Annotated in this window: 83 protein-coding genes and 1 tRNA gene; 42 read left to right on the top strand and 42 right to left on the bottom strand. The window is 51.9% G+C overall.

Annotation, left to right across the window (positions count from 1 at the left end; genetic code table 11):
• Window positions 1-4,262 (bottom strand): hybrid sensor histidine kinase/response regulator (locus ACTS3T_RS09685; protein WP_462934925.1); only part of this gene is annotated, 4,262 nt, incomplete at its 3' end.
• Window positions 4,263-4,600: 338 nt separating this feature from the next.
• Here ACTS3T_RS09685 and ACTS3T_RS09680 point away from each other — a divergent pair.
• Both ACTS3T_RS09680 and ACTS3T_RS09675 read left to right on the top strand, forming a co-directional pair.
• Window positions 4,601-4,798, top strand: coding sequence for a hypothetical protein (locus ACTS3T_RS09680; protein ID WP_377961917.1), 198 nt, complete (start codon window positions 4,601-4,603; stop codon window positions 4,796-4,798).
• Window positions 4,799-4,959: 161 nt separating this feature from the next.
• On the top strand, window positions 4,960-5,583 hold the full coding sequence (locus ACTS3T_RS09675) for an LOG family protein (RefSeq protein WP_377961806.1): 624 nt from the start codon (window positions 4,960-4,962) through the stop codon (window positions 5,581-5,583).
• Here ACTS3T_RS09675 and hpxZ read toward each other — a convergent pair.
• Window positions 5,580-5,954, bottom strand: coding sequence for an oxalurate catabolism protein HpxZ (gene hpxZ, locus ACTS3T_RS09670; protein ID WP_377961809.1), 375 nt, complete (start codon window positions 5,952-5,954; stop codon window positions 5,580-5,582). The genes ACTS3T_RS09675 and hpxZ overlap by 4 nt on opposite strands.
• A 351-nt stretch (window positions 5,955-6,305) precedes the next feature.
• On the opposite strand from hpxZ, the gene ACTS3T_RS09665 reads away from it, so the two are divergent.
• Together ACTS3T_RS09665 and sigC are read left to right on the top strand one after the other, a co-directional pair.
• The gene (locus tag ACTS3T_RS09665) at window positions 6,306-9,578 is read left to right on the top strand and encodes a DEAD/DEAH box helicase (protein ID WP_377961812.1); all 3,273 of its coding nucleotides are present in this window, start codon (window positions 6,306-6,308) and stop codon (window positions 9,576-9,578) included.
• A 342-nt stretch (window positions 9,579-9,920) separates the two neighbouring features.
• Window positions 9,921-11,186 (top strand): RNA polymerase sigma factor SigC, encoded by a 1,266-nt coding sequence (sigC, locus tag ACTS3T_RS09660; RefSeq protein ID WP_377961815.1) that lies wholly within the window; start codon window positions 9,921-9,923, stop codon window positions 11,184-11,186.
• A gap of 193 nt (window positions 11,187-11,379) precedes the next feature.
• On the opposite strand, the gene ACTS3T_RS09655 is transcribed toward sigC, so the two are convergent.
• The 5 genes from ACTS3T_RS09655 to fbp all read right to left on the bottom strand — a co-directional run bounded on the left by ACTS3T_RS09655 (window position 11,380) and on the right by fbp (window position 17,357).
• A complete protein-coding gene (locus ACTS3T_RS09655; protein WP_377961818.1) occupies window positions 11,380-11,592 on the bottom strand; it encodes a DUF2283 domain-containing protein in 213 nt (70 codons plus the stop codon).
• Between the two features lie 334 nt (window positions 11,593-11,926).
• Window positions 11,927-13,258 (bottom strand): glucose-6-phosphate dehydrogenase assembly protein OpcA, encoded by a 1,332-nt coding sequence (gene opcA, locus ACTS3T_RS09650; RefSeq protein ID WP_377961821.1) that lies wholly within the window; start codon window positions 13,256-13,258, stop codon window positions 11,927-11,929.
• Window positions 13,259-13,419: 161 nt separating this feature from the next.
• Complete coding sequence (zwf, locus tag ACTS3T_RS09645; RefSeq protein ID WP_377961824.1) at window positions 13,420-14,949, bottom strand: glucose-6-phosphate dehydrogenase; 1,530 nt, start codon at window positions 14,947-14,949, stop codon at window positions 13,420-13,422.
• 108 nt (window positions 14,950-15,057) lie between these two features.
• A complete protein-coding gene (gene tal / locus ACTS3T_RS09640) occupies window positions 15,058-16,203 on the bottom strand; it encodes a transaldolase (protein ID WP_377961827.1) in 1,146 nt (381 codons plus the stop codon).
• 89 nt (window positions 16,204-16,292) lie between these two features.
• Complete coding sequence (fbp, locus tag ACTS3T_RS09635) at window positions 16,293-17,357, bottom strand: class 1 fructose-bisphosphatase (protein WP_377961830.1); 1,065 nt, start codon at window positions 17,355-17,357, stop codon at window positions 16,293-16,295.
• Window positions 17,358-17,852: 495 nt separating this feature from the next.
• Between fbp and ACTS3T_RS09630 the strand changes: the two genes are divergently transcribed.
• Entirely contained in the window at window positions 17,853-18,965 is a 1,113-nt protein-coding gene (locus ACTS3T_RS09630) for an ATP-dependent 6-phosphofructokinase (protein ID WP_377961832.1), read from the top strand.
• On the opposite strand, the gene ACTS3T_RS09625 is transcribed toward ACTS3T_RS09630, so the two are convergent.
• Window positions 18,962-20,377, bottom strand: a complete 1,416-nt coding sequence (locus ACTS3T_RS09625; protein ID WP_377961835.1) for a D-alanyl-D-alanine carboxypeptidase — start codon at window positions 20,375-20,377, stop codon at window positions 18,962-18,964. The two genes, ACTS3T_RS09630 and ACTS3T_RS09625, sit on opposite strands and share 4 nt — an antisense overlap.
• On the opposite strand from ACTS3T_RS09625, the gene ACTS3T_RS09620 reads away from it, so the two are divergent.
• The gene (locus ACTS3T_RS09620; protein WP_377961838.1) at window positions 20,376-21,044 is read left to right on the top strand and encodes a cofactor assembly of complex C subunit B; all 669 of its coding nucleotides are present in this window, start codon (window positions 20,376-20,378) and stop codon (window positions 21,042-21,044) included. The genes ACTS3T_RS09625 and ACTS3T_RS09620 overlap by 2 nt on opposite strands.
• Window positions 21,045-21,069: 25 nt before the next feature.
• On the opposite strand, the gene ACTS3T_RS09615 is transcribed toward ACTS3T_RS09620, so the two are convergent.
• The 4 genes from ACTS3T_RS09615 to hemF all read right to left on the bottom strand — a co-directional run bounded on the left by ACTS3T_RS09615 (window position 21,070) and on the right by hemF (window position 24,831).
• Complete coding sequence (locus ACTS3T_RS09615; RefSeq protein WP_377961841.1) at window positions 21,070-21,702, bottom strand: 4Fe-4S single cluster domain-containing protein; 633 nt, start codon at window positions 21,700-21,702, stop codon at window positions 21,070-21,072.
• Between the two features lie 23 nt (window positions 21,703-21,725).
• A complete protein-coding gene (locus tag ACTS3T_RS09610; RefSeq protein WP_377961844.1) occupies window positions 21,726-22,832 on the bottom strand; it encodes an NAD(P)H-dependent flavin oxidoreductase in 1,107 nt (368 codons plus the stop codon).
• 143 nt (window positions 22,833-22,975) lie between these two features.
• Complete coding sequence (locus ACTS3T_RS09605; RefSeq protein ID WP_377961847.1) at window positions 22,976-23,728, bottom strand: biliverdin-producing heme oxygenase; 753 nt, start codon at window positions 23,726-23,728, stop codon at window positions 22,976-22,978.
• 68 nt (window positions 23,729-23,796) lie between these two features.
• Window positions 23,797-24,831, bottom strand: coding sequence for an oxygen-dependent coproporphyrinogen oxidase (gene hemF / locus ACTS3T_RS09600; protein WP_462934924.1), 1,035 nt, complete (start codon window positions 24,829-24,831; stop codon window positions 23,797-23,799).
• A 411-nt stretch (window positions 24,832-25,242) separates the two neighbouring features.
• On the opposite strand from hemF, the gene acsF reads away from it, so the two are divergent.
• A complete protein-coding gene (acsF, locus tag ACTS3T_RS09595; RefSeq protein ID WP_377961850.1) occupies window positions 25,243-26,304 on the top strand; it encodes a magnesium-protoporphyrin IX monomethyl ester (oxidative) cyclase in 1,062 nt (353 codons plus the stop codon).
• Window positions 26,305-26,318: 14 nt separating this feature from the next.
• Here the strand turns inward: acsF and ACTS3T_RS09590 are convergent, their stop codons facing one another.
• Both ACTS3T_RS09590 and ACTS3T_RS09585 read right to left on the bottom strand, forming a co-directional pair.
• On the bottom strand, window positions 26,319-27,008 hold the full coding sequence (locus ACTS3T_RS09590) for a nuclease-related domain-containing protein (RefSeq protein ID WP_377961852.1): 690 nt from the start codon (window positions 27,006-27,008) through the stop codon (window positions 26,319-26,321).
• A 100-nt stretch (window positions 27,009-27,108) separates the two neighbouring features.
• The gene (locus ACTS3T_RS09585; RefSeq protein WP_377961855.1) at window positions 27,109-27,759 is read right to left on the bottom strand and encodes a hypothetical protein; all 651 of its coding nucleotides are present in this window, start codon (window positions 27,757-27,759) and stop codon (window positions 27,109-27,111) included.
• Window positions 27,760-28,142: 383 nt separating this feature from the next.
• On the opposite strand from ACTS3T_RS09585, the gene psb34 reads away from it, so the two are divergent.
• The 3 genes from psb34 (at window position 28,143) to tsaB (ending at window position 30,072) form a co-directional block, all read left to right on the top strand.
• Complete coding sequence (psb34, locus tag ACTS3T_RS09580; RefSeq protein WP_377961858.1) at window positions 28,143-28,313, top strand: photosystem II assembly protein Psb34; 171 nt, start codon at window positions 28,143-28,145, stop codon at window positions 28,311-28,313.
• A 230-nt stretch (window positions 28,314-28,543) separates the two neighbouring features.
• Window positions 28,544-29,467, top strand: coding sequence for a pentapeptide repeat-containing protein (locus tag ACTS3T_RS09575; RefSeq protein ID WP_377961861.1), 924 nt, complete (start codon window positions 28,544-28,546; stop codon window positions 29,465-29,467).
• Window positions 29,461-30,072, top strand: a complete 612-nt coding sequence (gene tsaB / locus ACTS3T_RS09570; RefSeq protein WP_377961864.1) for a tRNA (adenosine(37)-N6)-threonylcarbamoyltransferase complex dimerization subunit type 1 TsaB — start codon at window positions 29,461-29,463, stop codon at window positions 30,070-30,072. The genes ACTS3T_RS09575 and tsaB overlap by 7 nt, the downstream gene beginning before the upstream one ends.
• Before the next feature lie 40 nt (window positions 30,073-30,112).
• On the opposite strand, the gene ACTS3T_RS09565 is transcribed toward tsaB, so the two are convergent.
• Entirely contained in the window at window positions 30,113-30,643 is a 531-nt protein-coding gene (locus tag ACTS3T_RS09565; RefSeq protein WP_377961866.1) for a gamma-glutamylcyclotransferase, read from the bottom strand.
• 151 nt (window positions 30,644-30,794) lie between these two features.
• Here ACTS3T_RS09565 and ACTS3T_RS09560 point away from each other — a divergent pair, with 151 nt between their 5' ends.
• Window positions 30,795-31,691, top strand: coding sequence for an alpha/beta fold hydrolase (locus ACTS3T_RS09560; protein WP_377961869.1), 897 nt, complete (start codon window positions 30,795-30,797; stop codon window positions 31,689-31,691).
• Window positions 31,692-31,905: 214 nt separating this feature from the next.
• Here the strand turns inward: ACTS3T_RS09560 and ACTS3T_RS09555 are convergent, their stop codons facing one another.
• The 5 genes from ACTS3T_RS09555 to ACTS3T_RS09535 all read right to left on the bottom strand — a co-directional run bounded on the left by ACTS3T_RS09555 (window position 31,906) and on the right by ACTS3T_RS09535 (window position 40,583).
• On the bottom strand, window positions 31,906-34,884 hold the full coding sequence (locus tag ACTS3T_RS09555) for a hybrid sensor histidine kinase/response regulator (RefSeq protein ID WP_377961872.1): 2,979 nt from the start codon (window positions 34,882-34,884) through the stop codon (window positions 31,906-31,908).
• A gap of 3 nt (window positions 34,885-34,887) precedes the next feature.
• A complete protein-coding gene (locus ACTS3T_RS09550; RefSeq protein ID WP_462934923.1) occupies window positions 34,888-38,388 on the bottom strand; it encodes a methyl-accepting chemotaxis protein in 3,501 nt (1,166 codons plus the stop codon).
• Between the two features lie 92 nt (window positions 38,389-38,480).
• On the bottom strand, window positions 38,481-38,990 hold the full coding sequence (locus ACTS3T_RS09545) for a chemotaxis protein CheW (RefSeq protein ID WP_377961878.1): 510 nt from the start codon (window positions 38,988-38,990) through the stop codon (window positions 38,481-38,483).
• Window positions 38,991-38,994: 4 nt separating this feature from the next.
• Window positions 38,995-39,372: a response regulator transcription factor gene (locus tag ACTS3T_RS09540; protein ID WP_377961881.1), complete on the bottom strand. Its 378-nt coding sequence runs from the start codon at window positions 39,370-39,372 to the stop codon at window positions 38,995-38,997.
• Between the two features lie 167 nt (window positions 39,373-39,539).
• A complete protein-coding gene (locus tag ACTS3T_RS09535; RefSeq protein WP_377961883.1) occupies window positions 39,540-40,583 on the bottom strand; it encodes a response regulator in 1,044 nt (347 codons plus the stop codon).
• A gap of 1,626 nt (window positions 40,584-42,209) precedes the next feature.
• On the opposite strand from ACTS3T_RS09535, the gene ACTS3T_RS09530 reads away from it, so the two are divergent.
• From ACTS3T_RS09530 to ACTS3T_RS09510, 5 genes are all read left to right on the top strand, one after another.
• Complete coding sequence (locus tag ACTS3T_RS09530) at window positions 42,210-43,733, top strand: porin (protein WP_377961886.1); 1,524 nt, start codon at window positions 42,210-42,212, stop codon at window positions 43,731-43,733.
• A gap of 12 nt (window positions 43,734-43,745) precedes the next feature.
• On the top strand, window positions 43,746-46,028 hold the full coding sequence (locus ACTS3T_RS09525; RefSeq protein WP_377961888.1) for a tetratricopeptide repeat protein: 2,283 nt from the start codon (window positions 43,746-43,748) through the stop codon (window positions 46,026-46,028).
• 38 nt (window positions 46,029-46,066) lie between these two features.
• Complete coding sequence (locus ACTS3T_RS09520; protein ID WP_377961891.1) at window positions 46,067-48,412, top strand: cellulose biosynthesis cyclic di-GMP-binding regulatory protein BcsB; 2,346 nt, start codon at window positions 46,067-46,069, stop codon at window positions 48,410-48,412.
• A 44-nt stretch (window positions 48,413-48,456) separates the two neighbouring features.
• On the top strand, window positions 48,457-51,075 hold the full coding sequence (gene bcsA, locus ACTS3T_RS09515) for a UDP-forming cellulose synthase catalytic subunit (protein WP_377961894.1): 2,619 nt from the start codon (window positions 48,457-48,459) through the stop codon (window positions 51,073-51,075).
• Window positions 51,076-51,261: 186 nt separating this feature from the next.
• Complete coding sequence (locus ACTS3T_RS09510) at window positions 51,262-52,107, top strand: hypothetical protein (protein ID WP_377960300.1); 846 nt, start codon at window positions 51,262-51,264, stop codon at window positions 52,105-52,107.
• Between the two features lie 288 nt (window positions 52,108-52,395).
• Here ACTS3T_RS09510 and ACTS3T_RS09505 read toward each other — a convergent pair whose 3' ends face one another.
• Entirely contained in the window at window positions 52,396-53,211 is an 816-nt protein-coding gene (locus ACTS3T_RS09505) for a pentapeptide repeat-containing protein (protein WP_377960302.1), read from the bottom strand.
• A gap of 613 nt (window positions 53,212-53,824) precedes the next feature.
• Here ACTS3T_RS09505 and ACTS3T_RS09500 point away from each other — a divergent pair.
• The 8 genes from ACTS3T_RS09500 to ACTS3T_RS09465 all read left to right on the top strand — a co-directional run bounded on the left by ACTS3T_RS09500 (window position 53,825) and on the right by ACTS3T_RS09465 (window position 60,982).
• Window positions 53,825-54,520: a hypothetical protein gene (locus ACTS3T_RS09500; RefSeq protein WP_377960304.1), complete on the top strand. Its 696-nt coding sequence runs from the start codon at window positions 53,825-53,827 to the stop codon at window positions 54,518-54,520.
• A gap of 59 nt (window positions 54,521-54,579) precedes the next feature.
• Window positions 54,580-55,602, top strand: a complete 1,023-nt coding sequence (locus ACTS3T_RS09495; protein ID WP_377960306.1) for a pentapeptide repeat-containing protein — start codon at window positions 54,580-54,582, stop codon at window positions 55,600-55,602.
• Window positions 55,603-56,409: 807 nt separating this feature from the next.
• On the top strand, window positions 56,410-57,591 hold the full coding sequence (locus ACTS3T_RS09490) for a glycoside hydrolase family 5 protein (protein ID WP_377960308.1): 1,182 nt from the start codon (window positions 56,410-56,412) through the stop codon (window positions 57,589-57,591).
• A gap of 204 nt (window positions 57,592-57,795) precedes the next feature.
• Window positions 57,796-58,395, top strand: coding sequence for a superoxide dismutase (locus ACTS3T_RS09485; RefSeq protein ID WP_377960310.1), 600 nt, complete (start codon window positions 57,796-57,798; stop codon window positions 58,393-58,395).
• Window positions 58,396-58,665: 270 nt separating this feature from the next.
• A complete protein-coding gene (locus ACTS3T_RS09480) occupies window positions 58,666-58,881 on the top strand; it encodes a hypothetical protein (RefSeq protein WP_377960312.1) in 216 nt (71 codons plus the stop codon).
• A gap of 445 nt (window positions 58,882-59,326) precedes the next feature.
• Window positions 59,327-60,046 (top strand): DUF3592 domain-containing protein, encoded by a 720-nt coding sequence (locus ACTS3T_RS09475; RefSeq protein WP_377960316.1) that lies wholly within the window; start codon window positions 59,327-59,329, stop codon window positions 60,044-60,046.
• 79 nt (window positions 60,047-60,125) lie between these two features.
• Window positions 60,126-60,461, top strand: a complete 336-nt coding sequence (gene psb28, locus ACTS3T_RS09470; protein ID WP_377960318.1) for a photosystem II reaction center protein Psb28 — start codon at window positions 60,126-60,128, stop codon at window positions 60,459-60,461.
• The gene (locus ACTS3T_RS09465; protein ID WP_462934922.1) at window positions 60,461-60,982 is read left to right on the top strand and encodes a MogA/MoaB family molybdenum cofactor biosynthesis protein; all 522 of its coding nucleotides are present in this window, start codon (window positions 60,461-60,463) and stop codon (window positions 60,980-60,982) included. Before psb28 ends, ACTS3T_RS09465 begins: the two co-directional genes overlap by 1 nt.
• Here ACTS3T_RS09465 and ACTS3T_RS09460 read toward each other — a convergent pair.
• Together ACTS3T_RS09460 and ACTS3T_RS09455 are read right to left on the bottom strand one after the other, a co-directional pair.
• A complete protein-coding gene (locus ACTS3T_RS09460) occupies window positions 60,979-63,108 on the bottom strand; it encodes a cation:proton antiporter domain-containing protein (protein WP_377960322.1) in 2,130 nt (709 codons plus the stop codon). The genes ACTS3T_RS09465 and ACTS3T_RS09460 overlap by 4 nt on opposite strands.
• A 265-nt stretch (window positions 63,109-63,373) precedes the next feature.
• Entirely contained in the window at window positions 63,374-63,673 is a 300-nt protein-coding gene (locus ACTS3T_RS09455; RefSeq protein ID WP_377960324.1) for a ferredoxin, read from the bottom strand.
• Between the two features lie 484 nt (window positions 63,674-64,157).
• Here ACTS3T_RS09455 and ACTS3T_RS09450 point away from each other — a divergent pair, with 484 nt between their 5' ends.
• The 4 genes from ACTS3T_RS09450 to ACTS3T_RS09435 all read left to right on the top strand — a co-directional run bounded on the left by ACTS3T_RS09450 (window position 64,158) and on the right by ACTS3T_RS09435 (window position 68,219).
• Window positions 64,158-65,153, top strand: coding sequence for a Gfo/Idh/MocA family protein (locus ACTS3T_RS09450; protein WP_377960326.1), 996 nt, complete (start codon window positions 64,158-64,160; stop codon window positions 65,151-65,153).
• Between the two features lie 38 nt (window positions 65,154-65,191).
• On the top strand, window positions 65,192-66,013 hold the full coding sequence (gene larE, locus ACTS3T_RS09445) for an ATP-dependent sacrificial sulfur transferase LarE (protein ID WP_377960328.1): 822 nt from the start codon (window positions 65,192-65,194) through the stop codon (window positions 66,011-66,013).
• A 214-nt stretch (window positions 66,014-66,227) separates the two neighbouring features.
• Window positions 66,228-67,298, top strand: coding sequence for a glucokinase (locus ACTS3T_RS09440; protein WP_377960330.1), 1,071 nt, complete (start codon window positions 66,228-66,230; stop codon window positions 67,296-67,298).
• 156 nt (window positions 67,299-67,454) lie between these two features.
• Window positions 67,455-68,219 (top strand): YebC/PmpR family DNA-binding transcriptional regulator, encoded by a 765-nt coding sequence (locus tag ACTS3T_RS09435; protein ID WP_377960332.1) that lies wholly within the window; start codon window positions 67,455-67,457, stop codon window positions 68,217-68,219.
• 10 nt (window positions 68,220-68,229) lie between these two features.
• Here the strand turns inward: ACTS3T_RS09435 and ACTS3T_RS09430 are convergent, their stop codons facing one another.
• Window positions 68,230-68,649 (bottom strand): DUF1824 family protein, encoded by a 420-nt coding sequence (locus tag ACTS3T_RS09430; protein ID WP_377960334.1) that lies wholly within the window; start codon window positions 68,647-68,649, stop codon window positions 68,230-68,232.
• A gap of 82 nt (window positions 68,650-68,731) precedes the next feature.
• Here ACTS3T_RS09430 and radC point away from each other — a divergent pair, with 82 nt between their 5' ends.
• Window positions 68,732-69,460 (top strand): RadC family protein, encoded by a 729-nt coding sequence (gene radC, locus ACTS3T_RS09425; RefSeq protein ID WP_377960336.1) that lies wholly within the window; start codon window positions 68,732-68,734, stop codon window positions 69,458-69,460.
• A 31-nt stretch (window positions 69,461-69,491) separates the two neighbouring features.
• On the opposite strand, the gene ACTS3T_RS09420 is transcribed toward radC, so the two are convergent.
• The 5 genes from ACTS3T_RS09420 to ACTS3T_RS09400 form a co-directional block, all read right to left on the bottom strand.
• The gene (locus tag ACTS3T_RS09420) at window positions 69,492-69,704 is read right to left on the bottom strand and encodes a hypothetical protein (protein WP_377960338.1); all 213 of its coding nucleotides are present in this window, start codon (window positions 69,702-69,704) and stop codon (window positions 69,492-69,494) included.
• Between the two features lie 65 nt (window positions 69,705-69,769).
• Complete coding sequence (locus tag ACTS3T_RS09415) at window positions 69,770-70,105, bottom strand: cupin domain-containing protein (protein WP_377960340.1); 336 nt, start codon at window positions 70,103-70,105, stop codon at window positions 69,770-69,772.
• Complete coding sequence (gene aroC / locus ACTS3T_RS09410; protein ID WP_377960342.1) at window positions 70,102-71,196, bottom strand: chorismate synthase; 1,095 nt, start codon at window positions 71,194-71,196, stop codon at window positions 70,102-70,104. The genes ACTS3T_RS09415 and aroC overlap by 4 nt, the downstream gene beginning before the upstream one ends.
• 9 nt (window positions 71,197-71,205) lie before the next feature.
• On the bottom strand, window positions 71,206-71,643 hold the full coding sequence (locus tag ACTS3T_RS09405; RefSeq protein WP_377960344.1) for a bactofilin family protein: 438 nt from the start codon (window positions 71,641-71,643) through the stop codon (window positions 71,206-71,208).
• Window positions 71,644-71,653: 10 nt separating this feature from the next.
• The gene (locus ACTS3T_RS09400) at window positions 71,654-72,538 is read right to left on the bottom strand and encodes a M23 family metallopeptidase (protein WP_377960346.1); all 885 of its coding nucleotides are present in this window, start codon (window positions 72,536-72,538) and stop codon (window positions 71,654-71,656) included.
• Between the two features lie 135 nt (window positions 72,539-72,673).
• Between ACTS3T_RS09400 and ACTS3T_RS09395 the strand changes: the two genes are divergently transcribed.
• The 4 genes from ACTS3T_RS09395 (at window position 72,674) to ACTS3T_RS09380 (ending at window position 78,750) form a co-directional block, all read left to right on the top strand.
• A complete protein-coding gene (locus ACTS3T_RS09395; RefSeq protein ID WP_377960348.1) occupies window positions 72,674-73,489 on the top strand; it encodes an MBL fold metallo-hydrolase in 816 nt (271 codons plus the stop codon).
• 158 nt (window positions 73,490-73,647) lie between these two features.
• Entirely contained in the window at window positions 73,648-73,905 is a 258-nt protein-coding gene (locus ACTS3T_RS09390) for a hypothetical protein (protein WP_377960350.1), read from the top strand.
• Between the two features lie 298 nt (window positions 73,906-74,203).
• Complete coding sequence (locus ACTS3T_RS09385) at window positions 74,204-77,170, top strand: peptidase domain-containing ABC transporter (RefSeq protein WP_377960352.1); 2,967 nt, start codon at window positions 74,204-74,206, stop codon at window positions 77,168-77,170.
• Between the two features lie 47 nt (window positions 77,171-77,217).
• Entirely contained in the window at window positions 77,218-78,750 is a 1,533-nt protein-coding gene (locus ACTS3T_RS09380) for an HlyD family efflux transporter periplasmic adaptor subunit (protein WP_377960354.1), read from the top strand.
• 115 nt (window positions 78,751-78,865) lie between these two features.
• Here the strand turns inward: ACTS3T_RS09380 and ACTS3T_RS09375 are convergent, their stop codons facing one another.
• On the bottom strand, window positions 78,866-79,351 hold the full coding sequence (locus ACTS3T_RS09375) for a hypothetical protein (RefSeq protein WP_377960356.1): 486 nt from the start codon (window positions 79,349-79,351) through the stop codon (window positions 78,866-78,868).
• Between the two features lie 337 nt (window positions 79,352-79,688).
• On the opposite strand from ACTS3T_RS09375, the gene ACTS3T_RS09370 reads away from it, so the two are divergent.
• Window positions 79,689-80,942 (top strand): ribulose bisphosphate carboxylase small subunit, encoded by a 1,254-nt coding sequence (locus ACTS3T_RS09370; RefSeq protein WP_377960358.1) that lies wholly within the window; start codon window positions 79,689-79,691, stop codon window positions 80,940-80,942.
• On the opposite strand, the gene ACTS3T_RS09365 is transcribed toward ACTS3T_RS09370, so the two are convergent.
• A complete protein-coding gene (locus tag ACTS3T_RS09365) occupies window positions 80,939-81,142 on the bottom strand; it encodes a hypothetical protein (RefSeq protein WP_377960360.1) in 204 nt (67 codons plus the stop codon). The genes ACTS3T_RS09370 and ACTS3T_RS09365 overlap by 4 nt on opposite strands.
• Before the next feature lie 82 nt (window positions 81,143-81,224).
• On the opposite strand from ACTS3T_RS09365, the gene ACTS3T_RS09360 reads away from it, so the two are divergent.
• The gene (locus tag ACTS3T_RS09360) at window positions 81,225-83,273 is read left to right on the top strand and encodes a cation:proton antiporter domain-containing protein (protein ID WP_377960362.1); all 2,049 of its coding nucleotides are present in this window, start codon (window positions 81,225-81,227) and stop codon (window positions 83,271-83,273) included.
• Here ACTS3T_RS09360 and ACTS3T_RS09355 read toward each other — a convergent pair.
• Window positions 83,256-83,402, bottom strand: a complete 147-nt coding sequence (locus ACTS3T_RS09355; RefSeq protein ID WP_377960364.1) for a hypothetical protein — start codon at window positions 83,400-83,402, stop codon at window positions 83,256-83,258. The two genes, ACTS3T_RS09360 and ACTS3T_RS09355, sit on opposite strands and share 18 nt — an antisense overlap.
• Before the next feature lie 249 nt (window positions 83,403-83,651).
• Here ACTS3T_RS09355 and ACTS3T_RS09350 point away from each other — a divergent pair, with 249 nt between their 5' ends.
• On the top strand, window positions 83,652-84,263 hold the full coding sequence (locus ACTS3T_RS09350) for a TMEM165/GDT1 family protein (protein WP_377960366.1): 612 nt from the start codon (window positions 83,652-83,654) through the stop codon (window positions 84,261-84,263).
• Between the two features lie 26 nt (window positions 84,264-84,289).
• Here the strand turns inward: ACTS3T_RS09350 and ACTS3T_RS09345 are convergent, their stop codons facing one another.
• Together ACTS3T_RS09345 and ACTS3T_RS09340 are read right to left on the bottom strand one after the other, a co-directional pair.
• Complete coding sequence (locus tag ACTS3T_RS09345; protein ID WP_377960368.1) at window positions 84,290-84,910, bottom strand: 7-carboxy-7-deazaguanine synthase QueE; 621 nt, start codon at window positions 84,908-84,910, stop codon at window positions 84,290-84,292.
• Window positions 84,897-85,286, bottom strand: a complete 390-nt coding sequence (locus ACTS3T_RS09340; protein WP_377960370.1) for a 6-pyruvoyl trahydropterin synthase family protein — start codon at window positions 85,284-85,286, stop codon at window positions 84,897-84,899. The genes ACTS3T_RS09345 and ACTS3T_RS09340 overlap by 14 nt, the downstream gene beginning before the upstream one ends.
• A 109-nt stretch (window positions 85,287-85,395) precedes the next feature.
• On the opposite strand from ACTS3T_RS09340, the gene ACTS3T_RS09335 reads away from it, so the two are divergent.
• The 5 genes from ACTS3T_RS09335 (at window position 85,396) to ACTS3T_RS09315 (ending at window position 90,877) form a co-directional block, all read left to right on the top strand.
• Entirely contained in the window at window positions 85,396-86,037 is a 642-nt protein-coding gene (locus ACTS3T_RS09335) for a DNA-3-methyladenine glycosylase family protein (protein WP_377960372.1), read from the top strand.
• 181 nt (window positions 86,038-86,218) lie between these two features.
• Window positions 86,219-86,845 (top strand): TetR/AcrR family transcriptional regulator, encoded by a 627-nt coding sequence (locus ACTS3T_RS09330; protein WP_377960374.1) that lies wholly within the window; start codon window positions 86,219-86,221, stop codon window positions 86,843-86,845.
• Window positions 86,846-86,941: 96 nt separating this feature from the next.
• Window positions 86,942-88,354, top strand: coding sequence for an HlyD family secretion protein (locus ACTS3T_RS09325; protein WP_377960376.1), 1,413 nt, complete (start codon window positions 86,942-86,944; stop codon window positions 88,352-88,354).
• Between the two features lie 10 nt (window positions 88,355-88,364).
• Window positions 88,365-89,987: a DHA2 family efflux MFS transporter permease subunit gene (locus ACTS3T_RS09320; RefSeq protein ID WP_377960378.1), complete on the top strand. Its 1,623-nt coding sequence runs from the start codon at window positions 88,365-88,367 to the stop codon at window positions 89,985-89,987.
• 83 nt (window positions 89,988-90,070) lie between these two features.
• Window positions 90,071-90,877 (top strand): RecB family exonuclease, encoded by an 807-nt coding sequence (locus ACTS3T_RS09315; RefSeq protein WP_377960380.1) that lies wholly within the window; start codon window positions 90,071-90,073, stop codon window positions 90,875-90,877.
• 78 nt (window positions 90,878-90,955) lie between these two features.
• Here ACTS3T_RS09315 and ACTS3T_RS09310 read toward each other — a convergent pair whose 3' ends face one another.
• From ACTS3T_RS09310 to tadA, 4 genes are all read right to left on the bottom strand, one after another.
• Window positions 90,956-91,108: a hypothetical protein gene (locus ACTS3T_RS09310; protein WP_377960382.1), complete on the bottom strand. Its 153-nt coding sequence runs from the start codon at window positions 91,106-91,108 to the stop codon at window positions 90,956-90,958.
• Window positions 91,109-91,114: 6 nt separating this feature from the next.
• The gene (locus tag ACTS3T_RS09305; RefSeq protein WP_377960384.1) at window positions 91,115-91,540 is read right to left on the bottom strand and encodes an NUDIX hydrolase; all 426 of its coding nucleotides are present in this window, start codon (window positions 91,538-91,540) and stop codon (window positions 91,115-91,117) included.
• Window positions 91,541-91,553: 13 nt separating this feature from the next.
• Entirely contained in the window at window positions 91,554-92,282 is a 729-nt protein-coding gene (locus ACTS3T_RS09300) for a lysophospholipid acyltransferase family protein (protein ID WP_377960386.1), read from the bottom strand.
• A 176-nt stretch (window positions 92,283-92,458) separates the two neighbouring features.
• Window positions 92,459-92,977: a tRNA adenosine(34) deaminase TadA gene (gene tadA, locus ACTS3T_RS09295; RefSeq protein WP_377960388.1), complete on the bottom strand. Its 519-nt coding sequence runs from the start codon at window positions 92,975-92,977 to the stop codon at window positions 92,459-92,461.
• A 260-nt stretch (window positions 92,978-93,237) separates the two neighbouring features.
• Here tadA and ACTS3T_RS09290 point away from each other — a divergent pair, with 260 nt between their 5' ends.
• The gene (locus ACTS3T_RS09290) at window positions 93,238-93,732 is read left to right on the top strand and encodes a sterol desaturase family protein (protein WP_377960390.1); all 495 of its coding nucleotides are present in this window, start codon (window positions 93,238-93,240) and stop codon (window positions 93,730-93,732) included.
• A 170-nt stretch (window positions 93,733-93,902) separates the two neighbouring features.
• Here the strand turns inward: ACTS3T_RS09290 and ACTS3T_RS09285 are convergent.
• The 4 genes from ACTS3T_RS09285 to ACTS3T_RS09270 all read right to left on the bottom strand — a co-directional run bounded on the left by ACTS3T_RS09285 (window position 93,903) and on the right by ACTS3T_RS09270 (window position 98,848).
• A tRNA-Gln gene (locus tag ACTS3T_RS09285) sits at window positions 93,903-93,974 on the bottom strand.
• Window positions 93,975-94,236: 262 nt separating this feature from the next.
• Window positions 94,237-96,702 (bottom strand): branched-chain amino acid ABC transporter ATP-binding protein/permease, encoded by a 2,466-nt coding sequence (locus ACTS3T_RS09280; RefSeq protein ID WP_377960392.1) that lies wholly within the window; start codon window positions 96,700-96,702, stop codon window positions 94,237-94,239.
• Between the two features lie 2 nt (window positions 96,703-96,704).
• The gene (locus ACTS3T_RS09275) at window positions 96,705-97,574 is read right to left on the bottom strand and encodes a branched-chain amino acid ABC transporter permease (RefSeq protein ID WP_377960394.1); all 870 of its coding nucleotides are present in this window, start codon (window positions 97,572-97,574) and stop codon (window positions 96,705-96,707) included.
• Between the two features lie 20 nt (window positions 97,575-97,594).
• Window positions 97,595-98,848, bottom strand: a complete 1,254-nt coding sequence (locus ACTS3T_RS09270; RefSeq protein WP_377960396.1) for an ABC transporter substrate-binding protein — start codon at window positions 98,846-98,848, stop codon at window positions 97,595-97,597.
• Window positions 98,849-99,105 lie beyond the last annotated feature (257 nt).

The following is a 99,105-nucleotide window of genomic DNA, read 5'->3' as shown; positions in this document are numbered from 1 at the left end:
TCCCCATCCCCCTCTAACGCAGCTTGCTCCATCTCACGGATGCGCCGCGTTGCTTCATAGCCATCCACAACGGGCATCCGCATGTCCATCCAGATCAGGTGCGGTTGCCAGCTTTGCCACACAGCGATCGCAGTTTCACCGTCAATCGCTTCACGCACTTCAAAGCCAGCGGCGCATAACAGTTGTGTCAGTGGCGCTCGATTTTCAGGCTGATCGTCAACGACCAAAATGCGGTAAGCAGGCTGCTGAGGTAAAAGCCGCAAAACCCGCCGAAAAGGACTAGCAGAGGCATCTGTCGCTGCGATCGCGGCCTGAATCGAAAAACGAAACGTCGATCCTTGCCCCAAAGCCGTCTCAATTTTAATATCGCCGCCCAATAGGTGAACAAACTGACGGCTAATCGCTAGCCCTAAGCCCGTCCCGCCCCCCGCTTGCACCCCTCGCGGCGTCTGCACAAAAGGTTGAAAAATCTTGTCGAGATCGGCTGGCGCAATGCCAGGGCCTGTATCCATAACGGCGAAACCAAGCTGGCAGGTAGCATCAGCGGGCGGGGTAGGGGCTGCCAGGTTTGAAATTTGGGATTCTTTATCGCCTTCTCTGCTCTTTTCGACGTTTTCTTCGCTGCTGCGCTTTAGAGCCTCCAAGCTTACGCTTACTTCAATCCGCCCTTGCTCAGTAAATTTGATGGCATTGCCCAGTAAATTAATCAACACCTGACGCAGCTTACCTTCATCGGTCTTGATGTACTGCGGTACGTCAGCCGCCAGTCCAACCCGTAGTTGCAGTTGTTTAGCCTCAGCTCGAAACTGAAACATTTCCTGCAGGGTTTGCAAAAGCTGATGTAAATCAAAGGCGTCGGTGTTGAGGGTGGTACGCCCTGCCTCAATTTTCGACATTTCTAAAACGTCGTTGATTAAATCCAGCAGGTGTTCGCCGCTGCGGTTAATAATTGCCAGCGATTCTCGCTGACGCCCACTGAGAGAATCATCTCGTTCCATCAGTTGGGCAAACCCCAAAATGGCATTCATGGGCGTTCGCAACTCGTGGCTCATGTTGGCTAAAAACGTACTTTTAGCCCGGTTAGCCGCCTCAGCCGCTTCTTTGGCTTGTTGCAGTTCGGCTTCTGCCCGCTTGCGATCGCTAATATCGGTAATTACGCCTTCGAGGCAATCTTCTTCTGGGTTGGGTCGTACTGAAAGCAGTCCCCATAGACAAGTTCCCTGGCGGCGACGTAGCTTGACTTCGCGATCGCGTAATTCCCCGTGTTGCTGAAGTTCTGCCACCACTTGCTGACGCTCGCTTGGGTCGGCATAAAACTCTCTTACCCGCTTGCGATCGATCAGTTCAGTTGGCGAGTCATACCCCATAATTTCGGCAAAGCGTTGATTGGCCGCTAAGATTAGGCCGTCATCGGGGCGGGTTCGGCAAATGCCGACTTGAGAGTTTTCAAAAATGTTGCGGTATTTAAGTTCACTTAGCCGCAAATCTTCTTCCGTTTGCTTGCGATCGCTAATGTCTGCCAGCACGACTTCAACGCAATTTTCTTCCAAGTTCAGGCGCATAGAATAAAGACCCCAGTGGATCGAGCCGTCACTATGGCGAAAACGGGTTTCGTAGTTGCTGATTTTGCCATGTTTAATCAGTTGTTCAACTAGCGGTTCTCGGTCAGCCGCATCGACATAAAAATCACGCGTAAACCGCTTGCCGACGAGATCATTGGGCGACTGATAGCCAACAATTTCGGCACAGCGCTGATTGGCCTCCAAAATCAGCCCGTCTGTCAGCCGAGAACGAAAAATGCCGACATAGGAATTTTCAAAAATGTTGCGAAACTTTAGCTCACTTCGGCGTAAGGCTTCCTCGGCTTGCTTTTGCTCGGTGATATCTTCTGCTAAACCCGCATAGCGATAAATTTCGCCCTGGCGATCGCGAATGGGCGAGGCGCTTTCGCGCACCCAGCGAATCGACTGGTCAGGACGCACAATCCGGTAGTCTACCTGATAGCTTTGGCCTAACTGTAGCTGATCTCGAATATGAGCCTGAACGCGATCGCGATCTTCGGCATAAATCCAGCTCATCCAAAGATCGTTTTCCGCCGTTTGTGCCCTAGCCGCTTCGCAACTGCGCCCCCAAATGGTTTCAAAAGCGGGGCTAATGTAGAGAATTTCAGATCCATCGGGCGTTAGCAGAAAAAAGACTTCGCGAATGTTGTCAGCAATCTGGCGAAACTTGGCTTCGCTTTCTTGCAGCGCCGCCTCTACCCGCTTGCGCTCAGTAATACTCACCCCCACACCCAATACACAATAGTCTTCACGGCCCGGTAGTTGAATTCGCCGCTTTTGCCATTGGAGCCATTCTTCACGACCTGTGCCTGTGCCTAAGGCTATTTTTTCTTCTGGCACAAATAAATCTTCGCCAGACGCTATCACCTGTCGATTTTCAACCACAAATCGAGCCGCAATTTCTGGATGCGGATGCAAGTCAGCATCTCGCTGACCAATTATTTGTTCAACGGGCACACCGTAGAAGGCAGCGGCTGCCTGGTTAGCAATTAGATAGCAGCCTTCCCAATCTTTCACGAAAATTCGATTGGGTACGGCATCCATCACCAACCGCAAAATGTCTTGCTGCTGGCGCAGATGTTCTTCGGTGCGCTGACGTTCTAACTCCGCCCCGGCTCGGGCGGCAAAAATTCGCAAAATCAGTTCCCGCTGAGGGTTGGGCTGCATCGGCTGGTCATCCATCACCGCAATATGCCCTAAAACCTGACCCGCTGCCCCCCGCATGGGAATGCCCAAATAACTCTCAATCGCAGAGGCTTGTAGGGGGCCATCTGCCGGGAAAGCGCCTTTGGTATCTTCGGCAAAGTAGCACAGGTCACCCTGCAGCACTTGTTCGCAAGGGGTGCCTCGCAGGTCGTAAACCTCACCTGCATGAAAGCCAAAATCATTCCACACCGATAAGATATAGCACTGCTCCATCGCAGACGTTAGCTTTTCGGCAATGAGGGTGTGTTTCACCTGTAGCACCTCTGCTAGGTAGCGGGCACAGGCTTGGAAAAAATCATCACCCGTTTTAGCCGCGGTTCCTTCAACGATGAGCTGCAAGGCTTTTTCTTGCCGCTTGCGATCGCTAATATCGCGAACTACACAAATGAGTCCGCCGTTTTCTAGCCGCGTTAAAGAGACTTCTTGATCAAAACGACTGCCATTTTTTTTGAGCCCTACCGCTTCACCACGCCAGTAGCCATTGTGAGCAAACGCTGGCAAAATTTCCTGCTCAAATCGCCGCAAAGACTCAGCATCGTAAAGCATTTGCCAGTGATGGCCAATCAGCTCTAAAGCACTGTCATAGCCATAAATTTGCACATGGGCATTGTTGAGATAAGCATAGTTTTGCTGGGCATCTAAAATGGCGATGCCGTCTACTGAAGCTTGAATAGCCGCTGCCTGCTGTTCAAGAAAGTAAGCCTGCTGGCGGCGGGTGGTGACATCTCGGTAGCTCCAGACTCGCACCACCGTCTGGGCGTCAATTTGCTGAGGATGCGAGTAGCGCTCAAATACCCGACCGTCTTGCAACTCTACAAGATCAAAAACCTCTGCTGTAGAGGACTGGTTGTAGAGATCTCTAACGCGAGCCTTAAACCCTTCTGGATCAACGGTCTGCTCAGCCATAAAGTCGAAGCGAGCCGTGCAGTCAGCTTCAACCGCCATTAAGTCGGCAGGCAACCCCCACATGTGGACAAATTTTTGGTTGTAGGTCAGTAAGCCCGTTTGGGGAGAGGCCACAAAAATACCATCGGCAGTGGCTTCTAAGGTGGCTTGAAGCAGCGAGGCGGTATCAGGGACTGTCGGATCGGGAGCCGTCGCGGTTGGGCAAATTTCATGAATTGTTAGCACGACCGTCGCCCCCTCACCAACGGCGATCGCCGTTCCAGCAATCCGCACAGCCCGGTGTAGCGTATCGCAATCTAGCCGATATTCGGTGGTTTCATAGTCGCCTTGCAAAACGCGGCGGGGAGGAGACGCCGCTGCGACTACAGGCTGTCCCGCCTGCACTAAGGTCAACAGCCGATCAAAATCTGCTGCTTCAATGTCTGCGGGCGATCGCCGGACTAAACGGGCAAAGGCCGGATTACACCACTCTATTTGATTGTTTTGATCGACCCAAACGACTGCATCACTGACTGCGGCTAAAGCGATCGCCATTTTGGCCAAAGTTGCCTGTAAACGATCGCACTTACCTGTTTGCTCAACCGTCATGCGGCACTCCCTCTGCCCCAGATGATTGGTGTGGCTCAATGAAGCTAGCTTAAAGGGCAAACGAGAAGATATCGAGAAGACAATGCCCCCACACGACCTAGATTGGATAAAAATAATGCCTAAGGCAGAGTACGTAACAGAAAACAATCCGTTAAAACATAAATTAACGAATCGTTATTATCGTCAAAGCGATACGCTGATTGGCCTTACTCATCCGGTCAATTCAACTTTTAGCAGAAGCCATCGATAGCAGATGGTAGGTTTCTGTTTGCTTTTGGTCAAACCTCCTCTTATTCATCATGATTCAACCCGTTAATCAGGCCGTCAGAACGGTAGAAATGCCAGATGATTTTGTCCATTACCTTAGAGTTGGGATCTGGTCTTTCGGTAATGCTTCTTGGCTATTTGGTATCAGCGATCGCACACTAGCCGCTTTTGCCGATGGCTATCTTTCAGCCGTCGATATTGCTCAACTGTTCACGGCAGCTTTCTTCTTTGTTAGCTGGTTGTTTTTAATGCCTACGCTTAAACGTTAAGCCCCACCGAAAATGGTGGCGCGATCGCCTCAAAACTGCGAAGCATAAATCTTTTTTGCCAGCATAATTCCTAAGAGAGGATGATTTAGCGGTAGGGTGTTAGTTAGCCTGTAATCGGCCTATTGCAACCTATTTGCTCTGCAAAGTTCCACTCAACTTTTATGCTTGACTCCGATCGCTTTCGCGTTGCTATTTTCGGTTCCGCTCGTATTCATGCTGGCGATTCAATCTACGAACAGGTTCGCCGTCTGGCACGCCTGCTCGGTCGTGAGGGGATAGATGTCGTTACCGGAGGTGGCCCCGGTTTAATGGAAGCCGCCAACAGAGGGCACAAAGAAGGTAGGGCTGATCCGGCCAGCAAATCCTATGGGTTAAGCATCAAGCTGCCTTTTGAAGAAGGCGTCAACGACCATGTCGATATCAAGCGAGAGTTTGATCGCTTTTCCGATCGCCTTGACCACTTTATGAGCCTATCTAACGCGGTGGTAGTCGCCCCCGGTGGAGTGGGGACGCTCTTAGAGATGGTATACACCTGGCAGCTCATGCAAGTAGAGCATATTTGCAACATTCCTATCGTCTTAGTTGGCGAAATGTGGGCTGATTTGCTGGCTTGGGTGCGGCAGTGGCCTTTACAAAAGCAGCTAATTGACCCAGAAGATTATGAGTTGCTTTTTTTGGTGCGCAACTGCGACGAAGCCTTTGAAATTTTACGCGACACCTATCAGGAGTTTTCCAAAGGCAACAATGCTTTTTGCCTTAACTACCATCGGTACAAGTTAGATTAGTCAGGGAGAAAGGACACATGGGCACTAACGACGTGCCAGCCATCCTCGGTTCGCATCCAGGTTTGGCTTTGGCGACCTAGCTGACCCGAAACTTTCGCAAACTCGGTATTTGCCGTGGCAAAGTCTCGACCATAGGTGGTAATCACTGTGCGAGTGAGCTGGCGGGCTAACCCCTGCGGTGAGCGCTGGGCGCGAAATTGAGCGATCGCGGCGTGACCGTACAGGTTTTCAGTCGCCCCATACCGGATAGTGGCTGGATGTTGCCAAAATAGCTGATCAAGAACAGCAACATCGTTGTTGACCAAGGCTTGCTCATAGCGGTTAAAGGCTAACCTGACTTCTTCAACGACTTCGGGCAAATTAATTTCCATCAAACCCCAGTAGATTACGCCTAAAAATTCTGCGTGCGCTTCAGTCTATCAGGTCGGCCACGGGTAGATCCTGCTTCGCAACAGCAGGTCAAGCGGTACAATGAGGCCAGCATTGCAGAGGGTACGGCACGTTTACGCAGGTTGGGTTGCTTTCGACATCCAAAGCTTTTTAGCCGTGTTTTGCCTTTTTATTTTGTTGGATTGAGCAAAGCCGTGTAACACAACCTTGAATCAACCCATATCTCAACGGCTGAACCGCTGAAGGCAAACCTCAAAAAGCGCAAGCTGATACCCTATACTGACTAACTTCGAGAGCACCTGGGTGCCCTATTCTGAACGATTTGACTGCGCATGGCGATTTTACACGGCAACTGGATAGCACAAGACCACTGCTTTTTTATTTGGGGGGAAACTTGGCGGCACCTCGAAACGGTACCTGTTCCAGCCGATAACCTCCTCCCCCATCCCTACAGCATGACGGCAGAGGAGCTGGTCGCCTTTTTAGAGTCGTCTACCCGCCGCTCTGAGCAAACTGGCAAGCTAGAGCCTTTCTTTCAGGTGCCTGCTGCGATGCTTCAGGCTGTTGTCGCCTCAGGTGGTAAAGCTGCCAGTCGCCGTCGTGCGGGTAAGACAGCCGTGGCGCAGCCAGCCACCCCCTCCCGCGTAGGCAATGGCTGGCGATCGCAGGTTATTGCTTTACCCACTCAAAATCAGCCCGATGGCTTTGTGCCTCAGCTTTCGAATGCGTCGCCCGAAATGCTGGAGTCTGAGCAGACAGATAGGGCGCTTTTTCCCTGGCAGGTAGAGGGGTTTCAACTGACTGCGGCTGAGGCACTTACTTTTTTTGAAGGGCTACCGCTCGGACAGGCCGTCTCAGACGCTACCCTCATCGGCTCTGACCTTTGTTACTGGTCGCATATAGCCCGTTGGGTGCTTGATTTGCTCGCCAGAGCCAAGTTTTTGCCCGAAGTGCATCCTGCTGCCGATGGCGCGATCGCCACCTGGCAATTACTCCTCGATAGTGCCATTGATCAGAGCAGACTGCGCACCTACATCCAGCAGATGCCTGCGGTTTGCCGAGCTTATCAAACATCGGCTACCGACACGGCTGTTGCTGCTGTCGATCTGCTCGCAGCTCCCCAAGAGGTGCTGCTGAGTTTTCTCAGCACCTTAGTTAACACTCAGGTCAAAGCGGTTGCCCAAAGTCAGCCCTTACCCACCAACATCCCCGTTGACAGCGACATCCCCATCCGCGACTGGCTAGTCGCCCTTGGCAGCACCACCCACCAGTTTGAAACCCATCTGCTAGCAGCTTTAAGACTGCAAGAAGCGATCGCTACCTGGACGGCTCCCCTGCAAAACCTGCAAGCTGGACAGACGGCAGCTTTTCGTACCTGCTTTGTGCTAGAGCCACCCAGCTCAACCACCCCAGACTGGCAGCTACGCTACTGTATGCAGGCTACTGACAATGACGATGTCCTATTGGCAGCTACCACCATCTGGGAAAACCCAGTTGATGAGTTGTTGTATCAAAATCGCACCCTCGAAAACCCCCAGGAAAACTTTTTAGCCGGGTTGGGTCGGGCTGCCCGCCTTTATCAGCCGATCCACGATAGTTTGCAAACCCAGCGACCTCAAGCCTGTGTGCTAGATCCGATTCAAGCCTTTGAATTTATTAAAGCGGCTGCTTGGCGGTTGCAAGACAGTGGATTTGGCGTTATCTTGCCGCCTAGCCTCGTTAGCCAGCAGGCTGAACTAGACAATCGCCTAGGGCTGAGCATTCGAGCTGAAGCACCCCAGCGACAGCAGCGACAGCGATTGGGGCTACAAAGCTTGCTCAATTTTCAGTGGGAACTAACGCTAGCTGGCGAAAAACTGTCTCAGCGAGAATTTCAGCAGCTACTTTCAAAACAATCGCCCTTGGTAGAGATCAACGGCAAATGGGTTGAGTTGCGGCCCCAAGACGTCAAAGCGGCTCAAACCTTTTTTAAGCAGCGACCTGAGCAGATGAGCTTTTCGGTTGAAGATGCGCTGCGCATTAGCACGGGCGATACCCAAGTGATTGAAAAGCTGCCCGTCGTCAGCTTTGAAGCTTCAGGCGCTTTAAAGGAACTGATTAATACGCTAACAACTGGCAATCAAACCCTCGAACCCATCCCTGAACCAGAGGGCTTTGCCGGACAGCTTCGGCCTTATCAGGCCAGGGGCGTCTCTTGGCTGGCTTTTCTAGAACAGTGGGGATTGGGCGCTTGTTTAGCTGACGATATGGGTCTGGGCAAGACTATTCAGCTAATTGCTTTTTTGCTGTATCTGCGAGAAAACAACCTCTTAGAGCGCCCCACCTTACTAGTCTGTCCTACGTCTGTGATTGGCAATTGGGAACGTGAGGTGCGGCGTTTTGGGCCTAAGCTCAAAACGCTGGTTTACCACGGTGATAAACGGCCTCAGGGGAAAAGTTTTGCCAAAGCGGCGGCTGCAACCGACTTGGTGATCACTAGCTACGCGCTGGTTCACCGCGATCTCAAAAACCTTAAAGCCGTTACCTGGCAGGGCATTGTGCTAGATGAAGCCCAAAATATCAAAAACCCTGAAGCCAAACAATCGCAAGCCGTGCGAGAGATTGCCGCCGACTTTCGCATTACCCTGACAGGAACGCCCATCGAAAACCGTCTGGCGGAGTTGTGGTCTATTTTAGATTTTTTGAATCCGGGCTATTTGGGGCCGCGCAACTTTTTCCAGCGACGCTTTGCTACCCCCATCGAACGCTATGGCGATACGGCTTCGCTAAAAACGTTGCGATCGCTGGTGCAACCCTTTATCTTGCGGCGACTCAAAACCGATCGCAGCATTATTCAAGAACTGCCCGAAAAGCAAGAAATGACGGTGTTTTGCGGTCTGACAGCAGAGCAAGCTAGCCTCTATCAGCAAACAGTTGAAGCTTCTCTAGCCGCGATTGAAGAATCAGAAGGCATTCAGCGGCATGGATTAATTTTGTCATTGCTCGTAAAACTCAAGCAGATTTGTAATCATCCTGCTCAGTTTTTGAAGCAAAAAAGTTTAGGCAAGGTTAATCGCTCAGCCAAACTAATGCGCCTAGACGAAATGTTAGAAGAACTGATCGCTGAAGGCGATCGCGCTTTGATTTTTACCCAATTTTCTGAGTGGGGGAAACTGCTCAAAGCCCACCTAGAGCGCTACTTAGGCCAAGAAACTTTATTTCTTTATGGCAGCACCTCTCAAAAACAGCGAGAGGCTATGGTCGATCGCTTTCAGCATGATCCCAATGCCCCCAAGCTGTTTATCTTATCGCTCAAGGCTGGCGGCGTTGGCCTCAACCTTACCCGTGCTAACCACGTTTTCCACTTCGATCGCTGGTGGAACCCAGCCGTTGAAAATCAGGCCACGGATCGGGCGTTTCGGATTGGGCAAACGCGTAACGTGCAGGTACATAAATTTGTCTGCACGGGCACGTTGGAAGAACGCATTCACGAACTTATTGAAAATAAAAAAGCCCTTTCCGAGCAAGTGGTCAGTTCAGGAGAACAGTGGCTAACTGATTTTGACTCCGACCAATTGCGCAACCTGCTCTTACTCGATCGCAGCGCCATTATTGACGAGTCTTAAATAAAAGCAGTTTCTCCGGAATTTCTCAGAGGTTAGCTGTAGCTCTTGATTAGGTCTACGGCTCGTAGCAGCTTTGCTCAGTTTTTGTGAGCGAAGTCGCTTACGGGGCTGATGTCGGTCACCTAGGGGACGGACGTTCGTTATTAGACTGGGAGCAGTTTAGGGATAGGGCTTTATTGAGTCTTTACTTATTCCCCACTTCTTCCCTGTTAATTGTTTAGGCTGCAGCTATCAACGGAACTTTAGCTGTTTGATCGCTAGTCTAAATACGTGGGCACCCTAACTTGAGGCTGGCCCCGCTAGACCTTGTTAGCCAAACTGGAGCAACTGAAAGCAGTCGCTATGATAGCTACCTCTTATTTTCAAGACACAGAGCGTTTAGATACTGACCGTGAACCCTCTGTGGTTGACCTCGAAAAAGTCAGTAGTGATGACGCTGCTGAAGATTTTTCCTTCACCCCTTTTGATGAGGCTGAACTCAATCAAGTTGCCGAAGAACTTGCAGCCACCAAAGCTGGTTCTCGTCGAACGACTGATTTAGTTCGTCTCTATTTGCAGGAAATTGGTAGAGTCCGACTGCTGCGCCGCGACGAAGAAGTTTCAGAAGCTCAGTTTGTGCAGCGCTATATGCAGCTTCTAGAAATGCGCAATCAGGCAGCAGTCGATCAGGGGGGATTGCTCAAAACCTATGTAGAGCTGATGGAAACCCGCGATCGCTTGACTTCTCACCTGAGCCATCGGCCTTCTCTAGAACGCTGGGCGCGTGAAGCTGAGATTCCGGCAGCCGAGCTAAAGCCAATCCTAATGAAGGGCAAGCGGCAATGGGCCGAACTGGCTGAAATTACAGCCAAAGAACTTGAGCAAGCCATTGCTGAAGGCATTCGGGCCAAAGAACACATGATCAAAGCGAACCTGCGACTGGTGGTTTCGGTCGCCAAGAAGTACCAAAATCGTGGGCTTGAGCTGCTAGATCTGATTCAGGAAGGCACGCTGGGTCTAGAACGCGCTGTCGAAAAGTTTGATCCCACCAAAGGCTACCGCTTTAGCACCTATGCTTACTGGTGGATTCGCCAGGGTATCACCCGGGCGATCGCGACTCAAAGCCGCACCATCCGTCTGCCCGTTCATATCACCGAAAAGCTCAACAAAATCAAAAAAGCTCAGCGCAAACTCTCGCAAGATCAAGGACGCACTCCCACTGTAGAAGATATCGCCAAAGAGCTAGATATGACGCCGCCTCAGGTGCGAGAGGTGTTATTACGGGTACCGCGCTCCGTCTCGCTCGAAACCAAAGTCGGTAAAGAGCGCGACACCGAACTAGGCGATTTGCTAGAAACTGACAGCATTTCCCCCGAAGAAAGTTTGATGCGCGAAGCGCTGCGCCGCGACCTGCAACAGTTGTTGGCTGACCTGACGACTCGTGAGCGAGAAGTCATTCGCATGCGCTTTGGCTTAGGCGATGGCACGCCTTACTCTTTGGCCGAAATTGGCCGTGCCCTCGACCTGTCACGAGAGCGAGTGCGTCAAATTGAATCTAAAGCGCTGCAAAAACTGCGCCAACCCAAGCGACGTAACCGCATCCGCGATTATCTAGAAGCGCTGAGCTAACAGGTTTCTCCTCTCTCAACACAGTCGGATAGCTAACTCAGGAGCAGGTTGAACCTGCTCCTTTTTTACAGCCATAACCCCTAAGGTCAAAACACTCAAATACAGCTGTAGTCACAACCGTTAAGACACTTCCATGGCTGAAAGCTGCTAGGACAGAAAAGCTTTCCTTTTGCCCTCTGCCGTTGGCTACACGTCAGGCTTTCAGCGACTTCAAACAGGCGGTGTATTCAATACTGTGCGGGTTATCGATTCGCTGAGAAGCTTTGAGAATTTCGATGCCAACAACAATGCCATCCTGGTCAAAGTCAAATACGATGCCGGGGATCTCTTCAGCCGTCTCTTCAACAAACACATCCTGAAAGATAATACGCATGACATCGGCATCTGGATCGTACTGAACTTTCATAAACTACGTACTCAACGAGTAGAACAAAAGCTGACGCTGGGCGACTCTGATAGCTGTAGCCACTAAGGTTAAGCCCCCTCAACCTGCTGAAAGCCGTCAACAGAAAACTTTTTATGCTGCTTTTTGCTTTTGCTTTCTGTCTTTAGCTATAGCAGATAGATCGCCACCCCATTGGCAACTGAAGACAATACGCTACTGCAAAACGTCTTTCTGCCCCTGTACCCATTGCTACAGACAAATACTGCCTTTTCTGGCCAAAGCCTAAAACCCGCCCCTCAGCCAACAAAAAAAGACGCAGCGATCGCGTCTCAAAAAGTACTCAAAATTGAGCAAGCTATTGCATGAGCTTTAGAATCTGCGTCGTCATCGCCAAGCTTTCCTCATAAAGCGCATCTTGTCCCCAGCGCTGAAGCTGCTGCCCTAAGATAAATTCCGCTTTTTGGTCTGAAAGAGCCGTCACCTGCTCAATACGACAAGACTGAGCGCTACCCCCTGCTTCCATCCGCATACAACCCGTTGTTTCCGAGCAAAGAATAGTACAGCAATCCGCAGATTCATTGCTTGAAGTCAGCCGCAACCCGGTCAAATCTCCAGTGACTTCGCCCCAGTCTGCCGTTGGAATAGCTGCTAGTTCAGCTTCAATTTGGGTACCGTTTGCCCCGGTGAAGTAAACTTTTTTGATGTCGTAATCGCCCCCTTCTTCGACAAAATTGCTGGGTTCCCACTCTAGCCGACTGGCAAACCAGCCCAAAAACATCAGCGCTTGCGAGGCATTGCCTTTTTCGTAGTCGATACTGATGTTGTCAATTTCGAGCAGGTTAGCCCGTCGCTCTGGCGGATCAAAAGCCGCTGCGGTCAGTTCTTGCCACGGCGAGAGTCGATGCCAGTTTAAGTCTGCAATGTAGGTGCCCTTTTCGATCAGCGCCTGCATTTTCAGTAACTCTGACTCCGCATCGCTGAAGTAACTAGAATCGACAATGACACAGTTGCAGGTGCTTAAAAGCTGCTCAAATAGAGGTTGTTCTGGATTGGGTGTTGCTTTCCACCAGGCAAACTTAGGTAAATCAGCCGTCATCAGCGAAGTGACTAGGTTGCCGACGCGCTCTAAAGCGGCTTTTGTCCCTCGCAGGGTGATGTATTCCGAACAAACCAAATTGCTGCCGCTGCTTTTTTGCACGGGGCAGTAGGCCGAAACTTGCGCCGTTACCCCTGTATCTTCGCCGAGAACAGGTGATAGCGTGATTACCCGGCAGGGATTATGAGCCGCGATCGCATCGCTGAGCGTAAAACCGCGTCTGTCTTCATTCGTGATGCTTTTGCGCTCAGCCGGGAGCGCTTTATATTCGTCCCGCAACCGCTGCAGCGTCAACGGCCCTACCCGTCCAGTCACCCTCAGCTTATACACCGTTTGAGCCTCTCTTACCGCCTCTTTAGTTTGAGGGCCATGAATTCCGTCGATGGGGCCGTCGTAAAAGCCTAAAGCAGCCAGCAACTGCTGAAACTCTTCGGGTTCGTAAACCACCATACTGAAGGTTGCCGCACGGGTGACAACGGGGGCAGACTTACCTGAATCTTGGCTATGCCAGATCTGACGTAGCTCGGCTTCAATTTCATCGACAGAAATGTCTTTGGGATTTTGAAGCGCCACAAGAGGAGTCGTAGTCATAAAAGTCTAAAGAAATTAGAGATTATGGGTTAGCATTGCGAGAATTAACAGGCGTCAAATCAAGAGGGATGAGTTCAAGCAAGGGCTAATTGTTAAAAAGTTGACCCGTTGAATACTTTGTCAACTAACTCCATGCTACTGATTCCTCATCCAATTCGGTATTACAACCTGCGCCAACGGCGGCCATCGTGATTGAGCAGCAGTTCAGCTTCAACCGGCTCCCAAGTGCCAGCCTCATAAAGGGGAACAGACTCAGGCGGAGCCGGAGCGTCCCAAGCCTGCAACAAAGGCGTCAAAACTCGCCAAGAAGCTTCAACCTCATCTCCCCGCGTAAAAAGCGTTTGGTCGCCTAACATACAGTCCACCAGAAGACGGCTATAGGCGTCTGTACTTGCTTTACCAAAAGCAGCATCGTAACGAAAATCCATATCCACGGAGCGCGTACGAAGCGAATTGCCGGGAGTTTTAACCTCAAATCGCATTGAGATGCCTTCGTCAGGCTGAATGCGCAGCGCCAGAACGTTGTGGTTCATCTGCTTAGCCGCTGACTGAAACATCAGGTAAGGCACTTCCTTAAAGTGAATAGAAATTTCCGTTACCTTTTTGGGCATGCGCTTACCTGTGCGCATGTAAAAGGGCACCCCTTTCCAACGCCAGTTATCGACATAGAGCTTAATAGCGGCGTAAGTTGGCGTTGTCGATTTGGGATCAGCGCCTTCTTCTTGCCGATACCCCGGCACAGGTTTGCCCTTCATCCACCCGGCTGAGTATTGCCCTCGCACGGCTGATAGCTCTAGTTCGCTGAGATCAGCTAAGCGCGTTGCTTGAATAACTTTCACCTTTTCCGTGCGAATGCTGTTAGCGTCTAGAGAGTTAGGGGCTTCCATTGCGGTTAAGCAAAACAGCTGCATGAGGTGATTTTGCACCATGTCTCTAAGCGCACCAGCCGTTTCGTAGTAGCCCGCTCGACCTTCTAGCCCTACGGTTTCAGCCACCGTAATTTGCACATGATCGACAAACTGGCGATTCCACAGCGGCTCAAAAATAGCGTTGGCAAAGCGAAAAACCATCAGGTTTTGTACGGTTTCTTTGCCCAAGTAGTGGTCAATTCGGTAAATCTGGCTTTCGTCACAAACCTGGCTAACGGTGCGGTTTAAGACTCTAGCCGAGGCTAAGTCGCGGCCAAAAGGTTTTTCAATCACCAGCCGCTGCTTACTCGGATCGCTCAGCATGCCCGCATTCCCTAGCTGCTGAGCGGCCTCCCCAAAGAAACGAGGAGCTACGGATAGATAAAAAACCCGGTTGCCCCGCGTGCCCCGCTTTTCGTCTAGCTCAGCTAAAAAGGCTTTGAGTTTGTGATAGCTTTCGGGCTGATCAATATTGCCAGAACAGTAAAAAAGTCCTTTAGCAAAATCGTCCCACAGGTCTTGGCTACCAATACCCCCGCCAAACTCATCGACCCCTTCTTTGAGGTGATCGCGAAAATAGTCATGGCTCCAATCGCGTCGAGAAACCCCTACGATAGTTGTTTCTGGCGGCAAACGCCGTTCGCGGCGCATTTGATAAAGAGCGGGCACTAGTTTGCGGTGGGTTAAATCGCCTGAAGCCCCAAAAATGATCAAAATTTGGGGATCGGGAATCGGATCTTGCTGGAGACCGACGCGAAGCGGATTTTCAAGTAGGGTGACCATAGGCGCGTAGAGTAGGAAGACACAGGTGAGGGATGATATTGACCCAACCGCAGCGGGAAATCAACCAGATTTGGCAGATTTCCCGTGGTTAGTTAAACCGGGCTGGGCTTAAGCGGGCGATAGCTGCTTGACTTTGGTAACCAGTGAATCCATTAGCTTGTCGAAGGGCTGGACAAACTTGTCGATACCTTCTTCGAGCAGTTCATCCATGATTTGGTCGAGCTGAATCCCCAGTTCAGGCAAACTGTCGATTAGCTGATAGGCTTGATCGACTTCTGTTTCAATGCGGCTGTCAACGTCGCAGTGATCAGCACAAGCTTCGATAGTGTCGGGGGGTAGGGTGTTGACGGTATCCGGGCCGATTAACTCGTCAACGTACATAACATCGCTGTAGTCAGGATTTTTGGTGCTGGTGCTAGCCCACAATAGCCGCTGTACTTTAGCGCCTTTTTGCGCGAGGGCTTGCCAGCGATCGCTATTGATTATCTTTTTGTATTCCTGATAAGCGATTTTAGCGTTGGCGATCGCGACTTCGCCTTTGACGGCTTGCAGCTTGGCTTTTTGACTGAGGTTGTCTTCGCCCACTAGCAGTTCATCAACGCGATCGTCTACTTTGGTGTCAATGCGGCTAAGGAAGAAGCTAGCGACCGACGCTATCTGGCTAATATCTTCGCCTTGTTCAACTCGCTTCTCTAGACCGCGAATGTAAGCCCAGGCCGCTTCTTGATAAGCATCGACGGAAAAGAGCAGCGTCACATTGACGTTGATACCTTCGCTGATAGCTCGCTCAATTGCAGGAACCCCCTCTGGCGTCCCTGGGATCTTAATCATCAGGTTGGGTCGATTCAGATCGCTGAAGTAGCGGCGGGCGGTTGCCGTTGTCTCTTCGTGGTCGCGAGCCAAACTGGGGGGGACTTCTAAACTAACGTAACCATCTAAACCCTGGGTTTGCTGATAAATGGGCATCAGCGTGTCGCAAGCGCGGCGAATGTCTTCAAACACCAGCGACTCGTAAATTTCTTCCACTGACTTGCCCGCCCGGATACCCGCTTCAATATCCTGGTCGTAGATGGCATTTCCGGCGATCGCCTTTTGGAAAATGGCTGGATTAGAGGTAATGCCATGCACATCGCGGCTTTCAATGAGCTTTTCTAACTCACCCGATTGCAAAATGTCGCGGCTGAGGTTGTCCATCCAAACACTCTGGCCATAATCTTTGAGGTGAAGAATGGGGTTGTCTGCAGTAGCAGCCATATAAATCTCCTGATAACAACTGGTAAGAACTAAAAAACAGTGACTTCAAATGCGGATTAACTCGCCTGCCTAAGGATTAACTCGCCTGCCTAAGATTGAGAAGCTGCTAGTTCAGCCTCAGCTTCCCGCTGGCGTTCGCTAATAAAAGATTCAACCAGCGCCACGTCATCGCTACTACCAATCACCAAAGGCGTCCGTGCATGTAGCTTATCGGGTACCACTTGCAAAATCGGCTGAGTGCCCGTGCTGGCTCGTCCCCCCGCTTGCTCGGCTAAGTAGGCCAAAGGCGCTGTTTCGTAGAGGAGTCGCAGCTTACCTTCAGGCTTTTTGACCGTGCCGGGGTAAAGAAACACGCCGCCTTGCATCAAAATGCGATGAAAGTCGCCGACTAAAGCGCCACTGTAGCGGGCTGAGTAACCGTCATGTCTATGAACATAACGAATAAAATCACGGATTGAATCCTCCCATTGCCAGAAATTCCCTTCGTTGACGCTATAGGTTGGGCCATGTTCGGGTATCCGAATATTTTCACTAGACAGGATAAATTCTCCCAAACTGGGGTCTAAGGTGAAGGCGTGGACGCCATAACCCATGGAGTAAACCAGAACCGTGCTGGGGCCATACAAGATATAGCCTGCCGCAATTTGTTCGTGGCCGTCTTGCAGCAAATCGGCGGCGCTTTGGTCAACATCGTCGCCCGTTTGTTGGCGAATGGCAAAAATGGAGCCGACATTGAGGTTAATGTCCACATTAGAAGAGCCGTCAATGGGGTCGTAGAGCAGCGTGTAGCGCCCCACTGGGCAATTTTCAGGAATGTAGTAAGGTTTTTCCATTTCTTCAGAGGCTAAGCGGCATACCAGCCCGCTTTGCTTAAAGACGGAGATAAAAACGTCGTTGGCAAAAACGTCCATCCGTTTGACGTCTTCACCCTGAACATTGGTGCGGCCCGTAAAGCCCAATGCATCTTCCATTAGCCCTGCATGGGTGAGCCGTCGGGCAATCAGCTTGCCCGCTAAGGCAATCCGATTCATCAAAGCGCTGAGGTCTTGCGCTTCTGGGCCAAAGCTTTGAAGCTGTTGCAAGACGTGGCGTGAAAGGGTCATGCAGTCGCGGTCTAAAGCTGCTGCCTGGGCTGGCTGGTAGCCGTTAACCATATCGTTTTCCTCCTAAATTTTTTGCGTCTTCTCAGGCAGAGACGCCGTTATTACATCAATTAACAGATTGATTGGGGTTTGCCACCGCCCATTGGTTCCATATTAGGTAGGCAATTTAAAGACCGTTGCTAAGCTTTAGACGAACTATAGAAATCGCGATCGCCGCCTGTAAAATTAGCGAATTTGTGGGTTCAGACTTTGTAAAACTTGATGATTAAAAAAAGATTAGCAAATCTCCGCAAGCGCCTATTTCTACCCTCTTTCATTCCAGGTCGGGTTTCTCTAAAGCTGGTATATTCAGGGTTACGAGATTTTGGCTAGCAGCAAAATGAGAGTTTCTCAGGGTTCAACGCCTGCCTAAAAATAATGAGGTGTTGACATTGACAACGTGGCCGCTATCAACACTCGGCCAAAAATTAAAAATTTTCTGCACAACAGATTACCAGCGCCTTTAATACCGGATAGTCTTGATAGCTCACATCAAGAGGGAATGACATGAGCAAAATCAAACGGATTGGAATTCTCACCAGTGGGGGAGACTGTGCCGGGTTGAACGCCGCCATTCGCGCAGTTACCCACCGAGCTATTGGCACTTACGACTGGGAAGTGTTTGGCATCTGCCGCGCTACTCACGGGTTAATGCACCGCCCACCGGAGTACATTCAATTTGGCCTTTCAGATACTTACCCGCTGCTAACGCTAGGCGGCACTATTTTAGGCACCACCAACAAAGGCAATCCTTTTGCTTATCCCATGCCGGATGGTAGTCTGCGCGATCGCTCTGAAGAAATCATTGCAGGCTACCACCAGATGAATTTGGATGCGCTAATTGGCATCGGTGGAGATGGCAGTTTGGCGATTTTGCGTCAGCTAGCCCAGCAGGGTGGGATCAATTTGGTGGCTATTCCCAAAACGATTGACAACGACCTTGGCAGTACCGAACGCTCTGTCGGCTTTGATACGGCTGTTAACATCGCCACAGAAGCCCTCGATCGCCTGCATTTTACCGCTGCTAGCCACTCGCGGGTGATGATTTTAGAAGTGATGGGGCGCGATGCAGGGCATATTGCCCTTAACGCTGGCATTGCAGGGGGTGCCGATATTATTTTGATCCCCGAAATTGCCTATACGATTGACAATGTTTGTCAGGCAATTGAACAGTTGCACCAACGTGGGCGCAATTTTGCGCTGATGGTGGTCGCTGAATCAGTCTGTGACGAAACGGGCTGCAAGGTGACCCAAACCAATCGCCTGGGGCAGTGTCGTCTAGGCGGCATTGGTCAATACTTAGCTGATACCATTTCTGATTGCAGCGGTGCCGAAACGCGGGTAACAGTTTTGGGGCATGTGCAGCGGGGTGGGGTGCCGTCTCCGTTAGATCGGGTGCTGGCTAGCGCTTTTGGGGTAGCCGCAGTCGATTTGATTGCCGAAGGCAAGTTTGACCATATGGTGAGCTGGTACGATCGCGATGTCATTAGCGTGCCGATTGCTGAGGCGATCGCTCAGTACCGCGCTGTCGATCCAGACGACATTCTGGTTAGAACGGCGCGCTCGATTGGTATTTGTTTTGGGGATCACGCCGTCAAGCTAGATGCAGCTAGACGTTAGTTCCCGGCGACAAATGCCTGATTGCGTTGGGGATTGCCCAATTGATAGAGCGGTTGATCAAAATCAACGCTGGGCTGAAGGCGATCGGAAACGGTCGTAGGGCTACCCCAATGCTGCTGCATCGCTTTAAGCAAGTTATCCTGCCCTTGGCGTAGCCCCTCTAAATTGCCGCCCTGATTGAGAATGGCAAACCACACCAAAGCGCGATCGCGGGTAGGAAACACCCCGGCTAAGGAACTGACGGTCGCTAAGCTACCTGTTTTCAAAGCGGCGTGGGCAGGTAAATCTCGGTAGGCTAAAGTGCCCGTATCGCGACCCGCCACGGGCAAAACATCGGCAATGGTATAGCCTTCTGCTTGCAGCATCCGCTCTAGCGTGGTCAGCATCGCCACCACCATGCGCGGTGAGATCTGATTTTCTACGCCTAATCCTGACCCATTGACCAACTGAATTTCGTTGGCTGGAACCCTTGTCTTTTCAGCTACCTTCGCCATCACAACAGCAGCCCCTCCAGCCAGATCAGCCATCTGCTCAGCCATGACATTGTTGCTGTAGATATTCATCGCTTTGAGAATAGCCACCAGCGGCAAAGACTGATGCTGTACGACCCAAGCCGATACTTGGCCAACCGCATCGAGGGGCTGTACTTGAATGCCGCCTTGAATCGACACCTGGGGGTGAGGGGTATTGGGGGGTAGAGCTTGATACTGGCTCTCAATTTCGGACGACCAGCGCTGCGCGTCGATCGCCTGCTCTAGCAGCTCACCAGCGCGGTACGGGTCTGCTTCAAAGTTCATGGTAAAGTCGCCCAAAACAATGAGATCGCCTTCTACCGTTGAAATGCCAGCCGCCTGTAAGGCGTTGCCTAAAGCGATCGCCTCTTCCCAGACAAAAAAGGGATCGCTGCCGCTACGCACGACTAAATTACCGCTGACGACGCCATTTTCAATCGGGCCAGTGACCCCCACCAGCGTTTCAAAGCGATGATCGGGTCGCCAGGTGGAGAGAGCCGCCAGCGTTGTGGCAATTTTGGTTAATGAAGCGGCCGGTAGGGGCGTGGTTGCTTGGTGGTAGGTTTCGGTGGTACTGCCAGTAAAAAAGAACAAACCTTGGGTATTCGCCCCTAGCCCCTGGTTGGCTAAATTTGCCAGATATTGTTGGGCGATCGCCGAGGCGGCGGGATCAGGTTCAAACAGTTGGGCAACCCAGGGAGACCGCCACTGCACCGCTAACTCAATGGTGTCCAGGTTAGAGGCGACTAGCGGCTGACTTTGGCTCCCCCCCATCACAAAGGAAAGCAGGCCCATCCCCATCATTGGTAACAACCCCATCATGGATACACTCACCCAGAGAACAGACGTTTTACCTGGTAAAGATACACTAGAACTGTGAGTTTCAACCGCCCAGTTCATGGCAAAGCCGGATCAAACCCTAGTCCTGCGCCGTCTTCCTATTGTAGTCGGTGCGATCGCCGGAACCCTGCTAATGGTCAACCGCTTGGCAACGCCCGTGCTGACTGACTCACAAGCGCGATCGGATGCCTTAGGCGTCATTATTAGCGCCGTTTTGATTCTAACGGGGCTGTTATGGCAGCAAATTCAGCCCAAGCCCCCCGAAGCGGTAGAACTGGTGGGTGAATCTGGCTTTGAGCTAGGCAAAGACCTGCCGGAAGTTGTGCAGACAGAACTGGCCTGGGCTTCTCATCTTTTGCTAACTAACACCGTTACGCGATCGGTGGTTGCTTACTATCAAGGCCAGGTAATTATGCGCCGTGGCACTTTAGGCCCGGTGGCAGAGGTGAAGCCCGGAGCCATTTTGCAGCGGGTGCTGGCTAAACAAGCTCCGGTCTACCTGGTTAGCCTCAAAATTTACCCCGGTCGGGTCGAATTTGACTACCTACCCGAAAACACGCAAGGCGTGATCTGTCAGCCGATGGGCAACGGCGGGGCGCTCATTTTAGCAGCCAATGCCCCTCGCAGCTACACCCAGCAAGACGAAACCTGGATTGCGGGCATTGCCGATAAGCTGGGCAATACCCTAGATCAGGCGATCGCGCCCTCTGCTTCAACCCCGTCTTAACCGCCAGCGCGATCATCAAGCTGGGCTAGTCAAACAGCCCTACCTGGCCGCGATATCCGGTAAACAGGCGACTGCCATCAGGAAAAATATGAACTTCCATTTGATCGCTCGCCCAGTTAATAGCGTTTTTAAGCGCTGGGTTGAAGACATGAACCCGCTGATTTTGGGAAGACACAGGAGAGGTCGCCTCGTGAATGGCTAGCGATTCTACATAGGGGCCATCTACTAAAATATCGAGCTGCGCTAACAAAGCCTGAGAGCCGACAGGGGCTGATTCTGCCTGTAACTGTTCCCAGGTAAACCCTGAAAAAGACATAACGCTTAACCCTTGCGCTTTCACCTGCCGAGCGACTTCAGCTAAGGCCACAGCTTGCCAAAAAGGTTCACCCCCCGAAAAGGTTACGCCCTGGTTGCGCGGTTCACGCAAAATGCGATTGACCAGAGCCTCAACAGAAATAATTTGGTTTGGGGCAAACGACCAAGACTGAGGATTAAAGCAGCCAGAACACTGGCGGCAGCAACCCTGCACCCACACGACTGCCCGACAGTCTGGCCCGTTGACTTCAGATCGATCTACGTATCCCATCAGATTCAGGTGTTCTGGTAGTATGGATGCCAAAGGGGAAAGCAGCGGCGATGCCGGGGGGAAAGCAGCCATGATATTTAGCCTCCTTTCTTGATCTACATAGCGTCAGCGGTTAGTTCAGCCATCAGTTCAGCCACAGACACGATTTTCTCGGCGCGGCCAGCATTGCTACCCGCAAAAACCAGCCCTGTTTCTACCTCGCCGCGAGCCGCGCGGTCTAAGGCTTTGAGGATGCAATAGGTTTCTCGCCGATCGCGAAATTTACACACCTGCAAACAGTTCGCCAGACACAGTCCTTTCGGATTGGGTGTGCCTGTAGACAAAACCGTATCGGCAAACGCGTTCCGTAGGGCGCGACCGGGCAGCCCAACTGGACTGGGTACCAAAACCACATCTTCAGGCTCAGCCTGGAGATGAAATTCTTTGTAGCGAATATCGGCGTCACATTCGTCAGTGGTGATAAAGCGAGTGCCGATTTGAACACCGCTGGCTCCTAACGCCAGGGCGCGTTCAATATCAGATCGATCCCAAATGCCGCCTGCTGCAATTACGGGGATATCGGCTTCTAAATCGTCGTGCAGGTAAGCCAATAAAGCCGGAATAACAGAGGCGATCGCCACCTCAGGCTGCCCTAGGGTTTCAACTTTTGCCCCCAAATGTCCACCTGCAAAGTGGGGATCTTCGACGATAAAAGCATCGGGTAAACGGCCATAGCTTTTTTGCCATTTGCGGCAAATCAGTTGAGCAGCGCGGCTGCTAGAGACAATCGGCACTAGCGCTACATCAGGTGTGGCCTGGGTTAGTTGGGGAAGGTTGAGGGGCAAGCCCGCCCCCGAAATAATGAGATTGGCTCCGTGGTGAGCCGCTGTTTGCACCAGGGTTTCATAATCACGAGCCGCCACCATAATATTGACAGCCAAAATGCCGTCGGGGCTGAAAAAGCGAGCTTTATTAAGTTCGTCAATTAGGGCTAGCCGATTGGCTTCGGCAAACTGAATTTGTCGCTGTTTAGGGTTGGTGGCGGTCGGGTCGAAATAGGGCGAATTCATGCCCAAGCCAACCGCCGAAATAGTGCCAATGCCGCCTGAGTTGGCGACGGCAGCCGCCAGGTTAGCACCTGAAATACGAATCCCCATGCCTCCCTGGATGATGGGGTACTGAGCGAGGTGCTGACCAATTTTTAAGGGACTGAGTGCTGTCATAGGGTAAGCGTTAACCTATCAAAAAGAAAAGTGAAGAATAAAGCGGCAGATGCAGAAAATCCCCTGGACGGGGATGAGAGGAGATCCATTCTGGAGCCTTAACAAAAACTGTGGGGCGAAACGGAGACGCTAAAAATTAGCCCCTATTCCGCTGAAACCAACACCGCCGAGGTGGGATCAGGATGCGGCTCGGTGTGACCCGGTTGCGGTTGCTGCATGATTTGCTCAAACGTGCGATCGCCAATGGCTGTTCTGACTTGGTCTGTTAGCGATTGCAGCAGATTGCGATTGAGCCAAAAAGCATGATTCGCTTCATCGACAATGGCTTGAGCTAGGTCTGCCTCTAGCGGTAACTGGTCGAGCACATCGCGATACTTGGCCTTAAAGGCTCGCTGCGCCTCGACGGTCGGTATTTGAGCAAACTCATGCAAACCAGTACCGCGATCGCTGGGTAGCTGCATAGCCGCCCGCGCAATTTTTTTCAGCCCTTGGCCGCCGGAGAGATCGCCCATATAGCGCACATAGGCATGGGCAACCAGCAAGGCCGGATTTTTCAACGAAACTTCGCGAATGCGGGCGACGTATGCTTCTCCTGCGGCAGCAGGAACCACTTGGTTACGCCAGTTTTCGCCGTAGTAATAAGCCAAATCGTCTTCTAAATTGGCAGTACGCAACAGTTCTGGAAAATACAAAGGCCCAGCGATCGCATCTGCCCGGTGCCGCAACATTTCAACTTCTAACGTGCGGTAAACGAAATACAGATTAGCCAGTAGCTGACGGAAAGCAGATTTGACGACCCTGCCTTGCAAAAAGCATTTCATAAAAGCAGTATTTTCTGCCAGCGTATGGGAGGCTTGCGTTCCTGCCCGAAGCTGGGCGGACAACGGATACATCATGTTTTAAACCTGAGAAAATCAACGGCTTTGTGAAGCGGAAGTTTGAGCCACGCGTTTTTAGCGCGGTGCTAAAGCGCAGATTGCAACATCAACCAGTCTTGAGGTTTGAGATAGGTAGAATACAATTCAGCTTCTGGGCTATTGGCAGCAGGGGTGTAGCCGTATTGCCAGCGAGCCAGCGGGGGTAAAGACATCAAAATTGATTCGGTACGACCATTGGTTTGCAAGCCAAACACCGTTCCTCGGTCATAGACCAAGTTAAATTCGACATAGCGACCGCGCCGATAAAGCTGAAAATTGCGTTCGCGATCGCCATAGGGTTGATCCTGGTGTCGTTCCACAATCGGCACATAAGCGGGTAAAAAGGCATTGCCACAACTCTGCACAAAGGCAAACAACTCTTCCCAACTACGAGCCACTGGCCCAACGCGCTGACTATAGCGGCCAGCCACTCCGCCTAGGTCAGGCCCCGCATAGAGATGGCCGCGATAGTCTAAATAATCAAAGAAAATCCCTCCAATCCCCCGACTTTCTTGGCGGTGCTTGAGATAGAAGTACTCATCACACCAATGCTTAAAGGCCGGGTAAAACTCAGGATGATGAGCCTCACAGGCTTGCTTTATCACAGAGTGAAAATGAATGACATCTTCCAGTCGAGGATAGTAGGGTGTTAAATCAACCCCACCCCCAAACCACCAAACCGGGCCAGCTTCAAAGTAGCGATAGTTGAGATGCACCGTCGGCACATAGGGGTTACGCGGATGCAGCACCATCGAAGTCCCCGTTGCATAAAAGTCATTCCCTGCTGCTTCAGGCCGCTGGCTTAAGATAGCCGGGGGTAGGGTATCTCCCCAAACCTCGGAAAAGTTGACCCCGCCCTGCTCAAAAACTCGCCCACCGCTAATGACTCGCGTACGACCGCCGCCGCCTTCGCTTCGCTGCCAGGGATCTTCTTGAAATTGAGCTTCGCCATCTAGCTGTTCTAAAGCCGCACAAATCTGATCTTGAAGCGTCTGCACATAGCGCTTAAATCGCTGACGGGCATCGGCGGGGGGCACCATTTGAGCCTCAAGCTGTTGAGGCGAGTTGCTTTGAAAACTCATAGGGAATCTTACTGAGTCGGATAAAATTTACATTCATCACCATATAGCGATTAAACGATTTAAGCAATTCTCGTTTCAAAACTTCACACACGGGTTTGGTGGGGTTTGGCTATCGGTGGCGTTTGCTGACAGCAGGCAGGCGGCCTTGATCGCTAGCGGCTCAAGGCTGAGGGCAAAAGGAAAGTCCTTTTGTTAGAGGCTTTCAGCCAGCGAAGTGGGGCAACGTTTGTCGCTACGGCTATAGCTGTAAAAGCGGATCGGCGTCAGGGGTGCGCTGCCCCAGCCCAAATCAACAACTTTGGGTAGTCGTCTAAGGTGAGTGAAAAAATGTAAAGGCTGCAAGGATGGCCGCAACTCATACTATTCTTTTTATAGCTATTTAGTGATTAAGACTTTTGGAGCGAAATTTATATGGTAAATACCGTCTCATCCCCCGCCCCCCGTTCTAAAGTTGAAGTTGCCGAGAACTTACTCACCCCCCGTTTTTACACAACAGATTTTGAAAAGGCGGCTAGCTTAGATCTTTCGGCTGGCGAGGTCGATTTACAAGCGATGCTGGTGGAAATGCGGGCTGATTACAATCGCCATCACTTTGTCCGCGATCAGGGGTTTAAGCAGGGCTGGGAGCATATTCAGGGGGAAGAACGGCAAGCTTTTGTAGACTATCTGGAGCGATCTTGTGTTTCGGAGTTTTCTGGCTTTTTGCTGTTTAAAGAACTGTCACGCAAGCTGAAAAAGCGCAGCCCGATTCTGGCAGAAATTTTTTCGCTGATGGCGCGTGATGAGGCGCGTCATGCCGGATTTCTGAATAAAGCGATGTCAGATTTTAATCTTTCGCTGGATCTGGCTAAGCTCACCCAAAACCGTACCTATACGTTCTTTCCGATTGAGTGGATTATTTATGCGGTTTACCTTTCAGAGAAAATTGGTTACTGGCGCTATATCCTGATCTATCGCCATCTAGAGCAACACCCCGAACATCGCTTTTATCCGCTGTTCAACTATTTTGAAAGCTGGTGTCAGGATGAAAATCGTCACGGCGATATTTTCAAAGCGCTATTGCGATCGCAGCCTCAAATGTGGCAAACCTGGCAGTCTCGCCTTTGGAGCCGTTTCTTTTTGCTTTCTGTGTTTGCTACGCATACACTAACGGTGCATGAACGCGCCAAGTTTTATGACATGCTGGGCTTAGAGGCTACTCAGTTTGACGCTGAGGTTATTCGCCAAACCAACGACACCTCTGCTAGAGCATTTCCGGTCATTCTCAACGTCGATCATCCTGACTTTTTCAAGCGGCTCGATCGCTGTTCCGAGCGTAATCTGAAGCTCAAAGAAATTGACCAAAGCAAAGCCCCTAAAGCTTGGAAGCTGTTACGCAAAATTCCGCTAGTGGCTGGCATTGTTGGCGATTTAGTCAGGCTCTATTTAATTAAGCCGATCGATGCTGAAGCCTTACGTGGAACCGTGCGCTAAGGCCGGATAGCTGCTTAGCCTAGCTGCTGTAATAGCTTAACCAAGCGCGATCGCCGTACTACATATACACCGCGTAGCTTACCGTGGCGGGTTTTGACGCTAGCCTGAGAAAAGGCTAACACCGCTGTTACATAGCGAACTCGAAGCTGCCGCTTGACCTGAAAAGCCTGCTTCATGCATTGCCGTAGGAAGTCTTTTTCAAACCCATAGGTCTGTTTACCCATTTGGCGGTAGAGGCGGTTGCCATCAAAATGTACTTCGCCTTGGTGAGATTTAACATCAATCACGTAAACCCGCTTTTTGGGCGAAAAGCAGACAATATCAGCGTCTCCCAAACGGTTTTGCAGCGGCAGGTTATATTCAAAGCGCCAGCCTTCTGCTACTAAAGGTTGTAGCAGTTGAGCAATGTCCTCCTCTGCTTGGGCACCGCGATCGGCTCGGTTGGCCTGCTGCCAAAACTTTTTACCGTGCCAAATCGAAACCGCCGATCCGGTCAAAAACAGGCCGTAGGCACAGACATAGAGCGGAGGAGGTAGCCACACCGAGCGTTTGGAAGCCTTAGCAAAATCAGCGATCGCTGTTTGCAACATCAAGGGCGCGATCGCCAACCCTAGCGCCGCCAACCACCAATAGACGGCTTTAGAGCGTCGCTGTAAGGCCATTCGGCGTACATTTTGTCCGGCCCGTCGGGGCGATCGCACCATGACCCATTTTGGCTAACTGCGTTTTTTATCATAAACGCCAGCGACAACCTCAAAAGTCTGTCGGGGCTGGGTTTGACAAGACTTTAAATTGTCTAAAGGCTCATCTACTCAGCAAACCGACAACGGTTTGAGCTTCGTTGAGTAAACTAGACCAGCGATCGGGGCTAAGCCTACCGTCGGTGCGGTAATAAATGAAGGCATGGCCTGCCCCTTCTGTGCAGGTACGCTGCCGCTGCTCGTAGAAGGGAATCACCCGATAATCAAAAACCTGGCGAATTCGGGCTTCATCAGTTCCGCGTAGCAAGTACCGCTGCGAAAACTGAGGATAGTCGCCAAAGTCAATGTCGCGGTAGCCAAAAACACGGCCAATTTTATGAAACAGATTTTCGGGTATGAGCAGAAAGGTGGGCAAATCTAGCTTTTCTGTCCACAGCAAAGCCACGGTGTGATAGTGCGTACTGGAGTTTTTGCCGCTCCCTGTTCGGTAGCTATAGTCGAACAAACAGACGTCCGCGCCGTTCGCCCGACCTTTCAAGACGTTGTGAACCCGACGCGATCGCCCTTTAGAAAACAGGTCAAAGTTCCAAATCAGCGCCGGGATTAGATGATTCCCTTTGTCTAAAAACGTCAAACCCAACTGAGAAGCTAGAGCAGCAATGGCTTGCGTACGCCTATGAGCGAAATAAAGTCGCAATCCCAGCGCTATCGCAAACACTAAAGTCGCAATTACAAAAATCCAGGCTTGTTCCATCGCGCCATCGCTCGTAAACCACTGGCATAGACTTCACCCGACTGGCGACTAACTCCGCAAGTCGTTTACCCAAAGTCTTATATAGATAGAGGCTGAGGGCAGAAGAAAAGCTTTTTTTGTCTAGCCGCTTTCAGCGATCGCAGTGTTTTAACGCTGGTGGCGACAGCAATAAATGAGAAAGAAGCCCCCCCACGCCGCCCGCAAGACTTTTGCTCCAGAGCCGCCAAACAATGCTGCAAAAGTTACAAATCCGTCAAACCCTGATGGGTCAAAGGAATCCGCATCGCAGGTAAAGGCAAAATTAAAAAATATTTCTAAAGCTGCCAGTATTTGCGTTAATCTTTGTTAAGATAGATTAAACGAAACCGTAAGGATAACTGCTTATGCCATATACCACTGAAGAAGGCGGACGCCTCAACAACTTTGCCAGAGAACCTAAAATGTACGAGGCTGAGCCGCCAACAGGCGCACAAAAACGCAACTACGTTATTTTAGGAGCCTTGGGTTTAGCCTTGATCAGTGGCCTATGCTATGTAGCGGCTTCGGTTTCTTAATTAGCGTCATCCGCTAATTCATTAATTTATTAACCTTGAACTCATGCAGCTTGAAGACCGGGCTGCATGAGTTTTTTTTAGATTGTCCTGAAACGAGCGATCGCGGCTGTTAAACAGAAAAGAAGCAAGCGTAGTCGCTATTTGCAACGCGAAGTTACGGAGTTTGAGGGAAGTGTGCAATGATAAACGCGAGGGTTCTGTACGCAGAAGTGAACGAATAGGGCTGCACTATGGCAAATCAGGAGCACCTTCAACAACTTATCCAAGGTAGCGAAGAATGGAATCAATGGCGCACGCAAAACAGTGCCGCCACCATTGACTTAAGCTACGCCGATTTGAGCCAGCGCAAGCTGATAGCGGCCAATTTGCAGACGGCTGATCTCACAGGCGCTAACCTTATCGGTACAACCCTCACTGAGGCCAATTTACATCAGGCCAATTTAACTCAGGCGGATTTGAGCGGGGCTGATTTGAACCAGGTCAATTTGGTGCAGGCCAATTTAGCCCAGGCCAACCTGTTAGGGGCTGACCTCAGCGCCAGTAACTTACAGCAAGCCAACTTAGCCCGAGCTACGCTAAATCGCTCTGACCTGAGTGAAGCCAACCTGTCGGAAGTTGATCTTAGCGCCGCTAGCCTGGTTGGGGCAGAACTTAGCCGCGTTAGTCTACAGGCGGCCAACCTGCAATCGGCTTATCTCAAACGCGCCGATCTGCAACGCTCTGACCTGAGCCAGTGCAACCTGGTACAGGCTGACTTAACCGACGCGCGACTGCTCAACACTAATTTAGATAATGCCAACCTTAACCAGGCCATCTTAAAAGGTGCAAGGCTGAATCGAGCCACGCTGGTTAACGCTAATTTGACGGAGGCCAATCTAGCGGGAGCGACTTTGCTAGGGGCTGACTTAACCGGAGCCGATTTGACCGGGGCTAATTTGCAAGCCAGTAACTTCAGCGGAGCCAACCTCAATCAGGCCAATCTTTCGGGGCAAGATCTCAGCTCGCTCAACTTCACTGGGGCTAGCTTGAAAGGCACGATTTTGCAAAATGCTGATTTGACGCAAGCAATTTTGACCGAAGTTGACCTGACGGCGGCGGATCTAACCGGGGCTAAGCTGCCTGGTGAACTGGCTTTTTCTCAAGAGGAATGTTAGGACTGGCCCTTCATACCAGCAGTCCGGCTTTAGGGTTGGCGCTGAGCGATTTTGAGACGGTGGATCGCCAACGGGTTTGGCCTTTGGGTCGCGATCTCTCGACCTATTTGCACGACTACCTGGCCGAATTTATCCAGCCCTATACTTGGCAAGATTTGAGCTTTATTGCCGTCGCTAAAGGGCCGGGGGGCTTTACCGGAACGCGCATTGGCGTCGTTACGGCTCGAACGTTGGCTCAGGCGCTCAACCTGCCGCTGTTTGCTGTTTCTAGCTTGGCTGCTTGGGCAGAGCGATCGCAGCCAACTCTTGAGCAGGCCATTGCTGTTCAGATGCAAGCTCAGCGCGGTGAAGTCTACGGCGCTATTTATCAGGTGACGGCTAAGCGCCTGACGCCTGTTCTGGCAGATACCGTCATGCCCCTGGCCGATTGGCAATCTAAGCTTGCCGTCTGGCCTCAGCCTTATCGGCTGGTACTGGCCGAGGGCAACCTAGCCGACTCGGTTAGCGCTGTGTTAAACCTGGCCTATCAAAGCTGGCAGCAAGGCGATCGCCCTGATTGGTCAGCCGCTTTGCCTTATTACGGTCAACATCCGGTTAAAAATTGAAAATGCTAAAAAAAGCGGCAACCCCCTTTTAGCCACCTGCCTAAGCGACGGCACTGCCCTGCTGCTGCTGCAGGCGATGCATGTGGTGAAAGAGCTGCCAGCAATATTGTTCGGGTAAGCCACAGGTGAGCGCCCCTCGCAAAACTACGTTGAAGTACCAGTCGTTGGGGGCGATTTCGTAGGTGAGTTTTTCCAGGACGGTGTAGGTACGGGTGGCAGCGTATTGCCGAGCGTTGCAATCGACGGTGACAAACGTTTGGGTATAGCCTTCTTCGCGTTCATCTAGGCGATCGCTAAGCCGCCACGGCAACCGATAGAGAACGCCTTGCACCGTCGAGTGCGGATCGGGGGTAATATCGAGAACTCCGCAGTTGCGCAGGCGCGATCGCCGATAGAAGCCGAGACGATGACCTTTGAGGGTAGCGGGACCAATCACATAAGCGTGAGTTTTTTCGGCAAGCGATCGCTTCAGGTCTACCGGGCACATGCAAGAGCCGTAGGCAAAGTAATAAAAATGGGTTTCTGATACGTCAGCGTTTGCGGTAAGTCCTGACAACGGCTCTACAGACATCAGCAGCGATCGCCTCTTAAACTAAGAAAAAATTGGCAACAATTGAGCAGAATTCTAGCAAAAAATCAATAGCCAATACGGCGCTTTAACCGCAAGCCATCTTCAAACCGTCTAAGATAAAAAAGCTTAAGATTCAAACCTTTAAAGACTTATGACCGCTCAAGCTGCTATTCCTCCAGCCATTGAAAAGTCTAGCTGGCAGTGGCAAGGCCATGAAATTAAATACGCAGTACAAGGAGACGGACAACCCCTGATTTTAATTCATGGCTTCGGGGCTTCTGTCGGTCACTGGCGCAAGAATATACCCGTATTGGCCGCCGCTGGCTACCGAGTGTATGCCTTAGATTTGCTTGGCTTTGGTGAATCGGCTAAGCCCGCCCTCGACTATACCCTTGAGTTATGGCAAAGTCTGCTACAAGATTTTTGCCAGACGCATGTACAGCAGCCCGCCGTCTTTGTCGGCAACTCTATTGGTGGCTTACTAACGCTGATGATGTTAGCCAACCACCCAGAATTAGCCCAGGCAGGGGTGTTGCTCAACTGTGCAGGCGGCTTAAACCATCGCCCCGAAGAACTGATACTGCCATTACGTCTGGTGATGGGGGTCTTTACAAAGCTGGTGAGTTCTAAGGTGGTAGGGCCGTTTGTGTTTAATCAGGTACGGCAAAAATATCGCATTCGGAGTTCGCTAAAACAGGTTTATCGCAATCCAGCCGCCATTACTGACGAGTTAGTAGAAATGCTCTATCGGCCTGCCTGCGATCCGGGTGCGCAGCAGGTATTTGCTTCAATTGTGACTGCGCCGCCTGGGCCTAAGCCAGAAGCGTTGTTGCCTCAAATTCAGCAGCCTTTGCTGGTGCTGTGGGGAGAAGAAGATCCCTGGACGCCGATCAAAGGAGCTGAAGTTTATCGCCAGTTGAGCGAACAGGCAGAAGCGCAACCGATGGTGACGTTTCAGTCTATTCCGCAAACAGGGCATTGCCCCCATGATGAGCGGCCAGAGGTGGTGAATTCAGCCATTCTAAACTGGCTAACGACTTTGTCATGAGTGTGATCTAACCTGTTTGCACCATCAGTAAGAACGCATCCCCGTACCGTTAGGCCAGGGATGCGTTATGGCGATAGCCACCTGATTTGAGACCCTGCAATCGCTGCCAGTTTTTGACAAAGCAGCCTTCCTTCTGCCCTCTGTCCTCAGTTTTTTGCCTTTAGCTATCAGTTGCGATCGCTTTTTTAGGGAGGTGTGGCAGCAAGCCAGATCGCTAAGCTGCTACGTCAATTAGTTGACCCAGGGTTTGTAGCAACACTTGCTCGTTATAGGGCTTCGAGAAATAGGCCGTTGCCCCCAGGCTCATCGCCAACTGACGATGCTTTTGGCCGCTACGCGAGGTCAGCATAACCACCGGAATTGGCTCAAAAGCGGCATCCGCTTTAGCTTTAGCCAGAAAACCATAGCCATCTAGGCGCGGCATTTCGATATCGCAAATTACCGCTTGCGGACGCAGGCCGTTTTGGAGCTGATCGAGGGCATCTTGTCCATCTCTCGCCTGTTCAACCCGGTAGCCTGCCTTTTCTAGCGTCAGCGCCAAAAATCGCCGGACATTAATCGAGTCATCTACAATGAGCAGCGTCGGTCGAGTCCGCCCAGCGCTGGCAGCCAGCAGCCCAGACTGCCGATTAGCCTGGTCTACCAACTGATAAGACAGGCTAACGGTGGGTTTAGGCGGCGGCGTTGTCGATCGCTGAGTGCTGGTAATCCAGTGCAGCAGTTCTGGAACACTCACCAAAGGTACAACGCGACCATCGCCCAAAATGGTGCAGTTGCTAAAGCCAGAAGGCAAAGGTAAATCACCCTCTACTCGGCGAATCGCCACTTCTTGCTCCCCCCAGCAGCGATCAACCTGTAAGCCCACACACTGCCCCCCATGATTGACCACCAAAACCGTCAGCGCATCAATGGCTGGAGGAGTTTCTAGTTTGTAGGTAGGGCGGGGCCCGTTGAAACGTAACCAGTCTGAGAGCCGCACCAGCGGAATCAGGCGATCGCCCCACTTAAACCCTTCATTGTCAGCCGCTGCTAGAATGTCTGCCGACGGCAGCACTAGAATTTCTTCCATGGCATCGGTGGGAATAGCGATCGCCATGTTTTGGCTTTCAGCTAAGAGAATGCGAGCCACCGAAAGGGTGAGCGGCACCGAAAGGGTAAAGGTGCTGCCCTGCCCCGGCTCGGTATCTACTAAAATTTCGCCTCGCACCTGCTTGAGGTTGCTGCGCACCACATCCATGCCCACCCCTCGGCCTGAGAGGTCAGTCACCTGAGCCGACGTCGAAAAACCCGGTTCAAAAATCAAAGAAAGCAGATCGGGTTCACTCGCTGCTGCTAGCAAATCAGCATCTAACCCCATCTGTTCGGCTCGCTGGCGAATCTTATTGAGATCGATTCCCCGACCGTCATCCTTGAGCGTAATCACCGTGCGGTTGTGCCGATGAGCAGCGCGAATTTCAATCAAGCCCTGGCGAGATTTACCCTTAGCCAGCCGGGTATCGGGATCTTCTAAACCGTGGTCAAAGGCATTTCGCAGCAGATGCATGAGCGGATCGGCCAGGTTTTCTAAAATGTTGCGATCGACTAGGGTATTGCCGCCAACAATTTTGAGTTCGGCTTCTTTGCCATGTTGCAGACAAAGTTCGCGCAAAGCCCGTGGAAAACGCTCAAGCACGTCTGAAAGGGGACGCATCCGCACCTGAGTTAGCCCGTTTTGCAACTGTTTTCCGGTTTTGTTAAAGCTGCGTCCGGTTTGCTCTGTTTCTTCTAGTTCCAGCTCAATGTCGCTGGTGACTTCTTGAATCTGGACAATGGTTTCCATCATGGTTTGAGAGAGCAGATGCAAATCGCTGTAGCGATCCATTTCTAGCTCGTCAAAAGCCTGATCTAACAGCGCCGTTGGTGCCCCTGCCGAACTGCCCCAACCCAGCAATTCTGATTGATTGGTCGCCTGCTGAGGCGTCGCCGCTGGCAGGTAACGACGAATTGAAACCTGGTCGTAGGTTGAACGAAGCTGGGTATTGGCTTCTTCTAAGGTGTGAACCCGCTGTTTGAGCGCATCTACTAAGCTGCGCAAGCGGTTGACGTTGAGGGTAAGACTGTTGCGCTCAATCGTCAGTTCGCCCATCAGATCGTTGAGGCTGTTGAGCCGCTTCACTGAAACGCGCACCGTGCTATCTAGGTCTTCGGCCTCAGCGGTTGCAGCCGCTTCGGGCTGTACTTCTAGTGCCTTAAAGCGGTGAGAGGCCGCCGTTGGGGCGCTCAAAAAACGATCAGCGGCGATCGCTTCTGGTACTGAAGGCGTCGTTTGCCAGTCAGCCGCTTCGACCCCTGGCTCAAAGGAGACGGTTTCATCCCACTCAACCGCGGCCAAGTCTTCGGCCTCCGGTCGGGTGGCTGCAGCCATCGGTGCCGCTGCAAAACCCGCAAACTCAGCAATCGTCGTCGGCAACAAAGACCATTGCCCGGTCAGCACCAGCGCTTGCGATCGCCGCCAAGCTGCGACCGCCTGCTGCGCGATCGCTTCATACTGGGCAGGGGTAGCTTCAAGCTGCTCAACCACAGAATGGCACAGCGCCGTAAAGGCAGGAAGTTGCAGCATCTCCCCTAGCCCTTCTAGCTCCTGGGCAAGAATCATAACTTCTTCGTTGAGGCAAGGTTGCTGAGGATCGGCCAGAATGGCTTCTAGCCGTTGCAGACAGCCTTCTACCTCCGTTTCAAACAGCATCGGCACAATATCTTGCCCCTCTTCTGGCGAAAGCATAGAAGCCGCGTCTTCGGCCTGCGGATCGCCCAAGCGCTGGTGCAACTGCTCAAACAGCGGGTCAGCCTGACTGGCTAGCCAAGCTGGATCAACCGACTTTTGCTGCCGATGCCAAACAATCACCTGGCGCAGGCAATCAACCGCAGCCAGCAGCCAGCGCTCTAGCTCAGAATCGGTTGCTAATTGCTGTTTTTGAACCTTCAAAACCTTGAAGGAATCTTCTAGCTTATGGGCTAGCTGATTGAGCACTGTATAGCCCATCATGCCAGCGCCACCCTTGATGGAGTGAGCAGCCCGTAAAGCCGCGTTGATCTTTTCGGTTTCTACCTGGCCGTGAGCCAGCCCCAGCAAGGCGGCTTCTAAGTCTGCAAGATATTCTTGAGCCTCATCGAGAAACTGTAGCTTAATTTCCAGTTCCTTTTGGTCGGACATAATTTACCCCTCAGCATCAACTTTGAACGTGCCAACTGAAGCCTGTAGTTCTTGGGCAACCGCAACCGTTGAGCGCAGAGCACTCGATACTTGCAGAGAGGAACCAGAGGTTTGCTTGGATACTTCCGCAATCATCTGCATCAGTTGAGAAACCGTCGTTGAAGTTTCTACCTGAGACACCGTTGCACTAGAGATAGACTGCACCAACTGGTCAATCTGGCGCGAAACTTCGACAATTTGCCCCAGGCTGGCTTTGGCTTCTTCTACCAAGTGGGTGCCTTCCACCACCTGGGTTGTGCTCTGTTCCATTGCTTCGACGACCTGAGCAGTTTCTCGCTGAATGGCATCAACGATTTTTTCAATCTCTTGCGTGGCTGCTGCAGAACGGTTGGCAAGTTCACCAACTTCTTCAGCTACCACAGCAAAGCCCTGGCCTTCTTGACCCGCCCGCGCCGCTTCAATGCCAGCATTAATTGCCAGCAGGTTGGTTTGCAGCGCAATTTGGTTAATTAGCGAAACCACTTTTGAAATTTGTTGAGAAGATTCGCCGAGCCGCTTCACCTTCTTGGCAGTTGTGCCTACCGTTTCACGCAGCATCAAGATGTTTTGCTCTGTGCGTTCCATCGCGGTACCGCCAGACTCAGCCGTCATAGAAGCTGTCCGCGCTACCTGAGCAGCCTGGTGGGCGCTGGCGGCTACCGACTGAATTGACTGGGTCATGGTTTCAACCGAGCTGAGGGCGCGGGTAATATCTTCAGCTTGGCTCAGCGCTTCGTCAGCCAGTTGCCGAATGGCTTCTTCGTTTTCGCCTACCGAGCGGTTCACTTGCTGGGCGGTGGCTTTAACCTGGGTCACAATCTGCCGCAGGTTTTCAACGATGGAGTTAAAGAAGTCGGCTACGGTGCCAATTTCACCTACGGTGACATCAGCCCGCACGGTCAAGTCGCCGCTGGCCGCGCCTTCAATATCGCCAAGGAGATTGATTAGCTGCATCTGTAAGGCTTCTTTTTGCTGTTGCTGGTCTGAGGCGATCGCGCGGGCTTGCTCTGCTGCCTGTTCTCGCTGGGTGAGCAAATCACAGCGATCGAGGGCTAAGCCTACCTGGGTAGCCACCTGGGTAAAAAAGTCGATCTCGGTGGTTGTCCACTGTCGTGGGCGCGAACATTGGTGAGCAATCAGCAACCCCAAAAGCTTACCCCCCTGATTAATGGGCGCAACCAGATTGGCTTTTACCTGGAAAGGGGCTAGCTGCTTCAGGTGGCATTCTGTCAAACCCGCTTCGTAGATGTTGGCGGTTGCCTGTACCCGACCCTGCTCATACTTTTCTACATAGTTGCGCTCAAAGCAGGGGTCGTGGATTTGGGCACCTAAGGCTTGCGGCCAGGGGGCAACGACGGCTTCTAACGTAATCGTGCCTTTCCAGTTTTGATCAAAGCGGTAGACAATCACCCGGTCGGCCTGTAGGGTTTGACGCACCTTTTCGACGGGGAGCTGAGCTAGAACCGCTTCAGCCGTTTCAGCTTCGAGGGTTTCTAGCGTGATGTCTCGCAGGGCTTGCGATCGCTCGGCTTCAGCCGTCCGGCTTTGCAGGTAGGCAAGCTGGTCTAGCATGCCGCCAAGCTGAAGCGCCAACTGACGCATAAAGGTAATTTCCAAACTTTGCCAAGCGTGCGGCTGGTTGCAGTGATGGGCAATTAGCAAGCCAAAGAGCTGCCCTTCATTTAAGATCGGCACAACCAGGTTGGCCTTAATTTGCAGCCGTTCCATCAGCTTCAGGTGATCGGGATGAAAGCCTGCGTTAAAGACGTCGTCCGTGGCGACAACCCGGTCTTTTTGATAACCCTCAATTAGGTCTAGGGGAATGCAGGGGTCTTCAATTTTGTCGTTGAGGGCTTCCGGCCAGCCAGCCGCCACCGACTCATGCGAAATATAGCCACTCCAGTCGGCCTTAAAGCGGTAGACAACTATGCGATCGGCGGCTAAAGATGTCCGGGCTTCGGTAAGGGCTTTGGTAAAGGCGGTTGTCAAGTCTTGCGCATTACGAATGCGAAATCCTGCAATTTCTGATAGCAACCGCGCCTGATCGGCGGCGTTGGTTTGCTCTTGCAAAAAGCCTTTAACCCGACTCACCAGCGTATTAAACGTATTGGCTAGAGTTTGCGTTTCTTGGGCACCACAGGGCACCGCAGCTACGTCTAAATTTCCGGCAGCTACGGCTTCGGCTGTGCCAGAGAGATAGCGCAGCGGGCTAGAGAGCTGGTTGGCTAAGCGCAAAATAACGGCGATCGCCACCCCGGCTGCCGCCAGCGTTACCAGGGCAAAAATGACCAGCAACCGCTGACCAGCCGTTTCTAATTCGTCATTACTAATTGAGGCGATCGCCATTAGGTGAGTATTTGCGATCGCCGACAAGTAATACTTGCGGCCACTGGCAACAAAAGAGACAACTAGCCCCTGATTGTTTTCGTCGGTTTCAAACTGACTAACGTCTAGCTCTTTGAGGTCGTATTGATTTTGCAAATCGGCGGAGAGTTCAGCCGGGTTGGTGGCTGCGGCCAGCGCGTTGTCTACTGTCAGAGCAACCTCACCCAGCAAATCACCGCCAACAATTTCGCGCGTATCGGTTACCCCATCCGCCGTGATCGTTTGCAGCACTTTGCCCGTAAAGGCATCTACTAGCTGTACCTGCTGAGAACCTTCGAGTCCGGCCAATTCCAGCATTTCTGGAATGACTTGAAGTCGGGCTGAGTCAGCCGGGACAACCGCTTTTACCACTCCCAGAAAATCACCCGAAGCTGGATCGGCGATCGCCTGACTAAACTCAATGCCAAAGGTGCCTGCAGACTCGTCAAAGATCGGCTCAGATACCCAGCGTCCCTTACTTTGGGCTTCTCGCCACCAGTCTTCATCACTTTGGACAAAGTCAGAGGTGGGGCTGCTATAGGCCACGTTTAGCCCCCGCTGCTCAGTAAAAAACAGCTCAGCCAATCCGGTGGTTTCAGCGGTTTGAGCCAGGTAGTTGTTGAGGGCTTCACTAGGACGCAGCAGCTTGGTTTCAGCAAAGCGCTGCTCGACCTCCTCGGCTGAAAGGTCATTGAGATCAGGCGATCGCTGGCTAGCCGTTTGCGCCGCTTCAATCACCAATGGATTATCAGCCACCAGTTCTGGAACGCTGGCAATTTCTTGCAGATAGTCGCGCGTCAGTTCGCTTGCCAGCATGGCTTTGCTGTGAACGCTTTCCGCCAAGTCTTCCTCTAGATTTTCGTGAATTACCCGGTAGCCAACCGTCCCGGCGATCGCTAGCGGAATCAACACAGCGGGCAAAACTCCCCGTAAAAGCTGAAACCGTAAACTTTTAGCCTTATCCGGCTGGTTAGAAGCCAATCGCCAGGTCATTTCAGTCGGTTTGTGAGCAACGGGTAACGTTTGAGCCAGCGGGCTGTTCGTATTCATTTTGGCTGCCAAAGAGCTAACTTTATTTGAGGCGCTGATGGGATGCGTCATGGAAACAAAATCCTCGACAAATAGTGGGAACGAATGGGGGGTGAATATAAAGCGAGGCGGAGCCAGAAGGGCAGCTTTCGGTGCCGATTTGCCTAAGCCAGAACATCCGGGTGTCGCAGCAAAGACGCCTGACTGACGGCAGCGGTATCGAGCACCAACAAAACCCCGTCTTCTTGCCAAATGCAGCCCTGCAAATAAGGCACTAATCCAGTCGTGGTTTGCCCTAAAGGCGACTGAATAATGTCTCTTTCGAACCAAACCATGCCATCAATTTGTTGAACGGCTAAGCCCAGGCTGAGTTTGCCAACTCGAATCACAATCAGGTTGTACTGCTGCGCAGCCACGTCTAGCCGACTAATTTCCAACAGGCAGGCTAAATCAACCACCCAGAGAACCCGGCTACGGTGATTCATCAGCCCCAACATGCAGGCTGGCATATTGGGCAAGGGGGTCAGCCGCTGCACAGGTAGCGTTAGCACTTCTTGAACATGCGCCATGGCAAAAACAGCCGGAACTTTAGCCCCTAAGTGAAACTTGAGATGAGCCTCGCCTGTCGCTTTTTGAGCGCGATCGGGTAGCGGAACAATAGCTGAAGTATTCATGCAATTAGAGAGTGACTGACTTAACGGCGCGAATCAGTTGTTCTTGAGTAAACGGCTTCGTGATATAGGCGTCGGCACCCTGCTTTAGACCCCAAAGCCGATCAATTTCCTGGTCTTTTGAAGAACAAATCACCACCGGAATTTTGGCGGTTTCCGGGGTTTTCTTCAGCCGACGACAGAGTTCAAACCCGCTCATACCCGGCATTACCACATCCGTAACAATGACCGCTGGTTTGAGGGCGATCGCTTTTTCGATCGCTTCTTGAGCAGTGACCGCCCCAACGACGGTGTAGCCACTGTCACGCAGATAGTGACTCATCAGTTCCATTTCAGACGGCGTATCTTCCACGATCAAGATTGTTTGGGTCAGCGTAATACTCATCTTTGAAAGTCCTAGAAATGTGAGCAAAACTTTGGTTGTTTTTCAACAAAGGCTCAGGCGGTAGAGGCAGCACCGACTAGGGGCGTGTGGATTAGCCAGCAGCGAGCAGCCCTAGCTGAGCAGGGTGACTTGAACTTGCCAGCCTATTACGCCACCGACGAGCCAGCCTATTTCAAATGCTTGAACACCATCTTGAGTAAGTCAGGCTGGGTAAAGGGTTTGGTGAGGTAGCCAGAAGCGCCAACCAGCTTAGCTTTGGCGCGATCGATCAAGCCCGTATTCCCCGTCACCATAATGATGGGGGTTTGTTTGAACAAGGCATGTCGCCGCAAGAGTGAGCAAAGCTCATAGCCATCCAGGTTAGGCATGGTGACATCTAATAAGATCAAGTCGGGTTTGTTGCGAATGATCTTCATCAGCGCACTGACTGGATTTTCAATACGCAAAACCTTAAAGGCTTTGTCATCTAAAAACGCCTCGATCGCGTTTAAGACCGTTGGGCTATCGTCAATGCACGCTACCGTGTAGGTTGTCTTTTGCAGAGAACCGGGCGATCGCTGGCTTTGATCAGGCTGAACAACTGCCTCAGGTGACGTCGGGGAAACCGTCGGCGGCAAATTGACCGTCGCCGGGGCTGGCCGCAGCGGGGTGGCTGGCATCGCTACGGGACTGGCCACAGCAGCAGGCTGCTGCTTGAGTCGTCGCACCTGGCAAGCCTCAACCAAAGGCCGCAAATCTAGGTGACAAAACCGAGGCAACTGGGCTAATTGCCCTTCTGCCAGCAGGTCATAGTTGCCCATTTGCAGCGGCAACACGGTTTCTAACACTTCTTTAGCCAGCGCTTCAATTAGCTCAGCCGCTTGGGCAGGGGTTAGGTACTGCTGGCCGACTAGCCAGCAAATAGCTTCATAGTCCCAACAGCGGCTGATGTCTTCTTCAATCGGCTTTTCAAACAACAGCCGAATTTGAACCCGCACCGGACTTGCTAAGCTGGGAATCTGGGCATTGAGGCGACGCAAATAGCGATCGAGTCGGCCAAAAGGATCTAAAGAATTAGACGCATAAATGAGCTTTCCTTTCTCTAAATAAAGCATCCAAACATTAGACGCATCGGCAACCCGTAAACAGCCACTCGCTTGCCGACTTGCAGCCTGCGCCAAGATGCTGAGTAGGTGTAGTTCTTGGGGAGAGCGATAAGAATAGCTATTCATAGCAAGGACACTTGTGCTTGTGCGCATTTCAGCCAATCCGCTTGAAAGAGAGAGAAATCAGTCAGACAGGTCTTCAAAACTGCCAAGTTAGCCGCAAGCCAGCGTCAAGCCACCCGGTAACCGCAGTTGCCGTTACCGTTAGCTCAATCATCTAAAGAATTTGCAGAGTATTTTTTGCCTTTGCAGCGGTTTATCAACCGATCAAAGGGGCGCAGCAAACTAGCTGTTAATCAAGTCGCTAAGCTTGAATTTTGCAAACTTCAATGCGCTTTTCTCAGTGCAACACTGCTGGTGGATTTGTGAGCAGCCAAAACTTTGCAGTTTAAAGACCAGTAGATTAAGCACCCTGGTAAGTGAAAGCGCGAGATGACCTGATTCTGATCAGATTTCAATTCTTCTAGCTGGATGGGGCACCAGCTCAACTCCGTAAACTCAGCATGGTCGTTTAGACCAAACGCCTCAATACTCGTGTAATACCGGAGACAGCGTCAATTTAGGCTCTGCAAGTTTATGGTTTCTTAATGTGACAGTACGAAAACGTACATTGAATATTCTCAATCCTTGTGCAGAAAGCAAAACGTGATATATTGATGAATTCTAGAAGTGTTCAGAATAAATAAATAAGTAAAATTGCTTATTTAGTAGCAATAGTTTGAAGCAAAAACTGTCTACGTTCAGACTTAATTTCTAACTTTATGGGTTTATAAAGAACGCTTTAATTTTCAGCCCATTTTGTGAAAAGTAGCTTTTTTTTGACTGAAAGCCCGCCTGATTAGCGGCGATCGCTCGTCCCTTTTTTAGCTTAAAAAATGTCAGTCCTTAGCTAAAAACTCAGCCATTTGGCGTAGCTTCGTCAAGAATTGTGCGTAATATTGCCCACTGGCTCTGTTTATTGCACCCAGGATGAGTTAGCTTGCAAATCGAAGGCGTTCGGAAACGTCACCTCTAGCCAGGTTGGGGCAAATTCCTGGTGCTGAGGTCAGTGCATCTCGGTTCATTCTTCTAAACTCAACCGCCGAAAACTCAGTCCATAGTTTTTGAAAAGGTTGTTTTACCGCAAAATGCTTAAATTTCTGCACGAGTCGATGACTCCTGCCTTTGCCGAACTGCTTCAGTGGTGTCTGATTCAAGACCCAGCGCAGTTTGGGGTTGACAAGCTTTAAGTTACTTCCAATATGGGCGTTTTATCTGGGTAAACCAGACCGCCAGATTTGCAGGCAGTCTTTGCCGCCAGGTGGGCTTGCTCCAGCGGCAAAGCCTCAGGGCAGCAGCGGCTACAGCCGATTGCAAACGCGATTAGGCGTTGCTGTAGATAGGTTTAGCCGATCTAACCAGGTTCTCTGTTAATTGATTGACAAAGCCTTGACCCCCCTCAACGGTTGGGGTGGGGTTGGCGGCAACTCTCATAAGCAAACTCAGACTCAGCCCTGCTAGCCAGGGTTAGCGCAAACGACAAGGGTTTGTGAATCGATGGGTCTTTGGCTGCCTGCAGACGACTGGCAAATTTTTTAACGCGGTCATTCAGCTATTTTGACGGTTCAAACCAGCTTCAGTTGGGGTCGTGATCACGGTCAACTGAAGCACTGTCACGACGATTTTATTAGCAACTGCGCTCCCTGATCGATTATGAAAGACTTCGCCCCTGATTTTCGGTTTTTCGCAGGCGATCGCCCTTGCATTTTGTGTCCAGCTCAGGTTTTCTGGCTCAGTTTTTGGCTGACTTTCGGCTTTTATTCCTGTAGCCCCTCGGCGCAGGCAACCGTATTGGCAACTGAACCGGATTTTGCTGAGTGGGCGATCGCTGCCTCACCAACAGACACTTTATCAGCCGCCAATCCGGTTGCTAGCCCTGCAGCAGCACCCCATGAACCGGCTGACCCTGAACCCACCGCCACCGCTCCTGAGCCAATAGAAGCGCCAGCAGCCGTGGCTACCAACGCGGTAGCCCCCCCCCTCTCCGACCAGTCGCCCAGTCTCGCCACCGACAGCCCACCTGAGACAGCCGCAGCTAGCTTAATTGGTCTGAAACGTGGCGCGATCGCCCAGGCAACGCCTCCCATCCCCGCTGCTGAGGCTGAAAACGCCGCCCCGCAGACAGCCCAAATTGAACTGAATCCTGCAACCAGCGCAGACGAATTCCTCCCTGCTGAAACGGATGCAGCCGCTCCAGATCTGCCCCCGCAGGCTGAGCCTTTGCAAACTTATCAGCCCTTGCTAGCGTTTCAGGCGGTTGCGATTGTGCAAGACGATGAATTTGCCGGACGGTTAAGAACAACGGCTGTTTATGCCGTTAGTGAGCAGGTACTTTTCGGTGCCACCGTAGACTTAACCACGGGCGAAGCCTTTGTCGATTCTCGTCAGGAAGGCTTGAGCCTCAATGAACTCTACGTGGCGGCAGCGCCAATCCGTGAACTACCGAATTTGCGTTTGGTCGCGGGTCTGCTCGATCTAACGTCTTATTTTGACCGCAATAGCTTTGCCAAAGATGGGGCAACCCACTTTTTTAGTCCCGCTTTTCAAACGAATCCGGCTCTCAGTGCCGCCGGGATTGCCACTCGTCCGGGGCTACTGGTGAACTGGAGCGCCACCGACCAGCTAGAGCTTAAAGCCGCTGCTTTTGCTTCTACTCGCGATCTAGGGGACTTTGCCCTTGATGGCTTTGCCGCTGAAGTGGGCTTTCGCGTAGAAAACCTGATTGTGCGCGGTACTTATGCAACCGCTCGTGATGCTGGCGAAAATGACGGCTTTGGTGAAATCTTTCAGTTTCAGCGCAACAATGGCCGCTTTGGTCTGCTGGCAACCGATCGCGAAGTGGCCTATGGCTTTAACGCTGAATATTTTATCGAACCGCTGAATCTAGGCTTGTTTGGTCGCTATGGCTGGTACGAAAACACCGACCTTAATCGCGGTGGCAGCACCTTTAGCCTGGGACTCAATGCCCTGGATGTGTTTAGCGACCAAGACCGCTTGGGGTTGGCCTATGGTCAGCAACTAACCAACGACGACCTGCGCTCAGGCAAACGACCGGATGTTTGGGAGCTGTTTTACGATGCGCCGATTGTCACAGGTGTGCGGGCAGGCATTAGCCTGCAAAGCCGCGAAGAGTGGTCTGAAACCGTTGTGGGATTTCGTCTAAGAGCAGACTGGTAGAGGAGTAAAGCGATGGCAAACAAACGCAAATTAACGATGGCCCTGCAGGCTCTTTATCTCACAGCAGGTTTGACGCTAACCAATAGCTTAGAAGTTCAGCCTGCGATCGCCCAGAGCAGCGCCGTGCAAGCTGGCTACAGCTTTTTAGAGCGGGGTTGGGTTGACGATGCCATTCAACAGTTTCAGCAAGCCGTACAGCAACAGCCGCAGTCGGTAGCGGCGCGGTTGGGGCTGGCGGTAGCCTATCAGCGAGCCGGACGCGATAGCGAAGCTTGGCAAGCCTATCAGCAAGTTCTATCGCTAGAGGCTAATAATCAGCCTGCCCTCACGGCCATTGGCCAACTGGGTAGCTATCGGCCTGAGTGGCAAGCCCAAGGCATTTTGGCGCTGACCCAGCTTTTGCAAATTAACCCAGATGACAGCGCTGCCCAAGCGCAACGGGCACTCTTGTTGGGCTATCAGGGTCGCTTTGCCGAGGCGATCGCCGATTATGAACGCCTGCTAAGCAACCGTCCTGCCCCAGCAACAATTTTGGCAGCGGCTCAAATTTATACCTACAGCGGCAACTACAGGCAAGGCTTGGCGCTGTTTGAACAGTATTTAGCCACGGGCCAGCCCTTATCAGCCGCAGGGGCAACTGCCTACGCCCAAACATTGCAACAAGCAGGGCGACCCTCAGAAGCGATCGCGCTGTTAACTCAGCGCTTGCAGTCTGCCCCTGATGATTTGGAGCTACGCTCGGCTTTAGCGGTAGCTTATCAAAGCAACCAGCAAACAGAAGCCGCCTTAAACACGTTGGCACCGCTACGCGATCGCCCCGATGCGAGGCTGCCCCTAGCGCGATCGCTCAGTCAAATTGCCCGTCAAGCTGGCGAGACAGCCCTTTACCGCGAAGCCGTTTTGCTCTATCAGCAAGCGCTGGTGGCCACCGCCAATCCTAGCCCTGGCTTGGTTACAGAAGTGGCTGATGTCTTCAGCGAAGACCCCGACTTTCAAGCGACGGCGCTACAGATCTATGACCAGCTTTTGACCGCTTCACCGTATCAGCCTGCTTTGCAAACCAAACGGCTGATTTTGGCGGCTGAGCTAGGAGAGTTGACGCCCTTAGAACTGCGATCGCAACTTTTAAGCCTGCTGCAACCCTTGCCCGATGACGCCACCCTGCGGCAGCAAATCGGCCAAGCCCTAATTCGGTTGGATCACCGCGATCCGGCTCTTTTGCCCATTTATCAAGATCTGATTGCCGCCGCTACCCCGGTAGATTTTCTGTACTTTCGCCTAGCGCAAATAGAAATGGCTCAGGGCAACTGGTCAGCCGCTAGCGCCGCTATTGCCGCTTATCAAGCCACCCCAGCAGGGCAACAAGACTTGGCGGCTGGCCTGTTGCTGGCTGAACTCGAACGGCAGCAAGGCAATTTAGCCGCCAGCGCCCAGCAGTACGAGGCTATTCTCAGCCAATCCCAATCCCCGCAGATGATTGAAACAGCCCTGCTAGGACTCAGTGGCATTCGCCAAAGCCAGCAGCGCTGGGAAGCTGCGTTAGCCGCTTACGAGCAGATCCTCAGCCGCAATCCCCAAAGCGAACGAGGCCGCTTAGGCCAAACCTACCTGGCTTTGAAGCTAGAACGCCTCAGCGTTGCCGCCGCAGAAACAGTTTTGCACGATTGGCTAGCTGCTCACCCCCGCTTGACCCCCGCCGAGGTTTCCTTCGAACTGCTCGATTTAGTCGGAGCGCTACCGCCTGATGCCAAGCGCCAAACTCTGTATGAAACTCTCTTGGCGATCGCACCTGATCACATCGGCGTCAACCGTCGCTATGTGCAATGGCTGGCTCAAACAGACAAAGCCCAAGCGCTGGCCTACGTGCAGCAGCTTACCCAGGCAGAAGCCACCCCCGTCGGGCTGTACTTTGTCCAGGGCGAAGTGGCTCAAACCTTAGGTGAGCTAACCCTCGCCAGCCAAGCCTATGAAGCCGTTCTGACTCAGCAGCCTGAAAACACCGACGCGCTCTCAGCTTTGGCAGGTGTGCGCTTTCAACAGCGGCGACTGCGCCAAGCCGAAACTCTCTACGAACAGGTGCTGGCGCTCAAACCTCAAGATTGGGAAACGCGCCGCATTTTGGCAGAACTCAAGCTCGCCCAAGATCAGCCGATCGCTGCGTTGCAACAGTTTAGCGACCTCCAAGGTGCAGAGGAAGCCAGCAGTCTGGAACAACCGCCAGCGCATCGCATCCAGCACATTGAGATTAATTTTCTGCGCCGCCGTGGCTTTCAGCCCTTTTGGGAGCGGTACTAGTCGCTGCTGATCGATTTACCCGCCTGACCACAAACCTGATGATGACTTTTCGAGACGCCGCCATGCCTTCCTTTTGTCGCCCACTGCCACTCGGCTTTTTCGCTAGCTGTTTGCTCTTGCCCACGAGCTTAGTCTGGATGGTTGACCCGGTCTATGGTCAGCCATCTAGCCCAGAAACACCTGCTGCCCAACCGGAAGCCACCACCCAAACTCTGCCGCTGCCCACGCCTAAGCTGGCGGCTCCGGTGGTTGAAGCGGCTCCTGCGGGTCAGTATGTGCTGGAATTTAACCGCAGCCCGGTTGTAGAAGATCGGCTGCGGTTTGAAGGCATCTACGATGAAGCTCGTCTCTGGTTTACCCGACCGCGCAACTGGCAAACTCAGTCCGTCAAAGTGCTGCTGCGCTATCGCCACTCGGCAGCTCTGTATGCCACCCGATCTAACATGACGGTGTTGGTCAACGGCACCAGTATTGGCAGCGTACCGCTCAATCGCAAGCAAGGAGAACTGGGGGATGCGGTCTTTGAGATTCCGCCACGGCTAATTCGCGACTATAACGAAGTGGTGGTTGCCGCGTTGCAAAACAATTCACCTACCTGCACCCAAGACCCCTTTGATCCGTCCTTGTGGTCAGAAGTGCTGCCTGATTCAAAGCTGGTGTTTGACTTTGAACCTCAGTCTATCCCGCTCGATTTTCAGCAGTATCCTTATCCCATTGTGGATGTGCTGAGCTTAGAACCCAATCAGGTCGCCTATCTCCAACCCGCAACCGTTGAAGAAACCTGGTTGACCGCCGCCAGCCGCTTGCACAGTAGCCTGGGTCGCATTGTCGATTATCGACCGCTAGAGACGCGCCTGATTGAGACGCTTGAGCAAATTGAAGCCGACGAACATTTGATTGTGATCGGTACCCCTGCTGAGCAACCCGCTTTGACGGCGCTAGACCTGCCTTTGACGCTCACAGATAACCAGTTCCTAGATGGTGAAGGCCAGCCTCTGCCAGCCGATGTTGGGGTGCTGGCCCTCACCACCACCCTCGACAATCAGGTACCTGTTTTGGTGGCTACAGGCAACGGGCCAGCGGGGGTGGCTAAAGCGACTCAGTTTTTGGTGCAAAGTGATGCCGAAGCCATTGGCACCGGACAGGCTATTTTAGTGCAGCAACTCGCAGCCGTGCCCAGCCCACCCACCCGCGACTGGCCCAAATATTTGCCAGCGCAAGATTCCTTTGCTCTACAGGAGCTGAAAACGTTCAACCAGCAGACTTTTGCTGATGTGACGGTTTGGGGGTCGCAAGCGCCTGCTCTAGAATTCGATTTTCGGGCCTTGCCAGACGATCAGTTTTTGCCGGGGAGCAGTATGCGGCTGAGCTATAGCTATGGGCCGCAGGTGAATCCGCTAACGTCTCAGGTGGAAGTCAAAATTGACGGGGTGGCCATTGGTGGAGAACGCCTGCGATCGGAGGATGGCGGGACGCGAGAAAGTATCAAGCTCAATCTGCCCACCGATTTGATCAAACCCTATTCCAAAATGCAGGTTAACTTTCGGCTTGACCCCCGCGAGCGCCGCTCTTGCAGCCGGGTCACCGATCAGCAGCTTTGGGGCACCATTCATGCAGACACTCAGTTTGATTTGGTGCGTGAGATTGCGGCTTGGCTACCTGACTTAAAGCTTTTGCAATATGGATTTCCTTTTGCAGCGCCACAGGATCTTTCGCAAACCGCGATCGCAGTTCCCGATGAACCCAGCAGCAGCGACCTGCTGGTAATGCTAGAAATGAGCGAACGCCTAGGCCGACTCAGCCAAGCTGAATCGGTTGAGCTAGCGGTCTATCGAGCCAGCCAAATTCCAGCAGCGATAAAGCAAGATCGTCATCTGATTGCTATTGGCTTACAAAAAGATTTTCCCCTGAGTGAAGCTTTTGACCCGGCAGCGGGATTTCAGCTTGGTCATACCTTTTCGCGGCAATGGCAGCAAAGCCAGATTCAGACCCTCCCCGATGATGAAGGCTTGGTGAAGCAAATGCGATCGCCCTGGAATGAAGAGCGGGTATTGCTGGCTCTTAGTGCCCAAACAGCAGCGGGCTTAGACCATGTGCGGCAATTGCTAGATCAAGATTCGCTGTTTTATCAGCTAGAAGGCGACACCGTGTTGATTAGCGCCAGCGAAGCCACCCCCGATCCTTACGACCCGCAAGCCTATGACCTGACGGTGCTCAAGCAGGCGCAACAGCAGCGCACCTCTTTAGAAAAAAGACCCCGACAGCTCTTTTTGAGCCTACAGCGTCACTGGCTGTTTCTCTCGACGGGTACGATCGCCGCCGCGCTGATTTTTTACGGCATTGCCCAGCAGTTGATCCAGCGCCTGTCGCGTTCGGATGCTTAAGCTTTTCGCGATCGCGCCTGCCCTTTTATTGATATCCGGCACTCATGGTTAGTTTTTCTAAAAAACGACGTTCCGCTCGGCTGCAACGCTATTTACAACCCCTATGGCAACGATTAAGCACACTAGCCCACACCTGGCTGGTCGATCGCTTGCCCGCTATTTTTGACTGGGTGTTGCAATGGCTGAGCCGTCAGCAGCTTTTGGTTTTAGCCACCGCTGTCGGCATTTTCTGCATTCCGTTGATCACCACCCGTCCTAGCGTCTGGCAGCAGGGCTTAATTACGCTGCTGCTGATCAGCATGGGTCAGTTTGTTTTGCAGTTAGAAGAACAGGCTCAAAGCAACCGCACCTCAGAAGCGCTGCATTTGCTTTTGATTGCCCTGAGCTTGCTGACGACCGGACGATATTTGTTTTATCGCAGTCAATATACGCTCAACTTTGACAACTGGATTTCTAGCTTTTTTTGCCTGCTGTTGTTTAGCGCCGAACTCTATGCCATTGCCACGCTGGTACTGACCTACTTTCAAACGCTCAAAGTTAAAGAACGGCGCTCCATTGACCTTTCAACCATTCCCACTCACCAGTGGCCCAATGTAGATATCTACATTCCCACCTACAACGAAGACGTTGAAATTGTGCGCAAAACGGTTTTGGGAGCGATTGAAACCGACTATGCCCGTGACAAAAAGCGAGTGTATGTCTTAGATGATGGTCGCAAATATCCAGAACGACGGGTAGAGCTACAGCACATGTGCGATGAGCTAGGCGCTCACCTGCTGGTGCGTGACAACAACGACCACGCCAAAGCAGGCAACATCAACACCGCGCTCAAACGGACAGAAGGCGATTTGGTACTGATTCTCGACTGCGATCACATTCCGGCTCGCAATATTTTGCGAGAAACCGTTGGGTTTTTCAAAAATCCTCGGGTATCGCTGGTGCAGACGCCTCACTGGTTTTACAACCCTGACCCGTTTGAACGTAATTTGCTGACTGAAGGGCGGATACCCGTTGGCAATGAGCTGTTTTATAAAGTGCTGCAGAAAGGAAATGACTTTTGGAACGCGGCTTTTTTTTGCGGTTCAGCGGCAGTGATTCGCCGCCAGCACCTATTGCAAGTGGGCGGCATTGCTACCGAAACCGTCACCGAAGACTGCCATACAGCCCTGCGGCTGCATTCACTGGGCTATGAAACGGTCTATTACGACAAAATCATGGTAGCCGGATTAGCACCCGAAAAGTTTTCGGCCTTTGTTGGTCAGCAGGTGCGCTGGGCTAGAGGCATGGCTCAAATTTTGCGGCTAGAAAACCCGCTGTTTAATCGCAAGCTGAAGCTACGATTATCTCAGCGAATTTGCTACTTTAGCGCCACGTCTCACTTCTTTTTTGGCTTTCCGCGCCTGATGTATGCGATCGCCCCCAATTTGTTTTTGCTCTTTGGCATTAGCGCCGTCAAAGGCTTAGGGCTAGAAACGCTGTTTTATGCCCTGCCGCACATTGCCCTGTCTATGCAGGCCAACCATATTCCCTACAAGCATGTGCGCTTTTCTTTTTGGAATGAAATTTATGAATTTGCCCTGTCTTTTCAGGCGGGCATTGTTACGCTTTTGGCGCTGGTCAACCCCAAACTGGGGTCGTTTAACGTAACTGACAAAGGATTGACTGTAAGCGAACGCAGCTTTGATTTAGATACGGTGCGCTATCTGGTCATTTTGGGCGTGATTACGGGCGCTTCTTTGTTGGCCATTCCTTTTTGGCTAATTCTCAGCCCAGACGATACCCAGGCGGTGTTGGTGAATGCGCTGTGGTGTGTCTTTAATTTGCTGCTGGTTATTGCCGCTTGTCTGGCCGCCTTTGAGCAGCCCCAGTTGCGTCAGGCTCACCGAATGCCGCGCCAGCTCAAGGCGATTATTCACAGTGAAGGCCAAAGCTGGCAGGGGCAAACCCTTAACCTCAGCGAAAGCGGTGCCCAAATCTGCATGGATGTATGGCCCAATATTGCTGACCAGATCAAGGTGGAGCTAGTGGGCGATTATGGTGCGCGGGTTTTGCTGGATGCGGCCATTGTAAGAGCTACAGCCACGCCAAAGCTACAAACGCTGCTGTCGGTAAAATTTGTCAATCCTAGCCGAACGCAGCTAGATGATTTGGTTGTTGTCATCTATTGCGATGTGAACCAGTGGTATTCGCAATACCGAGCCGAGCGCGATCGCCCTTTTCAATCGTTGGGTTTTATTGTCACCAGCTTGAAGCGAGCCTTTAGAGAATTTCAGCCTGAGCGCGGCGTTAAGGTGCGTAAGCGGGTAACAGCCGCCGCCGAACTGTACTGGGAAGGCTGGGGCGATCAGGCACTGGCGGCGGTGGTGAGCGAAATTAGCTCACAAGAAATACGGGTTGAGCTAGAAACGACTGTAGATTTGCAGCAGGTTCATCTAGAGCAAAGTCAACCCCTGCTGGGGCTGCTGGTGGGGCAAACGGCAACCGATTCAAACGCTCAAAGCTTGCTGGCGCAGGTGATGCAAGTAGAGATACTGGCACCGCTAGCCCTAACGCCTACAGCCCCCCCCAGCCAGCGCGTAGCCCTAGAGCTACGCTTTCCCGAAAGCTTGAAAGCTAAACAACAACGCAAAATTAAACACCTGCTGCGGACGCTGACTGAATAGGCGCGTAGCCTAGACAGCGTCCGCTGTAGCCATCAGGGTTAATATCAATTCTCGATTTTGGATTTTCGATTTTGAATTGAACAGTCTTTGCTCTACATACGTTTCGTCATTCTCATCTGTACCTTTCTTTTGAAGAATTGGTATAAGACCCTTAAATAGCTGCAAGCCTCTAACCGCAAGCCTTTCATGCTGCCTTTAGCCCGACCCCACCCAGCGGCTCAACCTCTCGTCAACGCAACTTCACCCTCTTTCCTCGTCATGAACCCCAATTTTGAAACCATCCTGGCCAACTGGCGGCTGCTGAGAAGTCTGGTTACCTGCTGTCTGGTTCTGGCGATCGCGGCGAGTTGCACTTCTGCGCGATCGCTGGTGTGGCGTACTCAAACCAGTCGAGCCAAAGCCAACCTCGAAATTCAGGTAGCGCCAGCCGCTAAACCCGGCCAATATACCCTTTCAGGCACGGCTGATTTGCCCAAAGGAACCGAACTCACGGTGATTGCGGTTCGCTATCTGCACTTGAGCCAGTCGCCGTTCAAAACGGTTGATCCTAAACCGACTTACTCTATCCTGGCCTACGATACGGTAAACGTTGAAGGCAATCGCTGGCAAACCCAACTGGAGCTTTGGCGCGTTGCCCCTAGCGGTCAGTTTCAAGAAGCCTGGCAGCTAACCGAACCAGATCTAGCCCTAGCGGTTGAGCCAGAAGCCCAGGTCGTTTTTTTAGCCACCCTAGCTCCTATTCATGATTTGCAGGCGATCGAACAGCAGCTTGCCCGCCGCGATCGCCAATTTGCTAGCCGCTTTGTGCAAACCACTGCCGAGGGCAACCGCTATTTGCAAACAGGCCAAGTGTTAGCCGTTAACCTACCCACCGGAACCACAACTCCAGTGGCTACTCGCGCCGAAGACATCAACGGCGGCTGGGGCAATCGCTTTTTAGATTTGCCCGATCCACCCAATACGCGGCAGTTGGAATTTCCTGATCAACGCCAAACCAACGCCCCTGTCGCTCGCGAAGAATTGCTTTACTGAAACTATCGCTAAAAGCAGAAAGCTAAGAGCAGCGGGCAAAATGAAAGGCTTGCGGTCAGCGGCTTGCAGCCATTAAAGGGTTTCTACGCAGGTGGCGACAGCAATAACACCGATTTTTCAAAAGAAAGGTACAGATGAGAATGACGAAACGTATGCAGAGCAAAGACTGTTCAATTCAAAATCGAAAATCCAAAATCGAGAATTGATATAACCCGCCAAAAACAATTCAACCTCAAATAAAAAACCGGGATGCTTGAGCCAAGCACCCCGGTTTTTGCGTAGCAGTTCTTACTGACTGTCGCCAGAGAGAATAATAATGTCGTCACTGCCGCTGTAGTTGCTGCCATCCGGTAAGATTGCCCCTTCTAGTTGAACCCCTGCCAAGTTAGCGCCTTTAAAGTTAGCCGCCGTTAAGTCCGTATAACGCAAATCTGCCCCTTGCAGATTGGCTCCGGCTAAATCAGCCTCTCGTAAAACCGCTCCATAGAGGCTAGCGTTGGCTAAATTAGCCTTTTGCAACCTAGCCTGATTAAGTGCCGCTTCTCGCAGTTCGGCTTCCGCCAAAATTGCCTGCTCTAAATTGGCCTCCACCAGGTTAATTTGCATCAGTTGCGATCGCGTTAAGTCAGCTTGCTTTAAGTTAGCCTTACCAAAATCGGCTCCCGTGGCGTTGGCTTCAATGAGCTGAGCTGACTCTAGCTGCGTTTGTTGCAAAACCGCGTTGACCAATTGGCTTTGCGAAAAGTTTGCCTGGGCTAAATTTGCCTGACTTAAGTTAGCTCGGCTGAGGTCTAAACCTCTGAAATCAGCTTGAGCCAAATTGCAGGCCAAGCATTCATTGGCGCTTTGCAAACGCTCAAATGGACTCAGTTGGGTTTGCGGATCAATCCAGGCTGCTGTTTCAGGCGGGGAACTGTCAGGCTCAGATTCAGCCGCTTTCTCCGTGGCTGAAAAAGTATAAACCGCAACGGGTGCGATCGCAGCTACAAGCAGGGTGCTGAACAAAAATGCGTTGAAATTCATCGGTTCAAGTTTGACTGTAGGATGAGGCGATTGAATAAGCTTTAAGCCGACTTTATCAGGCTTAATCCCTTCTTCGAACACGACAGGTATTTTCCGAATGCACACCTTAAAATTATTGTAAATTTGAACCGCAAAAAGCTGATTTTATTCGGACAAACTTTGTCTGACGTTTAAACTTGTAAACGCCTATTACCTAGACAGTTAAGTATAATAAAGGAGAACTTCATTCAGGTTTAACTCAAAAGTAACTTCGCTTACTTCTTTTTACTGAATGATTGCTAAAAGTCGGCAAATTTTTACGATTTATAGCCTTTGACTTTTGCTCTTGTTTGTGTATGAGAGAGATTAACTGACGAAATCAGTTACTAACACCAGGCGCTCAACTCAACACCCAAACCACGGATCAGACTGAGTAATCAGCAGCCAAAACCAGCTAATAATCTGGTTCTGAGCGTTTAGATGGCTAGTCTTTTACCTAGGCAGGTTGTTGAGCCAAAGAGCAAACCTGAGAGATTTGCTAGCGAGAGCAGTCAAGGTTGGCTTTGGGGTTAATTAAATTCTCAAAAGAATTAAAAAGAACCTGCTAAAGTCAAGCTCTCTCAAAGCTGAACAGCAGTTGGCAACCTCTTAAATACTGATTTCGACACTTTTATCAGTTAACAATTTCAGCCGTTTTCAGTAGTCAGACTTAAACATGAAAGATTTCCCTATCCGCAATATTTTTCTGCCAGCCGTTCTCGTAGCGGGTTCTGTTTTTTCAGCGCTCACTTTACCGGCTGTGCTTAAACAAACCGCCAACGATAGCATCAGTCAACTGCCCGTCTTTAACCAGGCAGCGGCCATGAGTTTAGGCCAAGTTCATAAAGACGTTGCAATTCCTTATATTGGCAGTGTCATTGTTTTAAGTGCGGGGGCTGGTATAGCCACGGCTGAGCTAGCCCGCAAGCGCCAAGTCGCTCGCCAAAAAGCAGCCGCTGCAAAAGCGACCCAGCCTGCTGCTGCACCTGCCGCTGAGCCACTACTGGCCGCGTTGCCCTTGGCGAGCGCTACCTTTGAGTGGCCCACCGAAGCGCCAACTGCCAGCCCAGAGCCAGTTTTACCTTCGCTGGCGGCGGCGGCTGACTCCGACAGCAGTCATACTGTGGTGATTTTTCCCGGTCAATACCAGCGTTGCCGTATTCAGGTGCCCCACCTGCAAGAGCAACTCTATGCGATTGAATTTGATCAGCAGTTTTATAGCTTGCTCAGCGCTGGTCTATCTAAAGCACAGGCATTAGCGGCCATCGAGCAGCTCAGCCAGGAAGATCGAGCCGCCATCTTGACCCGGATGAACCAGGGCTATGCCGTCTGGGTGCAAGAATCTCAAGCCCAATTAGTGTCAGTCGCTTAGCAACAACCCGGTTAAGCTAAGCCGAATCATCGCAGTAGGTCACGCTTCGGATAGAAACCATGAAACCTGAAGAATTTTGGCACCTGTTTCAAGCAGGCGATCGCAACTTTTGCAACCTCGACTTGGCAGAATATGACTTTAGCCACTGTAATCTGCACAGTATTAACTTTTGGCGCACCCATCTCAGCAAAGCCAATTTGAGCGAGGCCATTTTGGCGAAGGCTGACTTGAGAGATGCAGTGCTAACAGCGGCTGACCTCAGTAAAGCCGATCTCAGGGGAGCCAACCTCAGAGGAGCCAACCTCACAGCCGCTCAGTTGATTGATGCTGGCTTTCAAGCCGCTATTTATGACAGCACCACGCAGTTTCCAGCCGAAATCGGGCCGTGGCAGACACAAGCCTACAGCATTGGGCCTTTAGCCAAATTAGCCAACGCTCAGCTTACAGAGGCGCAGCTTGAAGGTGCCGATCTCAGCGGCGCGGTTTTAAGCAATGCCCAGCTAACGTCAAGCAACCTGTTTGGCGCAGCCTTAAGACGGGCGCAACTTATGGGGGCTAACCTGAAACGAGCAAATTTGTCTGAGGCAGATCTGAGTAACGCTAATTTGAAAGGCGCTGATCTGAAGCAGGCCGATTTGAGCTATGCCCATTTGTCCAAAGCCAACCTGATCGGCGCTGATCTGCGCGAAGCTCAACTGCGAGGAGCCAATTTGTCGGGGGCGCTCTACGATGAAACAACCCAATTTCCGACCAACGTTCTGCCCCAAAGCTTAGGTATGCTGTGGATTGGCCCAGGTGCTTGTCTGTGGCAGGCCGATTTAAGTGGGGCTTGTTTAGCGGGGGCTAATTTGCAGGGAGCCGTGCTGATGGGAGCCAATTTAGCGGCAGCCGATTTGTGGGGAGCCAATTTGGCTCAGGCCGATTTAAGCGGCGCTGACTTAACCCAAGCGACCTTATGGGGGGCGAATTTACAAGGAACTGATCTGCGTCAGACCACGCTGCCCAAAACCGCTTTGCACGGCGTAGATCTGAGCAAAGCCCATCTAGATGAACCTGAAACCGAGCGATTGGCCGTGGGTTAGCCAGCCGATTTGGAGTTTTTAAACCCCAGGCAAAAGCGGCTCTTTTACGATGTTCTTTGGGTAGGTAGCGAAAGCGCTACCAGCAACCGCTCAAAGGTAGCCGCGATCGCGCTAGCACTCGTTGGCTAAGTCGCCCAGCGATCGCCAGCTTTTTAAGTTCTGGTTAAAGTCTGGAAACTAAAAATTTGGCAGAAAAACTGAAGTAATAGACGCGAGTTCATCTCAATTCACTTCAATTGAGTAGCCATGATCATTTTGCTTAGAGAATGTTTGTAAAGATATCTGCGGCGTAGCACAACCGTTTAGATCTCCCTAAATCCCTCTTAAAAAGGAGACTTTCCGAGTCGATTCCCTCCTTTTTTAAGGGTGGCTAGGGGAGATCAATGCGTGCCTAAATAACAACCCTTGGCTTTGCAAACACCCTCTTAAAGCCGTGGTCTTGATCAAGATAGACAGCAAAATTAAAGGTCTTCTATCGGCGGTTTATAGTCATTTAAATATAAAAACTTTAACGATTACAGCCCTAAAAACAGGCAACTTTAAGTCAAAAAAATCGTCCTGATCAACAAGTCATAACCCTCACAAATACGATGGTGCTTTTAGCAGCTAGCTAAAAATGGGAAATGAGCTGAATTAAATGTCTGTAATTTAGCAAAAGCGTATTTTAACCTAGCTATTAGCTCTCTTCATTTAGAAGCATTTACAAGCAGCCTGATTTTGTCGCCTTCACGCTAGCAGGGCAACTAACAAACGTAAAACGCCCACTTTCATTCTCCTTTCAAGGTCAACAACCGTCTTTTTACCGCTATGTTTAATCAACGCTTACTTCGTTTTATCGTCTGCGGCTTGTTCGGTGCGATCGCCGCTTTTAGCCTCTCGTTTAATCATGGCCTGCCACAGGCGATCGCCGCTGATACTCCAACGCTCCCGGTCATGCCGCTTTCAACCCAAGGGGCAAAAATTGTAGACGCTGCTGGCAACCCCGTTTTACTGCGCGGCGTTAACTGGTTTGGTATAGAAACGGAAACTTATGCGCCTCATGGGTTATGGGCACGCGATTATAAAGACATGCTGGCTCAAATTAAATCGTTGGGCTACAACTTTATTCGCGTCCCTTTTTCGCTAGCGGCTCTGCGCTCCGAAACAGTCAGCGGTATTGATTTCTCTATTGGCAGCAACAGCGAACTATTCGATAAATCACCGCTAGAAGTTTTAGATTTAATTGTTCAAGAAGCAGCGCATCAAGGGCTTTTAATTTTGCTCGATAGCCATCAGCTTAACGAACAAGTTATTCCTGAACTTTGGTACGACGAAGAATACAGCGAAGCCGATTGGATTGAAGCTTGGACAATGCTGGCGGAGCATTACCGCTTCCAGCCCAATATCTTAGGAGCTGATCTAAAAAATGAGCCTCACGGCCAAGCCAGTTGGGGAACAGACGTGCTGGAAACTGACTGGCGTTTAGCTGCAGAACGCGCTGGAAATGCAATTTTAGCCATCAATCCCGATTGGTTAATTGTGGTACAAGGGGTTGAAAACAACGTGCCTGACCAGCAGCTTGCTATTCACTGGCAAGGCGGTAATTTAGAAGGGGCAGGTCGCTATCCGGTTAGACTATCGGTAGCCAATAAGCTGGTTTATTCTCCCCATGAATATGGCGCGGGCGTGTTTGATCAACCCTGGTTTTCGACTCCAGAATTTCCTGAAAATTTACGCGATCGCTGGGAAATTGGTTTTCACTATCTGGCCACCGAAAACATCGCCCCTATTTTGATTGGTGAATTTGGTGGTCGCCAAACTGACTGCCAATCAAAAGAAGGGATTTGGCAGCAAAAACTGGTTGACTACATCAACGAAAATGCGCTCAGCTATGCCTACTGGAGTTGGAATCCTAACAGCGCCGACACAGGCGGCCTCTTGCAAGCAGACTGGCAGCAGATTGAAGCTGAAAAGCAGGCGCTGTTAGATCGAACCTTACCTCACCGCTAAAACCATCGGTTATAACCGTTCGAGCGCGAACTATCTACCTGATTGGGTCAAAAGCTATGGCTGCAGAATTTTTGTCACATTCAGTCAAAAATCATTCTCAAGATAGAGATTAGCCAAAATCGATTGTTCTTAACCCCCTGGGGGCATAGAAATCCTCGAAATTTAGCGTTATTTTCATACTGGCAAGTTTTGAGAGGATGCACCATGTCTTATGAGTTACCGCCTTTACCGTACGACTACACGGCCTTAGAGCCTTACATTTCTAAAAGTACGCTGGAGTTCCACCACGATAAGCATCACGCGGGCTATGTCACTAAGTACAACGATGCGGTCAAAGGCACTGACTACGAAAGCAAACCAATTGAAGATGTGATCAAAGCCGTTGCCAAAGACGATTCTAAAAGTGGCATTTTTAACAATGGCGCTCAGGCTTGGAACCACACTTTTTACTGGAATAGCATGAAACCCCAAGGGGGCGGACGGCCTAGTGGTGATTTAGCCCAAAAAATTGATGCTGACTTTGGCAGTTTTGATCAGTTTGTTGAAGCCTTTAAAACTGCGGGGGCTACCCAGTTTGGCAGTGGTTGGGCTTGGCTTGTTTTAGACGGAAATACCCTCAAAGCTGTTAAAACCCCCAACGCAGTCAACCCACTGGTTTCAAATCAAATACCGCTGCTGACGATGGACGTTTGGGAACACGCTTACTATTTGGACTATCAAAATCAGCGGCCCAATTATATCGATGCCTTCTTGCAGAACGTTGTTAACTGGGACTTTGCGGCGAAGAATTTTGCGGCTGCATAGTTCAAAAATCTTCGCTTTTAAGCCATAAAGGTCAGGCGACTTGGCTGAAATAATTACTTTTAGCTAAGTCGTCGTTTTGGCTTGGGTCACCTTGCTGACTGCTCGATTTTGCCTTAGAAGGGGTTTGAAAAGTGTCTACTGTAGCTTTAGACACTGGCTGATCTCCCTTGTTTCCCTTTTGGGGGAAATTTAGGGGGATCTCCACTTTTGCTACCAAAAATAGGACTTTTCAAACGCCTCTTAGTTGCCTTAATAATATGTCTCAATAATATGTTCAGGGCAGATCCTCACTATCCCCGTATTATTTTGTCTTTTGTATACCGGGGGTACCAAATTCAGGTTGAACAAGAAGAAGCTAACGATCAGGTTATTTATTCAGCTTGGGCAAATTATGCAGTAGGCTGTGCGGTAGCGGTTCCTATTGCATATTCACGTAGCGAAACGATTCGCCGAGCTAAGCTTTGGGTAGATCGGCGTTGCCAGTGAATAATCATAAATTTTCCAACCAAGCTTGATTAAACGAGTTAGGCTGTTCATAGCCTTGTGAGAACGCTTCAGACAGATTTTGTATAACTGTTGCCACAATCGTTAAGACACTTCAATGGCAGAAAGCCGCTGACAGAAAATCTTTGCTGCTGCTTTCTGCTTTAGCTATTGTGTTTACTAATGCCGCTTGCGACCGGGCGGCAGGGTTTAAGCAGATGTTTGAAAAGCTAAGGGTTGTGATTTTAGGCACGCATCGATTTTCCCTAGCCGCCTTTGAAAAGAGAGAAATCGGCTTGGCAGTCCCCCCTTTTAAGAGAGAATTTAGGGGAATCTAAACCGTTTTGCTACGCCGCAGATATCTTTGCAAACATCTTCTAAACTAAGGCTGGTGCTTTAAAGCAGTTTGTAAGTAAAGGTTGACTTTGATAGGCAGAGCAGGCATTTGATGAACCAGGATTGGCCTAAAAAACAAAAAATTTCTATTGACTGGGAAGACGATGAAGTGGTGTCGATAGAAGTTGATGGTGTGCGCTATCAAGATATTGAACATATTTTAGATCCCGTCGATCAGGCAGCCGTTTTTCGTTTATTGCAACGGGCTGCTGCCAGAGAGAATGAGCCTTACCTCAGCGATGTGCTAACGTCAGATAGCTTTACCCATTCCCCTCTTCCGGTCGCCTCTGGAGGGGTGGCAGTTGAAAAGATTGTCTTTTGGATCTTTTTGCCAATTGCGCTGCTTTTAATTGCCCTGGCCGTCACTTTTGGCATTTATACTCGGCGGGCGATCGCCAGAGAAGTCAGCGCTCCGGGTGAAGTCGTTGATTTGATTGCTCAAGAAAGTTTTGACCGCGATCGCCGACGCGTGACCTATTATTTTCCGGTAGTTGAATTTTACTCAGCCGATGCCAAACTGCACCGAGTGCAACTTGCCAGCGGGAGTTCGCCCCCTAGCCACGAAGTAGGAGAAGCCGTGACGGTGCTTTACAATCCGCAGAAACCACTTCAGGCTAGAATTCAGTCTTTTTCTAGCACCCTCTTGATGTGGCTAACCCCAGCGTTGCTTGGCTTTATGGGGACAATTTTTTTCATTTTGGCGGTGGCGCTACGGCTGGCTTTTAGAACGAGTCCTTCCCCAACCTCGTCCTTCGATCAGAACGGCGGATAGACAGGCGCTCGTCTGCGGGGGTCTGCATAAGATGAGACAATAGGGGCTTACCTTTGACGAACCTTTGGAATTCATTGATATGGCTCAAATTCAGTTTAAGCGAGGCGTTACCGAAGAAGTAATTCCTGATGTCCGGCTCACCCGCGCCCCGGATGGAACCAACGGCACTGCCACTTTCTATTTTGATAACCCCAAAGCCTTAACGACAGAAGAAGGCGGCGAGATCACAGGCATGTACCTGATTGATGAAGAGGGAGAACTCAGCAGCCGTGAGGTGAAAGCTAAATTTGTCAATGGGGAGCCCGCCGGAATTGAAGCCGTTTATGTGATTAAAAGTGTAGAGGCGTGGGATCGCTTTATGCGCTTTATGAATCGCTATGCCGAAGAAAATGGGTTGGGATTCACCAAGAGCTAATGTCTAGCCCCCATCCTGATAACCCTCGGCTCAATGTCTGCTGCGCAGTTCTGACGGTCAGCGATACGCGGACGCCAGAAACCGATCGCAGCGGTCAGTTGATTCAAACGAGCTTGGCAGCAGCCGGACATCAGGTTGGGGCTTACCAGATTTTGGCCGATGAACCAGCGCAAATTCAGCAATGCCTAATGCGCTGGACGCAGCGCCCTGACTTAGATGCCGTGATTTTGACCGGGGGAACGGGCATAGCCCCTCGCGACACCACTTATGACGCGATCGCCGCTTTGCTAGAAAAAACGATACCCGGTTTTGGAGAGCTGTTTCGTCTGCTCAGCTATGAAGAAATTGGGTCGCGGGCGATGGCTTCACGGGCGATCGCAGGCGTCTATCGCGCCAAGCTCATTTTTTCGCTGCCCGGTTCCAGCAATGCTGTAAAACTGGCGATGCAATCGCTGATTTTGCCTGAACTCAGCCATTTAGTCGGCTTACTGCGACCCTCAGCAACCGACTTAAGTCCTTAAGTCTGAATCGGGGTAGGCCGGACGAGGATATCGCGGCGACGGATAGGGCGAATTAGCCGCTGCGGGTGTGGTTCACCCACCAAAATTACCGACCCCTGCAACCGCTCTAGCAGGGGAGTTGTGTTGGCACCTATGCTCAAACCGTTGCCCACCCGACGACGCTGCGATCGCAAAATGACCAAATCATAGCTGCGGGCTGTTTTTTCAATCGTCGCAACCACGTTGTCACGCGCTAACAGTTGCACCTCAATTGGGCAGTCAGCCGCTGGTAGCCGCTCCACCAGCATATCTAACTGTTTTTGCAAACGGGTGCGGCTAATCTGCGAAGCTCGCGGGCTACAAACATGCAGCAGCGTAATTTTGGCCTGGTTGACCGTAGCCAACACCTGAGCAAACCGCAACGCCCGCAACGCCAGCAGCGATGGATTTTCAATCGGCAGCAAAATCGTTTTGAGCTGGGTGGGAGACTCTAACAATCTTGCCACCACCACCGGGCAATGAGCCGCCCACAACACATCGTCTTGAATGTTGCTAAACAGGCGAGCCCCTAATTTAGACTGTCGGCCCATCCCCACAATAATCAGATTGGCATTTTCTTCACGGCTGACGTGGCAAATCGCTTGTCCGACGTTGTATTCAATCCGTAGTTTTGGCTCAATGGCCGTTTCAAACTCTGCGCTAATCGCCTGAGCCGCTTCTAAACGCTGGCGGCTGTTGGCCACTGCCCTCGCTAGCTGGGGTGAGTCCATCTGGGGTTGAGCCAGCGCGATCGCCAGCGGAATGACCCGCCCATTTTCGTACTGAGCCACGGTCGCCGCTAGTTCAATGAGCGATCGCTCCGTGTTGGGATTATAGACAGGCACGACTACCGCAAAAGATTCAGGAATATCGCTCGGCGGCGGTAGCCAGTCTAACAACTCACCTTCATCAAACGTTTCTTGCACAGCCAAGCGCTGAGCCGCATTAGCCGTCACCAACGGCCCCAAAATTGCCGTCACCAGCATCAGCAAAATAATGCTGTTAAACACCTGGGAATTAATAATTTCAGCTTCATAGCCCACCAGCGCCGCCGCCAGTGTCGCCGCCACCTGCGGAATCGACAGCGACCACATCGTCCAGGTTTGGGGCCAGCTATAGCCAAATAGCTGGCGGGCACCCAGCGTCGCCATTAGCTTTGTCACCAGCAAAACACCCACCACCAGCAGCGGCAGCTCAATGAAAGACAAAATACTTTCAAAGGCGCTGAGGTCGAGCAGCAGTCCCATGTTGACAAAAAACAAAGGGATAAACAAAACGCTGCCCAAAAACTCGGTTTTTTCCTTAACCGGGCCATCGCCAATAACGCTGTTAATCGCCAGACCTGCTAAAAAGGCACCAATAATGTTTTCAACCCCAATTAGCTGAGCCACTAAAGCACATAAAAACACCGACAGCATGACAAAAAGAAACTGGTTGCCTTCGTCTTTGCCTGTGCGGCGAAAAAAGGCTTGCCCCAATTGTTTGAGGCCAAACAAAACAGCGATCGCATACAGCCCCAAAGACCCCAACAGCGTCAGTAGTTTCAGCGTCGAAAAATCGCCCTGGCTAATGCCCAAGCAAATGGCCAGTACCAGTAGCGAACCAATATCGGTAAAAATCGTGGCTCCCACCGTTACCGTTACCGCTTCGTCACCTACCACACCCAACCGCTGCACAATCGGATAAGCCAGCAGCGTATGAGAGGCCAACAACGACCCAATGAGTACAGCCGCTAGCCACCCAAAGCCAAACAGTAAACCAATGGCAATGCCGCCCACCAAAGGCAAAGCAAACGTCAGAAAACCAAACCCCATCGAGCGGTTACGCGTTTTTTGAAAAAGAACCAGGTCAATTTCTAAGCCAGCGACAAACATCAGATAGATTTTGCCAATCTCAGAAAACAAGCTCATTGTTTCTGAATCAGCCGTCAGCCAGCCCAGGCCGCTGCCGCCAAACAGCACCCCAGCTGCCAACAAACCAACCAATCCGGGCAGTTTCAATCGCTCAAACACGGGCGGCGTCACCAGCACAATCGCCAGCAGCAGCACAAAAGTCGTGATAGGCTCTCGTAGCGTTTCAGAGACAGGTTCTACTAAAAATATCAGCATTGATCAGGGCCTTATAGAGAGGGCCAGGAACAAAGATTCCTGGCCGCTAGCATGGCTAAATGATTGATTTTTGAGATCTAGATATTTAGATTCGAGCTTTTTCTCGACGCTGTCTCTCTACCAGCCGATAGAATTTGGCTCAATTGCAGGCGATCGCCTTTTGCCGTTTTTGCCCAACTCGACCAGGTCTGGTCAGCCCTGCAGACAAAAAAAGGAGCTGCCGCAGCAGCCCCTTGCATCATCTTGAAAATTGAGAAAAAAGAGCTTAGTAGAGTTCTTCTTCCTGATGAGTCATGATGGTGCAGTCAGAGGTGGGGTAAGCCACACAGGTGAGCACGTAGCCAGCTTCGATTTGATCGTCGTCTAAGAAAGACTGGTCAGACTGGTCTACCGTTCCTTCAACCATCTTGCCAGCACAGGTAGAGCAAGCCCCAGCCCGGCAGGAGTAAGGTAAGTCAATGCCTTGCTCTTCGGCAGCGTCTAGAATGTACTCGTCATCAGGGACTTCAATTGTAGTATTGAGTCCTTCGGCTTCATTTTGCAGGGTTACTTTGTAAGTTGCCATGCTGCTATCCTCTCATTTAGTCAGTCAAAACATAGCAGTAATTAGCCATTAAGAAAATCCCACTAAAGAGCGATTAGTAATAAATTCCTAGTGACTAACTCCATTTCTGATACTACGGGAAAACCCGAATCCTGTGTCAGCTACAGCTCAATTTAGTTGAACGGGATTCATAATCAAACCAAGCATTTTTTGCCCAATTTACTTATAGGTGGCACCCTCCCTTTTCTTCAGGAATGCCCGAAAAAGCAGCGGAATGGGATTTTGCGACGTTTTTAATCACGCTAATTGATCCGTCATTGATTTGAATTAAACGATTAAAAATTCTTTGTATTATAAGAATTATTTATATTTCTTTGTGAGTATGGTTTGTATTAGAAATAGTCCAGAGAATGCCCGTGTTTTTCAAAGCCTTGAGCAGCCGAATCCAGCCTTCAATTCTTGTATTGTGACTACTAAAGCTCCCCTAAAGTAAAACACTGTGTCAATGTCTTCTCAGTCTGGTTCCGCCCGCCCAGTTTCAGTGGGGCTGATTGGCACGGGCTATGCCGCCAAGCTCAGAGCCGAAACCTTTCAGTCAGACCCGCGATCGCAGTTGCTCAGTGTCGCCGGACACACGCCAGCACACACGGCTGAGTTTGCCCAAAACCACGGGGCTGAAGTTGCCCCCCACTGGCAAGCGCTGATCGAGCGCCGCGATCTCGACTTAATTTGTATTTGTGGTATTAACAGCGACCACGGTTCAATGGTACAGGCTGCCCTGCAAGCCAATAAGCATGTCGTGGTGGAATATCCCCTTGCTCTAGACGTTGATCTAGCCGCCAAGCTGATTGAACTGGCTCAGCAGCGACAGCGCTTGCTCCACATTGAGCATATCGAACTGTTAGGCGGGCTGCACGTTGCCATGCAAAGCCACCTGCCGACCATCGGCCAGCCTTACTACGTGCGCTATAGCACCCTCAACCCCCAGCGTCCAGCGCCGCAACGGTGGACTTACCACGGCGATCGCTTTGGCTTTCCGCTCATGGCGGCGCTATCTCGCGTGCATCGGCTGACGAACCTGTTTGGCGCGGTGGCAAAGGTAGGCTGCCAGTTTTCTAGCGATCGCGCGACCGCTGGCTATTTTAAGTCTTGTTTGTGTACAGCTCAGCTTAGCTTTACCAGTGGGCTGCTAGCAGAAGTTACCTACGGCAAAGGCGAACACATCTGGGCGGCTTCGCGCCGCATGGAAGTCCACGCCGCCCAAGGGGGACTGGTTTTTGAAGGCGACACCGGAACGCTGCTGACAGCCGCCGGCGAACACCCGCTTGAGGTGGGTGGCCGACGGGGTCTTTTTGCCAAAGACACCGAGAGCGTACTGGATTATCTCACCAGCGGAACGCCGCTTTATGTTTCTAATACCGCTAGCCTGTATGCCCTGCAAGTAGCCGACGCTGCCCGCCGCGCCGCCCAAACCGGAGAATCAGTTTCATTGCTAGGCTAGAGACAAGAAACTCAACGCGTCCGCGCTCAGACAAAGCTATGGTGGCCGAAAAATTAGCAAAGCTGCAATCAATTTTTAGAACGATGGATCAGGCGCTGATTGCCTACTCTGGCGGCATTGACAGCACGCTGGTCGTCAAAGTGGCGCAGGATATTTTAGGCGATCGCGCTTTGGCCGTGACGGCAGCGTCTCCCTCGCTGATGCCGGAAGACTTAGAAGAAGCCCGCCTCCAGGCAGCCGAAATTGGCATTCGGCATGAGGTGGTACAAACCCACGAAATGGATAATCCTAACTACGCGGCCAACCCGGTAAACCGCTGCTATTTTTGCAAAAGTGAGCTACACGACACGCTCAAACCTCTCGCTGCCCAGCGAGGCTATCCCTACGTGGTAGACGGGGTCAACGCCGACGACCTGCACGACTACCGCCCCGGTATTCAAGCCGCCCGCGAACGAGGGGTGCGATCGCCTTTAGCCGAAGTTGGCATCAGCAAACTTGAAGTGCGCCAAATTGCCCAGCACCTCGGCTTACCCTGGTGGGACAAACCTGCTCAACCATGCTTGAGTTCTCGCTTTCCCTACGGCGAAGCAATTACCGTCGAAAAGCTACAGCGGGTGGGTCGGGCAGAACGTTATCTGCGTGATTTAGGGTTCCAAAATTTGCGCGTGCGATCCGAAGCCGACACCGCCCGGATTGAGCTACCCCCCGAACAAATCCGCTCATTTGTTTCAACCACCGACCTGCCCAGCCTGGTCAGTGCTTTTCAAAACCTGGGATTTGCCTACGTGACGTTAGATCTAGAAGGCTATCGCAGCGGCAAGCTCAATCGCGCTCTAGCAACCGCGCCAACGGGCAGCTAAAATCTCAGCCCGTTTTCAGATATAAACAAACGTGGGCTTCTATAGTATGTAAGCGATAGACAACTGGCAAAAGCCTGAGGGGTTAAGGGCGTTAAAAATCGGCTTTGCTACCTGCTGATTGCTCCATCCGGCAATCAAACCGAGCAATTTGCTCTCAGGGTTGACCTGAGGTTTTCTAGTTGTCTAGTTTAGCTACTCTCAACCTAATCCAGTTATGACACAGCTTTTAGCCGGGGATATTGGCGGGACTAAAACGATCCTGCGGTTGGTAAAAGTCGATAAAAATGGGGCGACTCAAACCCAAACTGCGAAACAAACGTTAGTGACGCTGCACGAAGATCGCTACGCCAGCGCCGACTTCACCGATTTGGTGCCAATGGTGCAGCAGTTTCTGCAAGAAGCCGCTGCGGCGACTCAAACCCAACCCGATCCAGAAGTGGCCTGCTTTGCCATCGCTGGCCCGGTGGTCAACCATACGTCTAGCCTCACCAATCTGGCTTGGTTTTTAGCCAGCGATCGGCTTCAATCTGAGTTGGGTTTGAAACAGGTTGAACTGATCAACGATTTTGAAGCGGTGGGCTACGGCATCTTAGGGCTACAAGCCGCCGACATTGAAACGCTGCAAGCGGGTGATCCTCAAGCTCACGCTCCTATCGCCATCATTGGCGCAGGTACAGGTTTGGGGCAGGGCTTTTTGATTCATCAGGGGGGATACTATCAGGTTTATCCTTCTGAAGGCGGCCACGCCGATTTTGCTCCCCGTTCAGAACTAGAATTTCAGCTACAAAAGTACCTGTTAGACAAACACAGCATCAACCGTGTCTCAGCCGAGCGGGTGATCTCCGGTCAGGGGATTGTTGCCCTCTATCAGTTTTTGCGCGATCGCCAGTTTGCCAGCGAGTCGGCTGAAATTGCCAGCATCGTCACTACCTGGGAGCGAGAGGCCGGAAAACAGCCCAAATCAGTTGACCCAGCCGCCGCGATCGCTCAAGCTGCCGTCGCCCAAAGCGATCCGCTATCGCAAAAAGCTATGGATATTTTTGTTGAAGCTTATGGTGCCGAAGCTGGAAACCTGGCGCTAAAGCTCTTGCCCTATGGCGGTCTGTATATTGCTGGCGGTATTGCGGCTAAAAACATCACGCTTATGCGGGCTGGCAGTTTTATGAGCGCTTTTGGCCAAAAGGGGCGCGTTAGTGGCTTGCTAGAAAAAGTGCCCGTCCATATCGTGTTAAACCCTCAGGTGGGGCTGATTGGCGCTGCTCTAAAAGCTGCTCAATTGAGCTAAGCGATCGCCAGCAGGTTTAGCCGATTGGCTCCTCTGGTCGCGCTCTTCTTGCTAGCTGGTTAATAGCTGTTGAGCAGACGGCTGCTTCAGGCAGAGCGGTAGACTAAAAATCAGGCAAATTTTGCTCTCGGCTTAGCGTTGAAATAGCAACTAGATATGGCAGGTCATAGCAAATGGGCGAACATTAAGCGCCAAAAAGCTCGCGTCGATGCGGTTAAAGGCAAAGTCTTTGCCAAGCTTTCGCGCGAAATTATTGTCGCCGCTCGCAGCGGTGGCGGCGATCCCGAAGGTAATTTTCAGTTACGTACCGCCATTGACAAAGCCAAAGCGGCTGGCGTGCCCAACGACAACATTGAACGAGCGATCGCCAAAGGCAGCGGCCAGCTCGAAGGCGATAGCGACAGCCTCGAAGCAATTCGCTACGAGGGTTACGGCCCTGGCGGAGTGGCCGTTTTGATCGAAGCCCTCACCGACAACCGCAACCGCACCGCCGCCGATTTGCGGGCGGCTTTTAGCAAAAATGGCGGCAATCTAGGAGAAACAGGCTGTGTTGGCTGGATGTTTGAGCAAAAAGGCGTGGTTTCGCTCCGGGGACCTCTAGAGGAAGAAGCGCTGCTAGAAGCCTCTCTAGAAGGAGGGGCTGAAACCTACGAGCTAACAGAAGTTGACGAAACCGCAGGTGCTGAAGTAACTTGCGCCCCGGCTGCCCTCGAAACCCTTAGCCAAACCCTGCGGCAAAGCTACCAGGTTTCTGACGTAGAACTGCGCTGGATTCCGGCCAACATCATCACTGTGAGCGATGCCGATCAGGCGCGATCGCTGCTCAAAATGATGGATGCCCTCGAAGACCTCGATGATGTGCAGACGGTGACGGCCAACTTTGAAATGACCGCCGACTTAATCGCTGCGGTGGCTCTCTAGCCACTCATTTTTAAGCCTCAAATAGATCGAGAGGCAGGGGCCCGTAGGTGCCATTGACCTCGTCGGTTGCCGCCGCATGATAAGACACCAAAACCCCTCTAGAGGGGCCGCTATAGTCATCGAGGTACCACATGCCCTTGAGTGTGTTGAATTTGAGGTAAATAGCCCCTGATTTTTCCGGCAGGTTAAGGACAACGTCAACCCCCAAAGCTTTGAGATAGCTTTCCATAGCCACTTTAGCCTCTGCGACGCTGTCGGCACAGATGCCAAGCGTTTGATAATCAGAGGCTTCATTCAACTGCTGCAAAAACTGACGAATTTCGGCAGCTTCTGCTTCAGTGAGCCGGGGGGGGACGTCTAAACAGCTAAACCGCAGCAGGCTCTTTCTAATCGCACGAATAGTTTGGGGATTTAAATCAGCAAATGTCATAGGCGATAGTAGGGTGAATGAGGCATTTGGGTTTACTAAAAAAGCATTTGTCTTACCCTTTACCGACCGTCAGCGTGCATCTATGACTTCTTACTGCGTTCGAGTAGCTGATATGCACGCTAGCGAACGTCCGCGTGAGCGATTGTTTGCTTACGGCGCTAAGAATTTAGCCACGGCTGAACTGATTGCTATTTTACTCGGCACTGGCCAAGGCGCAGGCAAACTGTCAGCAGTGGGGTTGGGGCAATACATTTTGCAAGTTTTAGGGCAAGACCAAGTTGACCCGTTGACGGCCCTACGCCAGGTTTCTGCTCACGAACTGATGCAAATTCCAGGCATTGGCGCGGCTAAAGCGGCTTCTATTCTAGCTGCTTTAGAGTTGGGTAGACGCGTGCTGGCTTCGAAGCCACCTGAACGAGCGATTGTGGACGATCCAGCGATCGCGGCGGCAGCCCTCAGCCACGAGCTGATGTGGCAAACTCAAGAGCGCTTTGCAATTGTCTTTTTAGATATTAAACATCGGCTCTTAGGCACTCAGGTTGTCACAATTGGCACAGCTACTGAAACCTTGGCTCATCCACGCGATATTTTTCGAGAAATTTTACGGCAAGGTGCAACTCGAGCGATCGTGGCGCACAATCATCCCTCTGGCAACCTCGAACCCAGCCCCGAAGATGTTAGCTTAACCCGGCAACTGCTAGCCGCCGCTCATCTCTTGGGTGTGCCGCTGCTCGATCATCTCATTCTGGGCAATGGCGACTTTCGTAGTCTGCGCCAAACTACGCACCTGTGGCAAGAAGTCAGCGATTAGAGTAACCGTTCGGTGGCCACTCTGGTAATTTCTAGCCGACAATTTTGACCATTCCCATTTGAATGGCATCAAACAAACGATTGATCTGGCACCGTTCTAATTCATCTACAGTGCCATCGGCTAAGACCACCCGAGAAAGCTCTCGATACTGATCGTACGAGATACAACGATTGGCAATAAAAGTGTCTACCAGTTGAGCGACGTCAACTTCTACAGCCTCAGTGTAGGAACTTTGCAACTTCATCAGATACCCTCTCAGCAACAGCAACAAATCGTTAGTAGCGTTCTGAGGTCACCGTCACGCCCCCTCTAGACCGCCAACCCGAAGTAAGTCAACACCAAATCTACGGCTCCCGTATTGATGACTTCGTGAACCTCACCCGGTTCGACGGCAATACAGGTACCTACTTGCAGTTCGTAATCGGTGTTATTAATTCGGATAATACCGTCTCCTGCCTCGACAAAAAAGACTTCACACATATCTTTGTGGGCATGAGCCGCAGCCAACTGACCGGGGCTAAAGCGGGCTTGGGCAAAATTGGTCAGGTGGGGCAAATCACCTGAGCGCAGCAAAACCCGCTTTTTGATCGCTGGGTTGTGGGAAACGGCTTCTTCTGGCAGGGTCTTTAAGGAAACGTGTTTCATGGCTGTAGCAACTGACACTGAGCCTGGTGCCGCAGCAGATGATCACACAGCACCAGCGCCATCATCGCTTCGACCATGGGCACGGCTCGCGGTAGCACACAAGGGTCGTGGCGTCCCTTGCCAGCTAGGACAGTTTCTTCTCCCGTGTGGCTGACAGTGCGCTGTTCTTTGCGAATGGTGGCGGTGGGCTTGAAGGCCACGCGGATAATAATATTTTCGCCGTTGGCAATGCCGCCTTGGGTACCCCCTGAGCGGTTCGTACGGGTACGAATTTCGCCCGCTTCGTCACGGTAAAATTCGTCGTTGTGCTGGCTACCAGTCAGCAGCGTTCCCGCAAAGCCAGAACCAATTTCAAAGCCTTTGCTAGCCGGGAGCGACATCACCGCCTTGGCTAGATCCGCTTCGAGCTTGTCAAATACAGGGGAACCTAAGCCCTTCGGCACCTGGCGAGCCACACACTCCACCACGCCGCCAATCGAATCCCCCTGGTCGCGCACCGCTTCAATGCGATCGATCAGGCGCTCGGCGGCTTCGGCGTCGGGGCAGCGAACAATATTGCTTTCAACTTGCGCCAGAGTGACGGTGTTAGGGTCAATCGTGGCTTCAAGGTCTTGAATTCGCTTGACATAGCCGACAATTTCGACGCCAGCTACTAGCTTGAGGATTTTTTTAGCGATCGCCCCTGCGGCTACCCGACCAATGGTTTCGCGGGCGGAAGAGCGCCCCCCTCCTTGCCAGTTGCGAATGCCATATTTGGCGTCGTAGGTCGCATCAGCGTGAGAAGGGCGATACGTACGAGCCATCTCGTCATAATCTTGCGGGCGCGTGTCTTTGTTGCGCACTAAGACGGTAATTGGTGTCCCTAACGTTTTGCCCTCAAAAACGCCCGAAACGATTTCGCAGGTGTCAGTTTCTTTGCGTGGCGTGGTGATTTTGCTTTGTCCTGGTCGCCGTCGATCTAGCTCTTGCTGAATGTCAGCGGCAGAAATTTCTAGGCGGGGGGGGCAACCGTCAATAACTACGCCCACGCCGCCGCCGTGCGACTCTCCAAAGGTGGTGATGCGAAACAGGTGGCCGAAGGTGTTGCCCATGCTGGTGGATTAGAAATGAGAGTTTTCTGATCCTAACCCATTTGGCGAAACCACCGATGAACCTGCCAGACTCAGCGACGGCTGCGTTCCTGGTAGCGCTTGTGGTTGAGCCGTAGCAATATGGCCTACATAAAAAGCGCCTGCTTCCATATCGAGAGCCGTGGCTGTGATGTCGCCTTCTACGTGGGCACTACGGCTGAGCGAAAGCTTACCTGTGGCAACCACGCGGGCTTTGACTTGGCCGTGAATCACAATATTGTGGCCGCTGAGTTCGGAGCCTTCAACCGCACCATCAGCCGCAATTTCAACGTCTCCTTTAACCAAGACATCTCCATAAACGGCTCCATCTAACCGCAGGTTGCCATCTACTCTCAAGTCACCCTGAAAGTGGCTGCCCACCCCGACATAGGTAAAGCTGGCAGATGGGTTTTGGCGTCGTCCAAACATGGCAAAATCCTCAATGTGAGTTTTGAGCGCGATCGCTCAGCGGTAGATAATAGCGCGGGTTAACGGGTTTCTCTTGGCGGCGGACTTCGTAGTGCAAATGCGGGCCAGACGATCGCCCGGTATTACCCAAGTAACCAATCACCTGATCTCGCTCAACGCGATCGCCTACCTCAACTGCCAACTTTGACAGGTGACCATACAGCGTTTGGTGCTGGTAACCATGATCCAAAATGACATGATTGCCATAACCACCAGAATTTTCAGCCCGCTTTACTACCCCATCAGCCGTGGCGTGTATCGGCATGCCATAGGGGCCTTTGAAATCAATTCCCTGGTGTAGTTCATAGCGGAGCCGTCCAAACGGGTTACGCCGCAGGCCAAACTCAGACGACACTTCAAAAGTGCCCTTGAGCGGCAAGCCGTCCGGGTAGGCAGCGGCAGCGGCAGCTTCAGCCGCTAAAGTTTGCTCTAAAGCTGGCTTGACCTGAGCCTTTAAGTCGGTAGCTAAAGCGGGTAGCCGCTGCTGGGCAACTTGAAACAGGGTTTGAGCGCTGGCATCACCTGCTACGCCGCCTTGGGGTACGCGGGGTGACGCTTGAGAGCGAGACTCTTGAGATAACCCGGCTCGCTGGCGTAAATGGCTGACTTCGGCATCGAGAGAATCTAGCTCTACCAGTACCTCGTTGGCTGTTTCGGTGAGATCCTGGTTTTCTTCAGCCAGTTGTAGATTAGACCGTACTAACGTCACCATCGTAATCGTCAGCCAGCTCAGCGGTGTGCCGACCAGCACCAACGCCAAGACCAGCAGCGACAAGGGCCGAAAAGAGAGCGTTAGCGGCTCTTTACCCGTGCGGGCAACCAAGACGGTGTAATGTTCAGGAATTCGATGACGCATTAATCACTCTGGCGTAAACTCGCCCAAGCTTTAGCTTGTTTTAACAACCGTGAACTCAGGCATTATACGGGGATCACTTGATATAAGGCAATTTCCTCACTTTTAGGGAAAATAACGTTTTCTTAATAAAGCGTTATGAACCCTACAATAGAAGCCAGTAAGCCCCGATCGCGTTTTATGTTTATTACCTGGTTTGACGTCAATTCCTGGCTAATTGAGCTAGCCGATAAGCGAATTTTGCTAGATCCCTGGCTGGTAGATACGCTGGTGTTTAACCACTTTTCCTGGTTGATCAAAGGTGTGCGACCTCGGTTTTACGAAATTCCGCCTGATATTGACCTGATTTTGCTGTCACAGGGTTTAGAAGATCACGCCCATCCACCGACGCTAAAGCGTCTCAACCCGGCGCTGCCTGTGGTGGCGTCGCCCAACGGAGCCAGAGTTGCTGAGGGGTTAGGCTATAGCCAGGTAACGTCGTTAGAACATGGTGAAGAATTTGTTCTAGACGGCGCGATCGCTATCAAAGCGTTTCCGGGGGCACCTATTGGCCCATTTTTGACCGAAAACGGCTATCTGATTCGTGATTTGCAGTCGGGTTTGAGTCTTTACTACGAACCTCACGGCTATCCAGACGAATCGTTAAAGCAAATAGGTGGCGTAGATGTAGCCATTACCCCGATTGTGAGTTTGGCTTTGCCAGTAGCGGGCACGTTGATTCGTGGCCAGCCAGGAGCGCTAGAGGTGGCTCAACTGCTCAATCCCCAAATTATTTTGCCCACCGCTGATGCCAGCGAGGTGACGTATGAAGGCGTTTTGCCACCGCTGATGCAGTCTCAAGGCAGCGTAGATCAGCTACAGCAGGCTATGGGCGATCGCCATTTAACCGCCCAGATATTAACCCCTCAACCCGGCGAACGGCTCGAACTTTCACTAGAACCTAGCCGTTCCTAGAGAAGCTGTTAGGTTTGCCCGTCTGCAATGACCCTATTGCTACGCCCGACTTGGCAGAAAGCTTAAGGGCAAGGGCACAACCATGATTGGCTCCTAAGCTATCAATTTGGCTTTCACTTAAAGCAAAATTAAAGGTTGAAAGCACGCGGCGATCGCCTATGACTTATTTACTCTTGCTCGCTATTGGCTTTGCTCTACTGTTAACCAGCCTGCGGTTACAAGAAGAAATTTTGGTGATCACCTCTACCCTGACGGGTGTGGGGTTTTTGGTTTGGGGATTTGCCCTAACGCCGACGCCCTTGCAAATTGGGGTAGAAATTTTGCTAATTTTAGTGGCTTTTCCGGCCTGCATTCGCTGCATTATCATCAGCAAAGTCAATACGCTGTTGGGTAAGGCCAACGTCGCCAAAAAATAGATGCGTTTTGAGGCTGGCGGTGGCGGCTAAGCCTCTGAAAACAACCAGCCCGCCAGCGCTGCGGCTGCTGGTATAAAGCAACACCGCAGAAGTCATCGATCTTACGGCTGTCTTCTGGGGTTGGCTAACCGATATCCTAAAGAACGTTAACCCTCAGCTATTAACCTGAAATTGCCCCCCAACTGCTGGGCACTGGCTCAGAGGCGGCAAAAATTTTGCAAAAGAGTCCGGATAGTCTGCTGATTTTTGAGTCAAGGTAAGCGAGTCGATCCCCTGGGCACCTACTATCCCCTAGCTTATGACTTATACCCAATCGTCGATCTTAGATGTCTTAAAGGGAATCCAGCGCTTTAGACAGCTACCCGAAACCGAACTGGTGCGCCTATCGGCTGTGGCCCAACCCCTGCGCTATCGCATGGGTCAACCGATTCTGCGGCGAGAAACCCTGCCCCATCAAATCGCCATCTTGCTAGAGGGACAGGCGCGACTGCTGGGATACGACCCCCGCACCCAAGAGCCAGTCACGCTCAAGCGCCTGGGTAAAGGTGAACTAATCGGCATTGCTGGGCTGGTGCGCGGCATTCCGTGTGAGACGGTGCTGGCCTCAACCGAGGTGACGTGCCTCACCTTGCCAGCACAGGCATTTTTGCGATCGCTAGAAGATTATCCCGAATTTGGCCGCCAGTTGCGCTATCAGTGTCACCTGGCAGAAGCTTTTGACCTTTTGAGCAAAGTTCTAGCCGATGCCGCCCACGATCCGGGCGATTTGCGTCAGCTGATTACCCAAGCGGCTAGCGGTGCCATCGTTTGCTACCTGCCCTCTGGGCAAGCTCGCCTACACAACCTCAATCGCAACCGCAACTGGATGATCAGCAGCGGCGTTGTCAATCAGCAAACGTCGGGCGAATGGCTGGCAACAGACGCCACAGCAGCGGTGCAAGTTGTGGGCGGACAGGCTCGCTTAGTGGGATTTCAGCCCACTGATTATTTGCCAACGGAGGATCCCACTGCGATCGCCGAGGGTGAAGCGGTCGATCGCCTGCCGCTCGACCCAGACACCATTCCCTACGCTGAAGCAGACACCGAAGTTATTGCCGAAGATACCCCTGAACCGCTGACCCCCTATCCCTACGTTCGGGGGCGGGGCGAGGTGGGCAATCCGCTGGCCTGCTTTCAAATGCTCAGCCAGCAATTTAACCTGCCCTTTCGGCGCGACGTCATTCGCCGTATTGTGGCTAATCAGGTAACCCGAGCCGGAAAACTTTCGCTGCCTCCTTGCGGCGCGATCGCTGAAATGATGGGTCTCAAAACCCAATTGGCAAAAGTCCCTGTCGATAAGCTTTCGCGTTTGCCCACCCCAGCGCTGATTAGCTGGCAAGAAGGCATTGCCATTCTCTACGAGGCAACCGCACGACGCCTGGTACTGGCTGTTCCCGAAGTGGGCATCATTCGCCGTACCCCCTTAGAATTTCAGGAAACCTGGGGCGAAGAAGGCGAACTGCTGCTGCTAGAGCGCACCGCCGAAACTCCCAGCAAACGCTTTGGCTTGCAGTGGTTTTTGCCCTCACTCAAACGCTACCGTAGCGTCTTGATCGAAGTTTTTATTGCCTCATTTTTTGTCCAGCTCTTTGGTCTAGCCAATCCCCTGATGGTGCAGGTGATTATTGACCGGGTAATTGTGCAAAACAGCATTGATACCTTGCAGGTTCTCGGCATTTTACTGGTAGTAGTAGCGGTCTTCGAAGCGCTGCTCACCAGCTTGCGCACTTACCTTTTTGTCGATACCACCAACCGGATCGACATGGCACTGGGTTCAGAAATTATCGACCACCTGCTGCGGTTGCCTTTACGCTACTTCGATCGCCGTCCAGTAGGCGAACTGGCTAGCCGCGTCAACGAGTTAGAGAATATTCGCCAGTTTTTAACGGGTACAGCCCTGACGGTGGTGCTAGATGCGGTTTTTTCGCTGCTCTACATCATCGTTATGCTGATCTATAGCTGGGTGCTAACGCTGGTGGCGCTGGCTAGCATTCCATTGTTTATCGGCCTAACGCTGATTGTTTCGCCCATTGTGCGGCGACAATTGCGCACGAAGGCAGAGCGCAATGCTTCGACCCAATCCTATTTGGTTGAAGCCCTCTCTGGTATTCAAACCGTCAAAGCCCAAAATATTGAACTCAAAACCCGCTGGCAGTGGCAAGACCACTATGCCCGCTACGTTAGCGCTGGCTTCAATACTGTGCTAACTTCAACCACCGCTGGCTCTAGCAGCAACTTCTTAAACAAACTCTCAGCCCTGCTGGTGCTGTGGGTGGGTGCCTATTTGGTGCTGCAAGGAGAACTTTCTCTCGGTCAGCTCATTGCTTTCCGAATTATTTCGGGTTACGTAACCGCGCCGCTCTTGCGGCTGGCGCAGATTTGGCAAAACTTCCAAGAAACCGCCCTGTCGCTAGAGCGACTGAGCGATATTTTGGATCATCCTCAAGAAGCGGACGAAGACAACCGCTACCAGATCCCCATGCCGGAACTGGCTGGCAACGTCCGTTATGAAAATGTCTCTTTTCGGTTTGCTTCTTCGGGGCCGCTGCAACTGGCAAATGTCAACCTGGAGTTTGCGGCAGGTCAATTTGTGGGGATTGTCGGCTTAAGCGGTTCAGGCAAAAGTACGCTGATGAAGCTGCTGCCGCGCTTATACAACCCTGATTCGGGCCGTATTTTAATCGACAATTACGATATTTCTAAGGTCGAACTCTACTCGCTGCGGCGACAGGTGGGCATTGTGCCCCAAGATAGCCTGCTGTTTGAAGGCACCATTCAAGAAAACATCGCCTTGACTAACCCCGATGCCGAAACCGAAGCGATTATCACTGCGGCTCAAATTGCCTGCGCCCACGACTTTATTATGAACCTGCCCTTGGGCTACAACACCCGCGTGGGTGAGCGGGGATCTTCGCTTTCCGGCGGGCAGCGGCAGCGCATTGCGATCGCCCGCACTATTTTGCAAAACCCGCGTTTGCTAATTTTAGACGAAGCTACCAGCGCCCTCGACTACGATACCGAACGCCAGGTCAGCCACAATCTGATGGAGTGGGCCGAAGGCCGCACTGTCTTTTTTATTACCCATCGCCTCAACACCATTCAGTCTGCCGACCAAATCTTGGTGATGGATCAAGGGGCTGCGGTTGAACAAGGCACCCACGCCGAACTGATGGCACTTCAGGGTCGCTATTACTGTCTCTATCAACAGCAGACCAACTTGGTATAACGCTTCTTATTTGTCCAGCTACTCAACTGCTCTAAAGGAATCTAGCCATGAGGCCAGCCAATACTATCCGCAGTGCTGCAAGCAATGGCCACGCCAAGTCACTGCCCGTATCCCCACCCCCACCCCCGCCGCACCGCCCGCTTGCCGGGGGGAGTCATTTCGATCGCGATGTGCTTTTACGCCAATCGCCCCGCTGGTCGCGTGCTGTCGTCTGGACGATTGTTGGCGTCACCAGTGCTATGGTGGCGTGGGCCTGTTTGGCTAAGGTGGAAGTCGCCATTCCTGCCCAGGGCAAGTTAGAACCAGAGGGGGTTGTGCAGCCCGTTCAAGCGCCTGTAGGGGGTGTTGTTGCCCAAATTCACGTCGAAGAAGGCGACCCCGTTGAGCAGGGCGATTTGCTGGTAAGCTTTGACCAAACAGCAGCCCAGGCGGAAATTAATGCTCTGCAAGAGGTGCAAAAAAAGCTGGTAGAAGAAAATCAGTATTACCGCGCGCAGTTGCAAGGTGCGCCGATCGCCGCTTCTGCAACAGGGCTTGCGCCCGAAATCACGCAGCTTACCAGCAACCGAGCCGCCTATATTGCCGAAAATCAGCTCTATCAAACCCAGCTTCAGGGGGGCAGCGGTGCAAACCTCACACCCGATCAACGCCAGCGACTAGCGGCCTCCCAAGCCGAAGATAGCAGCCGCATTTCAGCCGTGGCGCTAGAAGTTGATCAGCTCACTAGCCAGCTAGAGCGCACCCAGGTGGAACTGGCTAATGCCCGTAGTGCCCTGCAGGTGCAACAAGATATCGTAGGGCGCTTGGGCGCTCTCGAAGAAGCTGGCGCTGTTGCTAAAATTCCCTACCTACAGCAGCAGCAAGAACTCAACAACCGTCAAGCAGAAGTTCAAAGCCTGCAAAAAGAAAGCGAACGGCTAACCATTGCGATCGCCCAGTCCAGACAGCAATTGCTCAACGCTAATGCCGTCTCGCGCGAAGAATTGCTCAATCGCATTGCTGCCAACAACACAGAAATTGCTCAAATTGACAGCCAGCTCACCAAACAGGTTTTAGAAAACGAAAAACAACTCGAAGACATCAACAGTCAGCTTCAGCAGCTTCAGCAAACGCTGACTTATCAAGAACTGCGGGCACCCGTCAGCGGCACCGTGTTTAACCTCAAAGCAAACGAAGCGGGCTATGTGGCTAATACCAGCGAGCCAATTTTAGAAATTGTGCCGCAAGAGAGTTTGGTTGCGCGGGTCTTTGTAACCAACCGCGATATTGGCTTTATTCAGCAGGGGCAGGTTGTCGATGTCCGGATTGATGCTTTTCCCTACAGCGAGTTTGGCGATATCGATGGCACGCTGAGACAAATTGGCTCAGATGCGCTGCCCCCGGATCAGGTTTATCCCTTCTATCGCTTTCCAGCAGAAATTGAGTTGCAGCAGCAGGCTTTAGAAACCAGCGGTCAAACCTTAACCTTGCAGTCGGGCATGTCGGTAACAGCCAACATTAAACTGCGCAAGCAGCGGGTGATTACGTTGCTGATTGACCTGTTTACCCGCAAGGTAGACAGCTTGAAGTCAGGCGGGTAGCCCCACCCCCAAACGGGGCTATGGCAAAAGGCAGCTTTGCTGGCAGCGGCTGGCAACCATTGAAGTATCTAACCCTGGTGGCGACAGCTCTATCTCTAAGCTGAAGACTGGTCGCTTACTCCAGACAAACCATTTCGCCCCAGGCGGGATAGGTATGAGCCGTCGAGTCCATACAGGTAAACGGTTGAACGCGATCGCCAACTCGCCCATACATCAACTCGGCAAACGGCTGATCAAGTTGAAAAATCACCAGGCTGACCGGGGCGCAACCCGCTATCAAGCGATCGCTTAGCGCCGTCATCAATCGGGGTGAGTTCATTACCGAAGGGGCGGCTGTACCGCTTAGCCGCAAAATCACAGCTTGGCTGGCGGTTTCGGGGTAGCCATCGGCATAGCCCCAATCGGCCAAGGCATAGTCTGTTGCCAGTACGTCGGCAGTGCGTCCGGTTTCAATCTGGGTAATGAGTTGAGTCAGGCTAGCCGCACAGTCACGACTCACGACAAAATCGCGCGGGGGTGTTTGGGCGATCGCGGCTGATCCCAGCAGCAGCCCCAGATTACTAGCTGCAAACAACTGACGAATGAAATCGGCTACGCTCATCCAAAAACCTCCTGAATTGAAGTATAGCTAAAGGTAGCGGGCAGCAAAACGCTTTTCTGCCAACGGCTTTCAGCCGTTTAAACGGTTCAACAGAGGTGGCTACAACTGCGATCTGGCTCGTTTAAGCCGCTGGGGTTTTGCCGGATGCCGCTGAATTTGAACAAAAATAGCCGCTTAGCCACTGGCGCAGACCGTCTAAAGGCTAAAATGGCTTAGCCCAGTGTCATCATTTCATAACTTAAGATTGTTAGCTTCATCGGCAATTTCTATCGCTTCAAAGACACCGTTAAAGCCACCCCAAACGAGATAATAACTAGGTGCAGACCCACTTAACGATATGACTTATTACGTTTCTCCCCGCTTTCTCAACAAGCTTGCCGTTCACATTACCAAGAACTTTCTCAATTTGCCTCAGGTTAAGGTGCCGCTGATTTTGGGCGTACACGGGCGTAAAGGAGAAGGCAAAACCTTTCAGTGCGAGCTGGTTTACGAGCGCATGGGAATTGAGGTGGTGCATATTTCCGGGGGCGAACTAGAAAGCCCTGACGCGGGTGATCCGGCGCGGTTGGTGCGGCTGCGCTATCGGGAAGCGGCTGAACTGGTGCGGGTGCGGGGGGTGATGGCGGTTCTGATGATCAACGACTTAGACGCAGGCGCTGGGCGTTTTGATGCCACCACCCAATATACGGTCAACACTCAGCTCGTCAATAACACGCTGATGAACATTGCTGATACGCCTACAAACGTGCAGCTTCCTGGCAGTTATGACGATAAGCCGATTCAGCGCATTCCAATTATTGTGACGGGGAACGACTTCTCGACCCTCTATGCGCCGCTGATTCGAGATGGGCGCATGGAAAAGTTTTATTGGGAACCCGACCATCGCGATCGCGTTGGTATTGTAGGCGGCATTTTTGCTGCCGATGGCCTCTCTCAGTCAGAAATCGAACAACTCGTCGATACTTTTGCTAATCAGGCGATTGATTTCTTTGGTGCCCTGCGATCGCGCATCTACGACGAACAAATTCTCGACTTTATTCAGGCCGTTGGCGTTGAAAATATCTCTCGTAACGTCGTCAACACTGAGCAGCCGCCCAGCTTTCGCAAACCCAATTTCAACTTGGCTCACCTGCTAGACGTAGGCCAGCAAATGGTAAGCGAACAAGGCCGCGTCCAAACCATGGGTCTGGTACGTGAGTACAACCAAGCGCTGCAAGCTCAACCTGCTCGTGCCCCCCAGCCGCAGGGGTTTTACCGCAGCTACTCGCCGACCCCCAATGGCAACGCTCCAGCCGCTGTCCCCTCCGCAGCCCCATCTGCTTCTAGCCCCCAGCTCAATTCAGAAACCGTCAACCAGGTTCATCACCTGCTACAGCAGGGCTACCAGGTGGGTGTAGAACATGTCGATCAGCGGCGCTTTCGCACCAACTCCTGGCAAAGCTGCGCTGCGATTCAAACCCACAACCCTACCGAAGCCCTTTCTGCCTTAGAGCGCTGTTTGGCTAGCCATCCAGACGATTACGTACGGCTCATCGGTATCGATAGCCGCAACAAGCGCCGAGTGCTCGAACAGATTATCCAGCGACCCTAGATCGGCTCATTCTGACCCTGGGCGGCAGGTACGGGCTTGCTCTCAACCGTGAGGGCACTGAATAATAGAAATACTCTACCGATAAGATGGAGTAGCTCAGCTTTAGCCCAAAGGTATCCATCCCTCAATTCCTGCCTTAGCCACGCCAGCGGCGCGATCGCCGACTGGCGATCGCTGGCAGACCTAGATAAGACACCCATCAAGCGGCATCCCCCTCGGAGACTGCTGCCTATGCGGTTTTAAGTCTCAGACCCAGCGCGTGTCTTCCGGAGTCTTGAATTAATGGAACAGCTTCCTGTCTGGTTGGCAGCCAACCCGATTGTTTCTTTCACCATCTTGCTACTCGTCAGCTTGACAGTGCCACCCCTGTTTGAGCGTTTTCGGCTGCCGGGGTTAGTCGGCTTGCTGATGGCGGGTGTCGTTTTAGGGCCATACGGGCTGCGGCTGCTGGATCCCAACAGCGAAACGATCAAATTGCTCTCAGACATTGGCAAAATTTACCTGATGTTTGTGGCGGGTTTAGAAATCAACATGCAGGCGTTTCGCAAAACCCGCGATCGCTCCCTGAGTTTTGGTCTGGCTACCTTTTTAGTACCCCTGGCGATTGGCACTCTGGTCGGACAGGTTTTTGGCTTCGGCTGGAATGCCTCAATTTTGATTGGCTCTTTGTTTGCGTCCCATACCTTATTGGCCTATCCGCTGGTGCAGCGTTTAGGGGTCGTGCGCAACGAAGCCGTGACCGTCACGGTAGGAGCCACCATTTTTACCGACATTAGCGCCTTGATGGTTTTAGCCGTTTGTGTCTCCATCCATCAAGGGGAATTTTCCTGGTACAGCCTACCACTACAGCTAGGCGGATTAGCCCTCTATGCCGTAGCGGTCTTGTTTGGCCTAGACTGGCTGGGGCGAGAATACTTTCGCCGCACTGGCAACGACGAAGGCAACCAGTTTTTGTTTGTTTTGCTAGCTTTGTTTTTGGCCGCAGTCGGTGCCCAGGTGGTTCATACCGAAAACATTGTGGGAGCCTTTTTAGCGGGCTTAGCCGTCAACGATGTGGTGGGTCGGGGAGCCGTTAAAGAAAAAGTAGAATTTGTCGGCGCAGTGCTGTTTATTCCCTTTTTCTTTGTCGCTATGGGGCTGCTGATCAATCTGCCCGTCTTTACCCGCACTTTGCTCAGCGAACTGCTGCTGGTGGCCGCAGTGGTGACGGGATTAATTGGCAGCAAATTTTTAGCCGCGTTCGTGATTAAAAGCCTTTATCGCTATAGCTGGCTCGAAACCCTGACCATGTGGTCACTGTCGCTGCCGCAGGTGGCGGCAACGCTGGCAGCCGCTTTGGTCGGGTTGCAAGTGGGTTTGCTATCAGAGTCGGTTTTTAACAGCGTGATTGTGCTAATGCTGGTGACCTCAGTGTTGGGGCCAGTGTTGACTCAGCGCTTTGCCAGCCAGATACCGTTAACCGACGCCCAAACGCCAGAACCCGCCAGCGCTAACGAAGCCTATGGCAGCCTTGAGGAGACTGAACGCTCAATTCTGGTGCCTGTTCACAATCCCATTACAGAACCTTATCTCATTGAGATGGCGGCGCTGCTGGCTCAAAACGGTAGCGAAAAAATTGTACCCCTCGCGATCGCGCAGGCTGCTACCCACCTACAAGAAAATCAGCTCACCGAGATTCTCTGGCGCAATCGGCAGCTACTCAAGCAAGCGGCTGATATTAGCCTCACTTTAGGGCGAGAAACAGCCCCCATCCTCAGAATTGATAACGATGTCGCTTTGGGCATCTGCTATGCCGCTAGAGAACAAAATGCCCGGTTAATTCTTATGGGTTACGGCGATATGACCACGCTACAGGCACGCCTGCTGGGTAACGTGGTCGATCAGGTGTTTAGAACCAGTCACTGCCCGGTTGCCGTTATGCGGCTGCAAACCTCGCCTCGCCGCCTCAAGCGCATTCTGGTCGCCATTTGGGATTTGCTACCGCCCAGTCTGCAATTGGTGACGCTGGCTCAGCAGCTAGCCGCCGTCAATCAAGGGAGTGTAACGCTGCTACAGATTTGTCCACCTGCTACCCCTCAAACCAAACGGCAAGAATTCAGGCAGCAACTACGGCAGTCGCTGACTTTTCAGCCTCTCTCTGCCACCAGCAAACTCAAGGTTATTTTTCATGCAGACGCCGCTACGGCTATTTTGCGCATGTCACAGTCTTTTGATGTCGTCATGCTGACTGACTCACGCGCTTATACCGCAGGCGGTTTAACGCTAGATGACCTGGTGCTATCGTTGATGCAGCGGCTTACCTGTTCTACGGTGCTATTTTCTTCTCCTTAAAAGCGCTTTGAAGCGCTGAACAGCCAAGCCTGGAATGGCGATATCGCTGTAGCCACCAGCGTTGAGACACTTTAATAGTTGCCAGCCGCTGCCAGAAAACCGTTTCTTCTGCTCGCTGCCTTTAGCCATACCTGTTGATTTTGCCTCCTTTCTGTAATATTCTCGGGAGAAGCGAAGGGGAGTAGCTTTAGGGCGGCGATCGCCCGATTGCCTGAATCAACATACTGGCGATAAGCCTGGTTCAGGTGGTGAACTGAAACTTTGACAAGTTTGCAAGCGAGACCTTCACTAAGTCCATTTCTGACGTGGGCTTGGTGAGGTCTTTGGGCAATTCATCAAGCTCACTCAGTCACTCCATTACTGAATGAGCAAACCTCTATGTTGACTGGGTTTACGGCTGGATTGTTACTGATTTCAATTTCAGAACTCGGCGATAAAACTTTCTTTATCGGCGCGATTTTAGCAATGCGCCATCCCCGGCGCTGGGTCTTTTTGGGCGTGACGGCAGCGCTGTTTGTGATGACGCTTTTGTCGGTGCTGCTAGGGCAGGTAGCTACGTTTTTGCCGCCGCATTATGTGCAGTGGGCGGCTGTAGCCTTGTTTTTAGGGTTTGGGCTGAAGCTGCTGTACGACGCTAGCCGTATGAAAGATCAAGGGTTGGCTCACGAGCAAGCAGAAGCGCTGGAAACGGTTAACCGCCAAGAGCAGCATATAACCCAATGGTCTGTCAGTTCGGTTTTGACGGAAGCTTTTTTGCTAACGTTTGTGGCAGAGTGGGGCGATCGCACCCAAATTGCCACTATTACCCTGGCAGCAGCGAACCACCCCGTCGGCATTACCCTGGGTGCTACCTTGGGTCATGCCATTTGTGCGGCGATCGCTGTTGTCAGCGGTAAGTTTGTTGCGGGTCGGCTGTCAGAGCGCTGGCTGACCACAGCGGGCGGGGTATTGTTTTTGATTTTTGGCCTGGTGGCGGCGTTAGAACCATAAACCCGCTTTCTGCCAATGGCTGAGCTTTATTGGATGCCTAAAAATTTGTGCGTTTGCAAACTCAGCCGCCAGTCAGGATGACAGCGCACATAGTCAAAAACAAGCTGAGCGCTCTCAGGTGTGCCCCACTCTGGCTGCAATAGCTTAACGGCTGTAGGGGGCACCGCGATCGCTTGCTGCTCAGCCCAGGTGAAATCGGCTGGCTGGCTGATCACCACTTTGAGTTCGTCAACGTGGGGATAAACACTGGCATGGGGCGGCTTAAACGGCTTGGGTGAGCAAGTTACCCAGTCAAAGCGACCACTCAACGGGTGGGCACCCGATGTTTCCAGATGAACTTTGAGGTTGTGAGCCTGTAGCGAAGCGCTCAGCGGGGCTAGATCGTGCAGCAGCGGTTCACCCCCTGTAATCACCACAATTTTGGCAGCCGCAGCCGCAGCCGTTTGAGTAATTTGCTGCACCGTTTGTTGAGGGTGGCGTCTGGAGTTCCAAGAAGCTTTGGTATCACAAAACCAGCAGCCCACATCACAGCCGCCTAAGCGAATAAACCAGGCACTGGTACCACTCCAAACGCCTTCTCCCTGGAGGGAATGAAAAACTTCTACAACCGGGTAGAGGGTGGTTTGCGTGGCTTCAATCGTCTTCATAAGTAGCCCAACTGTCGGCGGTTTCAGAAACAGCGACTTTCAGCTTGACTCCTTCAGGTAGCTGCTTTTTGGTTTTGTCGTGGATGTATTGGGCAATCATTTCGGCTGTGGTTTCGTAAGCTTCGGGCAGCACTTCGTTCAAAACACAGTGGTCAAGGCCACCTTTGAGTACATCTCGCTTTGCCCACCGCAGACTGCGAAAATCCGCCACCATTACCGGGTTAGGGCAATACTGGGAAGCCTGCAGCCGATGGGCGATCGCTTCAATCCGCACCCGGTAGCTATGCCCATGGAGGCGTCCGCAAGGGCCATCATAATTTTTGATGTAGTGAGCAGCTTCAAATTTAAACTCAGTTGTGAGCGTCCACTTAGGCATGAACTCTTCTGGCAAAATGGCATTTATTAGCCTAGCGCATCCTGCCAATCCTAGCGCCAGCGTCTGCCGTTAGCTAATCGACAAAACCCAGCTAAAAGATTTTGGATTTATGCAAGCGGCCAAGGCAGCCGATCATTTACGGCAAGTTGATATTGTCATGGCCAAACTGGTTGAGCAGTTTGGCTTGTTGTCTTTTCAAGGCACTCGCAGACAACCCAATCTGCTGGCTTCTTTGGTGACTTCTATTATTTATCAGTCAATTTCGGTTAAGTCGGCCAATGCAGTCTATCAACGCTTTCTCGGACTTTATCCAGAAACCCCGTTTCCCACGGCTGAACGTATTTTAGAAACCGCTGAAGCTGACCTGAGGCAGGTCGGGCTGTCGTTTGCTAAGATTACCTATCTCAAAGCGGTAGCCGCCAAAACCGCAGCGGGGCAGTTGGTTGAAGCTAGCCTCCGCGAGGCAAGCGACGACGCTATTGTCCAAGCTTTAACCCAGATCAAAGGCGTGGGGCAGTGGACAGCGCAGATGTGCTTAATTTTCTATTTTCAGCGGCCTGACATTTTACCCAGCGGCGATCTTGGCATCCGTGCCGCCATTCGAGACTTGTATCGCCTCCCGGCGCTGCCGACGCCCCCGGCTGTAGCCGCCATTGGCGCTGGCTGGAGTCCTTATAAAACCACCGCCGCTCTTTACCTGTGGTGCAGTCGCGGTTCAGAACACGCCAATCTATTGGCCGACTGGCTTTAAAGCTTAAACGGGGTGAGGTCAAAGGTTAAACCCGATTCAGACAAACAACTAACCCCTTAACAGCCGTCATCTTTTGGGGGTAATTGGCGGGCAGAAATCACTCCATCGACTGAACCCATCTGCTTAGGGCCGATGTACCTTAAAATGTAAGTAAGCACTTACACAACTTTGGCAATTAGTTATGGGTCAGACAAGTCGTAGAGCCGCTAAAACCAGAGAACGTTTGCTGAAAGCGGCGATCGCCGTTTTTTCTACTGAGGGCATTGTCGGCGCAACCACACGGGAAATTGCTCAGGTAGCTGAAGTCAGCGAAGTTACCTTGTTTCGCCATTTCCAAAGTAAAGACCAGTTGTTAGCGGCTGTTGCCGCCCACATTACAGCGCTCCAGTCAGAAGCCCTCACCCACCAAGACGAATGGACTCAAGACTTGCGGCGCGACTTGTTGGCCTATGCCCAGCTACACGACACCATGCTAGAAGAACACGAAGCCCTGTTACGCATGTTTATTGGTGAAGCCAAGCGCCACCCTGACGAGTCGCTACAGGTTTTGCGCCAGTATTTTCTACCTCTGCGGGAAAAGCTGATTGCCTATCTGCGCGGTTGTGTTGAGCGAGGCAGCGTGCGGGCTGATGTAGATGTGTTTTTAGCTGTAGATCAATTTACGGGCATGTTGCTGGCTGGCATGTTGCGGCGTCATGTAGTGCCGGTTGAACGGGGGTATGACCGCGATCGCTACGTTAGCGGGTGCGTAGACCTGTTCGTCAATGGCATTAGTGCAGCCATAACTCCTTCTCGGCCAGCTTCTTAAAAACTTAAACAGCCGCTTTCTCATCCAGCTTGGCTCAACGGCTAAGTTTGCCCCGATCACCTCAATCTTCTGCCACTATTTATTTTCATCTTTACCATGACTCAGACCCAATCTCGCCAACCTACCAAAGAGCCAGAAACTGAATTAAGGGCACGAATAGACCCCGACGCCAACGGACAGCTAGCCTCCCCTGATGAGGTCGATTTTGTCGAAGCCAGCGACGCCGATAACGTACCTGCCGCCAAAAAGAACAAACAACGCCTTTTGTTTATTCTGGGTGGCTTAGCGGTTTTGACGGTGGGCGCAATTTTTGGCGGACGTTGGTGGCAGTTTCAGCAAACCCACGTCAGCACTGACAACGCTCAAATTGAAGGTCATCTTTCTCCCATTTCGGCCAAAATCCCAGCCACAGTGCAGCAAGTTTTGGTAAAAGAGGGAGACTACGTTGAAGCGGGTCAGACGCTCCTTATCCTTGAAGATCAAGACTTACAGCTTAAAGTGCAAGCCGCCCAAGCAGCTTTAGCCAGCGCTCAGGCTCAACTTGCTAGCGCTACCGATACGATTGCTGTCACCACCCAAACCAACGCCGCTCAGGTACAACAGTCTCAAGCCAAACTAGCGGCTAGTCTATCGGCTACTGACACAGCCGCTGCGGCAGTCACCCAAGCCCAAGCCCAACTCGAAGCCCAACAAGCTGCTGTCGTGCAGGCTCAAACTGAGTTGCAAAGGACACAAACGGATTACCAACGCTATGAATCGCTCTATCAGGCAGGCGCTATCTCTGCCCAACAGCGAGACACCGCCCAAGCCGCCTACCAAACCGCCCAGGCCAATTTAACGGCAGCCAGCCAACAGGTTAATCAAGCTCAAGCTGAAATTGCCAGCGCTCAAGCGCAACGCCAAAGCAGTTTAGCCGAAGCCACTGCCGCCAGAGGCCAGGTGCAAGAAACTCAGGTAGCCGGACAAACGGTTACCGTCCAGCAAGACCAACGGCAGCAGGCTGAAGCTGAAGTAGAGCAGGCCACCGCAGCCCTGGCTTTAGCTCAGCAGCAGCTTACCTATACAACCATCAAAGCGCCCATTAGCGGTTATGTCGGCCAGCTTACCGCCCAGGTGGGGCAAAAAATGCAGGCAGGGCAACCCCTGCTGGCGGTGGTGCCGTTGCAAACAGACGAGGTGTACGTGGAAGCTAACTTCAAAGAAACCGCTTTAGGCAGACTGCAACCAGGTGAACAGGCTGAGGTTGAAGTTGATGCCTATCCGGGTGAGACGTTTGCGGCAACGGTGGCAGGCATTAGCCCTGCGACTGGGTCAAGCTATGCCTTGCTACCGCCTGATAATGCCACAGGTAATTTTAACAAGGTGGTGCAGTGGGTACCTGTGCGTCTGGTATTTGACGGCAGCGCTGATCCGCAGCACAAGCTGCGCCCCGGCTTAAACGTCACCGTCACGGTGGATACTACCGAAATTACTCCCCCTCAAACAGCCTCGACGAACGCTACTCCTTAATTTTCTCGTCATGACTCATGTTGACCGTTCGTCTCGTTCAAACTTAAACCCTTCCCCTGAGGCGTCACTCGATCCCTCAGGGGGGTATGTGCAAGGCTCACTCAAATGGGCGATCGCCCTCACCGCTTCTTTAGGGGCGATTTTAGAAGTAATTGACACCAGCATCGTTAACGTGGCGCTCACCGATATTCAAGCCACCTTGGGAGCTACCGTTAGCGAAGTAGGCTGGGTGGTGACCGGATATGCGATCGCCAATGTCATACTGATTCCGCTGTCGGCCTGGTTGGGAGACGTATTTGGCAAGAAAGCCTATTTTGTCTTTTCGATGGTGGGCTTTACGGTCGCCTCAGTGCTGTGTGGCTTTGCGGTGAACTTGCCAATGCTGGTGATCGCGCGGATTTTGCAAGGGCTGTGTGGCGGGGGCTTGCTGGCAAAATCGCAGGCGATTTTGTTTGAGACGTTTCCGCCAGCCGAGCAGGGGGTGGCGCAAGCGGTGTTTGGGGTGGGGGTGATTGCTGGCCCTGCAATTGGCCCAACACTGGGCGGCTACTTAACCGATACGCTGGGCTGGCGTTGGATTTTCTTTATCAATCTGCCCATTGGCATTGCTGCTGTGGTGATGGCGCTGCTGTTTTTGCGCCCCGATGTTAAACGGCGATCGCGGCGGCGTACTAAAGTCGATTGGTGGGGAATTGGCCTGCTGATTGTGGCGGTTGGCAGTTTACAAACCCTGTTAGAAGAAGGTGAAAAAAACGACTGGTTTGAATCGGGGTTAATAACTGTTTTGGCGATCGCGGCAGTCGTCGGTTTGGTCTGCTTTGTCTGGCGTGAACTCAGCGTCCGTAATCCGGCAGTTGAGCTGCGGGTACTTCGGTACCGCGCTCTGGCTGCAGGTAGCCTTTACTCCGGCATTTTGGGCATGGGGCTGTACGGGGCGTTGTTTGCTATTCCGCTATTTGCTCAGGGGGTTTTGGGATTTTCGGCTACACAAACCGGGCTGTTACTCGCACCGGGCGCTTTGGCTTCGGCCATCGTTATGGTGTTGTTGGGCAAGCTTTCTACCCAGGTAGACGCACGCATTTTGGTCGGCTTGGGGGCGATTGGCACCAGCTTGGTGATGTTTAATCTGGCTCAAATTACGCCCCAGTCAGGTACCGACGATTTGTTTTGGCCGCTGGTTTGGCGCGGGGCTACGACGGTTTTAATGTTTTTGCCGCTGAGTTTGGCCACGCTAGGCGGTTTGCCCACGCGGGAGGTTTCTGCTGGGTCAGGCTTTTACAACTTAACCCGGCAGTTGGGGGGTAGTGTTGGGATTGCAATTTTGACCACGCTACTGGCGCAGCGAGAAGCGTTTCACCGAGCTATATTGCTGGCAAAACTTACCCCCTATGATTTGCAAACTACCCAACGGCTAGAGTCGCTTACAGGCTTGTTTCAATCAGGGGGGGCCGATAGCGTTACGGCTCAGCAACAGGCGCTAGCGGCGCTGAGCCAAACCGTAAATCTGCAAGCGGCGGTGTTGTCTTATGCCGATATCTTCCGGTTTGTCGGCGTCGTCTTTCTTTGTTCGCTGCCACTTTTGCTATTTTTGGGCAAGGGAGGCGCAGGGGCAAAGGCTCCCGTCGGGCACTAGAGCGAACCGCCGCATTGTCGTAATTGTCGGTCTATTCAGCAAGGCTATACAATCAGGGCCGAGGCCTCTACGCTTTTGAGCACATGGCTTATTTTCTTTCGGCGACCAAATTACAGTCTTATCGTCGCTGCCCGCAGGCTTATTACTTTAGATATGAGCGCGGCTTGCAGACCGGAACCGCTTTTGGCACTGCCGCTTTGGGCACGGCTTTGCATCAAACGTTGGCTCAGTTTTATCAAGACTGGCATTATCTAACGCCGTTACCGGATTGGGAGTGGCTGGCTGCTTGCTGGTCGCGATCGCGCGATCGCCTTACCCCGGCTCAGCAAAGTGAAGGGTGGCAGATTTTGCAGCACTACTATGCCACATTTGTACAATCGGCTGGTTCCTTCAGGCGACCCCTAGCTGTTGAGGGCAAGATTCAGGGGCATTTAGAAGCGGCGGGCATCGAGTTTAAGCTATCCGGTCGCTACGATCGCCTTGATTTTTTAGCCGACAACCGCTTAGAGCTAATTGACTACAAATCCAGCAAGTCTTTTCACCCCCCTGAAGCTTCCCAGGAAATTTCTGTTCAACTCGGACTCTATTATCTAGCGTTGGAACAACGCTACGGTCATGCCCTGGGGCGCTTAAGCTTGATCAACCTCAGAACGTGCGAAAAGGCTAGCTTTGAAGTCACGCCAGACCACAAAAAACAAGTACAGCAGCTCATTGGCGATCTGGCGCTACAGCTAAGAGCAGACCAATCTTGGCAACCCCAACCTGGCGATCAGTGCGATCGCTGTGATTATCGTCCCTATTGTCCGGCAATTCATGCTTGCCCCCAAGCCTTACCGGATGAAGCCAGAACCCCGCCGCAGCTACAGCTTACACTGGGCATCAAGGGCTAGCCGTAAGGGGCCAAACCGGGACAGTTGCCGACGCCTCACAAGCTGCTGGTTGGTTAATCAAGCCGTTGCCACCTGCCACTAAACGGTAGATAACGCCTCAGATTTGGCCTGCCAGTTAATTTGGCTAAGGCGATCGCCCTGACTCAACCGGGCAAAAATTTTGTTAATGGCAGCTTCACTTTGCAGGCTAGCCGCCGCCCCATCAATCTGACTAGCTGACTCAGCGGCCAAGACGTCTCACAAAAGTTCCCATAGCTGCTCAGGCACCAGGCAAATATGAGTACCGCTTAGCTCACTGAGCGATCGCCAACGCGCTTCAAACTGTCGCTTGCCTTCTGTAACCTGCACGGCTTCTTGTTGATACCAGGCCGAATCAACAAACTCAGCATCGTAGACAAACACCAGTTCGTGCATGGGTTCGCCGTTGTAAGTAAAAATTGATTCTAAAATGCCCAACAGTTGAATGTGGGTAATTTCAGCGCCCAGTTCTTCTTGAATTTCGCGGGCGATCGCCTGTTGACTGGTTTCGCCAAAATCAATACCGCCCCCCAAAGGACGACAAAATGCTTCGCCTTTGGTGGCGTCATAGCCTTCATGAACCAAAATGCGATCGCCTTGGCGAAATAAACAAATTGCGATTGGTCGAATCTTGCGCTTTGCCATCCTTAAGCCAAAACTACCGAGAAACGGCGATCGCTAGCGGGCGCTCAGTGTAGCCAGCCGAAAGATTTTGCAAGGCTTCGCTGAGTTCTGCGGTTAAACGCTTAGCCTGAACTTTGGGCGTTCCTTGCGTATAAGGTTCAACCATAATAGGTTTGCCAATCCGAATTTCAACGTGGCTCCCCCAGCGCGGGCGAGGCTGCTCATAATGCAGGCTAATGGGCAGAATCTTGACCCCTAACCCCTCAGCTAGCGCCTCAGACTGTAAGGCGATGCGAGCTAAACCGGGCTTTAGGGTATGCACTTCCTCATCTCGAAAAATACCTCCCTCTGGGAAAATTACCATCATTTCTCCCCGACGCAGCAAATCTACGCCATGTCGCAGCGTCGTAATCGAAGGCCGAGAAACATTGATCGCAAAGCCACCGAGCCGTCGGATAAACCAGCCTTGTAGTCCTCTGACTTCATCCGCCGTAACCATAAAGCGCAAGTCGCGCCCGGTCACTCCCCGCCCCGTCGCATAGGCAACCAGCAAAGCGTCCCACCTCGCCCGATGGGTCGGAGCTAAAATCACCGGGCCGCGTGACGGCAAATTTTCCTGCCCTGTCACTTTAATGCGACCAAAGTAGAACGGCATCAAAACACGATTGCCTAAGAAATAAGCTAGGGGAGTCAGCCACGGAGAAAGGCGCGAAGTACTGGGCTGTTGAATTATTAGTTGCTCCTGTTTAGAGTCGTCCACCATAGTTATTTCGAAAGTTACAATCATTGCTTTTGAACAAGAAAGACTGAGCAGCCTGAATCAGCTACAGTCTTACCGTAAAACGGTTGGCTTAAAAATACCGCGATCGCCAGGACAGTTTTGGGGGTGTCATGTCTATCATTAAAAAATTAGTGACGACTTGAAATCTATAAAAGTGCCTATTTTAATGGATTTGACGCTTGTTGGCGATGTTGTTTAAACCAGTTTTGTAGCTGTGAACGACAGCTCGCTTCTAGAATTCCCGCTAAAACAGGTAGACGGTGGTTAGAACAGGCACTATCGGGTAAATTCAGCACCGAATTCACCGCCCCCGCCTTCCAATCATCTGCCCCATAAACTAAAAGACCTAACCGAGCCTGTATCATCGCCCCTGCACACATGGCACAGGGTTCCAGCGTGACATACAAGATACATTGATTGAGATACCAGGTCTTTAAAGTTTGGCCTGCTGCCCTCAAAGCCAAAATTTCAGCGTGGGCAGTCGGATCGTGATCACGCTGGCGACGATTGGCCGCCTCGGCCACCTTCTCGTTGTTGGGGCCAACGACAACCGCGCCAACGGGTACCTCGTCTGCCTCGCCTGCCTGTTGCGCCAGCTCCAATGCCCGCACCATCCAGCGCCGATGCTTTAGATAAACCGAATTATCTAGCGGTGGCGGCGGCAACTCAAACGACATTGTTCTTATCTACAGAAGACAACAGACAACCTCAGGCTTAGGGTAGCGCTCCGCTTGAGAAGGCAATAGGGTCATTTGGCGGATATTGAACACACTCGGGTCATCAGAAATAGCCAAGTTGGGCAATGCTGACATGGCCAAGGGTGCTAGAGCCGAGCCGACTAACCGCTAAAGGACACATCACAAAATCTAAAGCAAAAATTAAATAAAGCTTAACACTGAGCTGCTAGCGTGCAGTCAACTGTGAGGAGTTAGGTTTTATGGAAATTGTTTTGAGCGCGCTTTTGCTGCTACTGCTGGGTGACTTTGTCGCCACGTTTTTGTACCACGTTCCCGAACACGTTTTTGGCAAGTATCACTCTATTGTTCACCATAGCCCTAACCGCAGCTTCGTCCGCTACGCTTGGCTCAATCGCAAACCCGTCGCTTTAATTTTTGGCTTTTTGAGTTTTTCCGCTTATCTGGTGTGGGTGCCTTTGCTGTGGCTAATTTCGGCTAAAGGTACTTTGTTAGGTCTGTGTTTGGCAGAGCTACACGTTATCTGGCGGCACCAATTTTCAGATAGCTACCAGACACCGCCACGAGTTCGGCAAGTGTGTCAGCTGCTGTGTATCACTACTCCTGAACGACATTGGCGACATCACCAGAACGCTAACTTAGCCTACGGAGATATTTTCACCTTTTACGAAACCCCCGCTCAATACTGGCTAAAGCTGCTACGCCGCTTCAAAAAAAGCTACGCTGTGCGTCTTTGAAAGTGGCTTAAACCGTTTTTAACCGTCCCTCTTCTAGCAAACGGGGGACAACCCTTGGATTTTTTGTCAGCCCAAATGGCATCCATGGGTTGATTTTCCCCAGGCTGAGTAAAAGGGGAATGGGTGCTTGCCAAATAAAAACTGCTTGCAGAAAAGCAGAAAAGCTACAACTGGGGTGCTAGGATTCGAACCTAGGAATGGCGGAACCAAAATCCGCTGCCTTACCACTTGGCCACACCCCAACGAATCAGGCTTTTGTATATTAACAGGTCTAGGCAATTGATTGTCAATAGTGAGCAATTTTTTTTTCAAAACCCGGTTTTCAAACCGTTTCATCGTTTCCAGGGCTTTTTAGCCTCCGAAAAAAGAGGCGTCTTTGCGGGAAATGACCCAGGGGTTAGCTAAAGGCCGCAGTCAAAAAGCAGAAAACAGCGTCAACGGTTTTGTGGCAGCGGCTTTTAGCCATTTAAGTATCTCAACTCTAGGGACTGCAGCGAAAAAAGCCTAATGACCTAAATAGACCTGAGCCACAATTGGATCTTGTCGCATAGTTTCCGCTGAACCAGAGCGTTTGATAGTACCCGTTTCTAGCAGATAAGCGCGATCGGCAATGGCTAAAGCGGTTGCTGCCATTTGATCGACTAAGAGTAGCGTCATGCCTTCATCTCGCAGACTGGCGAGAATTTGATAGAGTTCATCAACCAGCTTAGGAGCCAGCCCTAGCGAAGGTTCATCTAGCAGCAGCAGTTTGGGCTGCGCCATCAGACCACGGGCGATCGCCAGCATTTGTTGCTCACCGCCTGAAAGCAAACCAACGCGTTGATGTTGGCGCTGCTGCAAGCGGGGAAAGCGCCTTAACAAACGATCGATATCTGCAGCGATACCCTCGTCTTGACGGCTAAAAGCTCCCAGCCGCAAGTTATCTTGAACGGTTAGCTCTGTAAATACCTGACGGCCTTCTGGCACAAGCACAATCCCGGAGTGAGCCATTTCGTGGCTAGCCTGTTGCAAAGCAGCGCCAGCAAACGCTACTGTGCCAGCTTGAGTGGGGATGAGATTGACCAAGGCTTTGAGCAACGTTGTTTTGCCAGCGCCATTGGCTCCAATGACAGCCACCAGTTCGGCTTGATTGACGCTCAGAGAAATGTTATGGAGAACCCGCAGTTCTCCATAACCAGCACTCAGGTTATTGACCTGAAGTAAAGGCTGGCTCTGTCTTGGGTGAGCGCTTCTAGCAACAGCTCCTTCGTGACCTAAGTAAGCCTCTAAAACCAGCGGGTCTTGCTGCACTGTCGCCGGGGGGCCAGCAGCAATTAGTTGGCCACTATCTAGCACCACGACCGTATCTGAAATCTTCATCACCACGTCCATGTCGTGTTCGATCAAGATAACTTTCAGCCCACTACTGGCAATCCGCCGAAGTAGCTGGGCTAAGCGCTCTTTGTCTCCTTTACTCAAGCCAGCGGCGGGTTCATCCAGCAGCAAAACCTGCGGTTCTGTAGCCAAAGCGCGGGCTATTTCTACTAGCCGTCGATCCACAAAGGGCAAGTTTGCGGCTTTAGTGTGCAGATCACCCCGATAGCCGACAAAAGCGAGCAGTTCTAAAAAATCTTTTGCCTGAAGCGGCGATCGCTGCTTGACTGCCTGCCCTAACCAGATCAACTGCCTGCTTGTATGAGCAATCCGCAAATTTTCTAAAACTGACAAAGAGTTAAATAGCCGGGTTGCCTGAAAAGTACGGCTGATGCCGCCACTGGCAATTTCTGAGCTAGAAAGCTGCGATAAAGGGCGATCGCCTAGCAAAACTTCGCCACTTTGGGGTTGATAAAAACCACTGATCAGGTTGAGCAGCGTGGTTTTGCCAGCTCCATTGGGGCCAATGACGGCTGTAATGGTTCCTGGCTCTGCCCGGAGGCTGACATTGTCTACTGCTCGTACGCCCCCAAATTGAATGCTGACCCGATTCACCTGCAAACAGTCGTGAGTTTGATGGCGGGCAATAAAGGCAGGCATCTCAGGCGGCGCTTCTAGGGGATAAAGGGGTTGAAGCGATCGCCCATAACGGCTAAAAAAACTCATCACCCCATTGGGCACTAGCCAAAGGGTCAAAAGCAGCAGAGAACCAAAAAAAAGGAGCTGATATTCAGCAAAGTCGCTGAGCAATTCTGGCAGCAGCACCAGAATCACCGCACCGACCAAAGGCCCTTCAGCCGACCCTAACCCGCCCAAAATCACCACCAGCAAAAACAAAATTGAGCGGTGAAACGTAAAACTATCGGGACTGACAAACCCGATTACTGCTGCAAAGAAGCCGCCCGCTACGCCCGTTAAAGCGGCAGAAAGGCCAAAAGCCAAAATCCGAATTTTAGCCGGATTAACCCCCAAGGCGGCGGCGGCTACCTCATCATCGCGCACAGCCTGAAATGCCTGCCCCCAGGTAGATTGTTTAAAGTACTGAAAGCCAATGACAGCCAAAAGCGCCAACACAGACGCTATCAGCACCGTATGCCGCAGCGTGGGGGCTAGCCCCGGCAGCGCTGGTTTAGGAATGCCGCTCAGCCCCCCAAAGCCCCCCGTCAGCGGCACCCACTCAATCAAAACCTGCTCGACAATGATGCCGAAAGCGATTGTTACCATTGCCAAGTAGGGGCCTTTGACCCGCTGAGTGGGGGCTGAGAGCGCTGCCCCTACCAGAGCAGTTACGCCAGTTGCCACGCCTAAAGCAGGCCAAAAAGCCCAATTCAGCCTTAGCATCAGCAGGCTGCTAACGTAGGCACCAATGGCTAAAAAACCAGCATGACCAATCGAAACTTGCCCCGATAGCCCTACCAAAATATTTAGCCCCACCCCCACCAGGGTGGTGACGGCAATCATCCCTAAGTTAAACAGATAGTAAGTATTAGGAGCCAGACTAGCCGCTGCGATCGCAGCGATGAGCAGTCCCAATCGTATCCCCAAGCCGCTGCCCATGCTTACACCTTGTTTACCTGCTGTCGGCCAAAGAGTCCACCGGGGCGTAGCGCCAGCGCCACAATGACCACTGCAAAGCCAACAATTTCTCGGTAGCTGCCGCCCAAAAGTCCTGCCGCGATCGCTTCAACAACGCCGTACAAAATACCTGCCACCATCACCCCCCAGGGGTTATCCAAACCACCAATAATGGCAGTTGCAAACGCCTTTAGCCCCAGCAGCGTTCCCATCGTAGCCGCTACGTTAGTGATCGGTGCAATCAGCATCCCTGCTAGCCCCGCCAACAGCGTCGCTGCGCCATAGGAGAACGCAACCATAGGTTCAACGGCAATGCCCATCAGCCGAGCGGTATCTTGATTTTCGCTGACAGCTTGCAGGGCTTTGCCCAACAGCGATCGCGTAAAGATTAACCGTACGCCCAAAGCGATCGCCAATCCCGCCACCGGAATCAGCAACTCCAGCGGAAAAATGCCGACTCCCCCTATTCGCAACGGCACCTCTGCCAGCGGCGAAGGATAGGCTCGCACCTCTTTGCCAAAGGTCAGCATTGCTAAGTTTTCAACTACAATGCCGATGGCAATCGTTGTTAATAACCAGGAATTTGACCCCGCTTGGGCAAAAGGGCGCACCGCTAAACGCTCTACCAGCAGACCAAAGCCTATACAGGCGATCGCCGTTAGGGCGACCGCCAGCCCTAACGGCCATCCCCAGGTGATGTTGAAGACGTAACACAAAACCGCCCCCAACATCACCGAAGCCCCTTGAGAAAAGTTCATCGTTTTTGAAACGGCAAACGTTAGCTGAAATCCAAGGGCTACCAAGCCATACATACTGCCAATGGCAATACCAGAAATAATTAGTTGTGGCCACATCAGGCTAATGCCATTGACGACTAACTCTCTACCGGAACGATTTCATTGTCTTGCCACTTCACCAAAATGTAGTCGTTTTCGTTGAGAGCATCGTGATTGTCTGAGGTGAAAGGCTGCTCATAGGTTTTGATCAGCCCTTCATAAGTCGGCAAGTTAAAAAAGGCTTCGCGCAGCTTCGGCCCTTCAGTAGAAGCGGCTGTTTCTAGTGCCAACGCAGTCAAATGTAAAGCATCGTAGGCGTTCGCTGTGCCAACAGGCGCTAGAATTTCGCTGGGGCCGCTGAGGTTAAAATTTTCCTTCAGGCTGGTTAAAACCTGTTCGCCTTTTGCACTCTGCTCACCATAGAAACTGTAGGTCTGCACAAAAACAACTTTATCAGCCGCCTCTTGTCCCGCTAATTCCGGGAAACGTCCCCCCGAAACGCCCCAGTGAGAAACAACTGGCACCTCCCAGCTTAGCCGCGCTAAAGATTTCATCGCTTGGGCGGCAGGAGCCGCATTGGCCACCAGTAGCAGAGCTTCAGCCCCTGCTTCTTGCAGGCGAGAAAGCTGAGGAGAAATATCAGTTTCAGCGTCGTTAAATTTCTCAATACCGACAATTTCTAGATCGTATTCCGGTGCCCATTCTTCAAAACCAGTTTGGTTAGATTCTCCCCAGGGATTGTTGATCAGCAGTAAGCCAATTTTAGAAACCGCTTCGTAGTTTTCTTTGACATGCTTGACCAAAAAGCGATCGACAATATTGTCGTTAGCAGAAACGCGAAACGCATAGTTAGGGTCAAAATCATTACGGGTAATTCCGGTTGCTGCTGCCCAAACCCCCATGTAGGGAGTTTGCAACTCGTGAACAACTGGTAAAATCGCCAGCGAAACTGGGGAATCTAAGCCGCCAAAAATAACCGCAACTTGCTCTTGTTCAATGAGCTCTCTAGTTGCGGCGACGCCTTTAGCCGGAGTGGACTCATCGTCCCGACTGACCAGTTCTAACGGGCGTCCCCCCATGACCCCCCCATTGCGGTTAACTTCTTCAATAGCAATGGTCAGTCCTCGCGTAATCGCTTCGCCAGAAAGGGCTGAAGGCCCGGTCAGGGCTGCCACCAAGCCAATCTTGACAGGTTCACCCGTAGCGGTTGAGTCTGCTTGAGGGGTTGATGCCGCTTCGGTAGAAGGCGTCTCTGCTGCCGTACAACCTGTCAGTTTAGAAATGAGCAGGGCGGCTCCAAAACCAGCCGTTCCCCTAAGAACATCCCGACGTCGTATCTGCTTACCCGTCATGGCGATTACTCCAAAGCCCTAGATTAGAAATGTTCTGTTTACCCTATCAGCTATTGGCTGGTTCAGGCAGGACAGTTTAGATACAAAATCCGCTGTAACCCAGCAAATTGGCAACAGTAGTAAACCGAGGGGGCAATGGTTAAAAGCAATACCGTGTGAACGCTACTAGAGGTCGTCGGCTTTTGTAAAAATGCAGAAAACTAAGGCAGCGGGCGAAAGGAAAGCTTTTCTGGCAGGGGCTTTTGGCAATTGAAGTG

It is taken from the genome of Almyronema sp. (assembly GCF_052168255.1).
Lineage (GTDB): Bacteria > Cyanobacteriota > Cyanobacteriia > Phormidesmidales > Phormidesmidaceae > Sphaerothrix > Sphaerothrix epifaneia.
The sequence above is the reverse complement of the archived record's forward strand: the minus strand, read 5'-3'. Positions and strand labels throughout refer to the sequence as shown.

Excerpts from the sequence above, each read along its gene's own strand:
- opcA (WP_377961821.1), bottom strand. The coding sequence starts at position 13,258 with ATGACTACGACTCCTCTTGTGGCGCTTCAAAATCCCAAAGACATTTCT.
- tsaB (WP_377961864.1), top strand. The coding sequence starts at position 29,461 with ATGTTAGGACTGGCCCTTCATACCAGCAGTCCGGCTTTAGGGTTGGCG.
- ACTS3T_RS09475 (WP_377960316.1), top strand. The coding sequence starts at position 59,327 with ATGAACCAGGATTGGCCTAAAAAACAAAAAATTTCTATTGACTGGGAA.
- ACTS3T_RS09605 (WP_377961847.1), bottom strand. The coding sequence starts at position 23,728 with ATGATGTATCCGTTGTCCGCCCAGCTTCGGGCAGGAACGCAAGCCTCC.
- ACTS3T_RS09440 (WP_377960330.1), top strand. The coding sequence starts at position 66,228 with ATGACACAGCTTTTAGCCGGGGATATTGGCGGGACTAAAACGATCCTG.
- ACTS3T_RS09430 (WP_377960334.1), bottom strand. The coding sequence starts at position 68,649 with ATGACATTTGCTGATTTAAATCCCCAAACTATTCGTGCGATTAGAAAG.
- aroC (WP_377960342.1), bottom strand. The coding sequence starts at position 71,196 with ATGGGCAACACCTTCGGCCACCTGTTTCGCATCACCACCTTTGGAGAG.
- psb28 (WP_377960318.1), top strand. The coding sequence starts at position 60,126 with ATGGCTCAAATTCAGTTTAAGCGAGGCGTTACCGAAGAAGTAATTCCT.
- ACTS3T_RS09655 (WP_377961818.1), bottom strand. The coding sequence starts at position 11,592 with ATGAAAGTTCAGTACGATCCAGATGCCGATGTCATGCGTATTATCTTT.
- ACTS3T_RS09330 (WP_377960374.1), top strand. The coding sequence starts at position 86,219 with ATGGGTCAGACAAGTCGTAGAGCCGCTAAAACCAGAGAACGTTTGCTG.
- ACTS3T_RS09390 (WP_377960350.1), top strand. The coding sequence starts at position 73,648 with ATGACTTATTTACTCTTGCTCGCTATTGGCTTTGCTCTACTGTTAACC.
- ACTS3T_RS09345 (WP_377960368.1), bottom strand. The coding sequence starts at position 84,910 with ATGAAGACGATTGAAGCCACGCAAACCACCCTCTACCCGGTTGTAGAA.
- hemF (WP_462934924.1), bottom strand. The coding sequence starts at position 24,831 with ATGAGTTTTCAAAGCAACTCGCCTCAACAGCTTGAGGCTCAAATGGTG.
- ACTS3T_RS09375 (WP_377960356.1), bottom strand. The coding sequence starts at position 79,351 with ATGAGCGTAGCCGATTTCATTCGTCAGTTGTTTGCAGCTAGTAATCTG.
- ACTS3T_RS09675 (WP_377961806.1), top strand. The coding sequence starts at position 4,960 with ATGCTTGACTCCGATCGCTTTCGCGTTGCTATTTTCGGTTCCGCTCGT.
- radC (WP_377960336.1), top strand. The coding sequence starts at position 68,732 with ATGACTTCTTACTGCGTTCGAGTAGCTGATATGCACGCTAGCGAACGT.
- fbp (WP_377961830.1), bottom strand. The coding sequence starts at position 17,357 with ATGGTTAACGGCTACCAGCCAGCCCAGGCAGCAGCTTTAGACCGCGAC.
- ACTS3T_RS09555 (WP_377961872.1), bottom strand. The coding sequence starts at position 34,884 with ATGTCCGACCAAAAGGAACTGGAAATTAAGCTACAGTTTCTCGATGAG.
- ACTS3T_RS09545 (WP_377961878.1), bottom strand. The coding sequence starts at position 38,990 with ATGAATACTTCAGCTATTGTTCCGCTACCCGATCGCGCTCAAAAAGCG.
- ACTS3T_RS09370 (WP_377960358.1), top strand. The coding sequence starts at position 79,689 with ATGACTTATTACGTTTCTCCCCGCTTTCTCAACAAGCTTGCCGTTCAC.
- ACTS3T_RS09435 (WP_377960332.1), top strand. The coding sequence starts at position 67,455 with ATGGCAGGTCATAGCAAATGGGCGAACATTAAGCGCCAAAAAGCTCGC.
- ACTS3T_RS09385 (WP_377960352.1), top strand. The coding sequence starts at position 74,204 with ATGACTTATACCCAATCGTCGATCTTAGATGTCTTAAAGGGAATCCAG.
- ACTS3T_RS09500 (WP_377960304.1), top strand. The coding sequence starts at position 53,825 with ATGAAAGATTTCCCTATCCGCAATATTTTTCTGCCAGCCGTTCTCGTA.
- ACTS3T_RS09415 (WP_377960340.1), bottom strand. The coding sequence starts at position 70,105 with ATGAAACACGTTTCCTTAAAGACCCTGCCAGAAGAAGCCGTTTCCCAC.
- ACTS3T_RS09565 (WP_377961866.1), bottom strand. The coding sequence starts at position 30,643 with ATGTCTGTAGAGCCGTTGTCAGGACTTACCGCAAACGCTGACGTATCA.
- hpxZ (WP_377961809.1), bottom strand. The coding sequence starts at position 5,954 with ATGGAAATTAATTTGCCCGAAGTCGTTGAAGAAGTCAGGTTAGCCTTT.
- ACTS3T_RS09400 (WP_377960346.1), bottom strand. The coding sequence starts at position 72,538 with ATGCGTCATCGAATTCCTGAACATTACACCGTCTTGGTTGCCCGCACG.
- ACTS3T_RS09490 (WP_377960308.1), top strand. The coding sequence starts at position 56,410 with ATGTTTAATCAACGCTTACTTCGTTTTATCGTCTGCGGCTTGTTCGGT.
- ACTS3T_RS09625 (WP_377961835.1), bottom strand. The coding sequence starts at position 20,377 with ATGAACTGGGCGGTTGAAACTCACAGTTCTAGTGTATCTTTACCAGGT.
- ACTS3T_RS09300 (WP_377960386.1), bottom strand. The coding sequence starts at position 92,282 with ATGGTGGACGACTCTAAACAGGAGCAACTAATAATTCAACAGCCCAGT.
- ACTS3T_RS09360 (WP_377960362.1), top strand. The coding sequence starts at position 81,225 with ATGGAACAGCTTCCTGTCTGGTTGGCAGCCAACCCGATTGTTTCTTTC.
- ACTS3T_RS09320 (WP_377960378.1), top strand. The coding sequence starts at position 88,365 with ATGACTCATGTTGACCGTTCGTCTCGTTCAAACTTAAACCCTTCCCCT.
- ACTS3T_RS09610 (WP_377961844.1), bottom strand. The coding sequence starts at position 22,832 with ATGACAGCACTCAGTCCCTTAAAAATTGGTCAGCACCTCGCTCAGTAC.
- ACTS3T_RS09275 (WP_377960394.1), bottom strand. The coding sequence starts at position 97,574 with ATGTGGCCACAACTAATTATTTCTGGTATTGCCATTGGCAGTATGTAT.
- ACTS3T_RS09450 (WP_377960326.1), top strand. The coding sequence starts at position 64,158 with ATGTCTTCTCAGTCTGGTTCCGCCCGCCCAGTTTCAGTGGGGCTGATT.
- ACTS3T_RS09585 (WP_377961855.1), bottom strand. The coding sequence starts at position 27,759 with ATGGAACAAGCCTGGATTTTTGTAATTGCGACTTTAGTGTTTGCGATA.
- ACTS3T_RS09340 (WP_377960370.1), bottom strand. The coding sequence starts at position 85,286 with ATGCCTAAGTGGACGCTCACAACTGAGTTTAAATTTGAAGCTGCTCAC.
- ACTS3T_RS09485 (WP_377960310.1), top strand. The coding sequence starts at position 57,796 with ATGTCTTATGAGTTACCGCCTTTACCGTACGACTACACGGCCTTAGAG.
- ACTS3T_RS09280 (WP_377960392.1), bottom strand. The coding sequence starts at position 96,702 with ATGGGCAGCGGCTTGGGGATACGATTGGGACTGCTCATCGCTGCGATC.
- larE (WP_377960328.1), top strand. The coding sequence starts at position 65,192 with ATGGTGGCCGAAAAATTAGCAAAGCTGCAATCAATTTTTAGAACGATG.
- zwf (WP_377961824.1), bottom strand. The coding sequence starts at position 14,949 with ATGGTCACCCTACTTGAAAATCCGCTTCGCGTCGGTCTCCAGCAAGAT.
- ACTS3T_RS09405 (WP_377960344.1), bottom strand. The coding sequence starts at position 71,643 with ATGTTTGGACGACGCCAAAACCCATCTGCCAGCTTTACCTATGTCGGG.
- ACTS3T_RS09380 (WP_377960354.1), top strand. The coding sequence starts at position 77,218 with ATGAGGCCAGCCAATACTATCCGCAGTGCTGCAAGCAATGGCCACGCC.
- ACTS3T_RS09495 (WP_377960306.1), top strand. The coding sequence starts at position 54,580 with ATGAAACCTGAAGAATTTTGGCACCTGTTTCAAGCAGGCGATCGCAAC.
- ACTS3T_RS09550 (WP_462934923.1), bottom strand. The coding sequence starts at position 38,388 with ATGACGCATCCCATCAGCGCCTCAAATAAAGTTAGCTCTTTGGCAGCC.
- ACTS3T_RS09535 (WP_377961883.1), bottom strand. The coding sequence starts at position 40,583 with ATGAATAGCTATTCTTATCGCTCTCCCCAAGAACTACACCTACTCAGC.
- ACTS3T_RS09420 (WP_377960338.1), bottom strand. The coding sequence starts at position 69,704 with ATGAAGTTGCAAAGTTCCTACACTGAGGCTGTAGAAGTTGACGTCGCT.
- ACTS3T_RS09460 (WP_377960322.1), bottom strand. The coding sequence starts at position 63,108 with ATGCTGATATTTTTAGTAGAACCTGTCTCTGAAACGCTACGAGAGCCT.
- ACTS3T_RS09540 (WP_377961881.1), bottom strand. The coding sequence starts at position 39,372 with ATGAGTATTACGCTGACCCAAACAATCTTGATCGTGGAAGATACGCCG.
- ACTS3T_RS09355 (WP_377960364.1), bottom strand. The coding sequence starts at position 83,402 with ATGGCTAAAGGCAGCGAGCAGAAGAAACGGTTTTCTGGCAGCGGCTGG.
- tal (WP_377961827.1), bottom strand. The coding sequence starts at position 16,203 with ATGGCTGCTACTGCAGACAACCCCATTCTTCACCTCAAAGATTATGGC.
- acsF (WP_377961850.1), top strand. The coding sequence starts at position 25,243 with ATGGTAAATACCGTCTCATCCCCCGCCCCCCGTTCTAAAGTTGAAGTT.
- ACTS3T_RS09480 (WP_377960312.1), top strand. The coding sequence starts at position 58,666 with ATGTTCAGGGCAGATCCTCACTATCCCCGTATTATTTTGTCTTTTGTA.
- ACTS3T_RS09525 (WP_377961888.1), top strand. The coding sequence starts at position 43,746 with ATGGCAAACAAACGCAAATTAACGATGGCCCTGCAGGCTCTTTATCTC.
- ACTS3T_RS09305 (WP_377960384.1), bottom strand. The coding sequence starts at position 91,540 with ATGGCAAAGCGCAAGATTCGACCAATCGCAATTTGTTTATTTCGCCAA.
- ACTS3T_RS09615 (WP_377961841.1), bottom strand. The coding sequence starts at position 21,702 with ATGGCTGCTTTCCCCCCGGCATCGCCGCTGCTTTCCCCTTTGGCATCC.
- ACTS3T_RS09665 (WP_377961812.1), top strand. The coding sequence starts at position 6,306 with ATGGCGATTTTACACGGCAACTGGATAGCACAAGACCACTGCTTTTTT.
- ACTS3T_RS09530 (WP_377961886.1), top strand. The coding sequence starts at position 42,210 with ATGAAAGACTTCGCCCCTGATTTTCGGTTTTTCGCAGGCGATCGCCCT.
- ACTS3T_RS09325 (WP_377960376.1), top strand. The coding sequence starts at position 86,942 with ATGACTCAGACCCAATCTCGCCAACCTACCAAAGAGCCAGAAACTGAA.
- ACTS3T_RS09630 (WP_377961832.1), top strand. The coding sequence starts at position 17,853 with ATGAGCAAAATCAAACGGATTGGAATTCTCACCAGTGGGGGAGACTGT.
- psb34 (WP_377961858.1), top strand. The coding sequence starts at position 28,143 with ATGCCATATACCACTGAAGAAGGCGGACGCCTCAACAACTTTGCCAGA.
- sigC (WP_377961815.1), top strand. The coding sequence starts at position 9,921 with ATGATAGCTACCTCTTATTTTCAAGACACAGAGCGTTTAGATACTGAC.
- tadA (WP_377960388.1), bottom strand. The coding sequence starts at position 92,977 with ATGTCGTTTGAGTTGCCGCCGCCACCGCTAGATAATTCGGTTTATCTA.
- ACTS3T_RS09590 (WP_377961852.1), bottom strand. The coding sequence starts at position 27,008 with ATGGTGCGATCGCCCCGACGGGCCGGACAAAATGTACGCCGAATGGCC.
- ACTS3T_RS09290 (WP_377960390.1), top strand. The coding sequence starts at position 93,238 with ATGGAAATTGTTTTGAGCGCGCTTTTGCTGCTACTGCTGGGTGACTTT.
- ACTS3T_RS09560 (WP_377961869.1), top strand. The coding sequence starts at position 30,795 with ATGACCGCTCAAGCTGCTATTCCTCCAGCCATTGAAAAGTCTAGCTGG.
- ACTS3T_RS09395 (WP_377960348.1), top strand. The coding sequence starts at position 72,674 with ATGAACCCTACAATAGAAGCCAGTAAGCCCCGATCGCGTTTTATGTTT.
- ACTS3T_RS09680 (WP_377961917.1), top strand. The coding sequence starts at position 4,601 with ATGCCAGATGATTTTGTCCATTACCTTAGAGTTGGGATCTGGTCTTTC.
- ACTS3T_RS09365 (WP_377960360.1), bottom strand. The coding sequence starts at position 81,142 with ATGGGTGTCTTATCTAGGTCTGCCAGCGATCGCCAGTCGGCGATCGCG.
- ACTS3T_RS09455 (WP_377960324.1), bottom strand. The coding sequence starts at position 63,673 with ATGGCAACTTACAAAGTAACCCTGCAAAATGAAGCCGAAGGACTCAAT.
- ACTS3T_RS09620 (WP_377961838.1), top strand. The coding sequence starts at position 20,376 with ATGGCAAAGCCGGATCAAACCCTAGTCCTGCGCCGTCTTCCTATTGTA.
- ACTS3T_RS09465 (WP_462934922.1), top strand. The coding sequence starts at position 60,461 with ATGTCTAGCCCCCATCCTGATAACCCTCGGCTCAATGTCTGCTGCGCA.
- ACTS3T_RS09350 (WP_377960366.1), top strand. The coding sequence starts at position 83,652 with ATGTTGACTGGGTTTACGGCTGGATTGTTACTGATTTCAATTTCAGAA.
- ACTS3T_RS09315 (WP_377960380.1), top strand. The coding sequence starts at position 90,071 with ATGGCTTATTTTCTTTCGGCGACCAAATTACAGTCTTATCGTCGCTGC.
- ACTS3T_RS09510 (WP_377960300.1), top strand. The coding sequence starts at position 51,262 with ATGCTGCCTTTAGCCCGACCCCACCCAGCGGCTCAACCTCTCGTCAAC.
- ACTS3T_RS09575 (WP_377961861.1), top strand. The coding sequence starts at position 28,544 with ATGGCAAATCAGGAGCACCTTCAACAACTTATCCAAGGTAGCGAAGAA.
- bcsA (WP_377961894.1), top strand. The coding sequence starts at position 48,457 with ATGGTTAGTTTTTCTAAAAAACGACGTTCCGCTCGGCTGCAACGCTAT.
- ACTS3T_RS09335 (WP_377960372.1), top strand. The coding sequence starts at position 85,396 with ATGCAAGCGGCCAAGGCAGCCGATCATTTACGGCAAGTTGATATTGTC.
- ACTS3T_RS09270 (WP_377960396.1), bottom strand. The coding sequence starts at position 98,848 with ATGACGGGTAAGCAGATACGACGTCGGGATGTTCTTAGGGGAACGGCT.
- ACTS3T_RS09520 (WP_377961891.1), top strand. The coding sequence starts at position 46,067 with ATGATGACTTTTCGAGACGCCGCCATGCCTTCCTTTTGTCGCCCACTG.